This window comes from Microbacterium paraoxydans, assembly GCF_020524545.1.
GTDB classification, from domain to species: domain Bacteria; phylum Actinomycetota; class Actinomycetes; order Actinomycetales; family Microbacteriaceae; genus Microbacterium; species Microbacterium paraoxydans_C.
Genome location: NZ_JAIVLG010000001.1, coordinates 226,054 through 336,951, shown reverse-complemented (window position 1 = coordinate 336,951; position 110,898 = coordinate 226,054). Strand labels below are relative to the sequence as shown.

111 protein-coding genes (2 of these 111 cut by a window edge) are annotated in these 110,898 nt (G+C 69.9%); 48 read left to right on the top strand and 63 right to left on the bottom strand.

Annotation, left to right across the window (positions count from 1 at the left end):
• The 5 genes in view from cydC to LC041_RS01595 are tightly spaced (at most 14 nt apart) and all read right to left on the bottom strand, a layout consistent with a single transcriptional unit that may run on beyond the window.
• Positions 1 to 1,563, bottom strand: the 5' portion of a protein-coding gene (gene cydC, locus LC041_RS01615; protein WP_226531230.1) for a thiol reductant ABC exporter subunit CydC. Its footprint begins 105 nt before the window's first position; 1,563 of the gene's 1,668 nt are visible here — the first part of the coding sequence; the start codon lies at positions 1,561 to 1,563; its stop codon lies beyond the left edge, outside the window.
• Positions 1,560 to 3,218, bottom strand: coding sequence for a thiol reductant ABC exporter subunit CydD (gene cydD, locus LC041_RS01610; protein WP_226531229.1), 1,659 nt, complete (start codon positions 3,216 to 3,218; stop codon positions 1,560 to 1,562). The genes cydC and cydD overlap by 4 nt, the downstream gene beginning before the upstream one ends.
• Entirely contained in the window at positions 3,215 to 4,243 is a 1,029-nt protein-coding gene (cydB, locus tag LC041_RS01605) for a cytochrome d ubiquinol oxidase subunit II (protein WP_226531228.1), read from the bottom strand. Before cydB ends, cydD begins: the two co-directional genes overlap by 4 nt.
• Positions 4,244 to 4,257: 14 nt before the next feature.
• Positions 4,258 to 5,673: a cytochrome ubiquinol oxidase subunit I gene (locus LC041_RS01600; RefSeq protein ID WP_226531227.1), complete on the bottom strand. Its 1,416-nt coding sequence runs from the start codon at positions 5,671 to 5,673 to the stop codon at positions 4,258 to 4,260.
• Positions 5,660 to 6,334: a helix-turn-helix domain-containing protein gene (locus LC041_RS01595; protein WP_226531226.1), complete on the bottom strand. Its 675-nt coding sequence runs from the start codon at positions 6,332 to 6,334 to the stop codon at positions 5,660 to 5,662. Before LC041_RS01595 ends, LC041_RS01600 begins: the two co-directional genes overlap by 14 nt.
• 101 nt (positions 6,335 to 6,435) lie before the next feature.
• Here LC041_RS01595 and radA point away from each other — a divergent pair, with 101 nt between their 5' ends.
• On the top strand, positions 6,436 to 7,803 hold the full coding sequence (gene radA / locus LC041_RS01590) for a DNA repair protein RadA (RefSeq protein ID WP_226531225.1): 1,368 nt from the start codon (positions 6,436 to 6,438) through the stop codon (positions 7,801 to 7,803).
• Between the two features lie 36 nt (positions 7,804 to 7,839).
• On the opposite strand, the gene LC041_RS01585 is transcribed toward radA, so the two are convergent.
• The 4 genes from LC041_RS01585 to LC041_RS01570 all read right to left on the bottom strand — a co-directional run bounded on the left by LC041_RS01585 (position 7,840) and on the right by LC041_RS01570 (position 12,498).
• Positions 7,840 to 8,250, bottom strand: a complete 411-nt coding sequence (locus LC041_RS01585; protein ID WP_226531224.1) for a dehydrogenase — start codon at positions 8,248 to 8,250, stop codon at positions 7,840 to 7,842.
• 340 nt (positions 8,251 to 8,590) lie between these two features.
• On the bottom strand, positions 8,591 to 9,235 hold the full coding sequence (locus LC041_RS01580) for a hypothetical protein (RefSeq protein WP_226531223.1): 645 nt from the start codon (positions 9,233 to 9,235) through the stop codon (positions 8,591 to 8,593).
• A 70-nt stretch (positions 9,236 to 9,305) separates the two neighbouring features.
• Complete coding sequence (locus LC041_RS01575; RefSeq protein ID WP_226531222.1) at positions 9,306 to 9,806, bottom strand: amino-acid N-acetyltransferase; 501 nt, start codon at positions 9,804 to 9,806, stop codon at positions 9,306 to 9,308.
• A 160-nt stretch (positions 9,807 to 9,966) separates the two neighbouring features.
• Positions 9,967 to 12,498: an ATP-dependent Clp protease ATP-binding subunit gene (locus LC041_RS01570; protein WP_226531221.1), complete on the bottom strand. Its 2,532-nt coding sequence runs from the start codon at positions 12,496 to 12,498 to the stop codon at positions 9,967 to 9,969.
• Positions 12,499 to 12,674: 176 nt separating this feature from the next.
• Between LC041_RS01570 and LC041_RS01565 the strand changes: the two genes are divergently transcribed.
• The 5 genes from LC041_RS01565 (at position 12,675) to LC041_RS01545 (ending at position 15,827) form a co-directional block, all read left to right on the top strand.
• On the top strand, positions 12,675 to 13,298 hold the full coding sequence (locus LC041_RS01565) for a hypothetical protein (protein ID WP_226531220.1): 624 nt from the start codon (positions 12,675 to 12,677) through the stop codon (positions 13,296 to 13,298).
• Positions 13,295 to 13,531: a helix-turn-helix domain-containing protein gene (locus LC041_RS01560; RefSeq protein WP_226531219.1), complete on the top strand. Its 237-nt coding sequence runs from the start codon at positions 13,295 to 13,297 to the stop codon at positions 13,529 to 13,531. Before LC041_RS01565 ends, LC041_RS01560 begins: the two co-directional genes overlap by 4 nt.
• Before the next feature lie 41 nt (positions 13,532 to 13,572).
• Entirely contained in the window at positions 13,573 to 13,818 is a 246-nt protein-coding gene (locus LC041_RS01555; protein ID WP_226531218.1) for a CopG family transcriptional regulator, read from the top strand.
• A complete protein-coding gene (locus LC041_RS01550; protein WP_226531217.1) occupies positions 13,815 to 14,267 on the top strand; it encodes a TA system VapC family ribonuclease toxin in 453 nt (150 codons plus the stop codon). Before LC041_RS01555 ends, LC041_RS01550 begins: the two co-directional genes overlap by 4 nt.
• A 132-nt stretch (positions 14,268 to 14,399) precedes the next feature.
• The gene (locus tag LC041_RS01545; protein ID WP_226531216.1) at positions 14,400 to 15,827 is read left to right on the top strand and encodes a dicarboxylate/amino acid:cation symporter; all 1,428 of its coding nucleotides are present in this window, start codon (positions 14,400 to 14,402) and stop codon (positions 15,825 to 15,827) included.
• Positions 15,828 to 15,969: 142 nt separating this feature from the next.
• Here the strand turns inward: LC041_RS01545 and LC041_RS01540 are convergent, their stop codons facing one another.
• Together LC041_RS01540 and LC041_RS01535 are read right to left on the bottom strand one after the other, a co-directional pair.
• On the bottom strand, positions 15,970 to 17,700 hold the full coding sequence (locus LC041_RS01540) for a cation:proton antiporter (RefSeq protein ID WP_226531215.1): 1,731 nt from the start codon (positions 17,698 to 17,700) through the stop codon (positions 15,970 to 15,972).
• A gap of 47 nt (positions 17,701 to 17,747) precedes the next feature.
• Positions 17,748 to 18,926: an FAD-dependent oxidoreductase gene (locus LC041_RS01535; RefSeq protein WP_226531214.1), complete on the bottom strand. Its 1,179-nt coding sequence runs from the start codon at positions 18,924 to 18,926 to the stop codon at positions 17,748 to 17,750.
• Between the two features lie 79 nt (positions 18,927 to 19,005).
• Here LC041_RS01535 and LC041_RS01530 point away from each other — a divergent pair, with 79 nt between their 5' ends.
• The 4 genes from LC041_RS01530 (at position 19,006) to LC041_RS01515 (ending at position 22,089) form a co-directional block, all read left to right on the top strand.
• Positions 19,006 to 19,491 (top strand): MarR family winged helix-turn-helix transcriptional regulator, encoded by a 486-nt coding sequence (locus tag LC041_RS01530; RefSeq protein ID WP_226531213.1) that lies wholly within the window; start codon positions 19,006 to 19,008, stop codon positions 19,489 to 19,491.
• A 61-nt stretch (positions 19,492 to 19,552) separates the two neighbouring features.
• Entirely contained in the window at positions 19,553 to 20,593 is a 1,041-nt protein-coding gene (locus tag LC041_RS01525; protein ID WP_226531212.1) for an LLM class flavin-dependent oxidoreductase, read from the top strand.
• 214 nt (positions 20,594 to 20,807) lie between these two features.
• Entirely contained in the window at positions 20,808 to 21,728 is a 921-nt protein-coding gene (locus tag LC041_RS01520; protein ID WP_226531211.1) for an endonuclease domain-containing protein, read from the top strand.
• A gap of 148 nt (positions 21,729 to 21,876) precedes the next feature.
• Entirely contained in the window at positions 21,877 to 22,089 is a 213-nt protein-coding gene (locus LC041_RS01515) for a methyltransferase (RefSeq protein WP_226531210.1), read from the top strand.
• Between the two features lie 179 nt (positions 22,090 to 22,268).
• On the opposite strand, the gene pheA is transcribed toward LC041_RS01515, so the two are convergent.
• On the bottom strand, positions 22,269 to 23,219 hold the full coding sequence (gene pheA, locus LC041_RS01510; RefSeq protein WP_226531209.1) for a prephenate dehydratase: 951 nt from the start codon (positions 23,217 to 23,219) through the stop codon (positions 22,269 to 22,271).
• Positions 23,220 to 23,297: 78 nt separating this feature from the next.
• Between pheA and pgm the strand changes: the two genes are divergently transcribed.
• Complete coding sequence (gene pgm / locus LC041_RS01505; protein ID WP_226531208.1) at positions 23,298 to 24,941, top strand: phosphoglucomutase (alpha-D-glucose-1,6-bisphosphate-dependent); 1,644 nt, start codon at positions 23,298 to 23,300, stop codon at positions 24,939 to 24,941.
• An 18-nt stretch (positions 24,942 to 24,959) separates the two neighbouring features.
• Here the strand turns inward: pgm and LC041_RS01500 are convergent, their stop codons facing one another.
• The 6 genes from LC041_RS01500 to LC041_RS01475 form a co-directional block, all read right to left on the bottom strand.
• Positions 24,960 to 26,069: a glycerate kinase gene (locus LC041_RS01500; protein WP_226531207.1), complete on the bottom strand. Its 1,110-nt coding sequence runs from the start codon at positions 26,067 to 26,069 to the stop codon at positions 24,960 to 24,962.
• Entirely contained in the window at positions 26,066 to 27,133 is a 1,068-nt protein-coding gene (locus LC041_RS01495; RefSeq protein ID WP_226531206.1) for a LacI family DNA-binding transcriptional regulator, read from the bottom strand. Before LC041_RS01495 ends, LC041_RS01500 begins: the two co-directional genes overlap by 4 nt.
• 60 nt (positions 27,134 to 27,193) lie before the next feature.
• A complete protein-coding gene (locus tag LC041_RS01490; RefSeq protein ID WP_226531205.1) occupies positions 27,194 to 28,072 on the bottom strand; it encodes a sugar phosphate isomerase/epimerase family protein in 879 nt (292 codons plus the stop codon).
• Positions 28,069 to 29,235, bottom strand: coding sequence for a dihydrodipicolinate synthase family protein (locus LC041_RS01485; RefSeq protein ID WP_226531204.1), 1,167 nt, complete (start codon positions 29,233 to 29,235; stop codon positions 28,069 to 28,071). Before LC041_RS01485 ends, LC041_RS01490 begins: the two co-directional genes overlap by 4 nt.
• 14 nt (positions 29,236 to 29,249) lie before the next feature.
• The gene (locus LC041_RS01480; RefSeq protein ID WP_226531203.1) at positions 29,250 to 30,413 is read right to left on the bottom strand and encodes a Gfo/Idh/MocA family protein; all 1,164 of its coding nucleotides are present in this window, start codon (positions 30,411 to 30,413) and stop codon (positions 29,250 to 29,252) included.
• A gap of 280 nt (positions 30,414 to 30,693) precedes the next feature.
• Positions 30,694 to 31,650: a LacI family DNA-binding transcriptional regulator gene (locus LC041_RS01475; RefSeq protein WP_226531787.1), complete on the bottom strand. Its 957-nt coding sequence runs from the start codon at positions 31,648 to 31,650 to the stop codon at positions 30,694 to 30,696.
• A gap of 142 nt (positions 31,651 to 31,792) precedes the next feature.
• Here LC041_RS01475 and galT point away from each other — a divergent pair, with 142 nt between their 5' ends.
• From galT to galE, 3 genes are read left to right on the top strand one after another with little or no spacing between them, the layout of a single operon-like run.
• Positions 31,793 to 32,995 (top strand): galactose-1-phosphate uridylyltransferase, encoded by a 1,203-nt coding sequence (galT, locus tag LC041_RS01470; RefSeq protein WP_226531202.1) that lies wholly within the window; start codon positions 31,793 to 31,795, stop codon positions 32,993 to 32,995.
• Entirely contained in the window at positions 32,992 to 34,179 is a 1,188-nt protein-coding gene (gene galK / locus LC041_RS01465) for a galactokinase (protein WP_226531201.1), read from the top strand. The genes galT and galK overlap by 4 nt, the downstream gene beginning before the upstream one ends.
• Before the next feature lie 53 nt (positions 34,180 to 34,232).
• Positions 34,233 to 35,213, top strand: coding sequence for a UDP-glucose 4-epimerase GalE (gene galE, locus LC041_RS01460; RefSeq protein ID WP_226531200.1), 981 nt, complete (start codon positions 34,233 to 34,235; stop codon positions 35,211 to 35,213).
• A gap of 3 nt (positions 35,214 to 35,216) precedes the next feature.
• Here the strand turns inward: galE and LC041_RS01455 are convergent, their stop codons facing one another.
• Genes LC041_RS01455 through LC041_RS01445 form a run of 3 tightly spaced genes read right to left on the bottom strand, consistent with a single transcriptional unit; the run spans position 35,217 to position 38,661 of the window.
• The gene (locus LC041_RS01455) at positions 35,217 to 36,542 is read right to left on the bottom strand and encodes an MFS transporter (RefSeq protein WP_226531199.1); all 1,326 of its coding nucleotides are present in this window, start codon (positions 36,540 to 36,542) and stop codon (positions 35,217 to 35,219) included.
• Positions 36,539 to 37,468 (bottom strand): polysaccharide deacetylase family protein, encoded by a 930-nt coding sequence (locus LC041_RS01450; protein ID WP_226531198.1) that lies wholly within the window; start codon positions 37,466 to 37,468, stop codon positions 36,539 to 36,541. The genes LC041_RS01455 and LC041_RS01450 overlap by 4 nt, the downstream gene beginning before the upstream one ends.
• A 44-nt stretch (positions 37,469 to 37,512) precedes the next feature.
• A complete protein-coding gene (locus LC041_RS01445) occupies positions 37,513 to 38,661 on the bottom strand; it encodes an ROK family transcriptional regulator (RefSeq protein ID WP_226531197.1) in 1,149 nt (382 codons plus the stop codon).
• Between the two features lie 433 nt (positions 38,662 to 39,094).
• Here LC041_RS01445 and LC041_RS01440 point away from each other — a divergent pair, with 433 nt between their 5' ends.
• Positions 39,095 to 39,925 (top strand): M23 family metallopeptidase, encoded by an 831-nt coding sequence (locus LC041_RS01440; protein ID WP_264188815.1) that lies wholly within the window; start codon positions 39,095 to 39,097, stop codon positions 39,923 to 39,925.
• A 57-nt stretch (positions 39,926 to 39,982) separates the two neighbouring features.
• Here the strand turns inward: LC041_RS01440 and LC041_RS01435 are convergent, their stop codons facing one another.
• The gene (locus LC041_RS01435) at positions 39,983 to 41,434 is read right to left on the bottom strand and encodes a gamma-aminobutyraldehyde dehydrogenase (RefSeq protein ID WP_226531196.1); all 1,452 of its coding nucleotides are present in this window, start codon (positions 41,432 to 41,434) and stop codon (positions 39,983 to 39,985) included.
• A 99-nt stretch (positions 41,435 to 41,533) separates the two neighbouring features.
• On the opposite strand from LC041_RS01435, the gene LC041_RS01430 reads away from it, so the two are divergent.
• The 3 genes from LC041_RS01430 to LC041_RS01420 are packed head-to-tail and all read left to right on the top strand — an operon-like array spanning position 41,534 to position 43,778.
• Complete coding sequence (locus LC041_RS01430; RefSeq protein WP_226531195.1) at positions 41,534 to 42,001, top strand: Lrp/AsnC family transcriptional regulator; 468 nt, start codon at positions 41,534 to 41,536, stop codon at positions 41,999 to 42,001.
• Between the two features lie 29 nt (positions 42,002 to 42,030).
• Positions 42,031 to 43,434, top strand: coding sequence for an NAD(P)/FAD-dependent oxidoreductase (locus LC041_RS01425; protein WP_226531194.1), 1,404 nt, complete (start codon positions 42,031 to 42,033; stop codon positions 43,432 to 43,434).
• Positions 43,431 to 43,778, top strand: a complete 348-nt coding sequence (locus LC041_RS01420) for a cupin domain-containing protein (RefSeq protein WP_226531193.1) — start codon at positions 43,431 to 43,433, stop codon at positions 43,776 to 43,778. The genes LC041_RS01425 and LC041_RS01420 overlap by 4 nt, the downstream gene beginning before the upstream one ends.
• 82 nt (positions 43,779 to 43,860) lie before the next feature.
• Here LC041_RS01420 and LC041_RS01415 read toward each other — a convergent pair whose 3' ends face one another.
• The 5 genes from LC041_RS01415 to LC041_RS01395 all read right to left on the bottom strand — a co-directional run bounded on the left by LC041_RS01415 (position 43,861) and on the right by LC041_RS01395 (position 49,169).
• On the bottom strand, positions 43,861 to 45,363 hold the full coding sequence (locus LC041_RS01415) for a carboxylesterase/lipase family protein (RefSeq protein ID WP_226531192.1): 1,503 nt from the start codon (positions 45,361 to 45,363) through the stop codon (positions 43,861 to 43,863).
• Positions 45,364 to 45,392: 29 nt separating this feature from the next.
• The gene (locus LC041_RS01410; RefSeq protein WP_226531191.1) at positions 45,393 to 46,403 is read right to left on the bottom strand and encodes a DNA-methyltransferase; all 1,011 of its coding nucleotides are present in this window, start codon (positions 46,401 to 46,403) and stop codon (positions 45,393 to 45,395) included.
• Positions 46,382 to 47,431 carry a lipoate--protein ligase family protein gene (locus LC041_RS01405; RefSeq protein WP_226531190.1) on the bottom strand — a complete coding sequence of 350 codons (1,050 nt, stop codon included), beginning with the start codon at positions 47,429 to 47,431 and terminating at the stop codon, positions 46,382 to 46,384. Before LC041_RS01405 ends, LC041_RS01410 begins: the two co-directional genes overlap by 22 nt.
• 113 nt (positions 47,432 to 47,544) lie before the next feature.
• Positions 47,545 to 48,399 (bottom strand): alpha/beta fold hydrolase, encoded by an 855-nt coding sequence (locus tag LC041_RS01400; RefSeq protein WP_226531189.1) that lies wholly within the window; start codon positions 48,397 to 48,399, stop codon positions 47,545 to 47,547.
• A 32-nt stretch (positions 48,400 to 48,431) separates the two neighbouring features.
• The gene (locus LC041_RS01395) at positions 48,432 to 49,169 is read right to left on the bottom strand and encodes a copper homeostasis protein CutC (RefSeq protein ID WP_226531188.1); all 738 of its coding nucleotides are present in this window, start codon (positions 49,167 to 49,169) and stop codon (positions 48,432 to 48,434) included.
• A gap of 64 nt (positions 49,170 to 49,233) precedes the next feature.
• Between LC041_RS01395 and LC041_RS01390 the strand changes: the two genes are divergently transcribed.
• From LC041_RS01390 to LC041_RS01380, 3 genes are all read left to right on the top strand, one after another.
• A complete protein-coding gene (locus LC041_RS01390) occupies positions 49,234 to 49,674 on the top strand; it encodes a MarR family winged helix-turn-helix transcriptional regulator (RefSeq protein ID WP_226531187.1) in 441 nt (146 codons plus the stop codon).
• Between the two features lie 5 nt (positions 49,675 to 49,679).
• Entirely contained in the window at positions 49,680 to 51,014 is a 1,335-nt protein-coding gene (locus LC041_RS01385; protein WP_226531186.1) for an MFS transporter, read from the top strand.
• A 62-nt stretch (positions 51,015 to 51,076) separates the two neighbouring features.
• A complete protein-coding gene (locus LC041_RS01380; protein WP_226531185.1) occupies positions 51,077 to 51,364 on the top strand; it encodes a hypothetical protein in 288 nt (95 codons plus the stop codon).
• A gap of 14 nt (positions 51,365 to 51,378) precedes the next feature.
• On the opposite strand, the gene rocD is transcribed toward LC041_RS01380, so the two are convergent.
• The 9 genes from rocD to LC041_RS01335 all read right to left on the bottom strand — a co-directional run bounded on the left by rocD (position 51,379) and on the right by LC041_RS01335 (position 62,842).
• The gene (gene rocD / locus LC041_RS01375; protein ID WP_226531184.1) at positions 51,379 to 52,581 is read right to left on the bottom strand and encodes an ornithine--oxo-acid transaminase; all 1,203 of its coding nucleotides are present in this window, start codon (positions 52,579 to 52,581) and stop codon (positions 51,379 to 51,381) included.
• The gene (gene ddaH / locus LC041_RS01370; protein WP_226531183.1) at positions 52,578 to 53,456 is read right to left on the bottom strand and encodes a dimethylargininase; all 879 of its coding nucleotides are present in this window, start codon (positions 53,454 to 53,456) and stop codon (positions 52,578 to 52,580) included. The genes rocD and ddaH overlap by 4 nt, the downstream gene beginning before the upstream one ends.
• A gap of 168 nt (positions 53,457 to 53,624) precedes the next feature.
• Positions 53,625 to 54,620, bottom strand: a complete 996-nt coding sequence (locus tag LC041_RS01365) for an NAD(P)-dependent alcohol dehydrogenase (protein WP_226531182.1) — start codon at positions 54,618 to 54,620, stop codon at positions 53,625 to 53,627.
• Positions 54,617 to 54,847 carry a helix-turn-helix transcriptional regulator gene (locus LC041_RS01360; protein ID WP_226531181.1) on the bottom strand — a complete coding sequence of 77 codons (231 nt, stop codon included), beginning with the start codon at positions 54,845 to 54,847 and terminating at the stop codon, positions 54,617 to 54,619. Before LC041_RS01360 ends, LC041_RS01365 begins: the two co-directional genes overlap by 4 nt.
• Positions 54,847 to 55,281, bottom strand: coding sequence for a hypothetical protein (locus tag LC041_RS01355; protein ID WP_226531180.1), 435 nt, complete (start codon positions 55,279 to 55,281; stop codon positions 54,847 to 54,849). The genes LC041_RS01360 and LC041_RS01355 overlap by 1 nt, the downstream gene beginning before the upstream one ends.
• Before the next feature lie 124 nt (positions 55,282 to 55,405).
• On the bottom strand, positions 55,406 to 59,056 hold the full coding sequence (locus LC041_RS01350) for a proline dehydrogenase family protein (RefSeq protein WP_226531179.1): 3,651 nt from the start codon (positions 59,054 to 59,056) through the stop codon (positions 55,406 to 55,408).
• A 105-nt stretch (positions 59,057 to 59,161) separates the two neighbouring features.
• Positions 59,162 to 60,559, bottom strand: a complete 1,398-nt coding sequence (gene pntB, locus LC041_RS01345; protein ID WP_226531178.1) for a Re/Si-specific NAD(P)(+) transhydrogenase subunit beta — start codon at positions 60,557 to 60,559, stop codon at positions 59,162 to 59,164.
• Positions 60,556 to 62,109 carry a Re/Si-specific NAD(P)(+) transhydrogenase subunit alpha gene (locus LC041_RS01340; RefSeq protein WP_226531177.1) on the bottom strand — a complete coding sequence of 518 codons (1,554 nt, stop codon included), beginning with the start codon at positions 62,107 to 62,109 and terminating at the stop codon, positions 60,556 to 60,558. The genes pntB and LC041_RS01340 overlap by 4 nt, the downstream gene beginning before the upstream one ends.
• A 172-nt stretch (positions 62,110 to 62,281) precedes the next feature.
• The gene (locus LC041_RS01335) at positions 62,282 to 62,842 is read right to left on the bottom strand and encodes an acyl-CoA thioesterase (protein WP_226531176.1); all 561 of its coding nucleotides are present in this window, start codon (positions 62,840 to 62,842) and stop codon (positions 62,282 to 62,284) included.
• A 131-nt stretch (positions 62,843 to 62,973) separates the two neighbouring features.
• Here LC041_RS01335 and LC041_RS01330 point away from each other — a divergent pair, with 131 nt between their 5' ends.
• Positions 62,974 to 63,483, top strand: a complete 510-nt coding sequence (locus tag LC041_RS01330; protein ID WP_226531175.1) for a GNAT family N-acetyltransferase — start codon at positions 62,974 to 62,976, stop codon at positions 63,481 to 63,483.
• Positions 63,484 to 63,487: 4 nt separating this feature from the next.
• Positions 63,488 to 64,192 (top strand): dephospho-CoA kinase, encoded by a 705-nt coding sequence (gene coaE, locus LC041_RS01325; protein WP_226531174.1) that lies wholly within the window; start codon positions 63,488 to 63,490, stop codon positions 64,190 to 64,192.
• Here coaE and LC041_RS01320 read toward each other — a convergent pair.
• Genes LC041_RS01320 through LC041_RS01310 form a run of 3 tightly spaced genes read right to left on the bottom strand, consistent with a single transcriptional unit; the run spans position 64,167 to position 66,762 of the window.
• Positions 64,167 to 65,084, bottom strand: a complete 918-nt coding sequence (locus LC041_RS01320; protein ID WP_226531173.1) for an NAD-dependent epimerase/dehydratase family protein — start codon at positions 65,082 to 65,084, stop codon at positions 64,167 to 64,169. The genes coaE and LC041_RS01320 overlap by 26 nt on opposite strands.
• Positions 65,081 to 65,863 (bottom strand): MaoC/PaaZ C-terminal domain-containing protein, encoded by a 783-nt coding sequence (locus tag LC041_RS01315; protein WP_226531172.1) that lies wholly within the window; start codon positions 65,861 to 65,863, stop codon positions 65,081 to 65,083. The genes LC041_RS01320 and LC041_RS01315 overlap by 4 nt, the downstream gene beginning before the upstream one ends.
• Positions 65,860 to 66,762, bottom strand: coding sequence for an SDR family oxidoreductase (locus LC041_RS01310; RefSeq protein ID WP_226531171.1), 903 nt, complete (start codon positions 66,760 to 66,762; stop codon positions 65,860 to 65,862). Before LC041_RS01310 ends, LC041_RS01315 begins: the two co-directional genes overlap by 4 nt.
• 167 nt (positions 66,763 to 66,929) lie before the next feature.
• On the opposite strand from LC041_RS01310, the gene LC041_RS01305 reads away from it, so the two are divergent.
• Genes LC041_RS01305 through LC041_RS01290 form a run of 4 tightly spaced genes read left to right on the top strand, consistent with a single transcriptional unit; the run spans position 66,930 to position 70,367 of the window.
• The gene (locus tag LC041_RS01305; protein ID WP_226531170.1) at positions 66,930 to 67,688 is read left to right on the top strand and encodes an enoyl-CoA hydratase family protein; all 759 of its coding nucleotides are present in this window, start codon (positions 66,930 to 66,932) and stop codon (positions 67,686 to 67,688) included.
• Positions 67,685 to 68,551, top strand: a complete 867-nt coding sequence (locus LC041_RS01300) for a CoA transferase subunit A (RefSeq protein WP_226531169.1) — start codon at positions 67,685 to 67,687, stop codon at positions 68,549 to 68,551. Before LC041_RS01305 ends, LC041_RS01300 begins: the two co-directional genes overlap by 4 nt.
• Positions 68,548 to 69,297 (top strand): CoA-transferase subunit beta, encoded by a 750-nt coding sequence (locus LC041_RS01295; RefSeq protein WP_226531168.1) that lies wholly within the window; start codon positions 68,548 to 68,550, stop codon positions 69,295 to 69,297. Before LC041_RS01300 ends, LC041_RS01295 begins: the two co-directional genes overlap by 4 nt.
• Positions 69,294 to 70,367 (top strand): NAD(P)H-dependent flavin oxidoreductase, encoded by a 1,074-nt coding sequence (locus tag LC041_RS01290; RefSeq protein ID WP_226531167.1) that lies wholly within the window; start codon positions 69,294 to 69,296, stop codon positions 70,365 to 70,367. The genes LC041_RS01295 and LC041_RS01290 overlap by 4 nt, the downstream gene beginning before the upstream one ends.
• Positions 70,368 to 70,481: 114 nt before the next feature.
• Here LC041_RS01290 and LC041_RS01285 read toward each other — a convergent pair whose 3' ends face one another.
• The 3 genes from LC041_RS01285 to LC041_RS01275 are packed head-to-tail and all read right to left on the bottom strand — an operon-like array spanning position 70,482 to position 73,605.
• Entirely contained in the window at positions 70,482 to 71,633 is a 1,152-nt protein-coding gene (locus LC041_RS01285) for an acetyl-CoA C-acetyltransferase (protein WP_226531166.1), read from the bottom strand.
• Positions 71,634 to 71,653: 20 nt separating this feature from the next.
• The gene (locus tag LC041_RS01280) at positions 71,654 to 72,442 is read right to left on the bottom strand and encodes an SDR family oxidoreductase (protein WP_226531165.1); all 789 of its coding nucleotides are present in this window, start codon (positions 72,440 to 72,442) and stop codon (positions 71,654 to 71,656) included.
• Positions 72,439 to 73,605 (bottom strand): acyl-CoA dehydrogenase family protein, encoded by a 1,167-nt coding sequence (locus LC041_RS01275; protein WP_226531164.1) that lies wholly within the window; start codon positions 73,603 to 73,605, stop codon positions 72,439 to 72,441. The genes LC041_RS01280 and LC041_RS01275 overlap by 4 nt, the downstream gene beginning before the upstream one ends.
• Before the next feature lie 130 nt (positions 73,606 to 73,735).
• Here LC041_RS01275 and LC041_RS01270 point away from each other — a divergent pair, with 130 nt between their 5' ends.
• From LC041_RS01270 to LC041_RS01255, 4 genes are read left to right on the top strand one after another with little or no spacing between them, the layout of a single operon-like run.
• Positions 73,736 to 74,599, top strand: a complete 864-nt coding sequence (locus tag LC041_RS01270) for an enoyl-CoA hydratase (protein WP_226531163.1) — start codon at positions 73,736 to 73,738, stop codon at positions 74,597 to 74,599.
• The gene (locus LC041_RS01265; RefSeq protein WP_226531162.1) at positions 74,596 to 75,765 is read left to right on the top strand and encodes an acyl-CoA dehydrogenase family protein; all 1,170 of its coding nucleotides are present in this window, start codon (positions 74,596 to 74,598) and stop codon (positions 75,763 to 75,765) included. Before LC041_RS01270 ends, LC041_RS01265 begins: the two co-directional genes overlap by 4 nt.
• Positions 75,762 to 76,730, top strand: coding sequence for an acyl-CoA dehydrogenase family protein (locus LC041_RS01260; RefSeq protein WP_226531161.1), 969 nt, complete (start codon positions 75,762 to 75,764; stop codon positions 76,728 to 76,730). The genes LC041_RS01265 and LC041_RS01260 overlap by 4 nt, the downstream gene beginning before the upstream one ends.
• Complete coding sequence (locus tag LC041_RS01255; protein WP_226531160.1) at positions 76,731 to 77,840, top strand: acyl-CoA dehydrogenase family protein; 1,110 nt, start codon at positions 76,731 to 76,733, stop codon at positions 77,838 to 77,840. It begins immediately after the preceding gene.
• A gap of 18 nt (positions 77,841 to 77,858) precedes the next feature.
• Here LC041_RS01255 and LC041_RS01250 read toward each other — a convergent pair whose 3' ends face one another.
• From LC041_RS01250 to LC041_RS01230, 5 genes are read right to left on the bottom strand one after another with little or no spacing between them, the layout of a single operon-like run.
• Positions 77,859 to 78,116, bottom strand: a complete 258-nt coding sequence (locus LC041_RS01250; protein WP_226531159.1) for a type II toxin-antitoxin system RelE family toxin — start codon at positions 78,114 to 78,116, stop codon at positions 77,859 to 77,861.
• Positions 78,113 to 78,376 (bottom strand): type II toxin-antitoxin system Phd/YefM family antitoxin, encoded by a 264-nt coding sequence (locus LC041_RS01245; RefSeq protein WP_226531158.1) that lies wholly within the window; start codon positions 78,374 to 78,376, stop codon positions 78,113 to 78,115. The genes LC041_RS01250 and LC041_RS01245 overlap by 4 nt, the downstream gene beginning before the upstream one ends.
• Positions 78,377 to 78,421: 45 nt before the next feature.
• Positions 78,422 to 78,862, bottom strand: coding sequence for a nuclear transport factor 2 family protein (locus LC041_RS01240; protein WP_226531157.1), 441 nt, complete (start codon positions 78,860 to 78,862; stop codon positions 78,422 to 78,424).
• Positions 78,859 to 79,476 (bottom strand): gamma carbonic anhydrase family protein, encoded by a 618-nt coding sequence (locus LC041_RS01235; RefSeq protein ID WP_226531156.1) that lies wholly within the window; start codon positions 79,474 to 79,476, stop codon positions 78,859 to 78,861. Before LC041_RS01235 ends, LC041_RS01240 begins: the two co-directional genes overlap by 4 nt.
• The gene (locus tag LC041_RS01230; protein ID WP_226531155.1) at positions 79,476 to 80,216 is read right to left on the bottom strand and encodes an SDR family NAD(P)-dependent oxidoreductase; all 741 of its coding nucleotides are present in this window, start codon (positions 80,214 to 80,216) and stop codon (positions 79,476 to 79,478) included. The genes LC041_RS01235 and LC041_RS01230 overlap by 1 nt, the downstream gene beginning before the upstream one ends.
• Before the next feature lie 56 nt (positions 80,217 to 80,272).
• Between LC041_RS01230 and LC041_RS01225 the strand changes: the two genes are divergently transcribed.
• A complete protein-coding gene (locus LC041_RS01225) occupies positions 80,273 to 80,710 on the top strand; it encodes a VOC family protein (protein ID WP_226531154.1) in 438 nt (145 codons plus the stop codon).
• Here the strand turns inward: LC041_RS01225 and LC041_RS01220 are convergent.
• Positions 80,704 to 81,579, bottom strand: coding sequence for an aldo/keto reductase (locus LC041_RS01220; RefSeq protein WP_226531153.1), 876 nt, complete (start codon positions 81,577 to 81,579; stop codon positions 80,704 to 80,706). The genes LC041_RS01225 and LC041_RS01220 overlap by 7 nt on opposite strands.
• Complete coding sequence (locus LC041_RS01215; protein WP_226531152.1) at positions 81,576 to 82,298, bottom strand: SDR family NAD(P)-dependent oxidoreductase; 723 nt, start codon at positions 82,296 to 82,298, stop codon at positions 81,576 to 81,578. The genes LC041_RS01220 and LC041_RS01215 overlap by 4 nt, the downstream gene beginning before the upstream one ends.
• A gap of 89 nt (positions 82,299 to 82,387) precedes the next feature.
• On the opposite strand from LC041_RS01215, the gene LC041_RS01210 reads away from it, so the two are divergent.
• Positions 82,388 to 83,254 (top strand): CoA transferase subunit A, encoded by an 867-nt coding sequence (locus LC041_RS01210; RefSeq protein WP_226531151.1) that lies wholly within the window; start codon positions 82,388 to 82,390, stop codon positions 83,252 to 83,254.
• On the top strand, positions 83,251 to 84,042 hold the full coding sequence (locus LC041_RS01205; protein WP_226531150.1) for a CoA-transferase subunit beta: 792 nt from the start codon (positions 83,251 to 83,253) through the stop codon (positions 84,040 to 84,042). The genes LC041_RS01210 and LC041_RS01205 overlap by 4 nt, the downstream gene beginning before the upstream one ends.
• A gap of 12 nt (positions 84,043 to 84,054) precedes the next feature.
• Here the strand turns inward: LC041_RS01205 and LC041_RS01200 are convergent, their stop codons facing one another.
• Positions 84,055 to 84,666: a TetR/AcrR family transcriptional regulator gene (locus LC041_RS01200; RefSeq protein ID WP_029262094.1), complete on the bottom strand. Its 612-nt coding sequence runs from the start codon at positions 84,664 to 84,666 to the stop codon at positions 84,055 to 84,057.
• 110 nt (positions 84,667 to 84,776) lie between these two features.
• Here LC041_RS01200 and LC041_RS01195 point away from each other — a divergent pair, with 110 nt between their 5' ends.
• Entirely contained in the window at positions 84,777 to 86,378 is a 1,602-nt protein-coding gene (locus LC041_RS01195) for an AMP-binding protein (protein WP_226531149.1), read from the top strand.
• A 91-nt stretch (positions 86,379 to 86,469) separates the two neighbouring features.
• Here LC041_RS01195 and LC041_RS01190 read toward each other — a convergent pair whose 3' ends face one another.
• Positions 86,470 to 87,690: an acetyl-CoA C-acetyltransferase gene (locus LC041_RS01190; protein ID WP_226531148.1), complete on the bottom strand. Its 1,221-nt coding sequence runs from the start codon at positions 87,688 to 87,690 to the stop codon at positions 86,470 to 86,472.
• Positions 87,687 to 88,502 carry an SDR family oxidoreductase gene (locus LC041_RS01185; RefSeq protein ID WP_226531147.1) on the bottom strand — a complete coding sequence of 272 codons (816 nt, stop codon included), beginning with the start codon at positions 88,500 to 88,502 and terminating at the stop codon, positions 87,687 to 87,689. The genes LC041_RS01190 and LC041_RS01185 overlap by 4 nt, the downstream gene beginning before the upstream one ends.
• A 73-nt stretch (positions 88,503 to 88,575) precedes the next feature.
• Here LC041_RS01185 and LC041_RS01180 point away from each other — a divergent pair, with 73 nt between their 5' ends.
• Both LC041_RS01180 and LC041_RS01175 read left to right on the top strand, forming a co-directional pair.
• Complete coding sequence (locus LC041_RS01180; protein ID WP_226531146.1) at positions 88,576 to 89,409, top strand: SDR family NAD(P)-dependent oxidoreductase; 834 nt, start codon at positions 88,576 to 88,578, stop codon at positions 89,407 to 89,409.
• The gene (locus tag LC041_RS01175; RefSeq protein WP_226531145.1) at positions 89,406 to 90,455 is read left to right on the top strand and encodes a nuclear transport factor 2 family protein; all 1,050 of its coding nucleotides are present in this window, start codon (positions 89,406 to 89,408) and stop codon (positions 90,453 to 90,455) included. The genes LC041_RS01180 and LC041_RS01175 overlap by 4 nt, the downstream gene beginning before the upstream one ends.
• 102 nt (positions 90,456 to 90,557) lie before the next feature.
• On the opposite strand, the gene LC041_RS01170 is transcribed toward LC041_RS01175, so the two are convergent.
• The 4 genes from LC041_RS01170 to LC041_RS01155 all read right to left on the bottom strand — a co-directional run bounded on the left by LC041_RS01170 (position 90,558) and on the right by LC041_RS01155 (position 95,264).
• Complete coding sequence (locus LC041_RS01170) at positions 90,558 to 91,277, bottom strand: ABC transporter ATP-binding protein (RefSeq protein WP_226531144.1); 720 nt, start codon at positions 91,275 to 91,277, stop codon at positions 90,558 to 90,560.
• Positions 91,270 to 93,084 carry a branched-chain amino acid ABC transporter ATP-binding protein/permease gene (locus LC041_RS01165; protein ID WP_226531143.1) on the bottom strand — a complete coding sequence of 605 codons (1,815 nt, stop codon included), beginning with the start codon at positions 93,082 to 93,084 and terminating at the stop codon, positions 91,270 to 91,272. The genes LC041_RS01170 and LC041_RS01165 overlap by 8 nt, the downstream gene beginning before the upstream one ends.
• Before the next feature lie 2 nt (positions 93,085 to 93,086).
• Positions 93,087 to 93,944, bottom strand: coding sequence for a branched-chain amino acid ABC transporter permease (locus tag LC041_RS01160; RefSeq protein WP_226531142.1), 858 nt, complete (start codon positions 93,942 to 93,944; stop codon positions 93,087 to 93,089).
• Positions 93,945 to 94,043: 99 nt separating this feature from the next.
• Complete coding sequence (locus LC041_RS01155; RefSeq protein WP_226531141.1) at positions 94,044 to 95,264, bottom strand: ABC transporter substrate-binding protein; 1,221 nt, start codon at positions 95,262 to 95,264, stop codon at positions 94,044 to 94,046.
• A 139-nt stretch (positions 95,265 to 95,403) separates the two neighbouring features.
• Between LC041_RS01155 and LC041_RS01150 the strand changes: the two genes are divergently transcribed.
• Entirely contained in the window at positions 95,404 to 96,183 is a 780-nt protein-coding gene (locus LC041_RS01150; RefSeq protein WP_226531140.1) for an SDR family NAD(P)-dependent oxidoreductase, read from the top strand.
• Between the two features lie 40 nt (positions 96,184 to 96,223).
• On the opposite strand, the gene LC041_RS01145 is transcribed toward LC041_RS01150, so the two are convergent.
• Positions 96,224 to 96,796 (bottom strand): PadR family transcriptional regulator, encoded by a 573-nt coding sequence (locus tag LC041_RS01145; RefSeq protein ID WP_226531139.1) that lies wholly within the window; start codon positions 96,794 to 96,796, stop codon positions 96,224 to 96,226.
• Between the two features lie 81 nt (positions 96,797 to 96,877).
• Here LC041_RS01145 and LC041_RS01140 point away from each other — a divergent pair, with 81 nt between their 5' ends.
• The 5 genes from LC041_RS01140 to LC041_RS01120 all read left to right on the top strand — a co-directional run bounded on the left by LC041_RS01140 (position 96,878) and on the right by LC041_RS01120 (position 101,096).
• Positions 96,878 to 97,804: an alpha/beta hydrolase gene (locus LC041_RS01140; protein WP_226531138.1), complete on the top strand. Its 927-nt coding sequence runs from the start codon at positions 96,878 to 96,880 to the stop codon at positions 97,802 to 97,804.
• A complete protein-coding gene (locus LC041_RS01135) occupies positions 97,801 to 99,399 on the top strand; it encodes a flavin-containing monooxygenase (protein WP_226531137.1) in 1,599 nt (532 codons plus the stop codon). Before LC041_RS01140 ends, LC041_RS01135 begins: the two co-directional genes overlap by 4 nt.
• Positions 99,400 to 99,484: 85 nt before the next feature.
• On the top strand, positions 99,485 to 100,228 hold the full coding sequence (locus tag LC041_RS01130) for an SDR family NAD(P)-dependent oxidoreductase (RefSeq protein WP_226531136.1): 744 nt from the start codon (positions 99,485 to 99,487) through the stop codon (positions 100,226 to 100,228).
• A complete protein-coding gene (locus tag LC041_RS01125) occupies positions 100,225 to 100,665 on the top strand; it encodes an acyl-CoA thioesterase (RefSeq protein WP_226531135.1) in 441 nt (146 codons plus the stop codon). Before LC041_RS01130 ends, LC041_RS01125 begins: the two co-directional genes overlap by 4 nt.
• On the top strand, positions 100,662 to 101,096 hold the full coding sequence (locus LC041_RS01120) for a nuclear transport factor 2 family protein (protein WP_226531134.1): 435 nt from the start codon (positions 100,662 to 100,664) through the stop codon (positions 101,094 to 101,096). Before LC041_RS01125 ends, LC041_RS01120 begins: the two co-directional genes overlap by 4 nt.
• Here the strand turns inward: LC041_RS01120 and LC041_RS01115 are convergent.
• Positions 101,083 to 102,117, bottom strand: coding sequence for an MBL fold metallo-hydrolase (locus LC041_RS01115; RefSeq protein WP_226531133.1), 1,035 nt, complete (start codon positions 102,115 to 102,117; stop codon positions 101,083 to 101,085). The genes LC041_RS01120 and LC041_RS01115 overlap by 14 nt on opposite strands.
• An 87-nt stretch (positions 102,118 to 102,204) precedes the next feature.
• Here LC041_RS01115 and LC041_RS01110 point away from each other — a divergent pair, with 87 nt between their 5' ends.
• Both LC041_RS01110 and LC041_RS01105 read left to right on the top strand, forming a co-directional pair.
• Complete coding sequence (locus LC041_RS01110; RefSeq protein ID WP_226531132.1) at positions 102,205 to 103,605, top strand: MFS transporter; 1,401 nt, start codon at positions 102,205 to 102,207, stop codon at positions 103,603 to 103,605.
• Entirely contained in the window at positions 103,602 to 104,762 is a 1,161-nt protein-coding gene (locus tag LC041_RS01105) for an NADH:flavin oxidoreductase/NADH oxidase (RefSeq protein WP_226531131.1), read from the top strand. The genes LC041_RS01110 and LC041_RS01105 overlap by 4 nt, the downstream gene beginning before the upstream one ends.
• A 10-nt stretch (positions 104,763 to 104,772) precedes the next feature.
• Here LC041_RS01105 and LC041_RS01100 read toward each other — a convergent pair whose 3' ends face one another.
• From LC041_RS01100 to LC041_RS01080, 5 genes are read right to left on the bottom strand one after another with little or no spacing between them, the layout of a single operon-like run.
• Complete coding sequence (locus LC041_RS01100) at positions 104,773 to 105,222, bottom strand: nuclear transport factor 2 family protein (RefSeq protein ID WP_226531130.1); 450 nt, start codon at positions 105,220 to 105,222, stop codon at positions 104,773 to 104,775.
• Positions 105,219 to 105,965, bottom strand: a complete 747-nt coding sequence (locus LC041_RS01095) for a hypothetical protein (RefSeq protein ID WP_226531129.1) — start codon at positions 105,963 to 105,965, stop codon at positions 105,219 to 105,221. Before LC041_RS01095 ends, LC041_RS01100 begins: the two co-directional genes overlap by 4 nt.
• 57 nt (positions 105,966 to 106,022) lie before the next feature.
• The gene (locus tag LC041_RS01090) at positions 106,023 to 107,678 is read right to left on the bottom strand and encodes a cytochrome b/b6 domain-containing protein (protein WP_226531128.1); all 1,656 of its coding nucleotides are present in this window, start codon (positions 107,676 to 107,678) and stop codon (positions 106,023 to 106,025) included.
• A gap of 2 nt (positions 107,679 to 107,680) precedes the next feature.
• The gene (locus LC041_RS01085; protein ID WP_226531127.1) at positions 107,681 to 108,652 is read right to left on the bottom strand and encodes an electron transfer flavoprotein subunit alpha/FixB family protein; all 972 of its coding nucleotides are present in this window, start codon (positions 108,650 to 108,652) and stop codon (positions 107,681 to 107,683) included.
• Position 108,653: 1 nt separating this feature from the next.
• Positions 108,654 to 109,430 (bottom strand): electron transfer flavoprotein subunit beta/FixA family protein, encoded by a 777-nt coding sequence (locus LC041_RS01080; RefSeq protein WP_226531126.1) that lies wholly within the window; start codon positions 109,428 to 109,430, stop codon positions 108,654 to 108,656.
• A gap of 177 nt (positions 109,431 to 109,607) precedes the next feature.
• Here LC041_RS01080 and LC041_RS01075 point away from each other — a divergent pair, with 177 nt between their 5' ends.
• The 3 genes in view from LC041_RS01075 to LC041_RS01065 are tightly spaced (at most 1 nt apart) and all read left to right on the top strand, a layout consistent with a single transcriptional unit that may run on beyond the window.
• Positions 109,608 to 110,144, top strand: a complete 537-nt coding sequence (locus LC041_RS01075) for a MarR family winged helix-turn-helix transcriptional regulator (protein WP_226531125.1) — start codon at positions 109,608 to 109,610, stop codon at positions 110,142 to 110,144.
• Position 110,145: 1 nt separating this feature from the next.
• Positions 110,146 to 110,616: an SRPBCC family protein gene (locus tag LC041_RS01070; RefSeq protein ID WP_226531124.1), complete on the top strand. Its 471-nt coding sequence runs from the start codon at positions 110,146 to 110,148 to the stop codon at positions 110,614 to 110,616.
• Positions 110,613 to 110,898: the 5' portion of a YdeI/OmpD-associated family protein gene (locus LC041_RS01065; RefSeq protein ID WP_226531123.1), read on the top strand. 158 nt of this gene lie beyond the right edge of the window; only the first 286 of its 444 coding nucleotides appear in the window; its start codon is at positions 110,613 to 110,615; its stop codon lies beyond the right edge, outside the window. Before LC041_RS01070 ends, LC041_RS01065 begins: the two co-directional genes overlap by 4 nt.

Below are 110,898 nucleotides of genomic sequence, written 5' to 3'. Positions count from 1 at the left end.
CAGATCACGCAGCAGGGCGTCGGACGCCTCCGGGTCGACCCCGGCCGTCGGCTCGTCCAGCACCAGCACCGGGAAGCCGCGCAACAGGGCCCGGGCGAGCGCGATCCGCTGTGCCTGCCCGCCGGACACGAGTGCTCCGCGGTCGCCGACGCGTGCATCGAGCCCGCCGCGCTCTCGCGCCCATCCCCCGAGCCCCACCCGGTCGAGCACGGCGAACAGTTCCTCGTCGGTCGCTGTGTCGCGCGCGAAGAGCAGGTTCTGACGGATGTCCTCGTCGAACAGCTGCGGGCTCTGCTCGCACAGGCCGATGACACGGCGCAGCGCCGGGCCCGACAACCCCGCCGCCTCGCGGTCCCCGATCCGGTACTCACCCTCCACCCGGAGGAAGCCGACGAGGGCCGCCGCCAACGAACTCTTCCCCGCCCCGCTCGATCCCGTCACCAGAACCCGCTCGCCGGGTCCGAGATCCAGGTCGACGCCGGAGAGCGCAGGGACTCCCCCTGGCCAGGACGCTCGCACACCGCGCATCCGCACCGCCGGCGTACCCTCGACCTCGACATCGTCGCCTGCGTCGGGACGAAGCTCACGCGGCATCCGATCCGGCAGCACGTCGACGATGCGCTCCGCACTCGAGCGCACGCTGCGCCATGACGCCGCAGCGATCGGCACCGCGCCGAAGATCTCGAACACCACCATCGGCACCAGCACCGCCACGGCCAACCACGGCCCGTCGATCGCCCCGTCGACGAGCCCGGGCGCAGCGGCGGCGAGCGCCCACACCGACGCCGCCCCCGCGACCGCGGAGACCACCCCGGCAGCGACGGCCTGCGCCAGCGACGCGCGGGCGACGAGTCGACGCAGCTCCCCGTCGGCAGCGGTGATCCGCGCCCGCGCCTTCTCCTCCGCCCCATATGCGAGCAGGACATCGAGGCTCGCGAAGTAGTCGACCAGCGCCGCCGAGAGCTCGGCCCGGCGCGCGGACACGAGCGCTTCCGCACGGGAGCCGAACACCCAGCCGAGCCCGATCGCCGCTGCCGCGGCGACCAGCAGGCAGACGGCGAGGGCGACGGCGGCCGGCGGCGAGACGAAGGCGATGAAGCCGACGGCACCGGCCGCGACGAGCGCCGCGACCCCGAGCGGCTGCACCACCCGCAAGGGGAGGTTCTGCAAGTTCTCGACGTCGTCGACCAGGGCCGCCAGCACCTGCCCGCGATCGGTCGAGCCGAGTCCGGCCGGCGAGAGCGGGATCAGCCTTCGCACCATGTCGGCGCGCGTGGAGGCGAGCTGACGCAGTGCCGCATCATGTCCGCTCAGACGTTCGAGGTAGCGGGTGACGGCACGCGACACAGCGAAGAATCGCACCCCGACCACGGCGATCGACAGCGGAACCAACGAGTCGACGATCGAAGCGCTCACGATCAGCCAGCCGCTGACTGCGAGCAGACTGACCGCGGCCGCCGCTGACAGGACACCCCAGATGAGCCCGGGCACGAAGCGTCCGACCGACGGCTGCGCGAGCCGCAGAACACCGCGGACCCGCTGTCCGCGCGTGAGCCCGCTCATGCGTGCACCCCCAGCGCGACGATCCGATCGGCGATGCTGCGCGCCGACCTCCGGTGCGAGACCAGCAGGATCGTCGCCCCGCCATCCGCCCGCTCGCGCAACGACTGCCACAGCCGCTCCTCGGTCTCCGGGTCCAGTGCGCTGGAGGGCTCGTCCAGGGCGAGCACTCGTCCAGCATCGGCCTGCTGCCGGTAGAGCGCGCGCGCCACGGACACCCGCTGCGCCTGACCGCCCGAGAGCCCGCTCCCCTGCACCCCGAGCGCGAGGGCGGCGTCGATGGTCTCGGCGCACGCATCGTCCAGTGCTGCACGGACGCGGTCGGCATCCGGTTCCGGGTCACCGAGGGCGACGTTGTCCGCGACCGTGCCGCGCATCAACCCCGGTGCCTGTCCAGCCCAAGCCAGCCACCCGGCCGGAGCGAGCCCGCGAACGTCCTCCCCCGCGAAGACAGCCGTGCCCTCGAAGTCGGCGGCCCCCCGGAGCGCCGCGAGAAGCGAGGACTTGCCCGACCCGCTGGGCCCTTCGATCAGAGTGATCGTCCCCGGCGCGGCGGTGAAGGACACCGGGGGCAGATCGCGCACCCGCACGCCCTCGAGCACGAGGTTGCTGCCCTCCGCCCGTTCCATTTGCAGGACCGATGCACGGATGTCGGACGGTTCCGCGGCGATTCCTCCGGCATCCGTGGAAGGCTCCTGCATCCGGACGCGGCTCCGCGCCGCATCGAGCACCTCGAACACGTCCTCCGTCGCGGCGACCCCCTCGGCCGAGGCGTGGAACTGCACCCCCACCTGTCGGATCGGCAGGAACGCCTCGGGCGCGAGCAGCAGCACGAACAGCCCCACCTCGAGCGTCAGGTCCCCCGAAAGCAGCCGGAACCCGACCGACACGGCGATCAGGGCGACCGCGATCGATGCCAGCAGCTCCATCGCGAACCCCGACAGGAACGAGAACCGCAACACCTTCATGGTCTCGCGCCGGTACTCGTCGGCCGTCACCTCGATGCGGTCCGCGGCCCGCCGGTCGCGCCCGAAGAGCCGGAGCGTCGAGAGTCCCTGCACCGTGTCGGCGAACCGGGCGGCGAGCCGCTGCAACGTCTGCCACTGCCGCTTCTGCACCGTGCGCGTCGCCATCCCGATCAGGATGAGGAACAGCGGGATCAGCGGCAGCGTGACGAGGGCGGTGAGGCCGCTCGGCCAGTCCTGCCACCACATCACCGCGACCAGCACCGGCGTCGCGATCACGGTCAGCACGAGCTGCGGGATGTAGCGCGCGAAGTAGGCGTCCAGGGCTTCCAGGCCGTGACCGGCGGTCACCGCGAGCTCGGTCTGGTTCCGCTGCGTCAGCCACCCCGGCCCGAGTCGCCCCACCGCCCCGATCAGCGCGGACCGCAGCTGCATCCCGGTCCGCGCCGCCGCACGGGTGCCCGCTGCATCGGACGCGGCGATGAGCGCGCCGCGCAGCAACGCCGTGACCAGCAGCCAGAGCAAGGACGCCGTGACGTCGCGCCCGGCGATCGCCCCGGTCACCGCATCCGTCAGCAGCCAGGCGAAGACGATCACGACGGCCGTCTGGGCGACGCCGATCAACGCGGATGCCGCGAGGAACACCCTCGCGGCACCCGCGTAGCGCAGCAGTCTCGGATCGACGGGTTTCACGCGTGCGCCGGTGCCCCCTCGATGGAGGTGCGGCTGACGCGCTTGCGGAAGACCCAGTACGTCCAGGCCTGGTACGCCAGCACGAGCGGCATCGCGATCAGAGCGGTCCAGCTCATGATCTGCAGCGTGTACGGGGTGCTGGAGGCGTTCGCGATCGTCAGGCTGTACGCCGGGTCGATCGTCGAGGGCATCACGAACGGGAACAGTGCCGAGAAGAGCATGACCACGGCGAACAGCACCGTGAGCATCCCGGAGAAGAACGCCCACCCGTCGCGTCGGACGAGCGAGAACCCGACCGCCGCGATCAGGCTGACCGCAGCGAGCGCTCCGGTGCCGATGACCAGCCAGAGCAGCGGAGCCTCACGGCCCGTCGCGATGAACACCGTCCAGATCACCGTGGCGGCGGCGACGAGGATCGTGGGGATCGCGGCCTTCTTCGCGAGCCTCTGCGCATCCTCGTGCACCTGGCCGTCGGTCTTGAGTGCAACGAACAGCACACCGTGCAGGAAGAACAGCAGCAGCGTGGTGACGCCGACCAGCAACGCGTACGGGTTCAGCAGCGCGAAGAAGCCGCCGACGTAGATGTGGTTCTCATCGATCGCCACCCCCTGCACGATGTTGCCGAACGCGACGCCCCAGAGCAGCGCGGGCACGGCCGAGCCGATCACGATCATCCGGTCGAACCCGGCCTTCCACTTCACGCTCTCGCGCTGGTGCCGATACTCGAACGACACCCCGCGCAGGATCAGCGCGAGCAGGATGAGCAGCAGAGGCAGGTAGAACCCGCTGAACAGCGTCGCGTACCACTCGGGGAACGACGCGAACAGGCAGGCGCCGGCGACGATGACCCAGGTCTCATTGAGATCCCAGACCGGGCCGATCGTATTGATGACCTGGCGACGGGAGACGTCGTTCTTGCCGAGGAACGGCAGCGACATGCCGACGCCGAAGTCGAACCCGTCGAGGACGAAGTAGCCCACGAAGAGGAAGGCGACGATCCAGAACCAGAGTGTTGCGAGATCCATGATGCTCCTCCCTCTCAGTAGACGACCGACGGCAGCTGGGCCGTGTCTTCATGCGGTTGTTCGTCGGTGTCCGGGCCCTTCTGCGCGGCCTTGACGATGAGTCGGACCTCGACGACGGCGAGCGCCGCGTAGATCGCGGTGAAGGCGATGAGCGATATCAGCACCTCGACTCCGCTGACGCCCGGCGAGACGCCGTCCTGCGTGGTCATCAGACCGAACACGATCCAGGGCTGCCTGCCCATCTCGGTGAAGACCCACCCCATGATGTTGGCGACGAGCGCGAGCGGGAACGACCAGATCGCGAGCTTCCACATCCACGGCGCCGGGGGCTTCTTGGCGCCCTTGCGGGTGAGCCACAGGCCGGCGACGGCCACGAGCGCGGCGGCCATGCCCAGGCCGATCATCCAGCGGAACGCCCAGTAGGTGACCCACAGGATGGGCGCGAAGTCCGTCAGACCGGTGGAGGCGTAGGTCTGGGCGTACTCGGCGTTCAGGTCGTTGATGCCGTGCACGCACGCGTCGAGCGTGTGCGTCGAGAGCAGCGAGAGCAGGTAGGGGACGCGGATCGAGAACAGCTCGGAACTGCCGTCCGGCGTGCCCAGGGTGAACAGGCTGAACGAGGCCTCGGGCCCGCACACCGTGTTGAAGGTCGCCTCGGCCGCGGCCATCTTCATGGGCTGCGCGGCATACATCGCCAGCCCCAGTTGGTCGCCCGTGAGCACCACGCCCGCGGTCGAGAAGATCATCGCCCACAGCCCGAACTTCAGCGAGATCCGCATGGTGTCGAAGTGCTGCCCGCGGGCGAGGTGCCAGGCGGAGACCGAGATGATCACACCGGCCGCGAACATCAGCGCGCCGAAGATCGTGTGCGGGAACGCGGCGAGCGCGACCGGGTTGGTCAGCAGCGCCCAGAAGTCGGTGAGCTCGGCCCGGTTGGTCTCGGGGTTGAACGTGTACCCGACCGGGTTCTGCATGAAGGCGTTGGCCGCGATGATGAAGTACGCCGAGAGGATGCTGCCGATCGACACGCACCAGATGGTCGCCAGGTGCAGCTTCTGCGGGAGCTTGTCCCACCCGAAGATCCAGAGGCCGATGAAGGTCGCTTCGAAGAAGAACGCCAGCAGGCCCTCGAAAGCGAGCGGAGCACCGAACACGTCACCGACGAAGCGGGAGTAGTCCGACCAGTTCATGCCGAACTGGAACTCCTGCACGATGCCGGTGACGACGCCCATCGCGAAGTTGATGAGGAAGATCTTGCCGAAGAAGCGGGTCAGGTGCAGGTACTGGACCTTGCCGGTGCGCACCCACGCGGTCTGGAAGATCGCAGCGACCAGCGCCATGCCGATCGTCAGGGGAACGAAGAGGTAGTGATAGACCGTGGTCAACCCGAATTGCCATCGGGCGAGCGCGAGCGGATCAAGCCATTCCATGCACGACTCCTGTTCTGTGCTGCCGCTGCCTCGTGCTGTCGCGCAGCTGGACGGTGCAGTCCGATGCGAGGACGGCATCGCGGACGCACTCGGCTTCGAGCGGTCCGCCGGCCTCGTTCAACACGCTCTGCATGAGCTCGAGGTGCACGCGACAGAGCATCGGGCGGTCTTCGGAACGACCTGCCGCGTGCGGGCACGGGCTGAGGTCGACCGTGAGCCGGCGGTCGTCGACCACGGGCTCGAAGCCGCTCTCCTCCAGGTGCTCCACGAGCGCGTCGAGCTGATAGGTGGCTTCACGGCCGAGGTCGGGCGCCGAGTCCGGCAGCATGCTGCGCATCAGGTCGCCGCGGCGCGCGGCCGCCTTGGCCTTGTCCCGTGCGACGGGGCTGGAGGCGCCGGGCGCTCCGGTGGCCGCGCTGTACAGCGTTCGCGGACGCCCCCTGGTGGTGCGGTGCTCGATGGTGGGGATCACGTAGCCGCCTTCGATGAGGCGCTGCAGGTGCTCGCGGACCGTGTTCGCGTGGAGCCCGGTCGCCTCGCACAGCTCTGCGATCGACACCGCGGCTCGGTTCGTCGACGTCCCCGCTTCGAAGAGCAAGTGCAGGATCCGCACCCGGGAGTAGCTCGAGATCGGCCCGCAGACGGGCCCGCCGTTGGCCATGTCACCAGTATTCCGTGAGATCCCCGGTTTACCCAGAGGTACGGGCCGTGAATAAACACCTGGCCGATAGGGATGTCTGATCCCGCCGATAGCCTGAGAGCATGGCCACCCGGAAACCCGCTGCTCCCGCCTACGTCTGCACGGAGTGCGGCTGGACGACCGCGAAGTGGGTCGGACGCTGCGGGGAGTGTCAGCAGTGGGGCACGGTCCAGGAACAGGCCGCGCAGACGGGCATCCTCCGCCGGGTGGGTCCGGTCGCACCGAGCGCGGAGCGGACGGCACGACCGATCACGCAGATCACGACGCAGGAGGCGCCGCGGCGATCGAGCGGCGTCGGAGAGTTCGACCGCGTGCTCGGGGGCGGGGTCGTCCCCGGCGCCGCGATCCTGCTCAGCGGTGAGCCGGGCGTGGGCAAGTCCACCCTGCTGCTGGAGGTGGCCGCCCAGGCGGCGCGGGGCGGGCGACGGGTGCTCTATGCGAGCGCCGAGGAGTCTCCGGGGCAGGTCCGCCTGCGCGCCGAGCGCACGGGGGCGTTGCACGACGAACTGTACCTGGCGAGTGAGACCGACCTGGCGACGATCCTGGGTCACATCGACGAGGTGAAGCCGCAGCTGGTGATCGTCGACTCCGTGCAGACCGTCTCCTCCTCGCTGATCGACGGCGCAGCAGGTCAGCCGAGCCAGGTCCGCGAGGTCGCGGCGACCCTGATCCGCGTGGCGAAGGACCGGGATCTGCCGATCATCATCGTCGGTCACGTCACGAAGGACGGCCAGGTCGCCGGTCCCCGGGTCCTCGAGCACCTGGTCGACGTCGTCTGCCACTTCGAAGGCGACCGCCAGACGTCGCTGCGCTTCATCCGGGCCCTCAAGAACCGGTTCGGTCCGACCGACGAGGTGGGCTGCTTCGAGATGACGGGCGACGGGATCGCCGAGGTCCCCGACCCCTCGGGGCTCTTCCTCTCCCAGGGCGCGACCGAGCCCGGAACCTGCGTGGCGATCTCGCTCGAAGGCCGTCGCGCGCTTCCCGTCGAGGTGCAGGCCCTCACGGTGCCCAGCAACGCCCCCAACCCGCGCCGCATCGTGCACGGCCTCGACTCCTCGCGTGTGGCGATGGTACTGGCGATCCTCGAACGCCGCGCCGGAATCCCGACGGGAACTCTCGACGTCTATGTCTCGACCGTCGGGGGTGTGCGCTTCACCGAGCCCGCAGCCGATCTCGCCATCGCGATCGCGGTGGCCGGATCCATCCAGCAGATCGCCGTGCCACGCACCGTCGCTGCGGTCGGCGAGCTCAGCCTCGCGGGCGAGATCCGCCCGGTGACCCAGGCAGCTCAGCGGCGGTCCGAGGCGGCGCGACTCGGCTACGAGCAGGTCGTCGATGATCGGTCGAAAACCCTCCGCGCCGCGCTCGGCGATGTGCGGGCGCGCAACACCTCACGCCGATCCGACCGCGACATCCCGCCGTTCTGATTCGGCCGGAGGCCACGCGGCGTGACGAAGACCGCCTCAGGCGTCGAGCGCCTTGAGCAGTTCGACAGGATCGGCCTGCATCGGGTGCGGGCCGGCGATGTCGAGGAACACCGTCGTGATCGGGTGCGCGGAGAGGAACCCGCGCAGCCAGTCCGCGGTGTAGATCCCGACGCCGGGGGGCAGGTTCGCCGGCTTGTTCTTCGCATCGCTGAACAGCAGCAACGCCAGATCCCCCGTCTTCGGGTCCCGGTAGGTCCATACCTCTCCACTGTCGAGAGGATTGTCCCGTGCACCCGGGGTGATCAGCGGCACGACCGTGGTCCCGTGGCGCAACGCGAGCGCGACCGCAGCGACATCCTGCTTCTCGAGAGCCTGGGCCAGAGCGTCCGAGCGGAAGTCCTCGGGTGCGGGCTTCTTCTTCGAGCTCTTCGCCTTCTTCGCTGCCATGACTCCAGCTTATTCACGGCACGCGGGTGCGGCGTGCGGAATCGACCGCGGAGACGATTGGGGCCCTCTCGAGTCCCACATTGGGGACTGGGGTACTCGAGAGGGCCCTCGGACTCTCGAGCGGCGGTGTCGAAGCGCTGGGGACGCTGTAGTTCGACGCCACTGGGGATGGCTTGTGCCGCATGATGCGGAGAGTCACCTCAATGGTATCCCAAAGATGCGCACCTGTCAGCATCACGGCGCCGACAGCGTGCACAACGTGGAGATTCGCACCCGATACAGCGAAGCACCGCGTTATTCGAATGCACCTTGCCGGGATCGCTTCGAAGAGCGGAGACCGCTAGTACAGCAGGATCTGCACCGTGCTGGGACTCGTGAAGCCGCCGATCGAGACCTCGACGTGGTACGAAGCCCCCCCGCCGGGTGCGCGCTGACGGTTCTCCTGGTCGCAGGTCTCCACACTCGAACGCGTCCGGTCCCACGTCACCGGATCCTTGCTCACGACGGTCGTCCCCGCGGTGAGGGTCGCGATCATGCTGCTCGGGTCCGTCTGGCAGTCCGTCGAGCGCCACCACACGTCCGCACCGCTGGAGACCGTGAACACCTGCGTGGTCGACCCGACGTCGATCGTGCAGTCCTTCGTCCCCTTGTTGGTCAGGGAGATGGAGAGCTGGGGCAGGACGCCCGCGGCGTACGTGTCGGCATCGGCCACGGCGGCGACTTCGACGTCCTTCGCCTCACAGGCGACGATCGCCGGGGTCTGCGAGGCCGACGGATCCGGCGAAGGCGACGTCGTCGCAGGCGAAGGCGACGGCGTGGAGGTCTCCGCGGAGGACGCCGACGGCTGCGGGCCGGTCTCGGCGGAAGCCCACGGCTTGGCGATCAGCAGCCACGCACCGACGCCGATGGCGGCGACGAGCAGGATGAGCCCGCCGATGACGACCAGTCGACGACGACGGTAGACGGCTGCGGAACGACGGGGCATGTCTCCAGGCTAAGCGATCGCACCCGCGCAACCCGGGAGACCGACGGACGGTCGCTGTGCGGGAAGCACTTCAGAGCACTTTGAGCATGCGCGTGTTGCCGAGCGTGTTGGGCTTGACGTGGGCGAGGTCGAGAAACTCCTCGACACCGGCGTCACCGCTGCGCAGCAGTTGGGAGTACACATCGGGGTCGACGACCTGTTCCCCGATGGGCGTGAAGCCCCGACGACTGAAGAACTCGACCTCGAAGGTGAGACAGAACAGGCGCGAGAGACCGAGCGCCCGCGCCGTCTCCTCGAGCCGGTCGACGATCGCCCGGCCGACACCGTGGTGCAGCCAGTCGTCCCGTACGAGCAGGGTGCGCACCTCGCCCAGGTCCTCCCAGATCACGTGGAGCGCGCCGCAGCCGATCAGCACGCCGTCGGCCTCGGCCACGACGAACTCCTGGACCGAGCCGTACAGCACCGCGAGATCTTTGCCGAGCAGGATCCGCTGCTCCACGAGAGGCTGCAGCAGGTTGCGGATGCCGATGACGTCGGCGCTGCGCGCCGGCCGGACGATGTACTCGCTCACGCCACAAGCCTAGGACCCCCGACCCTGCGAAAACCCAGACCGCCCGCTCGTCTCGCGGCGCGTCGGGGCAAGACGCGCCGCACGGATCGCATCTGGTCTGGGTTTTCGCACTGCCGGAGACACAAACAGGGGCGGATGCCGCAGCATCCGCCCCTGTGGCTTACTCGCCGCTGGCGACGGCCAGGTCAGGAGTGCCGGCGATCGCGCCGCCGCCGGTGTTGACACCGACCGCGACCTTCTCACCGCGCGGGCCGTGCTCGAACAGGAACTGCCCGTCCTTCGCATCGACCTTCACGTGATCGCCGGGGTTGAGCTCGCCGTGCAGGATCTTCTCCGACAGCCGATCCTCGACCTCGTGCTGCATCGCGCGACGCAGCGGTCGGGCGCCGAGCGCCGGGTCGAAGCCGATCTCGATGAGACGCTCCTTGGCGGCCTGCGACAGCTCGATGGTCATGTCGCGGTCGAGCAGACGCTCACTGAGGCGCTTGGTGAACAGATCGACGATCTGCACCAGCTCATCCTTCGACAGCTGCGGGAACACGATGATGTCGTCGACGCGGTTCAGGAACTCGGGCTTGAAGTTGCGCTTCAGCTCCTCGTTGACCTTGCCCTTCATCCGCTCGTAGGTCGTGGCATTGCTGCCCTCGATCTGGAAGCCGACCGGACCACCGGCGATGTCACGCGCACCGAGGTTGGTGGTCATGATGATCACCGTGTTCTTGAAGTCGACCACGCGACCCTGACCGTCGGTGAGCCGACCCTCTTCGAGGATCTGCAGCAACGAGTTGAAGATGTCGGGGTGTGCCTTCTCGATCTCGTCGAAGAGCACCACGCTGAACGGCTTGCGCCGCACCTTCTCGGTGAGCTGCCCGCCCTCCTCGAATCCGACGAACCCGGGAGGGGCACCGAACAGACGTGAGACGGTGTGCTTCTCGCCGAACTCGCTCATGTCGAGCGAGATCAGCGCGGCCTCGTCGTCGAACAGGAACTCGGCGAGCGCCTTGGCGAGCTCGGTCTTCCCGACGCCCGTGGGGCCGGCGAAGATGAACGAGCCCGAGGGACGCTTCGGGTCCTTGAGACCGGCACGCTGACGACGGATCGTCTTGGAGAGAGCGGCGATCGCCTCCTCCTGACCGATGACGCGCTGGTGCAGGGCCTTCTCCATGAAGACGAGCCGGCTGGACTCCTCTTCCGTGAGCTTGAAGACGGGGATGCCGGTGGCCTGCGCGAGCACCTCGGCGATCAGACCCTCGTCGACGACCGCGGAGGTCGCGACGTCGCCTGCACGCCACTGCTTCTCGAGACGAAGACGCTCGGCGAGGAGGCTCTTCTCCTCATCGCGCAGGGAGGCGGCCTTCTCGAAGTCCTGCTCCTCGGAAGCCATCTCCTTCTGCTCGCGCACCGCAGCGATCTTCTCGTCGAATTCCCGCAGTTCGGGCGGGCTCGACAGGATCGAAAGACGCAGGCGTGCGCCGGCCTCATCGATCAGGTCGATGGCCTTGTCCGGAAGGAAGCGGTCCGAGACGTACCGGTCGGCGAGGTTCGCCGCGGCCACGATGGCACCGTCGGTGATCTGCACCTTGTGGTGCGCCTCGTAGCGGTCGCGCAGTCCCTTGAGGATGTTGATCGCGTGCGGCAGCGTGGGCTCGTTGACCTGCACCGGCTGGAAGCGGCGCTCGAGGGCCGCATCCTTCTCGAAGTGCTTGCGGTACTCGTCGAGCGTCGTGGCACCGATCGTCTGCAGCTCGCCACGGGCGAGGAGCGGCTTCAGGATGCTGGCCGCGTCGATCGCGCCTTCGGCGGCACCCGCACCCACGAGAGTGTGGATCTCGTCGATGAACACGATGATGTCGCCGCGCGTGCGGATCTCCTTGGTGACCTTCTTCAGACGCTCCTCGAAATCACCGCGGTAGCGGGATCCGGCGATGAGCGAACCGAGGTCGAGCGAGTAGAGCTGCTTGTCCTTGAGCGTCTCGGGCACATCGCCCTTGACGATCGCCTGGGCCAGCCCCTCGACGACGGCGGTCTTGCCGACGCCGGGCTCCCCGATCAGGACGGGGTTGTTCTTGGAACGGCGGGAGAGGATCTGCATGACCCGCTCCGCCTCCTTCTCGCGCCCGATGACCGGGTCGAGCTTGTTGTCGCGCGCGGCCTGGGTGAGGTTGCGGCCGAACTGGTCGAGCACGGCGGAGCCGCCCTGGGCACCGGCCGGCGAGTCGTTGGTCTGCGCACCGACGGAGGCGGGCTCGCGCCCGGGGGCACCGGAGAGCAGCTGGATGACCTGCTGGCGAACCTTGTTGAGGTCAGCGCCGAGCTTGACGAGCACCTGAGCGGCGACGCCTTCACCCTCGCGGATGAGGCCGAGCAGGATGTGCTCCGTGCCGATGTAGTTGTGTCCGAGCTGCAGGGCTTCGCGAAGGCTGAGCTCGAGCACCTTCTTGGCACGAGGGGTGAACGGGATGTGCCCGGTCGGCTGCTGCTGACCCTGGCCGATGATGTCCTGCACCTGCTCGCGCACGGCGTCGAGGGAGATGCCGAGGCTCTCGAGGGCCTTGGCTGCGACGCCTTCACCCTCGTGGATGAGGCCGAGCAGGATGTGCTCGGTTCCGATGTAGTTGTGGTTGAGCATCTTCGCCTCTTCTTGGGCGAGGACGACCACTCGACGGGCTCGGTCCGTGAATCTCTCGAACATGCTGTGACTCCTTATTCGCACGGGGCGAAGACGCGTGAAGCGCTTGTACATCGAGAGTAACCACCACGCAGGGCCTGTATGCCCGTGTTCGCCGTGGGCATACCGGGGGTTGACCGAGTTATCGACAATCGTTATGTTAACGAATGTCGATAACCCCCAACCCTCAGGAGACAGCGATGCTCACCAGAGAAGGACGCCCCTCACTCGCCGACGGGATCACCCTCGGGCTCATCGCCACCGGTGCTGTCAGCGTCGGGATCGGCGCTGTCGTCGCCGTCTCGTCCGCCGCATCCGAGCTCTTCGGCGCAGCCCCCGCGATTCTCATGCCCGTTCACAGCGTCGACCTGACAGCCCTCGATGACATCTCCGGCGTGAGCGCGGCGACGGTCGACTCCGCACTCGTCACGTTCTCGACGGTGGCCACCGGCGCTCGCTGGATGCTGCTCCTCGAGGTCGCCCTCCCGGCGCTCGCCACGATTGCGCTGTGCGCGGGCGTCTGGTGGCTGGGCGTCTCCCTCATCCGCTCACGCCCTTTCCGCGCCTCGCTCGGGTGGATCTTCGGCATCGCCGCCTGCCTGATGGTCGCCGGAGCCCTCCTCGGGCAGCTGGCCGGCGGGATCGGACGGGCCATGATCGTCCAGGACCTGGCCTCCGCGGATCCAGGCGTCGAAGACGTGCTGTGGACGCTGCTGGTGCAGTTCGACCTCGCCCCGGTCGGCTGGGCGTTCGCCCTCGCCCTCGTCGCCGGTGTCTTCGAGATCGGTCGACGCCTGCAGAAGGAGACGGAGGGCTTGGTGTGAGCCCGGCCGAGAGTGACGACGAGTTCACAGGCATCCACTGCCGGCTCGACGAGCTGCTCGCCGATCGAGGGATGACACTGACGGAGCTGAGCGCCGCCGTAGGGGTGAGCATTGTGAACCTGTCGGTGCTGAAGAACGACCGCGCCCGCGCCATCCGCTACTCGACGCTGCGCGCGATCTGCGAGGCCTTGGACTGCGAGGTCGGCGATCTCCTCGTCCTCGCCGGGCACTGACCGGGAGGCAGATGTCTGCGCACCGGCGTATGCTTGTCTGCATGCGAACCACCTTGAACCTCTCCGAGGCGCTCGCGGCCGAGGCCAAGGCACGCGCCGCGGCGGAGGGCCGCACCTTCACGAGCTTCATCGAAGAGGCTCTGCGCGAGCACCTGGCGAAGCGCCCGGCCGCTGCGCCCGTTGAGCCCCTGCCGACCTTCGGAGACCCGCGCACGTCGCAGTTCCTCGTCGATATCGATGACCGGGACGCCCTGTGGGGTGCGCTGGACGAGGGTCCGATCCGATGATCGTTCCCGACGTCAACATCCTCGTCTACGCCTTCCGCGCCGACTCCGCGGAGCATCAGACCTACGCGCCCTGGCTGAACGAGACCCTGGTCCGCGAACAGATCGGTGTCTCCGACACCATCCTCAGCGGGTTCGTCCGCATCGTCACTCACCCCCGGATCACCACCGTCCCCGCACCGATCGACGCCGCGATGACCTTCGCCCGCAGCCTCGTCGCTGCACCGCGCACCCAGTGGCTCACGGCGGGGGCACCGTCCTGGAACCGGCTCGAATCTCTCACCGCGGTCGATCAGGGTATCCGGGGAAACCTCGTCCCTGACGCGTACATCGCCGCGCTGACTCTGGCGAACGGCGCACGCCTCGCCACACGCGACCGCGGATTCGGACGATTCCCCGACCTCAGATGGTTCGATCCAGCGATGGACACTCGCGCCCACGGCTCCCGTTGACCCTACGGTCGTCGGGATGGGGCACGACCCCGTCATCCTTCGTCATATCCACCCAGGGAATTCTCAGGCAGCCCTAGCGTGGTGCCTCATGGCGCGCACCCGGCGCACCACGAATCCTGGAGTTCCCACCCCATGAGCACCACCGCACGCGCGCAGAAGGCGCCTGACACCCGCGGACCGGTCCGGAAGCTGCTGACGTCCTTCGGCTTCCAGATCCTCGCAGCCCTCGTCCTCGGCATCGCTGCCGGTCTGATCGGCCGCCAACTCGGCGCCACCGCCCAGAACCCGACCGGCCTGTCCGCGACCCTCGACACGATCGGCAGCTCGTACGTCACCCTGCTGCGCGCGGCCGTCGTCCCGCTGATCTTCACGGCCATCGTCGCCAGCATCTCGAACCTGCGCCGGGTCCAGAACGCCGCCCGTCTGGCCGGTCAGACGATCCTCTGGTTCGCGATCACCGCGTTCATCGCCGTCATCATCGGCATCGTCCTCGGACTCGTGATCCAGCCCGGCAACCGCGCGGGTGACGGTCTCGAGCCTGGCGACCCGTACACGGTCGGCACCTGGTGGAACTTCCTCCTCGGACTGATCCCGCAGAACTTCCTCGGCCTCACGGTCAGCACCTCGCCCGGCGCGGCCGAGGGCACCTTCTCGTCGAGCGTCGGCTTCAACATCCTCCAGGTGATCGTGGTCGCCGCGGTCATCGGCATCGCCGCGCTCAAAGCCGGGAAGAAGGCCGAGCCGTTCCTCGTCTTCACCGAGTCGCTGCTGAAGGTCATCCAGCGCGTGCTGTGGTGGATCATCCGCATCGCCCCGATCGGCACCTTCGGCCTCATCGGGTCGGCTGTGATCAAGTACGGCTGGGAGAAGCTGGCGTCCCTCGGATGGTTCGCCGCTGCGGTCTACATCGGCCTCGCGCTGGTGCTCTTCGTCGTCTACCCGGTCCTGGTACGCACGCACGGCCTGTCGATCAGACAGTACTTCTCGGGCGTCTGGCCGGCCGTCCAGCTCGCCTTCGTCAGCCGCTCATCGATCGGCACGCTGCCCCTCACCGAGCGCGTCACCGAGCGCAACCTGGGCGTGCCCCGCTCCTACGCATCGTTCGCCGTGCCGCTGGGCGCAACGACCAAGATGGACGGCTGCGCCGCGATCTACCCTGCCATCGCCGCGATCTTCGTGGCTCAGTTCTTCGGCATCGAACTGAACTTCGTGCAGTACCTGCTGATCGTGATCGTCTCCGTCGTGGGTTCCGCCGCCACCGCAGGAACCACCGGCGCCGTCGTGATGCTCACGCTGACGCTGTCGACGCTCGGCTTGCCGCTGGAAGGCGTCGGACTGCTGCTCGCGATCGACCCGATCCTCGACATGGGCCGCACCGCGGTCAACGTCGCCGGCCAGGCGCTGATCCCGACGATCGTCGCAAAACGGGAAGGCATCCTGGACGAGGAGCTCTACAACGCTCCCCGCGAGGGGCTCCCCTTCGCGGACGACTCGGGAGACGACGAGGGCGCTCCGGAGTCGGACGCTTCCTCCGACAAGGAGCCGGTCACCGCCCGCTGACCCTCCCTGATCCGCACGCCGAGACCCACCCGCCTCGCCGAGCCCCACCGCGGCACACGTCGCAGAGGATGGGTTTCGACGACGACGGTGGGTCTCGGCGAAAGCGAGCCGGCGACGAGCGGCGGACGAGGAGGGGCGGGAGTCAGGCGCGGCTCTGCGGGCGCGTGGCACCGCGGGTGTCGAGCGCGAGCTCTTCGGCATCCATCGCGGCGATCAGCTCGCGCATGACCTCTTCATCGAGGTTGCCGGCATCGCGCTCGGAGAGGAGGATCTCGCGCCGCACCTGCAACCAGCCCTTGGTCAAGGCCACCAGGTCCTCGTACGAGGGCCGGTTCACGGCATCCTCCACCTTCTGCACCGCGTCGGTGTCCTTCTCGACCCGGGTCATCCGCTTCGTGAAGGCGTCGAAGACTCCGAGGTCGACCTCGCCGTACTTCCCCTCCCACTCGACCCGCTTCTTCGCGAGGTACGCCTTGCCGGCCTCGTGACTCTTCTCCCGGACGGCGGCGAGCGCCTCCTGGTCCTCTTCCTCGTCGATGTCGCTCGCGATACCGAGACCACGGATCAGCAGCGGGAGCGTGAGTCCCTGGATCAGCAACGTGCCGACGGTCACGATGAAGGTGACGACGACGATGGCGTGCGACGCCTCGGTGTCGAGGGTCGCGAGGTCGGCTGCGGCGACCGCGATCGCGAGAGTCACCACACCGCGCATCCCCGCCCAGGAGATGACGGCGCTGTCCTTCCAGCTGAGCTGCAGCCCCGCCATCCGCTCACGCACGATATGGCTGCGCAGCTCTTCGGCCGAGTAGTCCCCCCAGCGACGGGACTTCCTGCGCCGCTTCTCGAATTCCTCGGTCTGAACTCCGCGATCCCAGCGTTCGAGCCGCCGGCGATCCTGGAAGTTCGCCCACGCACTGGTCGGATAGATGTAGAGCGGTCGCACGATGAGCACGACGAGCAGCACCGCTCCGGCGAGCAGCAGGATCCGCCCGACCGACTCGCTGCCCAGGTCGCTGAGCACGCGAGGGAACTGCAGCCCGATGTACGCGAACACGAAGCTCTCCAGCAGCAGATCCGCGGAGAGCCACAGCGGCTTCTCCTGCTGCCGCGTGGTGTAGTCGGTGCGCGGCGAGTTGTAGCCGACGTAGAGGCCCATGGCGACGACCGCGAGCACGCCGGATCCGAGCAGGTGCTCGGCGATCGCGTAGGCACCGAACGGGGCGAGGAGCCCGAACGTCCCGATCACGACCGGGTCGCCGATGCGGGTGCGCAACTGGTGCAGGCCGATTCCGAACACCAGACCCACGCCGACGCCGACGCCGACCGCCAGGAGGAACTGCCAGATGCCGTCCCAGACGGTCAGCGTCGCGCCCGCGAGGATCGCCGCGAACACCCGGTACAGCGTGAGTGAGGTCGCGTCGTTGATCAGGCTCTCCCCGGAGAGCACGGTCATGATGCGCCGGGGCAGTCCGAGACGGCGGCCGATCGCCGCGGCCGACACCGCATCCGGCGGAGCCACGATCGCTCCGAGCAGCAACGCCCCGGGGAGGGTCAGCGCGGGCAGGAGCCACCAGGCCACGAACCCCACCGCGATGGCGGTGAGCAGCACGAGCCAGATGCCGAGCCGGCGGATCTGCGGCAGGCTGCGCCGGAAGCCGACGAACGAGACGTCGAGCGCGGCCGAGTACAGCAGCGGCGGCAGCACCAGGCTGAGCAGCAGGTGGCCGTCGATGTTCAGGTCGGGCACGAACGGCAGGAACGATGCGGCGAGCGCCACGACGGTCACGAGCAGCGGTGCGGGCCACCCTCTCCAACGCGCGAACGCGGCCACGGCGACGGACCCGACGAGGACGTAGAAGATGGCTGCTTCCATGGGGGCAACGCTACCGAAGCCCGTCGGCCGCCCGGTGCCGGGTCAGTTCACCAGGGGATCACGTGATCGTAGAGGTGATCGTTTCGAGTGTCGGACGCCGCTGAACGCAGGAAGAGCGGCAACATGGCGTCGCGCAGCGCGATCCCCCATCGCGATCTCGTCACCCGCTTGTGCCTGTTGACCTGCCGGGCGTACGCGACGACCTCCTCCGCGCGCGGACGCCGCTCCCGCTCGTATCCGGCGAACGCGTTCTCATGTCCGTCGTCGTCGCGGAGGTGGCGCGCAAGGGTGATCGCGTCCTCCAGAGCGAGAGAGGCGCCCTGCCCGGCGCTCGGCGACGTCGCATGGACCGCGTCGCCTGCGAGCACGAGCCGCCCCCGGTGCCAGTGGGGCACGTGCGTGAGATCGGACAGTGCGTACGCACCGACTTCCCCCACGACGTGGTCGAGGATCTGCGGGACCGGATACGGGTCATCGGCATGCAGTTCCCGCAACCTCGCCACCCACTCCGCCCCCGTCAAAGCCCCGATCGCGGCGCGCGTCATGCCAGGATCCGTGACGTTCGCGAACCAGTAGGCCGTGCCGTCGTCGCGCACCAGATAGCCGAAGAACGACTTCGCTCCGAACACCATGTACTGCTCGCCAGGGGTCGGGTCGAGTCCGGGAACCCGCGCGAAGCCTCCGACACTGATCAGACCGCTCCCTGCCGGCGCAGGCGCGTCGGGGTCTATCTCCGTGCGCACCAGCGATCCCACCCCGTCCGCTCCGATGAGCACGTCGCCCTCCGCGGTGCTGCCGTCGGCGAAGTGCGCGACGATCCGATCCAGCCGCTCCTCGATGCGCTCAAGCCGCTTTCCGAAGGCGTACGCGACGCCGGCCGCCTCGACCCCCTCGCGCAGCACCTCGTGCAATCGCGCCCGGCGGACGACCACGCTCCCTCGCCCAGGATCACCGGCGGGTCCGTTCGGCACGACACCGAGGGTGCGCCCCTTCCCGCTGCGCATCACCATGCGCGGGCAGAGGTGCCCGTCGGCGACGAGGGCGTCGCGGAGATCGAGCCTGTCCAGCACGGCGAGACCGTTGGTGGCCACGTTGAGGAACAGGCCGCCGTACGCGCCGGGTTCGGTGCGCGCTTCGAAGACCTCGGCCTCCCACCCTGCACGCTGGAGGAACAGAGCGGTCGCCGGCCCTGCGACGCCACCGCCGATGATGATCGCCCTGGGCATGGGGAGGTCCCTTCGATAGTCTGAGAGAGAGGTAGAGAGTCTCTAAAAGCGAGTCTCTCGTATTTAGAGAGAATATCGGATGTCGAAACCATCGTCAACACGCGCTGCGGCGATCTCACGGCAGGGCGAGGTCATGCGGGAGTTCATGGCCAGGGCAGTCCTCTTCCAGGAGGCGGTCGCGCGTTCGGGCGGCCTCAACGGCACCGACCTTCAGGCGGTCGGTCTCCTCCTGAGCGAAGGCCCCGCCACCCCGGGCGAGCTGGCCACCCGCACGGGGCTGAGCGCGGGCGGCGCCATCACCGCCATGATCGACCGTCTGGAGCGGGCGGGATTCGTCACCCGCACACGCGACGAGACCGATCGCCGCCGAGTGATCGTGACCGCGGTCCCCGAAGCGGTGATGTCGCGCGTCGGGGATGTGTACGCTCGGGTGGCGCAGCGATGGAACGACTATCTCGACACCCTCACCGACGAGGAGATCGAGTTCGCGAACGAGCTCTTCGAACGTGCGGCTCGCGTGAACAAGGAAGCGGTCGAGGCGCTCCGCGACACGGTTCGCTCCTGAAAGGGTGACACCGCCACCTCCAAGGGGAATGACGCCGCACCGCGAGGCGTTGCACGAGAGGATGCCCGCTACAGCCCTCTCCGTCCTCGACCTCGTCCCCGTCCGCACCGGCCAGACCAGCGCCGAGGCCATCGCCTCCTCCCTGTCCCTCGCGGAGACCGCCGACCGCCTCGGCTATCGCCGCTACTGGTTCGCCGAGCACCACAACATGCCCGCTGTGGCCTCCACCACGCCGCCGGTGCTGATCGCCGCCGCGGCAACACGCACGACCCGCCTGCGGCTCGGGTCCGGCGGAGTGATGCTGCCCAACCACGCACCGCTCATCGTGGCCGAGCAGTTCGCGGCACTCGAGGCGATCGCACCGGGGCGCATCGACCTCGGCCTCGGGCGCGCTCCCGGCAGCGACCCGGTGATCACGCAGCTGCTCCGCGGTTCCGGGACCACGAGCGACGTCGAGCAGTTCCCCCGCCACGTCCAGGACATCGCCGCCCTCCTCTCCGGTGAAGGCGCCACCGTACGCTTCACCTCGGGCGGGGAGTACACCGTGCGCGCGACCCCGGCGGCGATCGGGGCCCCCGAGGTGTGGCTGCTCGGATCGAGCGACTACTCCGCCCAGCTCGCAGCCTCCCACGGGCTGCCCTACGTCTTCGCGAACCACTTCTCGGGACACGGCCTCGAGCGCGCACTCGACCTGTACCGCACCGGCTATCGCCCGAGCGAGGAGCACCCGGAACCGCGGACGTTCCTCACCGTGAACGCGGTTGCCGCGCCCACCTCGGAGGAAGCGGAGGCCCGCGCACTGCCGCAACTGCGGATGATGGCACGACTGCGACTGAACCAGCCCCTGCGAGCGCTCGAGACCGTGGAGGAGGCGCTCGCCGCGGAGACGGACCCCCAGACGGAAGAGGTCGTCCAGGCGGCCCGCTCGCGCTGGTTCGTCGGCACGGGCGAGAGTGTGGCCGCGGAGGTCCGCGCCTTCGCCGAACGCCACGGTGTCGACGAGGTCATGCTCTCTCCCGTCGCCGGCGCGTACGAGTCCGAGCCGAAGGACTCCCCGCTCGGCCGCGCCCAGTCCCTCGACCTCATCGCCACCGCCCTCTAACCCCCCGCCCCCGCCCGCGCCCCGTCCCCGCGGCCCGCGCCCGCGCCCGCGCCCGCTTGCGGGATCGAAAACGCACCTTCCCGGGCGTCCTGAGGCGCGTTTTTGATCCCGCATCCGGGGCGAGCGCTCTCCACAAGCCACAGTTGTCCACAGCTACCGGACCGCAAGGATGCCGGACGGCACAGAGCGGACGCACGCGCGCGACCATGGGCGGATGCGCCACCGGATCCCGCTCCCCGCTGAGCTCGGCCCCCGCTTCTCCGTCCGCCATGCCGACGCGTCGGGTGTCGGGCGCAAGCGGCACTCCGCGCGTGATCTCACCCGGCCGTATGCCGGCGTCCGCGCCGTTGATGCGCCCGCGACGTTCCAAGATCACGTGGAATGCTATGTGCCGAGGCTGCGATCGGGTCAGCGTTTCGCCGGGCGGACCGCCATGCGGCTCTGGGGGCTCCCCTTCCCGGCCCGCTGGACACCGGACGAGCCCCTGGACGTCGCGGTGGACACGCGCCGCTCTCCCCCACGCACCGCCGGCGTCCGTGGGCGTCGTGTCGCCTCGGGGCGCGCCCACTCCTGGGCGATCGGAACGGCACCGGTGGTCGATCCCGTGGCCGCACTCTTCCTCTGCGCCGCGGAGCTGTCCCGCGTACCGATGCTCGTCGCCCTCGAAGCTCTCGTCACCGCTGCCGACAACTACCCCGGTCTCCGCGAGGGCAGACCCTCGGTGAGCATCGAGATGATCGAACAGCGTCTCAGCGAGTGGGGGCGTTTCCCGGGGTGCGGGCGCATCCGCGCGGCTCTCCCCCATGTCCGCGGCGGAGTCGAGTCGCCGAAGGAGACCGAGACCAGGATGCTGCTGACCGACGCCGGGCTGCCCGAGCCCGAGATCCAGCACATCGTCCGGGCTGCCGGCCGCGCGATCGCCCGCGTCGACCTCGCCTATCCGCAGTGGCGCATCGCAATCGAGTATGAAGGGGACGGGCACCGCACGAGCCGGGAGCAGTGGCGCACGGACATCCGTCGACAGCGTGACCTCGAAGCCGCCGGGTGGATCGTGATCCGCGTCACCGAGCTCGACCTGCGCGACGGCGGCGCCGCCCTCGTCTCCCTCATCCGTCGGGCGATTTCCTCGCGCTGATCTCCGCGTGATCCGGTGCGGGATCAGAAACGTTCCGGCCAAGGCCGAGGGGGGTGCGTTTTCGATCTCGCCACCGCTTCGCGGATCCCGTCAAGGGGTGTCGACACCCGCGAGATCGGCGTACCCTCTACGGCAGAAAGGGGGTCCGATGATGAGCACCACCAAGACGCTCGCACTCTGGGTCGCATACGGACGCAACGGGGTGGTCGGCAGCATCCGGCACGACGACGACGGATACCACGTGACGATGGCGGAGGCGGATGCCGAAGCCAGCACCTATCCGAGCCTCGCCTCCGCGAAAGGTGCCCTGCACGCGCGCATGGCTCCCGGCAGCGACTGGCCGCGCTTCCAGGAGCATTGACCCCGATCCCGCACGTGCGGGATGAAAAACGCGCCTCCGTGACGTCTCGGAGGCGCGTTTTCGATCCCGCACCGAGGCGATCCCGCACCGCGGCACTCCCGCACCGCGGCGCTCCCGCACCGCGGCTACCCGGCACCGAGGCGATCCCGCACCGCGGCACCGGGGCACCGGGGCCGCGGTCAGGACTCGGGCTCGCCGGAGAGGATGCCGCGCAGCCAATCGCGCGCCTCGACGAACACGTCGTCCGAGTAGCGATCGGGGTACTGCACGATCTGGCGGTCCGCACGCGGATACGAACCGAGGAACACCACGCGCGGGCTGAAGCGCCGGATGCCGAGCAGTGCGTCGGCCATGCGCTCGTGCTCGATGTGCCCGTCCGCGTCGATCACGAACCGGTAGCGGCCCAGCTCATCGCCGATGGGCCGCGACTCGATGAGCGAGAGGTTGATGCCGCGGGTCGAGAACTGCTCCAGCATCTCGAGGAGTGAACCGGGGTGGTCGTGCGGGAGCTCGACGATCAGCGAGGTCTTGTCGGCGCCGGTGGGTTCAGGTGAGCGGGTCGTCCGCGTGACCAGCACGAAGCGGGTCACCGCCTGCGCGTTGTCGCCGATGCCCTCCGCGAGCACGTCGACGTCGTAGTGGCTCACGATGCCAGGAGCCGCGATGGCCGCCTGGGCGGCGAGCGTGCCGTCGAGGACGCCGATCGCCGAGGCCACGTTGCTCGAGGCGGGCACGTGCGAGTGCGAGGGCAGGTGCGTACCGAGCCAGCCGTGGCACTGCGCATAGGCGACGGGGTGCGCCGCGATCACCTCGACCTGATCGAGCGTCGTGCCGCGCGGGGCGACGAGCACGAAGTTCACCCGCACCAGGTACTCGCCGATGATGCGCAGCCCCGGCAAGGTCGCCAGCGCATCCTGTGTGGTGGAGACACCGCCCTCGATGGAGTTCTCGATCGCGATCATCGCGGCGTCGCTGCGCCCCTCGAGCACGTCGGCCAGCGCCTCACCCACGTTGTGCACGGGGCGCCAGGTCTGGCCACGAGCCTCGGCCACCTGATCGAGCGCCGCCTCCGTGAAGGTTCCGGCCGGGCCGAGATAGCTGTAGGTGCGGCGTTCAGTCACGGGTTTCACCTTAGCCCTCGGCGTGGCGACGGAGATACGCAGGACTTCTCGGATGCGATCCCGTCGCTCAAGGGGCAGACTGAGAGGATGACCAGCCGTGCCGGCCTCCCTGCGGAGGAAAGTGACCTGATCGACGTCGATGAACTCATCGCCGCCTACTACGACCGCACGCCGAACCCCGAGGTCGCGGCCGAGCGGGTCGTCTTCGGGACCAGCGGCCATCGCGGTTCCTCCCTGTCGAACAGCTTCAACGAGAACCACATCCTCGCCACGACCCAGGCGATCGTGGACTACCGTGCCGCCCAGGGCATCACGGGTCCCCTGTTCCTCGGCCGGGACACGCACGCTCTCTCGCTGCCCGCCGAGCGCAGCGCCATCGAGGTGCTGCTCGCGAACGGTGTGGACGTGCGCGTCGACGCCCGCGACTCGTGGGTGCCGACCCCCGCCCTCAGCCACGCGATCCTGAGCTACAACCGCGGACGCGCAGCCGACGACCCCGGGCGCGCAGACGGCATCGTCGTGACGCCGTCGCACAACCCGCCGCGCGACGGCGGTTTCAAGTACAACCCGCCGCACGGGGGCCCCGCCGACACGGACGCCACGAGCTGGATCGCCGACCGCGCGAACGCGCTGATCGCGGCGGGGCTCGAAGGCGTGAAGCTCGAGCGCTTCGCGGACATCGACTGGGATGCCCTCACCGGCTACGACTTCCGCGAGGCGTACGTCCGCGACCTGCCGTCGATCATCGACCTCGATGCGATCCGCACGGCCGGGGTGCGCATCGGCGCGGATCCTCTGGGCGGCGCCTCCGTGGAGTACTGGGCGCTCATCGCCGAGATGCACGACCTCGACCTGGACGTGGTGAACCCTGAGGTCGACCCGACGTGGCGCTTCATGACCCTGGACTGGGACGAGAAGATCCGGATGGATCCGTCGTCGCCCTCCGCGATGGCATCGCTGGTCGCGAAGAAGGGCGACTACGACGTGCTGACCGGGAACGACGCCGACGCCGACCGGCACGGCATCGTGACCCCGGATGCCGGTCTGATGAACCCGAACCACTATCTGGCCGTGGCGATCGACTATCTGTTCTCGCATCGGCAGGACTGGCCACGGGATGCAGCGATCGGGAAGACGCTCGTGTCGTCGATGATCATCGACCGCGTCGCCGAATCGCTCGGCCGCCGGCTGCTGGAGGTTCCGGTCGGGTTCAAGTGGTTCGTCCCCGGCCTCCTCGACGGCTCGGTCGCGTTCGGCGGCGAGGAGTCGGCGGGAGCGTCCTTCCTCCGCAAGGACGGCTCCGTCTGGTCGACCGACAAGGACGGCATCCTGCTGTGCCTCCTGGCCGCCGAGATCATCGCCGTCACGGGCAAGACGCCCTCGGAACGCTATGCCGAGCTGGAAGAGGCCTTCGGCGCCTCGGCCTACCAGCGGGTCGACGCCCCCGCGACACCGGAGCAGAAGGCCATGCTCGGGGCGCTCGCCCCCGAGTCGGTGACGGCCACCGCCCTCGCCGGCGAGGAGATCACGGCGAAGCTCTCGCACGCGCCGGGCAACGGCGCGGCGATCGGAGGGCTCAAGGTGCAGACGGAGCACGCGTGGTTCGCGGCGCGCCCGTCCGGAACGGAAGACGTCTACAAGCTCTATGCCGAGAGCCTGCGCGGCCCCGAGCACCTCGCGGAGGTGCAGGCGGAGGCCCGTGCCGTCGTGTCGGCCGCCCTCGGCGGCTGACCCTCGCGGGGCTTCGTCTCAGCCCGCGGCGGAACGGGCCAGAGCGATGCCCGCCTCGCGCAGCCATCGCGCAGGCTCGGCGAGCGCCGCCTCAGACGAGCCGGCCAGCTCGGTGAGTGAAGCGGACGCCGCGAAGAGCGTGGTGTCGGCGTCCTCGGTGATGCGCCCCGCCGCAACCATCGCGCGCGTGCGGGCGTCCGCGGCCAGACCCGCGAGGAACGAAGGCACCTTGCCGTCGCCGGACTGCCCGTCATAGGACCCCTCGCCTGTGATGACCACATCCGCGTCGGCGATCGCCTCGGCTAGCCCGATGAGGTCCGCGACCTCGGACGCGCCGGGGGCGAGCACCCCACCCCACACCACCAGGGCCGCGCCGGTTCCTCCGGCCGCGCCGTTCCCCGCCCCCGCCGGATCGATGCCCAGCAGGGCGGCGAGGCGGCGCAGCCCGTCGTCCACGAGCGCGATGTCGTCCGGTGCGCGCAGCCCCTTCTGCGGGCCGAACACCGCGGCGGCCCCGCGCGGACCGACGAGCGGATTGGTCACGTCGGTGAGCACGCGCACCTCCGGTGCGGGGCGGAGTCCGGAGAGGTCGACCGAGGAGATGTCCCCGAGGCCCCGGGCGCCCGGAGCAACAGGGTCGCCCGCAGCATCGAGGAACCGCGCCCCCAACGCCGTCAGCATGCCGGTGCCGCCGTCGGTCGAGGCGCTCGATCCGATGCCGACGACGAGGCGCGAGACCCCGTGATCGAGTGCGGCCGCCATGGCCTGCCCGAGCCCCGCAGTGTCTGCGTCCCAGGGCCGTAGCTGCTCCAGCAGCTCGATACCCGACGTCGAGCCGAGGTCGACGACGGCCGTTCCCGCGGGAGCATCCTTAGTCGGGGGAAGCAGCAGCCAGAAGGTGTCGATCCGGTGCCCGGCCGGTCCGTCGACCGAGACCGGCATCCGCACGGCCCCCGGAACCGCGGCCTCGAACGCCGCCACGGTCCCCTCTCCCCCGTCCGCCATGGGGCGGTGCACGAACGCGGCCGTGGGGTCGACGCTTGCCCATCCCTCGGCGAGCGCCGCCGCGGCATCGGCTGCGGTGATCGTGCCCTTGAAGCTGTCCGGTGCCAGGACGACCCTCGTCACGATGCCACTCCCGGTGTGCTGTCCCGGACGACGACTTCGAGCGGCAAGGGCGCCTGCTCCCAATCGGCGTCGACCGTGGCGCGGAACGCCTGATATCCGACCTCGCTCAGCGGCACCCGCACGGTCGTGAGGGCGGGAGTCACGTCGCCGCTCACCGGCACGTCATCGAAGCCGCAGACCGCGATGTCGACGCCGACCTCGCGACCCGCATCGCGGATCGCCGACATCGCCCCGAGCGCCACCACGTCGCTGATCCCGAACACGAGTGTCCCGGGGGCGACACCGTCGGCGAGCACCGCCGCCATCTCGGCCGCACCGGACTCGCGGCGGAAGCCCCCTCTGCGCACGCTCTCGACCGCACCTCCGGCGCCCTCGAAGCCGGCGCGGAAACCCGCGAGGCGATCGTCCGAGGTGCGCACTCCCTCTGCCGCTCCGAGGGCGATCGCCGACCGGTAGCCGAGTCCGGCCATCCGCCGACCCAGGGCCTCCGCACCCGCACGGTTGTCGATCTCGATGTGGCGATCGCCGCCTCCGTCCGGACCGAAGGCGACCACCCTGCCGCCCAGACGAGCGAACTCTCCCAGCTCATGCGCGGTGTCGACCTCGGTGGGCTCCTGTGTGCGGGACGCGGCGAGGATCAGCCCCCGCGGTCGCTGCCCTCGCAGCGCACGGACGATCCGCGCCTCGCGAGCCTGGTCGCGTTCGGTGATGGAGATCGTGACGACGAGCCCGTGCTCGTCCGCTCCGCGGGCCACTCCCGAGGCGATCAGGCCGAAGTACGGGTCGGCGATGTCCGCGACCAGCAGGGCGATGACCGGCGATGTGCCACGCGCGGTGGCCTGCGCGGAGACGTTCGCGGTGTACCCGAGCTGATCGGCTGCCGCCTGCACGCGCTCGCGGAACTGCTCCGCGACCTTGCGCTCCGAGCCGTTGAGCACGCGCGAGGCGGTGGCCAGGGAGACGCCCGCCTCCCGGGCGACGTCATGCAACGTGGGGGCTGGTCCGCGCGCAGGGCGCGGGGCGCGGGAGGTCGACCGCTCCGAAGGCGATGCGGGCTTCGTCATGACCCAGAGCCTACTTCTCCGGATCGCGTCCCGCTCTGTCCGCCCGACGGGAGCACGGCATCACGCGAGGTGCGGGGAGACGGCCGCGGCGAAGGTCTGAGCGGTACGACGCACCACGTTCTCCGGAGCATCGGCCCAGATGTCCGCGTTGAAGATCTCGACCTCGATGTCACGGTCGTACCCGGTCGCGACGACGGCACGCGTGAGCGGGCCGAAGTCGATCACCCCGTCGCCCGTGTAGTGCCGGGAGAGCAGCACGTCGGAGGGGAGCGGGGTTTTCCAGTCGCACACCTGATAGGTCGCGATCCGGCCCTCCCTCCCCGCACGCGCGATCTGCTCGAGCACCTGCGGGTCCCACCAGATGTGGAACGTGTCGACGGCGGCGCCCACGGTCTCGGCATCGAAGTCGGCGGCGATGTCCAGTGCCTGGCCGAGCGTGGACACGACCGCGCGGTCCGACGCATACATCGGATGCAGCGGCTCGATCGCGAGCGTCACCCCGGCCGCCTTCGCCTCGGGGACCAGCGTCCCGATGGCATCGCGCACCCGCTCGCGCGCACCGACCAGATCGCGCGAACCCTCGGGCAGGCCTCCTGCGACGAGGACGAGCACAGCGGTCGAGCCCTCGGCCCCGGCGGCGGCCAGCGTGGCGGTCTCCTCGATGGCACGACGGTTGTCGTCCAGGGCCGCATCCCGCTCGAGGCCGTCGGGCAGCGTGAAGAAGCCGCCCCGGCAGTGCGTCGAGAAGCGCAGCCCCGAATCCTGGAGCATCCGCGCCGCCTCCTCCAGCCCGACCTCGTTCACAGGTTCACGCCAGAGACCGATCGCGCTCACCCCCGCGGCGGCCGTGACCCGCAGAGCCGTGGCGAGGTCGGCGTGCTTGATGGTCGCCTGGTTGATCGACAGGCGTGGATCCGGGCTCTGCACGGGAACACTCATGCGTCCACCCCGTTCAGCCGGAGCAGGCCGTGCCAGCGCTCTCGGGCGAGCTCGGGGAGCTCCAGTGCGTGCGACGAGTTTGCCAGCTCGACGATGCGGCTGAGGTGGGGGAGGCTCCGCGCCGAATGCAGCCCGCCGACCATCTGGAACGCGGGCTGGTGTCCGTTGAGCCAGGCGAGAAAGGCGACACCGGTCTTGTAGTAGAAAGTGGGTGCGGCGAACACCTGCCGGCTGAGGCATTCGGTCGGGCCGAGGATCTCGGCATAGCACGCGGGATCCCCCGCGTCGAGCGCCTGGATCGCGGCAGAGGCGACCGGAGTGATCGCGGCGAAAGCGCCGAGCAGGGCATCGGAGTGCGTCTGCGCATCGGCGGCACCCCCGATCAGACCGACGTAGTTGAAGTCGTCGCCGGTGAACATGCGCACCCCCTCGGGGAGGCGCTCACGCACCGAGATCTCGGACTCGGCGTTCAGCAGACTCATCTTGACGCCCGCGACCTTGCCCTCGCTCTCGGCGATGATCTGCAGGAGCACCTCGGATGCGGAGCGCCAGTCCTCCGCGCCGAAGTATCCGGCGAGTTCCGGGTCGAAGGCCGTGCCCAGCCAGTGCAGCACCACGGGCGTCGTGGCACGAGAGAGGACCTCGCGATAGACGCGGCGGTAGTCGGCGGCATCCTCCGCGGCGCGGGCGAGGTGGCGCGAGGCCATGAGCACGGGCCCGGCGCCCTGCTCCTCGGCGAACTCCAGCTGTTCGAGATACGCCGCGATCACCCGATCCAGCGAGATCTGCGACTCGGCGATGTGGTCGGTGTTGACCCCCACCACGACGGAGCCGCCTTCCTCGCGGGCGACCTCGGCGCTGCGGGTGATCAGCTCGCGCGTGGCCGCGGGGTCCAGCCCCATGTTCCGCTGCGCGGTGTCCATCGCATCCGCGACGCCCAGGCCCCACGAATACACGTGACGACGGAACGCCAGCGTCGCATCCCAATCGATGTCGGCCGGCTGCCCCGGAGTGTTGTCGGCGTGCACCTTCGGCACGACGTGGGCGGCGGCATACGCGACCCTGCTCTGGAGCGGGGCGGAAGGCCGCGTGTAGGGGGCCGCGTCGACGAGGCCGACCTCGTCGACGGCGCCGGTCGCGCGGAGGAGGCGGAGCGTGCTCATGCGGGGCCTCCGGCTCAGTCCAGCGTCAACGACTCGAGGGCGATCTTGCGTCCCTCAGCGCTCGATCGCAGACCGGCCTCCGCGAACTGCACACCACGGGCGCCCGCGAGCAGATCGAACGGATAGTCGGTGCCCTCCGCATAGGAGACCAGGTACTCCTCCCACTGCTGACGGAAGCCATTGAGGAAGATGTCGTTGGTCGGCACCTTCTGCCAGTCGGCGTCATAGTCGCGGGTGTCCTCCAGATCCGGGTTCCACACGGGCTTGGGGGTGGCGTTGCGCGGCTGGATCTTCGCGCCGAACAGGCCGACCACGGCGGAGCCGTGCGTTCCGTCGACCTGGAACTCGACCAGCTCGTCGCGGTTCACGCGCACGGTCCACGAGGAGTTGATCTCGGCGATCACGCCGCCGTCCAGCTCGAAGATCCCGTAGGCGGCGTCCTCGGCCGTCGCGGCGTAGTGCTCGCCCTTCTCGTCCCAGCGGTCCGGGATGTGCACGGCCGCCTGCGCGTAGACGCTCTTGACCCCGCCGAAGAGATTCTCGAGCACGTAGTTCCAGTGCGGGAACATGTCGGTGATGATGCCGCCCCCGTCTTCGGTGCGGTAGTTCCAGCTCGGCCGCTGCGCGGGCTGCCAGTCGCCCTCGAAGACCCAGTAGCCGAACTCGCCGCGCACGGACAGGATGCGACCGAAGAAGCCGGAGTCGATCAACCGCTTGAGCTTCTGCAGCCCCGGAAGATAGAGCTTGTCGTGCACGACGCCGGTCTTGACCCCGGCGCGCTGCGCCAGACGGGCGAGCTCGACGGCCTCCTCCAGCGACTCGGCGGTGGGCTTCTCCGTGTAGATCGCCTTGCCAGCGGCGATGGCCTTGCGAAGCGCAGCGGCACGCGCCTTCGTCACCAGGAAGTCGGCGTAGATCTCCCACTGCGGATCCGCGAGCGCCGCGTCGAGGTCGGTGGTCCAGTCGGCGATGTCGTGCTTCGCCGCGAGTTCTGCGAGCTTGGCCTCACTGCGCCCCACGAGGATCGGCTTCACCGTGAGACGGGATCCGTCGGGGAGCTCGATGCCGCCGTCGTCGCGGATCGCGAGAATCGAGCGCACGAGGTGCTGCCGGTATCCCATGCGCCCGGAGACGCCGTTCATGATGATCCCGATCTCGCGGGTGTTCGCCTGTGCCATGGTGTTCCGTTTCTGTGTCGGGAGGCTGCTCGTGCTTCCGATCCATCAACCGGAAAGCGCTTTCCGTGATCCTGTCACGAGATGCCTCCGATCGCAACCACGCAACGCGGCCCGGACGGGGCAGTGCACGATCACCGGGTCCGCTGAGGCCCCCCGCCAGCGCCGAGACCCCCTCTCCCGCGCGGCGACAGGCGGGGGCGTCGGCGACAGGAGGGGGCGTCGGCGGCAGGAGGGGGCGTCGGCGTCAGGAGGGGGCGCGGCGTCAGGAGGGGGCGCGGCGTCAGCGCGGGGCGGTACTGGAGCGCTCGATCAGCGCGGTCGGGACGATGACGGACACCGCCTCTGCGGCAGCACCCTCGATCGCGGCCACGAGCGACGACACGGCGCGATGCGCGAGAGCCGCGAAGTCCTGATGGATCGTGGTCAGCGGAGGACGGTAGTTCGCCGCCTCCGGCACATCGTCGAACCCGATCACGCCGATGTCCTCCGGCACACGTCGTCCCGACTCGGCAAGCGCCCTCAGCAGGCCGAGCGCCATCTGGTCGTTGGCGCAGAACACGGCGGAGGCCGCGCGCAGCTCCCCACCCGCCGCATACCCCGAGTCCGCACTCCAGTCTCCGCGGACGATCTCGGGCGGACGAACGCCGGCGGCCACGAGGGTCTCGCGCCACCCACGCTCCCGCTCGATCGCGGCGAAGGAGTCGACGGGGCCCGCGAGATGGTGCACCGTGTCGTGGCCGAGAGCGAGGAGTCGAGCCGTGGCCGCGGCGGCGCCACCGGCATGATCGCTGTGCACCGACGCGAAGCCGGCTTCGATCGGAGCATCCACCACGACCAGGCGCAATCCCTCGGGCGGCCGCACCTGGGGCACGAGCGCGGACGCCTCGTTCAGCACGATCGCGCCGTCCACCTCCTGCTCGGAGAGCCGATCGAACGCCTCGGCCACACCGGCGGCTGCGGTCACCAGCGTGAGGGCGTAGCCGCGTTCAGCTGCAGCCTCCGCCGTGGCCTGCAGCATCCGCGAGTTGCCGACCGTGGCGAGAGTGGTGACGACGAGTCCGATGGTCTGCGAGCGACCGGTGCGCAGTGCCCGAGCGACGCGGTGCGGACGGTAGCCCAGCTCCGCCATCGCACGCTCGACCCGAGCACGGGTGGCGGGATCGACCCGCGGACTGTCGTTGACGACGCGCGAGACGGTCTGCCCCGAGACACCTGCGCGGGCGGCGACCATGGCCATCGACACACGACCCGTCGCCGGGCGTCGCCGATCGGACCCGAGGCCCTCGACCTGGCCGCGCTCGCTCACCCTGGCCCTCCGTCCTCCGGTTTACAACTCCGCAATGTTGACGTTACCACGGCGCTGTGCGTACCATGTTTACGTGAACACGCACGATTTTCCTGAGTTGCGCACAGAGTCCCTCGGCGCCGGCGTCGTCAAACGCAGCACCACCCTCGCCGACGGTCGCGATCTCTTCTACTACGACGAACCCGGCACGACCCTCGGCGCTGAGCGGTCGGTCGACTCGCGCACCCTCGACCCGCGCCCCGACACCGCGACCATGCGCTTGGACGTGCTCACCGGCGACTGGATCACGGTCGCGGCGAATCGGCAGAACCGCGTGATGATGCCGGGGGCGGATGCCGACCCGCTGGCACCGCAGACCCCCGGCAATCCGTCCGAGGTCCCATCGCGATACGACGTCGCGGTGTTCGAGAACCGCTCCCCCGCATTCGGCCCCGCGCTCACCGAAGCCGTGGGCGGCGCGCCCCGGGCGTCCCAGGCACCGCGCGGGCTCGACGACCTCGCCGCCCTGGGTCTCGGCCGCACCCGCGCCGCCGTCGGACGTTGCGAGGTCGTCTGCTTCAGCCCGGAGCACTCCGGCTCGTTCGGCACGCAGTCCGAGACCCGCGCGCGCACCGTGATCGAGGCCTGGGCCGATCGCACCGCCGCGCTGTCGACACTGCCCGGTATCGAGCAGGTGTTCCCCTTCGAGAACCGCGGTGAGGCGATCGGCGTCACCCTGCCGCATCCACACGGTCAGATCTACGCCTACCCGTATGTGACCCCGCGCACCGCTCGCGTGCTGGAGTCGATCGACCGGACGGCGCCCGACCTGTTCCAGCGCATCCTCGAGTCCGAGCAGGCGTCGGATCGCGTGGTCCTCCGCGGCGAGCACTGGACCGCCTTCGTGCCGTTCGCCGCCCGCTGGCCGCTCGAAGTGCACCTGATGCCGCACCGCCATGTCCCCGACCTCGCCGAGACGAGTTCGGCCGAGCGCGACGAGCTCGCCCCGCTCTACCTGCGTCTTCTTCGGGGCGTCGACGCCCTCTACGACTCCCCCACCCCGTACATCGCCGCCTGGCATCAGGCACCGGTGCACGTCGGCCGCGACACCGTGCGCCTGCACCTGCAGCTGACGAGTCCGCGCCGCGCCGCCGACAAGCTGAAGTACCTCGCCGGCTCCGAGGCCGCGATGTGGGCCTGGGCGGCCGAAGTACCCCCGGAGACGGGGGCTGCTCGTCTCCGCGAGGCCATCGAGCGCGCGTCGCCGACCACCACCGCAGAAGGAGCTTCCGCATGACCGCGGCCCACGACGACGCACGAGCGCACTACACCGAGCTCACGGGACGGCGGCCGGACGGCGTCTGGTCGGCCCCCGGCCGGGTGAACCTCATCGGCGAGCACACCGACTACAACGACGGCTTCGTCCTGCCGTTCGCCATCCCCCAGCGCACCTTCGCCGCGGTCGGACGCCGCGACGACGACCGCGTACGGGTCAGCTCCCGCTTCGCCTCGGATCCGGTCGAGGTGGGCCTCGACGAGCTCGACCGCCTCTTCCCGACCGCGCCGGGCACGCCTCCGGCCGTTCCCGAATGGGCCGCCTACCCGCTCGGTGTCGCGTGGGCGCTGCGCCAGGCCGCGACCGGGGACGACGCGATCAGCGGTGTCGACATCGCGATCGCCTCCGACGTGCCGGTCGGAGCCGGGCTCTCCTCTTCCGCGGCGATCGAGGGGGCGACCGCCTCCGCGCTCGACGAGCTGTGGGGCACCGACCTCAACGGCACGGCCCTCGCCCGCATCGGACGACGCGCCGAGAACGAGGCCGTCGGCGCCCCCACGGGGATCATGGACCAGATGGCGTCCATGCTCGGAGCGCCGGACACCGCGCTCTTCCTCGACTGCCGCTCGCTCCAGACCGAACTCGTGCCCCTCGGGATCGTCGAGGCGGGCCTCGCGATCCTCGTGATCGACACGCGCGTGAAGCACGCCCACTCCACGGGCGGCTACCGCGATCGTCGTGTCTCCTGCGAGCGCGGCGCCGCGGCTCTGGGGGTGCCCGCACTGCGCGACGTCTCGATCGCCGAGCTGACCCGCGCCCAGGAGCGGATGGACGACGAGACCTTCCGCCGTGCGCGGCACATCGTGACGGAGAACCAGCGCGTGGTCGACACCGTTCGGACGCTCCGCTCGGACGGCGCGAGGGCGATCGGCGACCTCCTCATCGCCTCGCACGCATCGATGCGCGACGACTTCGAGATCTCGACCCCCGAGCTCGACACTGCGGTCGACACCGCACGGGACGCAGGGGCCCTGGGGGCGCGGATGACCGGTGGCGGCTTCGGCGGTGCGGCCATCGCGTTGATCGAGCAGGATGCCGTCGACACGGTGTCGGATGCCGTGCACCGCGCCTTCTCCGCATCCGGATTCGACGCGCCGCACCTGTTCACGGTCTCGCCGTCGGCAGGTCCGCGCCGCGACACCTGACAGAATGTTCCGTGGGGCCGCGCCGGGGGTGCGCGGCGGGGAGAGAGAAGCACATGTCCTGGATCGTCACCGGCGGCGCCGGCTACATCGGAGCCCACGTCGTCCGCGCCCTCGCTGCTGCCGGACTCACCCCCGTCGTCCTCGACGACCTGTCGAGCGGAATCGCACGGTTCGTGCCCGAGGGCGTGCCGTTCGTGCGGGGGAGCATCCTCGACCGCGCGCTCGTCGAGAAGACGCTGCGCGACCACGACGCGGAAGGCGTGATCCACGTCGCCGGGTACAAGTACGCAGGTGTCTCGGTGCAGCGCCCCCTGCACACCTACGCCCAGAACGTCGAGGGCACCCGGATCATCCTCGAGGCCATGGAGGCCGCTGGGGTCTCGAACATCGTGTTCTCCTCCTCGGCCGCCGTGTTCGGCACCCCCGAGGTCGCGCTGGTCGTCGAGGACACCGCGAAGAAGCCGGCCAGTCCGTACGGGGAGTCGAAGCTCATCGGGGAATGGCTGCTGCGCGACCAGGCGATCGCGACGGCCGAGTCCGCACGCCCGCTGCGTCACACCTCGCTGCGATACTTCAACGTCGTGGGGTCGGCTGACCCGACGGTGTACGACGTGAGCCCGCACAACCTCTTCCCGATCGTGTTCGAGGCGCTGCTCGAGGGCAGGACGCCGAAGATCTTCGGCGACGACTACGCCACCGAGGACGGCACCAACGTGCGCGACTACGTGCACGTTGGCGACATCGCGGCGGCACACGTGGCCGCAGCCCAGCGCCTCGCCGACGGCCGGCCGATCGAGACCGCGTACAACCTCGGATCCGGCGACGGACTCAGCGTCATGCAGATCATGGATGCCGTCGCCCGCGTCACCGGCATCGACTTCACCCCCGAGATCGGGCCCCGGCGTCCTGGCGACCCCGACCGCATCGTGGCCACCGGGGAGCTCGCCGCGCGCGACCTCGACTGGACGATGCGGTACACCGTCGACGAGATGGTGCGCACGGGCTGGGAGGCACGGAAGGCGGCGTCCCTCTAGCGGTCAGACGTCTCGGGTGCGGATCGGATAGAGCCAGAAGCAGAACCACGCGAGGGCCGTGAACCCGAGCGGGATCACCGCGAGCATCAGGCGGATGCCCCCGTCGACGCTCTCCGGTTGCGCATCGCCGAGCGTGGCGTCGAACCCCGTTGCCGTCAGCACCACCGCGGCGACGATCGCCTGCAGCACGACCGAACCCCGCACCACGAAGCCGTTCACTCCGAAATAGGCCCCCTCCCGGCGGTGACCGGTGCGCACGGCATCGTCGTCGATGATCTGCGCGAGCATCACCTCGAGCAGCTGCAGGAGTCCGCCGACGCCGACCCCCACCGCGATGCCGACCAGCGACGCCCCGAGCACGGTCGACGGGACGAGGTAGCCGAGCACGGCGACGCCGAACACCGCGACGCTCCACAGCACGGCGGTGCGCGGCGACGTGCGCCGCACGACAGCGCTCCACAGCACGATCGAGGGGATGGCCGTGACGAAGATCGCCCCGAGGAGCAGGCTCCCCTCCCCTTCCGCGGCCTGCAGCGAGTACCGCACGTAGAAGGGGACCGCAGCCAGGATCACGGCGATCGAGGTCTGCACGAACAGCGAGCCCAGCACATAGGGGACGAAGGCCCGGTTGCGGAAGGTGTAGGTCAGCTGGTCCTTCCACCGCATGGCCTCCGACGCCGTCTCGGGGACGCGACGCTCGATCATGCCGCCGAAGAACGACCAGGCGAGCAGCACCAGGCACACCGCGCCGAGCACGAGCGCCATGCCCGGCCATCCGAGAGCGCCGTACAGGGCGGGGGCACCGGCCGTGCCGAGGACCATGCCGAGGATCGCGAAGATCTGCCGGGGGACGTTGCCGCGCGCACGTTCCTCCGTGGTGCGGAAGATCTCGGGGAACAGCGCCGAGATGTTCAGCACCACGACGACGAAGGCGATGTCGTACACGGCCACGACGACGAGGAACCAGACGATGAGACCGGCGACCGGGAGCTCGGGCGGCATCCACACCAGCGTGAACGCGACGACGAGCGGCACGATCCCCAGGCCGATCCAGGGGATGCGACGTCCCCAGGGAGTCCGCAGCCGGTCGGAGATCGCCCCGACGACGGGGTTCAGCACCGCGTTCAGAATGCCGTGGGCGATCATCGCCACAGCGACCCACCCGGCCGGCACCGCGAGATGCGAGACGTAGAAGTAGACGACGAAGGCCGAGAAGGTCTGCGCCATGAGCTGCGTGGGGAACCCGGAGGCCCCGAACGCGATCGCCTGCCTCCGGCTGGGAGCTGCGTCGAGACGACGATCGCGCAGACGCTCGCCCGCCGAGGTCATCGGACGCCTGCCCGCTGCAGGTCGCGCAGGGCGCGCCAGCCGACGCGCACGAGCGCCTCATCCTCGATCGCCTGCAGCACCGCAGGGTCACGGAGCAGCCGCAGCTCATAGCCGCGCTTCACGGCGCCGAAGTCGACCGCCGACCGCAGCTCCTCGTCGTCGACCATCGGATGCAGGTAGATCTCGGTCACACCGGCGGGGACGGCGCGCAGCAGGGCGATGAACCCGTCGCGCACCTGCTCGTAGGTCTCCTCCTGCGCCGTGCCCTCGCCGAGGAGCGGGAACGGATGCGACCACAACCGGTCGATGATCACGACTCCGGACGCGTCGGCGGCGGCGGCCGCGGCGTCGAGCGTCGCCTGAAGGGCCGCGTCCTCGCCCACCCCGTCCATGCTGCGCGGCAAGCGGAACGGGAGACCGTGTCGCGCAGCGAGCTCGAACACCGGACGAAGGAAGTCGCGGCCGGTCATGAGTCCGTACACGGACCCCATGTGGTTGTCGAGGTGCGTCACATCGACGCCGGCGTCGAGCGCTGTCTGCAGCTGGGCGGCGAGTTCGGCGGCGACGTCCTCGTCCGACGCGGTCTGCTCGACGGTCGCGACGTCCACGGGGAAGAAGCCCGCCGCGTCGACCAGGCTCGTGGCCGTGCCGGTGAGCGGCCGCCACCGGTAACGAGACCACTCGCTGGTGAGCACGAGATGCACGCCGATGTCGAGATCGGTGCGGGACGCGGCGAAGGCAAGTGCCTCCGGCGACCACGAGCACGGCACCATCACGGTCGCGGAGTCGATCCGTCCGGCGTCGAGGAGGTCGGTGATGGCGAGGTTCGCCGCATGGCACATGCCGAAGTCATCCGCATTGATGATGATCGCCCGTGCGCCGGGGGCGAGGCCGAGACGGTCGGCGAGGTCGGAGGGAGCGGTCATCGGTGATCCTGTCGGAAGGGAGGGTGGGGTGGTGCGGGCTGTCCTCAGCGTCCGGCCCTCGCGGCCGGAGTGAGGATACGGGTGAACAGGGTGCCTCGGAGGGCGGCGGCCGCCTCGCCGACGGCGCCCACGAGCGGTGCCTCAGGACCGAACGAGGACACGAGGAACCGCAGCGGGAGCTGCGCCGCGTATTCCTCGGCAATCCGCTCGATCACGGCGACGAGCGCAGGGTGAGCCGCCCGGCCGCTGAGGATGAAGGCTTCGGGGTCGAGCACCAGGCCGACGCTGCCGGCGACGAGAACGATACGTCGTCCGATCTCGTCCACGACCCGGCTCGACGCCGAGTCCCCTCGCGCCGCGGCTTCGAGGTGCCCTGCCAGCGGGACGTCGGGATCGCATCCCTCGTTGAGGGCGAGATCGCGGACCACGGCATCGCTCACGACCGGTGCCCCGATCGGGAGCGGGGGCTGCGGCAGGTACATGACCTCACCCGCCACACCGGAGAACCCGCGGTGCAACGCCCCGTCGACCACGATCCCGGCCCCCAGTCCGTCGTCCAGCAGGAGCAGCGCGAAGCTGGCGAGGTCACCACCCGCACCTGCGGTGAGTTCGGCGAGGGCGGCGAGATTGACGTCGTTCTCCACGCGGACCGGGCAGTCGAGGGCCGCGGCCAGCGCCGCGCGGAAGGCGCCGCCATCGGGTCCGAGGTCGTCCCTGATGCCGCCATCGGGGGTCACGATGCCCGGAACGCCGACGACGGCGAGCTGGACGGCGTCCTTCGCCGCCTCGACCGCACGACGGCAGCGGTCGACGAGCTCGACGATGCGCTCGACACGGTCTTGGGTGGGCGCGAGCGCGGCGTGCTGCTCGGCGCGCACGGTCCCGCTCGCATCCACGAGGACGACATGAGCTGCCTGGTGGTCGATGTGCACGGCTGCGGCGAACCCGAGTCGCGGATGCAGGGCGACGCGTCCCGCCGCCGGCCCGCGAGTCTCACGGTCGACGCCGGCCGCTGCGACGGCGCCTGACCCTTCGAGCATCCGCAGCACCTGCGTGACGGCGGTGCGGGAGAGGCCGGTCGTCGACATCAGCTGCGCGCGGGTCTGCGGGCCGCTGCGGGCCAGTGCCTCCAGGATCGCGCGGCCGTTGAGCGTGCGGAGCAGGCTTTGCGGTCCCGCGAGTGGTCTGGACATGCGTTCCGGCGTCTCCCTCTCATCTCGTGCGCCCCCGACGCGGTGTCCGCCAGCATGCCACATCGTGTCGCACTCGTCGACAGGTCACCATTCCCCTCCGGTCTCGATTTGACCTTCCCGGGGGCAGCGGCTTAGATTACAGATCGGTAACGGCGGCATCCGGGGGGATCGCCCGCCACGCACACCTCCCCTCCGGAAGGATCCCGTCACGAACTCCCTGCCGCCCGAGAGCACTCCCGACGCCTCGGAAGCCCCCACAGACACCTCCAGCACGCCTCGACCGCTTCTGCGGCGCGACCTGCGCCGTTCCGCGAACGCCGAGCAGCAGCAGCACCCCACCCGTAGCGCGAACACGACGGACGCGGACGCCCCTCGCCCGTCGCCGTCGCCGTCGCCCGAGTCCCGCCCGCGGACCTCCCGCCAGGAGCCCCCGATGCCGGCGCCGTCCGCGACACCGAAACCGACACCGGCACCGGCACCGAGCACCGCGACGCGTACCCGCCGACGGAAAGCGTCGAGCCAGCGCGTCCACCCCCGCCGAGTGACGCGGCCGTGGGCGAAGGCCAAGGCGCTGGGAGCCACGCTCGCGGTGGGCGCGATGATCACCGGAGCAGCACTGCCCGCATTCAACCCGGAGGTCGCGTCGGTCGCCGCCGCCTCCGCCGACATCTCGGCCACCGCCGAGGACTTCGCGCAGTCGTACACCTCGACGGACGAGATCCGCGCCGAGATCGCGCCTCGAGGGAACTTCGCCGCGACGACGCCGGAAGAAGTCAAGGAGACGCGCTCACGCGCCGTCGCGGCCGCCATCGCCGCCGGCATGCCGCTCGGAAGCGCGATGGAGATCCCCGTCGCCGACCGCATCGTCATGCCGATGGCCGACGGAACCTACACGTTCACCGACGGCTTCGGCGCCTCCCGGCCCGGCCGGTCGCACCTCGGCCAGGACTTCGCCGCGGGCGTGGGCACTCCGATCAACGCCGCCATGAAGGGCTGCGTCTCCCGCTCGACCGAGAGCTACCAGGGCTACGGAGTGACGATCCAGATCGAGAGCATCGTCGACGGGCAGGCGGTGAGCACCGTCTACTCGCACCTGAACTACGGCACCCGCGCGGTCGAGGTCGGGGACTGCGTCGAGGCCGGGCAGTACATCGGCGACGTCGGCTCGACCGGGTACGTGTTCGGCTCCTGCCTGCACTTCGAGGTCCACATCAACACGGTCGCGGTGGATCCGATGCCGTGGCTCAAGCAGAACGTGAGCTGACCCGGCCCAGTCTCCAGGGCGGGCACCCTCTCCACGGACACCGAGGCCCACGCGCCTTCAGTCGAGGGCGCTCATCACGTGCTTGATGCGGGTGTAGTCGTCGAAGCCGTACTGGGAGAGGTCCTTGCCGTACCCCGAGTGCTTGAACCCTCCATGCGGCATGTCCGACACGAACGGGATGTGGGTATTGATCCACACGCAGCCGAAGTCGAGGTCGCGCGAGAAGCGCATCGCACGGGCATGATCCGTCGTCCACACCGATGACGCGAGCGCGTAGGGCACATCGTTCGCCATCTCCAGCGCCTCATCCTCCTCCGTGAACGACTGCACCGTGAGGACCGGTCCGAAGATCTCGCCCTGCACCACCTCATCGTCCTGCCGCACGCCGGACACGATCGTGGCCTCCCAGAAGTATCCCTGCTCCCCCTGACGGCGACCACCGGTCTCGATCTTCGCGTGCGCAGGGAGGCGGTCGATGAAGCCCTGCACCTGCGCGAGCTGTGCGGCGCTGCTCAGCGGGCCGTAGAGGACACCCTCCTCCCGCGGTCCGCCCGTGCGCGCGTGGCTGCGTGCCCGGGCGACGAGCGCGTCCACGAACTCGTCGTGTCGTGACTCATGCACCAGTACCCGGGTCGCGGCCGTGCAGTCCTGTCCGGCGTTGAAGAAGGCGCCGGTGATGATGCCCTCCACGGCCTTCTCGAGGGACGCATCCGCGAACACGATCGCCGGCGCCTTCCCGCCGAGTTCGAGATGCACGCGCTTGACATCGTTCGCCGCCGAACGCGCCACCGCCATCCCCGCGCGCACCGAACCGGTGATCGCGACCATCTGCGGGGTCGGGTGCTCCACCAGCGCAACACCCGTGTCGCGGTCACCCAGTACGACGTTGAACGTGCCGGTCGGGGTGTGCCGGGCGACGATCTCGGCCAGCAGCAACGTCGTCAGCGGAGTGGACTCGGCGGGCTTCAGCACCACCGTGTTGCCGGCCGCGAGCGCCGGAGCGATCTTCCACACGGCCATGTTCAGCGGGTAGTTCCAGGGCGTCACCTGTCCGATCACGCCGACCGGCTCGCGGCGCACGAACGACGTGTGGCCAGCGAGGTACTCCCCCGCAGCACGACCTTCGAGACTCCGCGCGGCCCCTGCGAAGAAGCGCAGCTGATCGACCGACTGCAGGATCTCGTCGGCTACGAGGCTCGCCCGCGGCTTGCCGGTGTCCTGCGATTCGAGGTCGGCGAACTCCTCCGCACGAGCCTCCATCTCGTCGGCGATGCGGAACAGCGCGAGCTGTCGATCGGCGGGCGTCGTCTCGCGCCAGAGCGGGAAGGCCGCGGATGCCGCCGCATAGGCGGCGTCGACGTCGGCGGCGCCCGAGACGGGCGACTCCCCGTAGGTCTCTCCGGTGGCAGGATCGAGGAGAGGCATCCGTCCCGCGCCGTTCGCGGGCACGAAGCGTCCGCCGATGAAGTTCTGCAACGGCGCGGAGGTCTTCAGAAGAGTGCTGGCCATGGCGTCATGCTAGCGCCTCGAGTGCGGAATCTGAAGATCAGATCAGGCAAGACAACTGAATCGGTTGCAGATTCATTCTTTGACTGACAATATCGACACATGAGCACGAAGACTGCCCAGCCCGCGCTGGATGACATCTCCAAGCGCATCGTCGAACTCCTGCAGGAGGACGGACGCCGTCCCTACGCTGAGATCGCACGCGAGGTCGGCCTGAGCGAGGCCGCCGCACGACAGCGGGTGCAGCGGATGACCGAGGCGGGCGTCATCCAGATCGTCGCGGTCACCGATCCGATGCAGCTCGGCTTCCGACGCATGTCGATGATCGGCATCCGCGTGTCGGGAGACCCTCGCACGATCGCCGAAGAGCTCACCGCGATCCCGGAACTGGCCTATGTCGTGGTGACACTGGGTACCTTCGACATCCTCGTCGAAGCCGTGTGCGAAGACGACGAGCACCTGATCGACCTCATCGCGACCCGCATCCGCACCATCCCCGGTATCGCGCACACCGAGAGCCTGCTCTACGCCGGGCTCTACAAGGACCTCTACAACTGGGGGACGCGCTGAGGCGCACCCCTTCTCACATCGGAGTGAACATGGGCACCACCGTCTTCGAACGCCGACTGCCGCCGCAGGGAGTCGTCGACGACTCCCTGCGCGGGACGGCCCTCCGCGTGTTCTGGCTCGACGACGTCGATCGTCCGACGCACCCGTCCGTGAACGGCACGGTCCGCGCGGATCTCGCGATCGTCGGCGGCGGGTATGCCGGGCTGTGGACCGCCGTGCGCGCCAAGGAGCGCGACCCCGGGCGACGCGTCGTCCTGCTGGAGGCTTCGCGGATCGCCTGGGCCGCCTCCGGCCGCAACGGCGGTTTCTGCGAGTCCAGCCTGACGCACGGCCACGAGAACGGCGTCAACCGCTGGCCGGAGGAGATCGATCGCCTCGAAGAGCTGGGGCACGCCAACCTCGACGGCATCGAAGAGACGATCGCGCGCTACGGCATGGACGCCGAGTTCGAACGCACGGGACAACTCGCCGTCGCCGTCGAGCCGCACCAGGTCGAGTGGTTCCGCGACGAACCCGGTTTCCTCGACCGCGAGGCCGTGCAGGCCGAAGTGCACTCGGAGACGTTCCTCGCGGGCGACTGGGACCGCGACGGGTGTGCGATGGTGCACCCTGCGAAGCTCGGGGTCGAGCTGGCCCGTGTGGCGGCCGACCTCGGCGTCGAGATCTACGAGCACAGCCTGGTGCGTGCGATCGAGGGCGACGGGTCGGGACCGATCGCCCTGGTCACCCCGAACGGCCGGGTGGTGGCCGATGCGGTCGCCCTCGGGACGAACGTCTTCCCGTCCCTTCTCAAGCGCAACCGTCTGATGACGGTGCCGGTGTACGACTACGTGCTGATGACCGAGCCGCTGTCCGCCGAACAGCTCGCCTCGATCGGCTGGTCGAACCGGCAGGGCCTCGCCGACAGCGCGAACCAGTTCCACTACTACCGCCTCACCGCCGACAACCGCATCCTGTTCGGCGGCTACGACGCGATCTACCACTTCGGCGGCAAGGTGCGCGCGGAGTACGAGGACCGCTTCGAGAGCCACCGCCGGCTCGCCTCGCACTTCTTCACGACCTTCCCGCAGCTCGCGGGCCTCCGCTTCACGCACCGGTGGGCGGGCGCGATCGACTCGTCCAGTCGGTTCTGCGCGTTCTTCGGCACCGCGCGCAAGGGACGCGTGGCCTACGCGACCGGCTTCACCGGACTCGGCGTCGGCGCGGCACGCTTCGCCGCCGACGTGATGCTCGACAAGCTCGCGGGTGAGGAGACCGAGCGCACCGCGCTGCGGATGGTGCGTGAGAAGCCGATCCCGTTCCCGCCCGAACCCGCTGCCTCGATCGGCGTCAATCTGGTGCGCGCGGCGATGGATCGCGCCGATCACAACGAGGGCAAGCGCAATCTCTTCCTCAAGACGCTGGATGCTCTCGGCATGGGCTTCGACTCGTGAGCGGCCTCGCTGCGGGCGGCGGAGTGGATGCCAGCACCCTGGAGCTCACGCACGCGCCCCTCCCCGCGGAAGAGGTCCTTGCCGGCGCACCGACCACCGCCGTGCACGAGCTCACGACCGTCGGCGGAGTCGAGGTGGGCGTCTGGGAGATGACGCCGGGCACCGCCACGGACACCGAGTCCGACGAGGTCTTCGTCGTGCTGTCGGGTCGCGCCACGATCGCGTTCGCCTCGTCCGGGCTGCCTGATCTCGAGGTCGGCCCCGGCTCGGTCGTCCGCCTTGCCGAGGGCATGCGCACCACCTGGACGGTCACCGAGACGCTGCGCAAGGTCTACGTGACCTGACCCCAGACCCCGTTCGAATCGCGCGAATGGCCCCGTCCTCGGAGGAAATGGGACCATTTGCGCGATTCGAAGGGCGGGGATGTCAGCGGAGGAGCGGTCGCACGGACGCATAGGCATCGGCGACGTCCCGCGTCGGAGCGTCGTAGACCCGGGCGATGCCGTTCACGCCCTCGTGGCGCTGCCACCCCGGATCACCGGTGGTGACGAAGGCGACGGCGGCCCCATGCACCTCATCGGCCAGCTCCTGCGGAGGATTCGGGCCGGCGAGCGCCTCCATGGCCGGACCGTCGAGGCAGTCGAAGAAGAACGGCACATCGAGGCAGTGCTCGGCGAAGCCGAAGCGCCCGGACGGCCAGGAGAACCGGTACAGCCAGGTCGGTGCGTCTCCACGGTCGGCGACGACCTCGAGCACGACGGACCGGAACATGCGATCCGTGAGCAGCCGACCGCCCACCCGCGCGTTGCCGAGTCCGGTGATGTCGGCATTGGCGGCGAGATACTCGCGCCGCCTGCTCCTGGGCAGCCCGAGTCGGTTCAGCAGAAGCGACCGCGGAACCCAGCGCAGCTTCTTCTCGGCCCCGGCGAACACCATGGTGAACTCGTCATCGGTCGTGCCGAGCACGAGAGGCTTGTCCGCGCCGACGCCTGCGGCGAGCGACTCCCGCGTGGGCCGCGCGAGCAGGTCCCCGTCGACAGCAGGGCCGAGCGGGAGGCCGTCCTCCATCACGCTGCCGAGGGCATCCGGTCCGATCTCGGTCGCCTTCTTCTGCAGTTCGAGGATGCGGCCTTCGGGGAGCGAGGAGAACCCGGCCACGGTCGGCTCCACCCCCGCGGACCCCGCGAGTCCCCGACCGAACTCCTCCGCGCGCGCCGGAGCCACATCGGCGAGGGCTCCGGAGATCGCATAGACACCGTGGAACAGATGCTGCGCCTTCTCCATGCCCAGCAGCGTCAGCACGGCTCCGCCGCCCGCGGACTGCCCGGCGATCGTGACCCGCGACGGATCCCCGCCGAACCGGGCGATGTTCTGCTGCACCCACTCGAGGGCGAGCAACCAGTCGCGCACGCCACGGTTCGACGGCGCATCCTCGATCCACCCGAAACCGTCGAATCCCAGACGATACGAGAGCGACACGGTCACCACGCCGTCGCGGTTGAAGTTGCGACCGTCGTACCAGGTGCTCGCCGGGGACCCCGCGAAGTATCCGCCGCCGTGGATCCAGACGAGCACCGGGAGACCGGCCCCCTGCTCCGCGGTGGTCGGCGTCGGGGTGAAGACGTTCACGTTGAGCGTGGAGTCGCCCTCGATGCTCGGCTCGGGGATCAGCGTCACTCCCGGGTCACCGCGCTGCGCCGTGGCGGCGAACTCGAGCGTGTCGCGAACACCGTCCCACGGCGCCTTCGGCACAGGAGCCTGGAAGCGCAGCGGGCCGACCGGCGCCTCCGCGAACGGAATGCCGAGGAACGCCGCCGTCCGCGGGTAGCCCCGGCCTCCGGTGGTCGGGCGCCAGCGCCCGCGTACTCGTCCTGCGGCGGTGGTCACCTCGACGAAGTCGGGCGCTGCTTCCAACTCGGTATCGGTCATCACAGCATTCTCCCGGTCGTTCCCGGCCCTCAGCGCACTCTGTCCAGGGGCGTCACCTCGGCGTGCGGCATCCGCGTCCTCATGATCCCGATCGCCTCGGGGTTGTCGTCGACGAGTACGGCATCGCGACCGAGCGCCGACGCGACCGCGCCGGTGGTCCCGCTGCCCGCGAACAGGTCGAGCACACGATCCCCCGGACGGCTGGAGGCGGTCACGATCCGACGGAGGATGCCTTCGGGCTTCTGCGTCGGATACCCGGTCTTCTCGCGCCCGGTCGTCGGCACGATCGTGTGCCACCACACGTCGGTGGGGAGCTTGCCGCGGGCCGCCTTCTCGGGAGTCACGAGCCCTGGGGCCATGTACGGCTCGCGGTCGACCTCGTCGGAGTTGAACACGTACGCCCGGGGGTTCTTGACGTAGACGAGGATCGTGTCGTGCTTGGTCGGCCAGCGGCTGCGGGACTTCGCACCGTAGTCGTACGCCCAGATCAGCTCGTTCAGGAAGCAGTCGCGCCCGAACACCGCGTCGAGCATCACCTTCGCGTAGTGCGCCTCCCGGTAGTCGAGGTGCAGGTAGAGGGTGCCGTCGTCGGCGAGCAGGCGCCAGGCCTCCTCGAGCCGGGGCATCAGGAAGGCGCCGTAGTCGTCGAAGCGGTCGTCGTAGGCACGGAGGATCCCCCGCACCCGCTCGTAGGCGTGGCCGTGGAATCCGTGCCGCACCTCGGCCTCGGGCGCGGCGGGCCCCGGTTCATGACTCCTCAGTTCTGCCCCGCTCACCGCGTCCGCTCCGCCTGATTCCGCGCCGGGCCCCGTGACCGCTGCGAATTCTTGCGGAGTTGTGAACGAGCGCCGCGCGGTCACGACCTGGCGCTCCTGCGTGCGGCCGGTGTTGAACGGCGGGTCGAGGTACACGAGCGTGAACGACGCCGACGGCAGAGTCGCCGCGACCACGAGGTTGTCGCCCTCGATGATCGTGACCGCTCCGGCGACGGGGGTCGGGAGGTCGGGCTCCGGCGCCGTCACGGCACCCGATGCAGCCATGCCTCGGTCGCGAACTTCGACGCGACGAGTGCCTCGGCGTCGGCGTACTCGTCCGCTGTCACAGACCCGGTCTCCGCATCGGTCAGCGAGCGGAAGGTGTCCTTGAAGCGCTCGATGATCTCCGCGCGCTCGAGTCCGGTCTGCGTGCGCAGCGGATCGACCCGTTTGGCCGCCGAGGTGGTGCCCTTGTCGCTGAGCTTCTCGCGCCCGATCCGCAGGACCTCGGTCATCATCTGACCGTCGATGTCGTACGAGAGGGTCGCGTGGTGCAGCACTCCCCCGTTCGCCAGACGCTTCTGCGCGGCCCCTCCGATCTTGCCGGTCGGGCTCGCGATGTCGTTGAGCGGCTGGTAGACCGCGTCGATGCCCAGCGACCGCAGCGCCTGCAGCACCCAGTCGTCGAGGAACGCGTAGGAGTCGGCGAACGTCATGCCCGCGACGAGGGACGCCGGCACATACAGCGAGTAGGTGATGATCTGCCCTGCGGCCATCAGCATCGCCCCACCACCGGAGATGCGGCGGACGACGTCGAACCCGTGCTTCGCGGCCCCGTCAGGATCGACCTCGTTGCGGTACGACTGGAACGACCCGATCACGACGGCCGACTCGTCCCACTCCCAGATGCGCAGGGTGGGACGCCGTCGCCCCTCGCCGACGCGTGAGGTGAGCACCTCGTCGAGGGCCAGGTTCATCCGCGGAGACACGGCCGCGTCGTGCACGATCTCCCAGTCGAAGTCGCGCCACCCCGGAGCGGTCACGAGTGCGCGGCGGACCGCGGTGCCGACAGCCTCGGGCGTGAAGCCGAGCAGCTGCGCGCCGTCGGGCAGGGCACCGCGGACGGCGGCCGCGATGGCCGAGGCGTCCGACTCGGCGGGCATGCCGTTGACGGCGGCGTCGATGTCGTCCAGCGCCGAGTCCGGCTCGAGGAAGAAGTCGCCGGCGAGGTGGAAGCGGCTGATCCGGTCGTCCTCGACCTCGAGGTCGACGACGACGAGCTTTCCGCCTGGAACCTTGTATTCACCGTGCACGGCTCCAGCTTATGGCGCGGAACTCCGCGTGCGAGCCCGTGCGGGATGGATTTCGCGCCTCGCGTCGTCCCCGCAGGCACGTTTTCGATCCCGCACCGCAGGGAAAGAAGCTGTCAGCGCGCGGGGATGTGCGTGTCGAGCCAGGAGAGCACGTCGGCACGCACCTCGCCCTGCTGCAGCTCCGCGAAGATCTCGTGGCGCGCATCCGGGTAGACCAGCGTTGTGACGTCGGTGAGTCCGGAGCGGCTGCGGTACTCGTCGGCGAGCTTGTGCACGCTGCGCGGTCCGCCCACCGGATCGTCACGCCCCACGAGCAGCAGCATCGGGATGTCATGTCCCAGGTTCTTGGCCGGGCGCCCGAAGAGCTTCGCCGCCTCGATCGGACCGAAGAGCTTCAGGAGCGGCACGTCGGTGGTCAGCGGATCCTCATCGAACGCGGTCCATACGGCCGGGTCTCGACTGAGCCATTCCAGGCCGGTAGCGCCCTCGCCGTCCCAGCGCGCGTTGAGGGGTGCGGCGTTGAGCGACCCCGGCATCCGCAACGCGGACCCGGAGAGGATGACCGCATCCCAGGCCTCCGGGTGGTCGTTCACGAGCATCTGCGCCAGGAACGAGCCCCACGAGTGACCGAGCAGCACGAGCGGCAGGTCGGGGTTCTCCTCGCGGATGATGCCTGTCAACTGCCAGACGGCCTCCTCGGCCGCGCGCAACCCGCCCTTGCCCAGGCGTCCGAGCTTCTCGGGTCCGCCGTGCTGGCGGATGCCGGTGCGGCCATGACCACGATGGTCGTCGGCGTACACGTGGAAGCCTGCAGCGGTGAGCGCCCCGATCAGGGCGCCGTATCTCCCGGCATGCTCCCCGACCCCGTGCAGAAGCTGCACGACTCCTCGGGGTTTCCCCTCGGCAGGATGGACGTCATAGACGATGTCGACGCCATAGGCATCGGTGAACTCGCGGGTATCCGTCACGGTGCGAGCCTACCGAGCGCACGAGGGAGCGGCTACCGCGCGAGCGCATCCCGGATCGCGAACGCGGTGTCGCGGTCTGTCACCTCGTAGCCGCCGACCCCGTCGGAGGCCGACCCCATCCGCACGCCGCCGTCTTCGAGCACGGCCCGCTTGGCCGAGAAGTGCAGCGCATCGACGCCGGTGGCCGCGAGCACGGGGGCACTGTCGACGTCGACCCCGCTGCCCGCCATGACCTCGATCTCGCCCTCGGCCGCCGCGACGAGAGCGCGCAGGGTGTCGATGCCGTCGATCGCGGCCGAGGCACCGCCCGAGGTGAGCACGCGGCCCAGACCGAGCTCGCAGGCGGTGCGCAACGTGGCGACGGGATCGGCGGTCATGTCGATGGCACGGTGCAGCGTGACCGGGGCTCCCCCGGCAGCGTCCCGGAGGCGGGCCATGGCGGAGAGGTCGAGGCGCCCCTTCGCGTCGAGCGCGCCGATGACCACCCCGCTGGCACCCGCGCGGATCGCGTGGCGGACGTCGCGCTCGGAGACGGCGAGCTCATCCTCGGAGTAGTGGAAGCCTCCGGCACGCGGCCGGATCAGCACGTGCACCTCGGGGCCGGTCTGTCCGGCCGCCTCGACCGACAGCTCGACGGTCGCGGGCGACGGGGTCAGCCCACCGAGCGCGAGGGCCGTCGCGAGTTCGACGCGGTCGGCGCCGACTTCTGCGGCGATGCGCACTCCTGCGGGGTCCTGCACGGCGATTTCGAGAGCGATCTTTCGGGTCACACCTCCATTGTGCCCGGCATCGGTCGCCCCCGAAGGCCAGAAAATTAGATAGGCTATCTAAGTAATGTCTGCGTCCGATGAATCCCTCCACCTCACCGCCACAGACCTGCGCATGGCCACCTTCCGGCTCGCACGCCGCCTCCGGTGTGCACGGGCCGCCGACTCGATGAGCGACGCGCAGCTCGCGGTGCTCGCCGACCTGCGCATGAACGGCCGCCGCACGATCTCGACCCTCGCCGAACGCGAACGGGTGACGGCGCCCTCGATGACCAGCACGATCAACGGTCTCGAGGAACAGGGGTTCGTCGTGCGCACCCCCGACGAAGACGACCGTCGACGCGTGCAGGTGGACATCACCGACGCGGGCATCGAGATCGTCGCCGAGACGATCCGGCGTCGCGACGAGCTGCTCGCCGACATGCTGCGCGAGGTGGAGTACACCGAGGCCGAACTCACCACGCTGCGCGAAGCGAGCGCGCTGATGCGACGGGCGGTGGAGCGATGAGCGCGATGTTCCGTTCCTTCGCGAACATCAACTACCGGATCTGGTTCGCGGGAGCCCTGGTCTCCAACGTCGGCGGCTGGATGCAGGCCACGGCCCAGGACTGGGTCGTCCTGACCGAACTGACCGACAACGACGCCACGGCGATGGGTGTCACGATGGCGCTGCAATTCGGGCCGCCGCTCGTGCTGGTGAGCCTCACCGGCTGGGTGGCCGACCGCTTCGACCGCCGGCACATCCTGTTCGCCACGCAGTCGGCGCTGCTCGCCCTGGCCGTCGCGGTGGGCACGCTGCTGCTGAGCGGAGTGATGACGCTGCCGATGATGCTCGGCTTCGCCCTCGGCTTCGGCATCGTCAACGCCTTCGACGCCCCCGCCCGCCAGGCCTTCGTCTCCGACATGGTCTCGACGGGCGACACCTCGAATGCGGTCGCCCTGAACTCGGCGTCGTTCAACCTGGCGCGCATGATCGGCCCGGCCGTCGGCGGGCTGCTGATCGTCGCGATCGGCTCCGGCTGGGTCTTCATCGTGAACGCCGCGACCTTCCTGGCGATGATCCTCGCGCTGTCGCTGATGCGCACCGGCCTCCTCGCACCCCGCCCGAAGAGCAGTCGTCGCGGCGGCCTCGCCGATGGATTCCGCTACGTCTGGGGCCGCAGCGACCTGCGCGTGGTGTTCGTCACGGTCTTCCTGATCGGCGCGTTCGGTATGAACTTCCCGATCTTCGCGTCGACCATGGCGCTCGAGTTCGACGCAGGGGCAGACGGCTACGGAGTCCTCAGCTCGGTGCTCGCGATCGGCTCCCTCATCGGCGCCCTGCTGGCGGCACGCCGCGACAGAGCCAGGGTGCGGGTCGTCATCCTGGCTGCCGGAGGGTTCGGCATCGCCGCGTTCGCCTCCTCCGCGATGCCGACCTACGCGTCCTATGCCGTGACCTTGACCTTCACCGGGTTCATGATCGTGACCCTGCTGACGACCGCGAACGGCTACGTGCAGATCACGACCGAGCCGACCCTGCGCGGACGCGTGCTCGCCCTCTACATGGCGGTGATCATGGGCTCGACCCCCGTGGGCGCACCGATCGCCGGGTGGGTCGCCGACGTCTTCGGACCGCGCGCAGCCATCATGCTCGGCGGCACAGCCGGATTCGTCGCGTGTGCGATCGGGGTGATCTGGGTCGCGACGTCGGGGCGCCTCCGCCGCGCCGAGGACCGCCGCTTCCTGCTCACCCTCGACGAGACCCGACCGCTGCGCGTCGTCCAGGTCGACCCGATCGAGTTCAGCGATGAAGCAGCCGTGACCACGCCGATCCGCACCGCGAAGAACCGCGGCGACGATCTCTGACCCTCCGCGCCGGGTTTGTCAACGCCCTCCACGGCCGACCGGGCCGTACGTATCGTCGACGCATGGATGAGAACACGGAACGCACCCCCCACTCGCAGGACCCTGCAGAGGGCGCGCCGGAAACCGCCGTCCCGGACGAGAACTCGGGCCAGGGCGACGGCACCGGCGGCGCGATCCAGGGCGACAGCTCACGGGGCGAGTCGACCGGAGGCGCCATTCAAGGCGACGCGGGTCAGGGCCACCGCTCAGCACTCGGCGGTGACGAGGGCACCGAAGAGCAGCTGGACGCGGACAACGAGGCCGAGGCGGACTCGCTGAAGACGATGGACCCGGACTCCCCGCCCGCCTGAGCGCGGGGCAGGGCTCAGGCCAGCACGAGCTCCAGCTGGTTCACCGCCCAGTCGAGTTCTGTCGCACGGATCACGAGCGGCGGAGCGATGCGGATGGTCTGCCCGTGCGTGTCCTTCACGAGCACGCCGCGCTCGAGCATCTTCTCGGCGATCTCCCGGCCCGAGCCCTTCGCCGGATCGATGTCGACGCCAGCCCAGAGACCGGCGAGGCGCACGGCCGTCACGCCGTGGCCGATCAGCGGCTGAAGCGCCTGCTCGAGGTGAGCGCCGAGAGCGCGCGCCCGCTCCTGGAACTCGCCGGTCTGCAGCATCTCGACCACGCGCAGCCCGACGGCAGCCGCGAGCGGATTGCCGCCGAAGGTCGAGCCGTGCTCTCCGGGACGGATGACGCCCAGCACGTCACGGTTCCCCACCACGGCCGATACCGGGAGGAGGCCGCCGCCCAGCGCCTTGCCGAGCAGGTACAGGTCGGGGACGACGCCTTCACGGTCGCACGCGAAGGTCTCCCCCACGCGCCCCAGGCCCGCCTGGATCTCGTCGGCGATGAACAGGACGTTCTTCTCGTCGCAGATCTCCCGGATGCGGCGCAGGTAGCCTTCGGGCGGGATCACGACCCCCGCCTCACCCTGGATCGGCTCCACCAGCACCGCAGCCGTGTCATCGGTGATGGCCGCGGCGATCGCGTCCGCGTCCCCGTAGGGCACGACGTCGAAACCGGGCGTGTACGGGCCGAAGTCGTCGCGGGCGCTCTCGTCGTCGCTGAAGCTGACGATGGTGGTCGTGCGACCGTGGAAGTTCCCGGCCGCGACGATGATGCGCGCCTTGCCCTCGGCGATGCCCTTGACGCGATAGCCCCACGCGCGGGCGACCTTGATGCCGGTCTCCACGGCCTCGGCTCCGGTGTTCATCGGCAGCACGAGGTCTTTGCCCGAGAGTTCGGCCAGCGCCGCGGCGAACGGCTCGAGCCGGTCGCTCTGGAACGCGCGGCTGACGAGCGTGACCCGTCCCAGCTGCTCGGTGAGCGCGGCCACGAGGGCGGGGTGGCGGTGGCCGAAGTTCACGGCGGAGTACGCGGCGAGCAGGTCGAGGTAGCGCCTGCCCTCGACGTCGGTCACCCACGCCCCCTCCGCGCGGGCGATGTTCACCGGCAGCGGGTGGTAGTTGTGCGCGACGTGCGGCTCGGTGTCCGCAGCGGTGGTCTCGTCGACGGCGGTCACTTCGCACCCCGCAGCTCGAGCGTGCAGCACTTGATCCCGCCGCCGCCGAGCAGCAGCTCGGAGAGGTCGATCAGGATCGGGTTGTACCCGCGATCGCGGAGCTGCTTCTCGAAGCCCTTCGCCCGCGGCGAGATGATCACGTTGTAGCCGTCGCTCGCCGAGTTCAGGCCGAACACCGAACCGTCCTCGTCCGAGACCAGGATCGCGTCGGGGAAGCGTTCTTCGAGGATCGCACGGCTGGCGTCGTCGAAGGCACCGGGGAGATAGGCGATGTTCGCGCGCTCGGGGCCGCCGCTCTCTGTGCCCTGGACCGGATCGAGCACGGCGATCGCGGTGTCGAGGTGGTAGAAGCGCGGGTCGACCAGGGTGAGCGAGACGACCTCGCGACCGAAGACCTCGCCCACCTCGCGGTGGCTGTCTCCCGTGGAGCGGAAGCCGGTGCCTGCCAGGATCACGTCGCCGACGAGGAGGAAGTCGCCCTCGCCCTCGTTGACCTCCTTCGGCATCACGGTGTCGAAGCCCGCGGCGCGGAACCAGTCGGCGAAGGCCGGGGACTCGCCCTGACGCTCGACGAAGCGGAACTCGGGAACGTAGGCCCGACCGTCGATGAGGAACCCGCCGTTGGCCGTGTAGACCATGTCGGGGTAGCCGGGGAGCGGGTCGATGAGCTCGACCTCGTGGCCCAGCTCGAGGTACAGGTCGTGGAGCTTCTGCCACTGCGCGACCGCCTTGGCGGTGTCGGTGGGCCTGGTCGGTTCCATCCAGGGGTTGATCGAGTAGTTGACCGTGAAGTGCTCCGGCTTGCACATCAGGTAGCGGCGGTGGTGCGCGGTGCGGGCGGGGGCGGGGGAGACGGCGGCTTCCGGCGTCGACATGGGTGCTCTCCTCGGAGGACGGGCGCGGCGGACGCTGTCCAGGGGCCCGGCGGTCCTTCGACCCTTCGCTCGTTCAGAGCGGGCGTCGGGGAAGATGCGACTCGGGCACGCCGGGCTCCATTGTGTCACCCGCCGCCTGTATGCCGCCAGAGCACCGCGCGGGTCGGATCAGGAGCCGGTGACGACCACCTTGCCGACCGTGTGACCTGCCTCGATGCGGGACAGGGCGGCGGAGGCCTCCGAGAAGGGGTACTCGCGCTCGACCACGGGCACCACACGCCCGTCGGCCACGAGTTCGAGCATCTTCGCGAGCACTTCCGGACGCGCCGTCGCGGCGAGGGGACGGATGCTCCGCGAGCCGATCGACAGGAACACCGCGCGCAGCATCCGGGGGATCGGTCCGAGCACGTGTCCACCGTCCCCCGCGACCAGCACCACGGTGCCGCCGGGAACGACGAGTCGCTTCAGCTCCCGCAGCGGCATCCCCCCGGCGATGTCGACGATCGCGTCGAACCGCCCTGCGGGGAGGTCGCCCAGCGGAGACTCCCGGTGATCGAACGTGCGGACGGCGCCCAACCGCTCGACCAGCGGTGCGTTGCGGGTGCCGCAGGTCGCCCAGACCTCGGCCCCGCGGAGCGCCGCGAGCTGAACGGCGAAGGTGCCGACACCGCCCGAGGCGCCGATGATGAGGACGCGAGGCGTCGCGGCGTGCGCAAGGCCCACCCCGGCGAGGTCGAGGGCCTGCCACGCGGTCCCCCCGGCGACGGGAAGGCACGCCGCGGCCTCGGGGGCGATGTCGGGTGGGACCGGCACGAGCCGTGAGGCCGGGACGCTCACGTACTCGCCGAGGCCCCCGCCTCCGACGAGCTCTCCGACGACGTCCTCCCCCAGCTCTGCGCCCACGACATCGGGCCCGAGTGCGACCACGGTGCCGGCGACCTCCATCCCGCGCACCGGATGCTTCGGACGCGTCAGACCGAACACCGGGCGCACGAGCAGCGGATCACCGAGGAGGAGACGCACATCGGCCGCATTCAGGGCTGTGGCCCGCACCCGCAGCAGCACCTCCCCGCGGCCGGGCGTCGGGACGGGGACGCTCTGCAGCGTCACGCCCTCGGCCGGGCCGTACGTCCCCCGAGACCACGCCTTCATCGACCGGCTCATGAGGATGCTCCTGACGTGTCCGGGTACTCGAAGATGTCGTCGAGGCCGACGCCGAACGCGCGGGCGATCTGGAACGCGAGCTCGAGCGTGGGCGAGTACTTCTGCTGCTCGATCGCGATGAGCGTCTGGCGGGTCACACCGACGGTCCGCGCGAGTTCGGCCTGGGTGAGCCCCGCCTGTTCGCGGTGCACGCGGATGGTGTTCGACACACGAGTGGGCTTGACCATCAGACGAGTCCGCGTCGGTAGGCGACCACTCGCGCGATGCCGCCGACGAGCGCCGACACCGCGAAGCCCGCGAACATCGTGTTCGCGATCCAGAAGACGTCGGCCCCGACGGCGCACAGCGCGATGACGCCGAGTCCCGCGATCACGATGAAGGCCTGCTCGACACGTCCACCCATACGGCTGATGTCGCGGTCGCGGATGTCCGAGCGACCCACCCCGTCAGGATCCGTGATCCCGGCGATGATCCCCCAGAGCGCGCTGAGGACGATGGTCGCGACGATGCCCCCGCCGATCACCCACAGCATGAGCGGGAACCAGTCGACGTCGGTGAGCGGTCCTCCCCCGGCCTGCTGGAGCACCAGCACGACGTACACGACCATCACGATCGGGCTGACGATGAGCCCCGACCAGGCATTGCGTTCTTCGTAGACCATGACGCCTCCGATGTAAAAGATTCTTGACACCATCAGCGTACGTCCGCCACAAGCCGATGTCAAGAATTCTTTACACCCGACGTGATCCGCGTCCTTCCGGCCAGGAAGCACGTCGGGACGGGCCTCAGATCACGGCGCTGCTCCAGGGGTCCGGGTTGCCGAAGCGGTGCGCCGTGATCGAGATCGACTGCTCGTGCACGAACGGCAGCAGCTCGATGCGGGCCGCGCCGGTCACCTCGCCGTCGTACACCGCCAGGTCGGGATCGCCGGCGGAGGCGGTGGTGAGCTTCGTCCGCAGCGCGGCCACGCCCTCGCGACCGCCGACCAGCCGCACCCGGTCAGCCACGGGGAGGGGGACGACCTCGGGCGCATCGTCCTGTCGCTGGAGGCGCTGCAGCCACTCGTCGTCGCTCTCCAGGAACACCGGAGCGTCGAGATCGCCGAGGGCGCGACGCACCGCAGCGGGGAGCCCGACGGGAGTCGAGAGGATGAACGGTGCTCCGGCGCGCACACCCGCGATCACGACGCGCAGCAGCTCCTGCAGCCCCGCACCCCCCGTCGCGCGGATCTCGACGGGCACCGGACGGTAGCGGAACAGGTTCCGCTCGACCTCGAGGTGCGACACGTCGCGCACCTGCCCGAACTCGCGATCCCAGGCCAGCGCATCGGACAGCGCGGAACGACGCAACCACTCGAACGACTCGTAGGCGAGCGACGACTGTGCGGACTCGATCAGCGCCGTGATGCGGGAGTCGAGTCCGCGCAGGTGCAGCGTGCTGGACGCCGGACCGCCCGGCTGCGAGCGCCACGACCCCAGGCCGATCAGATAGTTCGGCCCGCCCGCTTTCGCACCGGGACCGACCGAAGACCGTTTCCACCCGCCGAACGGCTGCCGCTGCACGATGGCACCCGTGATGCCGCGGTTCACGTACAGGTTCCCCGCTTCGACGTGCTCGAGCCACAGGGCGAGATCGTCCGGATCCTGCGTGTACAGTCCGGCGGTGAGACCGTAGGCGACCGCGTTCTGCAGCTCGATGGCCTTCGCGAGAGTGGGCGCGTGCATGACCCCCAGCACCGGGCCGAAGAACTCCTCCGTGTGGAAGCGGGATCCCGGCTGCACTCCGACGCGGATACCGGGCCGCCACAGCCGCCCGCTGCCGTCGTCGCCCTCGGCGAGCGCAGGCTCGATCAGCCACTGCTCCTCCCCCTCGAGCTCGCTCAGCGCCCAGGCGAGCTTGCCCTGAGGTCGCTCGATCACCGGCCCCACCTCGGCGAGCGGGTCCGTGGGCGGTCCGAGGTGCAGCGAGCGCACGGCATCCGCGAGCTGGCGCGCGAACCGCGGGGACCTGCCGACCGGGCCCACCAGGATCGCGAGCGAGGCGGCGGAGCACTTCTGGCCGGCGTGGCCGAAGGCGCTCTTGACCAGGTCGGCGACCGCGAGATCGAGGTCGGCGGACGGGGTGATGATCATCGCGTTCTTGCCACTGGTCTCCGCGAGCAGCGGGAGGTCCGGACGCCAGGAGCGGAACAGCGCGGCCGTGTCCCACGCACCCGTGAGGATCACGCGGTCGACCGCCTCGTGCGTGATGAGGTCTCGCCCCAGATCGCCTTCCTCGATGTCGACCAGCGCGAGGAGATCCCGGGGGATGCCGGCCTGCCACAGCGTCTCCGCGATGACGGCGGCGCAACGCCGGGCCTGCGGGGCGGGCTTGAAGACCACACCGGAACCGGCGGCGAGCGCGGCGAGGACTCCGCCCGCCGGGATCGCGAGGGGGAAGTTCCACGGAGGGGCGACCACGGTCACGGATGCGGGCACGAAGACGGCGCCGGGGATGGCATCGAGTTCGCGCGCCTTCGCGGCGTAGTACCGGGCGAAGTCGACGGCCTCGCTCACTTCCACGTCGGCCTCCGCGAAGACCTTTCCGGTCTCCGAGGCGGCGACCTCGATGAGATCCGCCCGTCTCCCTTCGAGCGCTGCGGCCGCACGGAGCAGCACCTCGGCACGCTCGGCAGCGGGCCGTCCGCCCCACGCGGGAGCGGCGCGGCGGACGCCCTGCACGATCCGATCCAGCTCCGCCGCATCGTCGACCCGCCCGTCCGCGACGGTCGCTGCGCCCAGATCGGACTCGGGGATGCGCCCGCGCACTTCGCGCGCCCAGTCGCGGTTCACGGGGAGGGCGGGGTCGGTGTCGGCCGTGTTGGCGAACCCCGGGGCGCCTCCCGCATCGTGCTCCAGTTCCCGGGCGGAGTAGACGGCCGTCTCGAGGAAGGCCTCCCGCCCGCCCTCCTCGGATCCGCGGGAGATACCGAGCACCGCCTTGGTGAGGTCGGTCTCCGGGACGGGAGCGGACGGCACGGGCCGCACGGACTCGTGCACGGGAGCGCGCCGGTCCTGGGTACGGCGCGGTCCGGTGCGGAGAGTCGGGTCGGCGGCGCGATCGAGCGCATCGAGGAATCGGTCCTGCTCGCGCACGAACAGGGACTCGTCCGCGCCGAGCCGGAGCGCTGCGGAGAGGAAGTTCTCCGGAGAGGCGTTCTCCTCCAGCCTCCGCACCAGGTAGCTGATGGCCACATCGAACTCGGCGGGCTCCACCACGGGCACGTAGAGCAGCACCGGACCGACCTCGCGGGAGACGGCCTGCACCTGCCCCTGCGCCATCCCGAGGAGCATCTCGAACTCGACCGCATCCCGGACACCGCGCTCACCCGCGAGGAGCCAGGCGTAGGCGATGCCGAAGAGGTTGTGCCCGGCGACGCCGATCTTCACCGCCGCGGTGTGCTCAGGTCGCAGTGCCCAGTCCAGGCAGCGCACGTGGTTCGCATCGGTGTCGAGCTTCGTGTCATAGGTCGCGGGTTCCCACCCGTGCAACCGCGCCTCGACCTGCTCCATCGCGAGGTTCGCACCCTTGACGAGCCGCACCTTGATACGGGCCCCGCCGTGCGCGACACGATCCTGCGCCCAGGCGGTGAGCTCCTGCAGTGCGGGCAGGGCGTCGGGGAGGTAGGCCTGGAGCACGATCCCGGCCTCGAGCCCGGCCAGACGCGCGTCTTCCAGCAGGCGCGTGAACACGGCGATCGTGAGGTCGAGGTCGCGGTACTCCTCCATGTCGAGGTTGATGAACGTGCCGTCGGCCGCCGCCGTGAGGTACAGCGGCAGAAGGCGTTCGACGACCTCGTCCACGACCTCGTCGAAGGCCCACATCGACAGATGACTGACGATGGCGGACACCTTGACCGAGACGTAGTCGACATCCGGCCGCGTGATGAGCGCGTGGATGCCGTCGAGGCGACGCCGTGCCTCCGCCTCGCCCAGAACCGCTTCGCCGAGCAGGTTGAGGTTGAGCCGCGAACCGTCCGCCGCGATCCGCTCGATGGCGGCGCCGAGTTTCGCGGGGCGCGCGTCGACGACGAGGTGTCCGACCATGTCGCGCAGCACCCGTCGGGCGATCGGCACCACCGGGGCGGGGAGGATGGGGGCGACTCCCCCGCCCAGGCGCACCACGGAACGCAGGTACCAGGGCAGGAACTCCGGCACGATCGGAGCGATCCGGCGCAGCTGCGACGCGGCAGCGGTCAGGCTCTCCGGGCGCATGACGCCGTCGACGAAGCCGAGCGTGAACGGAAGCCCGTTCGCGTCCTGCAGGACACCCGCGAGCCGTGCGGCGGCGGGGTCGGGTTCGACGGCCGCAGCCTCGATAGCCCACCGCCGAGCGAGCTCGACGGCGCGGTCTGCGAGGGGTGCGGATGCCACGGCATCCGGCGGGGTGTCGGCCATGGATTTCAGCCTAGGTCGGGAGCCGGATCCTCCGGCCGTTCGAATCGCGCAAATGGCCGCTTTTCCCCTCCGGATGCCGCCAGTTGCGCGATTCGAAGCCGGAGGTCAGAGCGCCGCGATGATGTCCTCCACGCGCTGCTTGGCGTCGCCGAACAGCATCTGGGCGTTGTCGCGGAAGAACAGCGGATTCTGCACCCCGGCGTAGCCTGCGGCCATCGAGCGCTTGAACACGATGACGTTCTCGGCCTCCCACACCTTGAGCACCGGCATCCCGGCGATCGGGCTGCCCGGATCCTCCGCCGCGGCCGGGTTCACGGTGTCGTTGGCCCCGATCACCAGTACGACCGACGTCGACGCGAGGTCGTCGTTGATCTCGTCCATGCTGAGGACGATGTCGTACGGGACCTTGGCCTCGGCCAGCAGCACGTTCATGTGACCGGGAAGGCGCCCGGCCACCGGATGGATGCCGAACCGCACGTCCACCCCGCGCTCGCGGAGCCGGTGCACCAGGTCGGCCACCGGGTACTGCGCCTGCGCGACTGCCATGCCGTACCCGGGCGTGATCACGACGCTGCCCGCGGCGACGAGCATCTCGGCCGCACCCTCGGCCGTGATCTCGCGGTGTTCTCCGTACTCGGCGTCGGCGGCGGACGGTGCCGCGATACCGAAGCCGCCCGCGATGACCGAGAGGAACGACCGGTTCATGGCCTTGCACATCACGTAGGAGAGATACGCACCCGAGGAGCCGACCAGCGCACCCGTGACGATCAGCAGGTCGTTGTTCAGGAGGAAACCCGCCGCAGCGGCCGCCCAGCCCGAATAGCTGTTGAGCATCGAGACCACGACCGGCATGTCACCGCCGCCGATCGAGGCCACCAGGTGCCAGCCGAGGGCGAAAGCGAGCACGGTGACCGCGATCAGGAGCCAGAGCTGCTGATCGTTCACGAACCACACGGTGAGGGCGACGAAGGCGACGAGCGCCCCCACGTTCAGGCCGTTCTTCCCCGGAAGCATCAGCGGTGCGGACGACATCCTGGCCGACAGCTTGAGGTAGGCGACGATCGAGCCGGTGAACGTGACACCGCCGATGAAGATGCCGATGAAGACCTCGGCATTGTGGATGCCGACGAGCTCGGGGGCGAGGTCCGGGTGTGAGAGATAGCCGTTCCAGCCGACGAGCACGGCGGCCAACCCGACGAAGCTGTGCAGGAGCGCGATGAGCTCGGGCATCCCGGTCATCTCGACGACCCTGGCCCGCCAGAGCCCGATCGCCGCGCCGACCAGCACGGCGGCGACGAGCAGACCGAGGCCGAGGAAGGCACCGGTGCCCCAGGCGTCGGCGACGGTGAGAGCGACGGTCGCGACGAGCGCGATGGTCATGCCGGCGATGCCGTACACCACCCCTGCGCGCGCCGACTCGTGGCGACTGAGGCCGGCGAGGCTCAGGATGAACAGCAGGGCGGCGACGATGTACGCGGCCCCGACGAACGCGTCGATGGTCACTTCCGACCCCCCTTCGCCGAGTTCCCGAGGGTGAACATCGCGAGCATCCGGCGGGTGACCGCGAACCCTCCGAAGATGTTGATGGATGCGAGCAGCACAGCGATGGCCGCGAGCACCTGCACGACCGGGATCGGGGAGGTGACCTGCAGCATCGCGCCGACGACGATCACGCCGGAGATCGCGTTCGTCACCGACATGAGCGGGGTGTGCAGCGCGTGGTGCACTTTCCCGATCACGTAGAAGCCGATCACGACCGAGAGCACGAGCACGGTGAAGTGCTGCGGCAGCGGAGCGGGTGCGAACGCGTTCACGGCGAACAGCGCGGCGATGCCCAGCACGATCAGGGTCACCCGACGCGCGGTGGACATCTTCGTCGGCGGTGCGACCTCGACGGGGTCCGCAGCGGCTTTCGCTGCGGGTGCGGCGGCGACCTGCACAGCGGGCGGAGGCCAGGTGACCTCCCCGTCCCGGACGACGGTGACCGAGCGCTGCACCACGTCGTCGAAGTCGATGACCAGCCGTCCGTCCTTCGCGGGTGTCAGCAGGGCGACCAGGTTCGCCAGGTTCGTGCCGTAGAGCTGGGATGCCTGGGCCGCCAGGCGCGACGCCAGGTCGGTGTACCCCAGGATCACCACGCCGTTGTCGGTGACGACGCGCTCTCCCGCGACGGAGCCTTCGACGTTGCCGCCCTGCCCTGCGGCCATGTCGACGATCACGCTGCCGGGCTTCATCCGCGCGACATCGGACGCCGTGATCAGGCGTGGTGCCGCACGTCCGGGGATGAGGGCGGTGGTGATGATGATGTCGACGTCGGCGGCTTGCTCGGTGTAGATCTCGGCGGCCCGTCGGTCGTAGTCCGCACTCGTGGCCTTCGCATAGCCGTCGGTGGACGCGGCGACCTCGACGTCGACCGGGAGATAGGTCCCGCCGATCGAGGTGACCTGGTCGGCCACCTCGGGGCGCGGATCGGTGGCGCGGACGATGGCTCCGAGGCTCGATGCCGCACCGATCGCCGCGAGTCCCGCGACGCCGGCTCCTGCGACGAGCACCTTCGCCGGTGGCACCTTGCCCGCGGCCGTCACCTGACCCGTGAAGAAGCGACCGAACTCATGGGCGGCTTCGACGACCGCCCGGTAGCCGGCGATGTTCGCCATCGAACTGAGCACGTCCATGGACTGCGCCCGCGAGATGCGGGGGACCGCATCGAGCGCGACCGCGGTGATCCTGCGCTGCGCGAGCGCCTCGACGAGATCGGGACGCAGGGCCGGCGACAGCAGCGCGATGAGCGTCGCCCCGTCGCTGAGCAGCGCGATCTCCTCGGGTCCGGGCGCCGTGATCGCGAGCACGATCTCGCTCTCCCACGCCTGCGCCCTGTCCACGAGCACGGCACCGGCCGCTTCGTAGTCCGCATCGGGGAACGACGCCGCCGCTCCTGCTCCTCGTTCGACCCTGACCGTGTGTCCCAGCCTGCCCAGCGACGCGATGGTCGCCGGGGTGGCCGAGACCCGCGCTTCGCCCGCAGGCTCCCGCACGATGCCGATGACTGCCACTGCTTCCTCCTCCACCCGTCTGCGTCGACGGGATCACCGGGGCGTCCGCGCCCCTGACTTCCCGCTCAGAGTACTGAGGGGCCCGTCTGAAACAGTCCTCTTTCGGCTCTGTGACGGGGAAAGAAGCGAGGTTCTTACGGAAAGCAGAGGAGGAGACCGCGGCGAGGGACGCTCAGCCCCAGACGCTCGGGGCCTTCCCGCGCACCGGGGGGAGGGCGGAGGCCGCGGCCCAGTCGTGCACCCAGGCGTCGATCTCCGGAACGCCTTCGGGCTTGCCGACCGCCGCGAACAGCTCTTCGTTGCTGACGGTGCCGCCGGTGCGTCGCAGCATGCGGGCCCGCACGATCGCTCGCGCATAGACCTCGCCGTCGACGACCGCGCGGTGCTCCATGAAGAGCGCCTTGTCGTCATGTCCGATGAAACGCGACTGTACCTCGAACCGCTGCCACAGCTGCAGGGATTTGCGGAAGGTGACCGTCTCGCTCGAGACGACCGCGTACCAGCCGCGGTCCTTCATCGCGTCGAACAGCCCGGTGCGGATGAGCTGGTCCCAGCGCCCGAGGTCGAACAGCGACAGGTAGCGACCGTTGTTCATGTGGCGCAGGATGTCGATGTCGGTCGGCAACGTGGTGAGAGTGATGCTGCCGACCGAGGTCGGGTCGAGAGTCTTCCCCCGCCGAACGCGGCGGCGGGCGCCGAGGATCACCAGGAGGGTGCGCCAGATCACATTCACGAGGATTGATCGTAGCCAGGAGTACACGATCCGCGAACATCGTTGTACGAACCCTCCACACCCTCACACCGGACGTCATCGGGCATCCACTCGATTTCCGGTTCGCGGACGCCGCGCGTAGAGTCACGAACATGAGCGCCGAAGCCCAGCCTGAAGTCATCGTCCGTCCGGTCCGTGATGTGGATGCGGAAGCCCTCGGTCGCGTGCACGCCCAGTGCTGGCACGAGACCTACGACCACCTGATCAGCAAGGCAGCGCTCGAGAAGGTCTCCCCGCGGCGCATGGCCGAGCTCTGGACGCACTGGGCATCGCAGGGCCCCGACTTCAAGATGAACGCCGCGCTCGTCGACGGCGAGATCGTCGGCTTCGTCGGTTCGGGACCCGCCCGCGACAAGGATGCCCCCGCGTTCCGCGAGCTCTACTTCATCTACCTGCTCGACGCGTGGCACTCGACCGGCATCGGCCAGAAGCTCTTCGACGCTGCCGTCGAGAAGGACGAACCGCTGTACCTGTGGGTCGCGGAGGACAACCCCCGTGCGCACCGCTTCTACACCCGCAACGGCTTCCACCTCGACGGGGCGGCGCACACCGAGCCGTTCCTCGGCGAGACGCTGACCGAAGTTCGCTTCGTCCGTCCCTGACCTCGTGACCGCTCGCGCGCGGGATGGATTTCGCGCCTCGCGCGCCCCATTCAGGCGCGTTTCTGATCCCGACGGCACCGGGAGCACGGTCCTCGTCGGGCTCACCGGCGGGATCGCCGCGGGCAAGAGCACGGTCGCGCGCGCACTCGCGGCTCTCGGGGCGCGCATCGTCGACGGCGACGCGGCAGCGCGTGACGTCGTCGATCCCCGGACCCCCGGCGGGCCGGTGCTCGTGCGCCGGATCACCGCACTGCTCGGGGACGATGTGCTCGCCGCGGACGGCGCACTCGACCGGGCCGTCGTGGCGACGAGGGTGTTCGGCGACGACCGACTGCGCGCGCAGTACAACGCGCTGCTGCGCCCCGCGATCCTCGCCGAGGTCGCGCGGCGCATCGAGGAGGCCAGGGCGGTACCCGGCGTCGTCGTACACGAGATCCCGCTGCTGAGCCGCACGACCGCACCGCTGCCGTGGACCTACGACCTGATCGTGACGGTCGAAGCCGCAGAAGAGGTGCGGATGCAGCGCCTGCGCAACGGTCGCGGATACGACGACGCAGAAGCCGCGCGACGCATCCGCGCGCAGGGAGAGGAAGCCGACCGTGTCGCGGTCGCGGATGTCGTGCTGCGCACGGACGGCACGCTCGACCAGACGCGGGATGCGACCGCGGCGCTGTGGGAGAGCCTCAGCGCAGAGCGTCCGCCGCGGTGACGATCTCGGCGAGCGCCCGCGCGACATCGTCCTGGGTGTAGCCGAGCAGTGACGTCTCCGTGCGATCGGTGTCGTACGCGATCACCGCGCCGCGCCCCTGCACGATGAACCGGTCGGGCTGGAACGGATGCTCCTGGTCGCGCTCCTCGATCACCCTGCTGCTGCCCGCTGCGTCCGCTAGCAGCTGGAAGTACTCGCGATAGGTGAGGTTCCGGTCCCCGACCAGATAGGCGCGACCTGCCTCTCCGGCATCGAGCGCCCCCTGCACCGCCTGCGACAGCGAACGCACCGACATGTAGTTCGTGCCGCCGGGAGGGGCGAACAGCTCGGGCTCGTCGAGTTCGCCGCGAGTCCACGCGATCATGCGGGCGAAACGCCGTACCCCGCGCTCGTCCGCACCGACGATCGACGGCGGGTTCAGGGTCATCGCCGCGAACCCTTCACCGCTGAGTGCCCTGGTGCGCTCGTCCGCGTCCCGACGCACGGCCACATACGGGATGCGCTCGGCCCACTCCGGATGCAGCTGGTGGTAGTAGCTGCCGATCTGCACGAAGCGCCCGACGCCCGCGGCCTTGGCCCGGGCGGCGAACCGTGGCACGCCGACGCTCTGCGTGCGCTCCCAGAACGCGTCGTCCTCCTGCTCGGCGGGCACGTGACGGATGTCGTTGCCTGCGGCGAAGACGATCGCGTCGAAGCCCTCCAGCACCCGGGGTGACACCTCGGGATCGGTGTAGTCGCCCTGCAGCCTCGGCATGCTCCGCACTGCGCGCGGATCCCGCTCCGAAGCCTCCCGACGCGCCATCACGGTGACCTCATCGCCTCGGGCTGCCAGGTCGGCGGCGACATGGCTGCCGATCATGCCGGTCGCACCGACGACCAGCACCCGGCTCATGCGAACACCGCCCGACCGTCGGAGATCACGGATGCCGCCTCGTGTCGCAGCTCGAAGGCGCCGTCGGACCAGGCCTCGACCTCGAGCGCGTCGCCGGGGATCACCGGTCCGCTGAAGCGACCCTGCAGCGCGGTCAGATCCGCCGGATGCGCCCCCTGCTCCTTCGCCAGCACCAGCGTGGTCGCCGCGAGTGTGCACAGCCCCTGCAGGATCGGGATCGGCTGCCCGATGCGGGCCGACGCCTCCGGGTCGATGTGGATGTGGTGGCGGTCTCCGGTCAAGCGGTACAGAGCCGCCTGTGTCGGGAAGGTCCGCACGACGGCTCGGGTGCCCACCGGCCGATCGGCGGGCACCGGTCGCGCGGGTCCGCGCTCCCCGCCGAAGCCGCCGGCTCCTGGGGCGAACAGCGACCAGGTCGCCGTGAACTCGTCGCACTCGACGATCACATCGAAGATCGCCGCCGAGCCCTTGTCCCACACCTCCCCCACATGGGCCGAGAGCCGCAGCTCACCCGCACGGGCCAGCGGCCGGTGCACCTCGAGCGTCTGCGAGCCGTGCACGGCGCGGTCGTCGAACGCCCCGGCCGCCGCGAGCACATCGGGGGCCCACTGCGCGAGCGTGAGGCCGAAGGTCGGCAGCACCCGCAGCCGGTCCTCGAACACGAGATCGAGGTCGGTGGCCGCTGCCCCCACGGCGAGCGCGTAGAGGATGGCGTCCTTCTCGTCATAGCCGACGGTCCGCTCGCCGAGGTCGCGCCCCGCCCACTCCGCCGCGCTCATGCGCCGTACACCGGCTCGGGGGCGTCGCCTTCGGAGACCAGCGCGCGGACGGCGTCGCCGACTTCGACCGCCGACCAGCGACGATCGAGCTCGCGGACCGCGCCGTGCCGCCACCCGTCTTCGAGACAGAGGCGACCGCCTTCCACCTCCAGCACGCGTCCGCTGATCGTGCAGTCGGCGCTCGCGAGCCACGCCACCACCGGTGAGACGTTCGCCGGGTCCATCCGGTCGAAGCCGCCCTCCGGCGCAGCCATCGCATCGGCGAAGGGCCCCTCGGTCATGCGGGTGCGCGCGGAGGGGGCGATCGCGTTGACCGCGACACCGTAGCGTCCGAGTTCAGCGGCGGCGACGAGGGTGAGCGAGGCGATGCCGCCCTTGGCAGCCGAGTACGCCGCCTGCCCGATGCTGCCCTGCAGACCTGCTCCGGAGGAGGTGTTGATGACGCGGGCGAGGGGCTGGCGCCCGGCCTTCGACTCCGCGCGCCAGTATGCGCTCGCGTGGCGAAGCGGGGCGAAGTGGCCCTTCAGATGCACGCGGATGACGGCGTCCCATTCATCCTCACCGGCGTTGACGAGCATTCGGTCACGGACGAAGCCGGCGTTGTTGACGAGGACGTCGAGGCGGCCGAAGGCGGAGACGGCCTGGTCCACGAGCTCGGCGGCCTGTGCGAAGTCGGCGATGTCGGCGCCATTGGCCACGGCCTCGCCGCCGGCCGCCCGGATGATCTCCACGACCTCCTGGGCAGGACCGACCGAGACTCCCGCGCCGTCGAGGGTGGTGCCGAGGTCGTTGACCACGACCGCAGCGCCCTGCCGAGCGAGTTCGAGAGCGTGCTCCCGGCCGAGACCGCGCCCCGCCCCCGTGACGATGGCGACGCGACCTTCGAGGATTCCTGCCATGGGTCGACTCTCCTTTGAGACTGTGGCTGTTGCGGACCGCCCTGGGAGCGGTGGATGCAGAGGATCTTACCAACCAAGCAATTGCTAGGGCAAATGCCCGCAAGGGGTTACGACGTCAACCAAGCAAGTGCTAGGGTTCCTTGAGCAAACGTTAGGTTAGGTGTCCGATGACGATCACTTCCACCCTGCATCCTGCTGGTGTCCGCACCGTCACGATGAACTATCCGCCGGTGAACGCGCTGCCCGTCGCCGGGTGGTTCGATCTCGCCGCGGCGATGCGCGAGGCCACGACCGATTCCGAGACACGCGTCGTGGTGCTGCGCGCGGAGGGACGAGGCTTCAACGCGGGCGTCGACATCAAGGAGATGCAGCGCATCGAAGGCTTCTCGGGCATCCTCGGCGCGAACCGCGGGTGCTATGAGGCCTTCAAGGCGATCTACGAGTGCGCGGTTCCCGTGATCGCGGCGGTCAACGGCTTCTGCCTGGGCGGCGGGGTCGGGCTCGTCGGCAACAGCGATGTGATCGTCGCCTCGGAGGACGCGACCTTCGGCGTCCCCGAGGTCGACCGTGGCGCTCTCGGCGCAGCGACCCATCTGTCGCGGCTCGTTCCGCAGCACATGCTGCGCTCGATGTACTACACGAGTCGCACCGTCACGGCGCGACGACTGGAGGAGTTCGGGTCGGTGACGGCGGTCGTCCCGCGCTCCGAGCTCGACGCCACCGCACTCGCGATCGCCGAGGAGATCGCCGCCAAGGATCCGCGCGTGATCCGGGCGGCCAAGGAGGCCTTGAACGGCATCGACCCGATCGACGTCAACCGCAGCTACCGGTTCGAGCAGGGCTTCACGTTCGAGCTCAACCTCGCCGGCGTCGCCGACCAGCATCGCGACGCCTTCGTCGCCACCGGCGAGAACCTCTCGACATGAGCGTCGTGGCCTCCTCTCCCGCGGAGGTCGCATCGCTGATCCACGACGACATGACGATCGGGATCGGCGGATGGGGCTCCCGTCGCAAGCCGATGGCCCTGGTACGACAGATCGTGCGGTCCGGCGCACGCGGGCTGCGCATCGTCAGCTTCGGCGGCCCCGACGTCGGCATCCTGTGCGCCACCGGACAGGCCGCCGAGATCGTTCAGGGGTTCGTGTCGCTGGACAGCATCGCGATCGATCCGCACTTCGCGGCCGCGCGCCGGTCGGGCGCCGTGCGCAACATCGAGTACGACGAAGGGATGCTCATCGCCGGGCTCCGTGCGGCATCGCGCAGACTCCCCTTCGAGGTCACCCGGTCCGGCGCGGGCTCCGACGCCGTGACCCGCAACCCGGAGGTCCGCACGATCACCTCGCCCTACGCCGATGCGGAGGTGCTCGTCGCGATGCCCGCGGTGCCGCTCGACCTCGCGCTGCTGCATCTCGACCGCGCGGACGCCGCGGGGACGACGGTCTGCCTCGGCCCCGACCTCTACTTCGACGACCTGTTCGCGGGCGCCGCAGCCCGCACCGTCGTGAGCGTGGAAGCCCTGGTCGATGCGGCCGAGCTCCTCGCCGGTGCCGGACCCACGGCGTCCGTCCTCGATCCCACGCTCACGGACGCGATCGTCGTGGCGCCGGGCGGCGCCGGGTTCACGGCCCACCCTCCGCATTCTTCCCGCGACGAGCGGCTGCAGCGGGCGTACGTCGAGGCCGCCGCGTCACCCGACGCCTGGGCCGCGTTCCGTGCCCGGTTCCTCGACGTCGACGACGAGACCTACCGCGCGACCGTCACCGCCTTCCACGCGGAGCAGATCGCATGACCGCCACCCGCGCCGAGGTCGCCGTCGCGGCCTGCAGCGATCTGTTCCGTGGTGCCGGCACCATCCTCGCCAGCGCCGTCGGCACTGTCCCGACGATCGGTGCCCGGCTGGCGCGACTCACGCACGCCCCCGAGCTGCTGCTCAGCGACGGCGAGGCCACGCTGTACGCCGACACCCCCGCCGTGGACGAGCCGTTCGACGCGCCGGAGGCCCCCCTCCCCTATGCGCGCCTGTTCGAGATGATCGCCCGAGGCCGCCGCCACGTGGTCATGGGAGCAGCCCAGATCGACCGGCATGGCGACCAGAACCTGTCCGCGATCGGCGAGCGCGACCGCCCCCTCCGGCAGCTGCTGGGCGCTCGCGCCGCCGCGACGAACACGGTCAGCCACGCCACCAGCTACTGGATCGCGCGGCACAGCCCCCGGGTGTTCGTGGAGCGGGTCGATGTGGTCACGGGAGTCGGCCCGTCCCGGGCACGGGCCGCCGGAGCAGACCGCTTCCAGGACCTTCGGCGCATCGTCACCGACCTGGCGGTGCTCGATTTCACCGGCCCGGACGGCAGCCTCGCACTCGTGAGCCTCCACCCCGGTGTGACGCTCGATCAGGTCACCACGGCCACCGGTTTCGACCTGCACATCCCTGCCGCGGTCTCTGAGACCCGGCTCCCCACCGACGAGGAGCTCACGCTCGTGCGCGAGCGTCTGGATCCGCGCGGACTCCGCGACCGAGAGGTGACCGCATCATGACCACGCCCCCGCAGCTGGCCACACCCCTGACCCGACTCACGGGCGTCGACCATCCGATCGTGCAGACCGGCATGGGCTGGGTCGCCGGTGCTCGTCTGGTCACCGCCACGGCGCAGGCCGGCGCTCTCGGAATCCTGGCGTCGGCGACCATGACGTACGACGAGCTCGAACGACAGATCGTCGAGGTCACCGAGCGCACCGACCGCCCGTTCGGGGTGAACCTGCGAGCGGACGCGGGCGACGCCGCCGAGCGCGTCGAGCTGCTGATCCGTCACGGTGTCAAGGTGGCGAGCTTCGCCCTCGCTCCCCGTCGCGAACTCATCGAGCGCCTCAAGGAGAACGACGTGGTGGTCATCCCCTCGATCGGTGCGGTGCGTCATGCCGAGAAGGTCGCCGCCTGGGGCGCGGATGCAGTGATGGTGCAGGGCGGTGAGGGCGGTGGGCACACCGGCGCCGTGCCCACCTCGATCCTGCTGCCCTCCGTCGTCGCCGCAGTCGACATCCCGGTCATCGCGGCCGGTGGTTTCCACGACGGCCGAGGCCTCGCCGCCGCGCTCGCCTACGGTGCCGCGGGCGTCGGGATGGGAACGCGGTTCCTGCTCACGAGCGACAGTGCCGTGCCGGAGGCGATCAAGCAGCGCTACCTCGGTTTCGGACTGGACGGCACGGTCGTGACCACGAAGGCCGACGGCATGCCGCACCGGCTGCTGCGCACAGAGTTCGTCGAGGGCCTCGAGGGCAGGGGCGGGCTCTCCCGACTCGGCCCGACGCTGCGCCGCTCGCTCGAGTTCAAGAAGCTGTCCGGGCTGAGCTGGCCGCAGCTGGTCAAGGACGCCGTCTCGATGAAGAAGGCGACGGGGCGCTCCTGGACGCAGATGACCCTCGCCGCCAACACCCCGATGCTCCTGAAAGCCGGCCTCGTCGACGGTGACACCCAGGCGGGAATGCTCGCGGCGGGCCAGGTGGTCGGCATGATCGACGACCTGCCCAGCTGTGAGGAGCTCGTCGATCGCGTGGTGCGCGATGCCGCGGAGCACCTCCGCGCCGCCGCCTCCTGCCTCCTGCCCTGACGCCCCGTCTCGCCTCGTCTGATCTCCCCGAGACCCCCCTTTGCCGTCGAGACCCCGCCGTGCTGACGTCAGCAGGGCGGGGTCTCGACGGTATCCGGGGGTCTCGGCGAGCCCTCAGAGCCGCTCGATGATCGTGGCGTTCGCCAGGCCTCCGCCCTCGCACATGACCTGCATGCCGTAGCGTCCGCCGGTGCGCTCCAGCTCGTTCAACAGCGTGGTCATGAGCCGCGTTCCGGTCGCACCGATCGGGTGCCCCAGCGCGATGCCACCGCCGTTGACGTTGAGCTTCTCGCGCGGCACCCCGGTCTCCCGCAGCCAGGCGAGCACGACCGAGGCGAAGGCCTCGTTGACCTCGAACAGGTCGATGTCGTCGAGGCTCATGCCTGAACGCTCCATGGCGTAGTGAGTCGCGGGGATCGGGGCGGTGAGCATGAAAACCGGGCTGTCCCCGCGCACCGACAGGTGGTGGATGCGGGCCCGGGGCGTGAGTCCGTGGTCCTTCACAGCCTGCGCGCTCGCGACCAGCACCGCGCTGGAGGCGTCGCTGATCTGCGAGGCCACGGCCGCGGTCAGCCGCCCGCCCGGGGTCAGGGTCGCGAGCCCCGCCATGCGCTCCAGCGAGGTGTCGCGGCGCACGCCCTCATCGTGGTCGAGGCCGTTCAGCGGCACGATCTCGTTCGCGAAGCGCCCCTCGTCCTGGGCCAACGCCGCGCGCCGGTGGCTCTCGAGCGCGAACTGCTCCATCTCCTCGCGCGTGATGTCCCACTTCTCGGCGATCATCTCCGCGCCGACGAACTGCGAGATCTCCTGGTCGGGGTAGCGGGCCTGCCACCCGGGCGACTCGGCGAAGGGCGTCGTGAAGCCGTACGCCTCCCCCGCGACCATGGCCGACGAGATCGGCAGCTGCGACATGTTCTGCAATCCGCCCGCGATCACCAGGTCGTTGGTGCCGCTCATGACCGCCTGCGCCGCGAAGTGGACGGCCTGCTGGCTCGACCCGCACTGCCGGTCGATCGTGACGCCCGGCACGTGCTCGGGGAAACCCGCCACCAGGACGGCTGAGCGGCCGACGTTGCCCGCCTGTCCGCCGATCGTGTCGGTCGCGCCGATGATCACGTCGTCGAGAGCGCCGGGGTCGATACCGGTGCGCTCGACCAGCGCCTTCAGACTGTGCGCACCGAGGTCGGCCGGGTGGATGCCCGAGAGCGAGCCGCCGCGCTTGCCGACGGGCGAGCGGACCGCATCGACGATGTATGCCTCTGCCATGTTCTTCCTTCTCTCTGAACTCACGCGTGCTGACTGCTGACGGCGACGACCTCGCCGGTCATATAGGAGGAGTATGCGCTGGCGAGGAACACCATGACGTTGGCGACCTCCCAGGGTTCTGCCGCGCGCCCGAACGCCTCACGGGCCTTGAGCTGCTCGAGCAGCTCGGGCGAGGTGACCTTCTCGAGGAACGGATGCATCGCCAGGCTCGGCGAGACCGCGTTGACGCGGATGCCGTGCGGGGCGAGATCCATCGCGGCGCTGCGGGTGAGCGCCATCACTCCGGCCTTCGCCGCGGCGTAGTGCGCCTGCTCGACCTGTGCGCGCCAGCCGATCACGGAGGCGTTGTTCACGATGATCCCGGCGGTGCCGGCTGCCACCATGCGCCGACCGACCGCGCGGATGCAGCGGAACGTGCCGGTGAGGGTCACGTCGAGCACCGTTCCCCACTGCTCGTCGGTCATATCCAGGATCGACACCGATCCGCCGAGTCCGGCGTTGTTGATCATGACGTCGATCGGACCGCCGTCTTCGGCCAGGTCGAGGAAGGCGGCGATCTGCTCCTCGTCCGTCACATCGCAGACGGCGGTGCGCACACGGTCGGCGCCGAAGCGGTCGCCGAGCTCCTGCTGGGTCGTGGCGAGTCGACCCGCGTGCGTGTCGCCGAGCACGACGAGCGCGGCGCCTTCCTCCAGGCAGCGGATCGCGGCGGCCTGCCCGATGCCGGCGCCGGCCGCGGCCGTGATCACGACGCGCTTCCCGTTCAGCAGATCGTGGCCGGGGACGTACTCGGGGGCGGTGGCGCTCATGGGCGGGCCTCTCGGGGAAGGCCGAGCACGCGCTCGGCGATGACGTTGCGCTGGATCTCATCCGAGCCGCCGTAGATCGTGTCGGAGCGGCTGAACAGGAACAGCGTCTGCAGGTCGTCGAGCGCATAGTCGGCACCGACGAGGAGGGCTTCGGGGCCGGCGACGTCCATCGCGAGCTCGCCGAGGGAGCGGTGCCAGTTCGACCACAGCAGCTTGGCCACCGAGGCTCCGTCGCCCTGTTCGCCGCCGAGCGTGCGCAGAGCGTGCTGCCGGATCACCTCGAGGTCCATGCGAGCACGCACCAGTCGATCGCGGAGCACCGCGTCGTCGATGGCGCCGGTGCGCGTGGCCGTCTCGATCACCGCATCCAGCTCGCGCCGGAACGCGATCTGCTGGGCGAGGGTCGACACGCCCCGCTCGAAGCCGAGCGTGGCCATCGCGACCCTGAAGCCGTTGCCCTCACCGCCGACGACCAGGTCGGACCGTGTCCTGGCGTCGTCGAAGAACACCTCGTTGAACTCGCTCGTCGCGGTCAACTGCAGGATGGGTCGCACCTCGACCCCGGGCTGATCCATCGGCACGAGAAGGTAGGACAGCCCTTGATGGCGGACGGATCCCGGTTCGGTGCGCGCGATCACGAAGCACCAGTCGGCGTGCTGGGCGAGCGAGGTCCACACCTTCTGCCCCGTGATCGACCACTCGTCCCCGATGCGCTGCGCCTTGGTCGACACGGCGGCGAGGTCCGATCCCGCTCCGGGCTCGGAATACCCCTGGCACCACAGCTCCTCGACCGCGACGATGCCGGGGAGGAACCGCGCCTGCTGCTCCGCCGTGCCGTGAGCGATGAGGGTCGGTCCGAGCAGCTCTTCGCCGAGGTGGTTCACTCGAGCGGGAGCATCCGCCTTCGCATACTCCTCGTGGAAGATGACCTGCTGCGCGATGCTGAGCCCGCGCCCGCCGTGTTCGACCGGCCAGGCGACACACGTCCAGCCGGCGGCCGCCATGTGCCGATTCCATTCCAGCCGCGCCTCGAAGTCCTCGTGCTCGCGGCCGGAGCCTCCGCGTCCGCGCAGCTCGGCGAAGCGGCCGGTGAGGTTCTCCTCCAGCCATCCGCGGATCTCGGCGCGGAACCGCTCATCCGCATCGTGCGGCGTCGCATCCATGTGTGCTCCTCATCGAGTCATCATCTCCGGCGCCGCCGTTCGACGTGGTCTTCGGAGGGCCGTTCACGTATAGTATCAATAAACCAAGCGATTGTTTGGTTGACTGCTGGAGTTCAGAGAGGAACCCGTCATGACCGTCGAATCCGCCGACGCCGTGGTCACCTACGAGGTGCGCGGGTCGACAGCGATCATCCGATTGAACCGCCCTCAGTATCGCAACGCCCAGAACTCCGCCGTCACCTACGCCCTCGATACCGCCTTCACGCGCGCGGTCGACGACGACGCCGTCAAGGTCATCGTGCTCGGCGGCAACGGGAAGCACTTCTGCGCAGGCCACGACATCGGCACGCCCGAGCGCGACATCGACCAGAGCTTCGAGCGCAGGGCCGTGATCTGGTGGGACCACGTGGGCGCGAGCGGCGTCGACTCCCGCTTCGCGCGCGAGTCGGAGGTGTACCTCGGCATGTGCCGACGGTGGCGCGAGATCCCCAAGCCCGTCATCGCGATGGTGCAGGGCGCCTGCATCGCCGGCGGGCTGATGCTGGCCTGGTCGTGCGACTTCATCGTCGCGGCAGACGACGCCTTCTTCCAGGATCCGGTCGTGTCGATGGGCATCCCCGGGGTCGAGTTCTTCGCGCACCCGTGGGTGACCAACCCCCGCGCCGCCAAGGAGATGCTCTACACCGGGGATCGGATGCCGGCCGCTCGCGCATACGAGCTGGGCATGGTGAACCATGTCGTCCCTCTCGGCGAGCTGGAGGAGCGGACGCTGGAGCTCGCGGCGCGCATCGCACGCATGCCGCGGCTGGGGCTCGCCCTGACCAAGAAGGCGGTCAACCAGGCCGAGGACCTGCAGGGCATGCGCGCGGGCATGGACTCGGTGTTCGGACTGCACCACGCGGCACATGCCCACAACGCGGAGGTCGGTGGCGACTCGCTGGGCGGAGTCGACGTCCGCTCCATCAAGGCCGACACGAAGGGGGCACCGCAGTGAACCTCGACCTGACCCCGGACCAGCAGGCGTTCGCCGCAGAGGCGCGCGCCTGGCTCGAACAGAACGTCCCGTCGACCCCGCTGCCGTCGATGGACACGGAGGCCGGCTTCGCCGCACATCGCGAGTGGGAGGCGACGCTCGCCGCCGGCCGGTGGTCCGTGGTGTCGTGGCCCGAGCAGTACGGCGGCCGCGACGCAGGCATCACCGAGTGGGTGCTGTTCGAGGAGGAGTACTACCGCGCGGGCGCCCCGACCCGCGTCGCGCAGAACGGGATCTCGCTCCTCGCACCGATCCTGTTCGAGCACGGCACCCCCGCGCAGCACGAACGCTTCCTCGGACCGATGACCGACGGCACCCTGATCTGGGCGCAGGCGTGGTCCGAGCCGGGCGCGGGCAGCGACCTGGCGGCCATCCGCAGCACCGCGCGCCGCGATGACGCCCGCGGAGGCTGGGTGCTCAACGGCCAGAAGATCTGGAGCTCTCGCGCCGTGTGGGCCGACCGCGGCTTCGGACTCTTCCGTTCCGACCCCGAGGCGCAACGGCATCACGGGCTCACCTACTTCCTCTTCCCGATGGATGCCGATGGGATCACCGTGCGCGCGATCGCGCAGCTCGACGGAACCACCGGGTTCGCGGAGATCTTCTTCGATGACGTGTTCGTCCCCGATGCGGACGTCCTGGGGGCTCCGGGCGACGGCTGGCGCGTGGCGATGAGCACCGCGGGCAACGAGCGCGGACTCTCGCTGCGCGCCCCCGGACGCTTCCTCGCCGCGACCGATCGGCTGATCGCACTGCAGTCCGAGCAGGGAACGACCTCGGAGGACGACGCCGTGGTCGACGCCTGGATCGGCGCCGAAGCCTATCGCCTCTTCACCTGGCAGACCGTCAGCACCCTGCTCGACGGCGGTTCCGTCGGTGCGGAGGGCAGCATCAACAAGGTGTTCTGGTCGGAGCTCGACGTGCACATCCACGAGACGGCCCTGCGCATCCTCGGCCCGGAGGGCGAGTTTCGGGGGGCGTCCGCGGTCGAAGGCGGCCGATGGGTCGACGACTACCAGTTCTCCCTCGCCGGGCCCATCTATGCCGGCACCAACGAAGTCCAGCGCAACATCATCGCGGAGCGGATCCTCGGGCTCCCCCGCGGCGGAGACGGAAGGCGCGCATGATGCGGTTCCTGCCCACGGAAGAACAGCTCGCCTTCGCGGAGGCGATCGACGAGATCGTCGAGGGATCGGGCGGCGCGGACATCGCCCGCAGCTGGGCCGACGGCGACACCGCGCCCGGCCTCGCGCTGTGGGGCCAGTTCGCCGAACTGGGTCTGCTCGGTCTGCGCGTGAGCGAGGAGACGGGCGGTTTCGGCGGCACGCTGAGCGACCTCGTGGTCGTGTTCGAGCGCCTCGGCTACCACGGGATTCCCGGCCCCTACCTCGAGACGGTCGCCCTGCTTCCCGGGCTGGTGGACGACGAGACCAGAGGCGAGCTCGCCGCTGGCGCCATCGCGACCGCCGCGGTCGACGGCACGGCTCCCGCCGCCCTCGACGCGGCCGTCGCCTCGCACCGATATCTCGTGCGCGACGGCGCACTGCATCACGGCGAAGCCGCAGACGAGCTGACCTCCGTCGCGCCGACCCGACGACTCGCGCGGCTGACCCCGACCGGCGACGCCGTCCCGCTCGGCCCCGGCGCCCTGGACGCAGCCCTCAACGAGGCGAGCCTCGCCGCCGCCGCAACCCTGGTCGGCGCCGGGGAGCGGATGCTCGCGGAGGCCGTGTCGTACGCGAAGGTACGCGAGCAGTTCGGACGGCCGATCGGAGAGTTCCAGGCGCTCAAGCACCAGCTCGCGGAGGTGCGCATCGCGCTCAGCTTCGCGCGTCCGCTGGTGTGGAATGCCGCGCTCCGTGCCGACGAGCCGGATGAGGACCGAGCGATCTCCGCGGCGAAGGTCGCCGCCGGGGATGCGGCCCTGCTCGCCGCACGCGTCTCGTTGCAGGTGCACGGGGCGATCGGCTACACGGCCGAGCACACGTTGCGCATCTGGCTCGGTCTTGCTCCCGCGCTCAGCGCGGTCTGGGGTACCCCCGCGTTCCACCGGGCACGCATCGCCCGCGATATCCTCCCGAAGGAGCGGTGAATGTCTTTCGAACCCGATGAGGACCAGCAGGAGCTGGTGGCACTCGTGCGCGGCATCCTGAGCCAGCGTGCAGACAGCGCGGCGAGCCGACGCGCGATGGAGAGCGCGGAACGCTTCGACGTCGACCTGTGGCGTCTGCTCTGCGAAGAGATCGGCATCGCGGGCATGGCGATCCCCGAGGAGTTCGGCGGTGCCGGTTTCACTCTGCGGGAAGCGCAGCTCGTCCTCGAGGAGATCGGGTACTCGCTGGCACCCTCCCCCTACCTCGGCTCGGTCGCGATCGCCGCGCAGGCGATCCTCGCCACGGGAGACGCGGATGCTGTGGCGCGGCTCCTGCCCGGCATCGCCGAGGGGTCGTCGTCTGCGGCGCTCGCCTGGGCGGATCCGACCGGACGATTCGCCCCCGACCGCGTGGACGTGCAGGCCGAGGAACGCGACGGCTGGACCCTGAACGGAGCGTGCGGGTTCGTGCTCGACGGCGACGCCGCCGAGGTCCTGCTCGTGATCGCGCGGACGCCCGAAGGTCCCCGCCTGTTCGAGGTGCTCGACGCGGACACCGTCGTCCGCGAAGAGACTCCGGCGATGGATCAGACCCTGCGCATGGTGACTCTGCGCTTCGACGAGACACCCGCACGTACGCTCGGCGCGGCCGATGCCGAGGTGCTGGAGACCGTGCGCGCGCTCGCTCTCACCGCCGTCAGCGCGGTGCAGGCCGGCACGGCGGCCAGAGCGCTCGACGACACGGTCGCCTATGCGACGCAGCGCGTGCAGTTCGGACGGGCGATCGGCTCCTTCCAGGCGCTCAAGCACCGCATGGCCGACATGCACGTGCGCGTGGAGGTGGCACGCACGGCGTCGCGCGCGGCATCCGCGGCTCTCGCCTCCCGCGCGGCCGATCGTTTCGAGCTCGCAGCGATCGCGAAGGCCACCTGCTCCGAGGCTCTGGCGCACGTCGCTGCAGAGATGATCCAGCTGCACGGCGGCATCGCGATCACGTGGGAGCACGACGCGCACCTGATCTTCAAGCGCGCCCATGCGCTCGGGCAGCTGTTCGGCACGGCCCGAGAGCTGCGCGAGCGCGCCGAGATCTGGGCGCTCGCCCACGGGTGAGAGCGACTCGGCTGTTCGTCAGCGACTGTAGATATCGCGCCGATGACCGGCGTGGACGACGACGACCGTGAGCACCCGATCCTCGATGCGGTACAACACGCGATAGTCACCGCTTCGCACCCGCCACTCGGGTCGAGCCGTGAGCCTCTTCGCCGCCGGCGGGCGCGGGTCTTCCGCCAGGAGCTCGATCACCGCCTCGACACGACGCTTCGCCTCAGGGGGGAGTTTGCGGATCGCGCGGACAGCGACCGGGAGGACCTGGACCGTATAGGTCACGAAGTCAATCCGAGGTCGCGCTTGACCTCATCCCAGGGGATCGGCGTCTCACCCAGACGCTCCGTCTCGTCCCATGCCTCGTCGACGGCGCGGATGTCGGCGAGCTCCTCGGCGTCTTCCAGGAGACGCTCGAGGAACGAGGCATCGACGACGGCCGCGACCGGCAAGCTGCGGCGGGTGAGGTACACGGGCTCGCTCCGCGCTTCGTCGATGATGGACGCAAGGCGTCCGCGCGCGTCGGTGATCGCGATCTGACTCATGACTCCATGATACGCCGAAACATACATTTTGCTCGAAAAAGAACGTCACCGCCGCAACGCCACCTGCTCCGTCCAGTCGGTGTACTTGCGCCGCTCGCGGAAGAGCCAGCGTCCGTCGAGACGGATGAGCGTGTCGTCGTAGCGGTCGGCAAGCGTGAAGCGCATACGGCCGTCGGGCGTCTCGCGGATGTGATGCGACATGCACGCGGTACGCGCTCTCGCCGTGTCGCCATCGATCTCCACCTCGCTCGGTGCGAGTGCGTGACTGGTCGCGACGAAGGCATCGAGCGCGCGGAACGCGGTGATCAACTGCTCACGCCCCTGCGGCGCATCCGTCGGCTTTTCGGCGCGCGGGCGGAACATCAGCATCCGCCCGCCGGGAGCGAAGAGATCGGCCATGTCGGCGAAGCGCCGCCGGTCGGCGTACCGGCCGTAGCGGGCGATCGCCCGGGTGATCGCGAGCCAGTCGTCGAAGCCCTCGCTCACGGCCGCCCCTGGGCCCGCTGCCGGTGCAACGGGGTCGCCGCATCGTGCGGCCAGGAGGTACGGCGCCGGTCGGCCTCCACCGCGGCGAGGGGCGCGACCGGCCGCAGCGTCTCCAGGCTCCGCCGTGCGAGCTCCTGGTAGATCCGCACACCATTGCGCTTCCAGGCCATCGCCTGGTCGTCGAGAGGGCCGACGACCCTGGCCGGGGCTCCGAGCGCCTTCGTCCCGGGTGGGATCACGGTGCCCGCCGTCACGACCGCGCCAGCGCCGAGCAGCGCATCCGCCCCGATCTCGGCGCCGTCGAGCACGGTCGATCCGATGCCGATCAGCGCGAACGACCCGATGCGGCAGCCGTGCAGGATCGCCCCGTGCCCGACGTGACTGTTCGGCTCCAGCACGGCATCGGCACCGGGGAACGCATGGATCACACACGAGTCCTGCACGTTCGACCCCTCACCCACGAGGATGCGCCCGAAGTCGCCCCGCAGACTCGCGAACGGCCCGATGTAGCATCCTGGACCGATGATGACGTCGCCGATCAGGCTCGCGGTCTCGTGCACGAATGCGGTCGGGGCGACGACCGGCACGACCCCGTCGAAGGCATAGGCGGGCATCAGGCGACCTGGCCGCCGTCGATGATGAAGTCCTGGCCGGTGCAGTAGCTGCTCGCCGAGCTGGCGAGGAAGGCCACGAGATTCGAGACCTCGTCCGGTCGACCCGCGCGGGGGATCGGGATGCGCGAGATGAAACCGACCCCGGCGCGGGTGTCCTCGGTGATCATGGGTGTGTCGACCGCCCCGGGGCACACGGTGTTCACGCGTATGCCGCTGCCGGCGAGCTCACGGGCGAGAGCGCGTGAGACGCCGCGCAGCCCCCACTTGGAGGCCGAGTACGGCACGCGGTTGGCGTAGCCCGCGACCCCGGCGGTCGAGGCGATGTTGATGATCGACGCTCCGTCCCCCAGGAGCGGCAGCAGCGCCTGCACGCCCAGCATCGGGCCGATCAGGTTCACGTCGAGCGTGAGGCGGATCACCCGCTCCGCCGTCTCGGCGAGCGGCCCCTCCGGGCAGAATCCGGCGTTGTTGACGAGCACGTCGACGCGCCCGAACCGCTCCTCGGCGGCCGCGGCCACCCGGGCCCAGGCTTCGGCGGATGACACGTCGTGGGCGAGCGCGACGGCCCGGTCTCCGTAGAGGGCGGCGACCTCGGCCACCGCCGCGCCGTCGAGGTCGGTGAGCACGAGGTCTGCTCCGAGCTCGTGGAACAGCGCGGCGTGCGACCGCCCCTGTCCGCCGGCGGCTCCGGTGATCACGGCGACGCGGCCGGTGAGGTCGATGACGGGCGTTGCGTTCATGGGGTTCCTCCGCGATAGTTGCTGAACAAGCATTTGGTTGAGTCAAAGGAGACAGGATGCCCCGGCTGCACCACATCGGGATCACGGTGAGCGACACGGATGCCGCGACCGCGTTCTACCGCGCCGCCACCGGAGGCGAAGTCGTCGGCCCGCTGTCGAAGAGCGGACCGGCGGTCGAAGCCGCGACCGGGTACCCCGGCATCGAGATCCTGCTCACGTTCATCCGGCTCGACGACGGCGTGTTCCTGGAACTCGCGGAGTATCGCGGTGCCGACACCGTGCGCATCGATCCCGACACCGGGCGCATCGGCGCCGCGCACCCGGCGATCGTCGTGCCCGACATCGCAGAGAGCCTCGCCCGCTTGGCATCGCTCGGCCACCACCCGCTGTCGGCGACCATGACGGCGACGGCCGGCCCCCTCGAGGGATATCGGTACGTGTACGTGCTCGGTCCGGACGACGTACGCGTCGAGCTGCTGCAGGAGCCTCACTGATCCTCCCCCGCCCGGCCGTCGAGCAGGCGCAGATCCTCCTCGTCGAGGACGACGCCGACGGATGCCACCGAGTCCTGCACGCTCTCCACCCGGCTGGCGCCGGGAATCGGGATGAGCACGGGCGAGAGCGACAGCAGCCACGCCAGCGCCACCCGCTGCGGGCTGACCCCGTGGCGCGCGGCGACCGTGCCGGCGGAGATCGCCGCGCCGCCGAGCTCCTTGGCCGCCCGCATGCCGCCCAGCGGGCCCCAGGCGAGGAAGGCGAGACCGAGCTCCTCGCAGCGCCGCAGCACCGGCTCGCTCGACCTCTCCTGCACCGAGTACTCGTTCTGCACGCTCACGAGTGCATCGCCGAGCACGCGTCGGGCGATGTCCAGCTGCGCCACATCCACGTTCGACACCCCGACCCGCACGACGACGCCCTCGTCGACGAGCCGGCGCATCGCCCCCATCGATTCCTCGAACGGGACCCTCACATCGGGCCGGTGGTGCTGGTACAGCGGAAGCGCGTCGAGCCCGAGACGGTGCGCGGATGCTCTCGCCGCCACCGCGAGGTGCTCGGGCGAGCCGTCGACCCACCAGGTCGCAGCCGGCCCCCGGGTGTGCCCGCCCTTGGTCGCGATGACCACACGATCGAGAGCGTCCGGATGCCGTCGCAGGGCGTCGATCAGAGCCCGCTCGTTCACCCCCATCTCCGCCGTGGGGCCATAGGAGTCGGCGGTGTCGAACAGCGTGATGCCGGCATCCACCGCGGCATGCACAGCGCGGACGCCGCGCTCGACGTCGGCATCCGGGAGCTGGGTCAGGGTCATCGCGCCCATGCCGATGGCGGACACCCGCAGGTCGCCGAGCGCACGCGTCGGCATCATCGCCCCACGACCGTCCATCCGCCGTCGACGGGAAGACACTGCCCGATCACGTGACTCGCGTCGCGGAGGAGCCACACGATCGCGGCGGCGATCTCTGCAGGGTCGGCGAGGCGCCCGCGCGGCGTCCGGCGCTCGACCGCCGTGAGGTCGTACCCGCCGTCGACCAGGTCCTGCACCATGGGGGTGAGGGTGTGGCCGGGTGCGACCGCATTCACGCGCACGCCGAGCGGAGCCCACTCCACGGCGAGATTCTCCATCAGCTGACGTTCCGCCGCCTTTGCGGGCCCGTAGTCGGCCTGGTTCGCCCAGCCCCGGTACGCGGTGGTCGACGACACCAGCACGATCGAGGCCGGCGCCCCCTCCAGGCGTCGCACCAGCGCGCGGGAGACCGCGAGGGTGCCGACCACGTGCACGTCGTAGAGCCGGCGGACGCGGTCGAGGTCGATCTCGAGAGCGGGGACGAAGGCGCCGCGGATGCCGTGGCAGGCGACCAGTCCTCCCGCTGCTCCGCGCTCCCAGGTCCTGGCCATGGCGGCTTCGACGGCGGCGTCATCGCGCAGGTCGACGATCTCGGACTCGACGTCCGAGCGGGCGCTGGGGGCGAGGTCGAAGACCGTCACTCGACATCCACGGCCGAGGAGCAGATCGACCACGGCCGCCCCGATCCCGCTGGCACCGCCGGTGACCACCACGTGCTCCGCCATCGTCTCTCCGGCCATGCGCAGCTCCCTCGCTGTTCGTCCTCTCGGGCATGCTACTGTGATTCCCAAACAAGCGCTAGGTTAGCGTGATGCGCAAAGGAGCGGGGATGTCGGACAAGCGGGTGAGCATCGAGGAGGCGGTCGCCACCATCGAGAGCGGGATGACGATCGGCATCGGCGGGTGGGGCTCGCGGCGCAAGCCCATGGCGCTCGTGCGCGAGATCCTGCGACGGGACATCACCGACCTCACCGTCGTCGCGTTCGGCGGCCCCGACGTCGGTCTGCTCGCCGCGGCCGGCCGCATCCGCCGCCTGGTGTACGGATTCGTCTCACTGGACAGCATCCCCCTCGACCCGCTCTTCACCCGGGCGAGGGAGCGCGGCGAGCTGGAGATCGAGGAGTACGACGAGGGCATGTTCGTCGCGGGACTCCGCGCCGCCGGCGCACGGCTCGACTTCCTCCCGATCCGTGCGGGACTCGGATCGGACGTCCTCCCGGCGAACCCGCGCCTGCGCACCGTGCGCTCCCCCTACTCCGACGCGGAGTACGTCGCCATGCCGGCGCTGCCCCTCGACGTCGCCCTCGTGCACGTGAACCGCGCCGACGAGCAGGGCAACGCGCAGTACCTGGGCCCCGACCCGTACTTCGACGACCTGTTCGCGATGGCGGCGAGCCGCACCATCGTCTCCGCGGAGAAGGTCGTTCCGACGTCGGCACTCCTCGACGAGGGCTCCTTCCACACCCTGCTGTTCAGCCGCATCTTCGCCTCGGCCGTCGTCGAGGCGCCTCGCGGCGCGCACTTCACCACGTGCGCTCCCGACTACGAGCGCGACGAGGCCTTCCAGAAGCACTATGCGACGGCGGCGAAGGATCCCGACGCCTGGGCCGCGTTCGAGCGCACCTTCCTGCACACCGACGAGGCCGGATACCACGCCGCCGTCGCCCGCTTCCACGCCGACCGAGGAGCGTCATGAGCACCGACACCACCACCGTGACCGCGACCGGCGTCGACACCGCGCCGGCGACCATCGCCGAGATCTGCATCGCGGCCTGCGCCGACACCTACCGCGAGTCGGGCGAGATCCTCGCGCACGCGGTGGGCATCGTCCCCTCGCTCGGCGCGCGCCTCGCGAAGCTCACGACCGCTCCCGACCTCGTCCTCAGCGACGGCGAGGCCTTCTTCCTGAGCGGCCCACCGCAGCCGGGCGACGCGGACGCTCCGCGCCCGACGGTCGAGGGCTGGGCGCCGTTCCGCCGCATCTTCGACATCCTCGCCACCGGGAGACGTCAGAGCATGATGGGCGCCAGCCAGATCGACCGCTTCGGCAACCAGAACATCTCCCTCATCGGCGACTGGGCACGACCCACCCGTCAGCTCATCGGGGTGCGCGGGGCACCGGGCAACACCGCGAACCACAGGGTGGACTACTGGATCGCCCGCCACAGCCCGCGCGTGTTCGTCCCGTCCGTCGACATGGTCTCGGGTGTCGGCAACGACCGTGCCCGCGAGGCGGGACTCGATCACCACCGCCTCGGCGTGATCGTGACGAACCTCGCCGTGCTGGGCTACGACGACGCGGGCGCCGTGACCGTGCTCTCCGTCCACCCCGGCGTCGATCCGCAGACGGTGACGGACAGCACGGGGTTCGCCCTCGACGCGTCGTCGGCGCCGCTCACTCGCGTACCCGACGCCGAGGAGCTGCGTCTGATCCGCGAGGTCCTCGACCCCCGCGGCATGCGCACGCGCGAAGTCGCGGACTGACGCGGCATTCGCTCAGTCGGCGAGGAGGCCCTTGTGGAGCAGATCCAGGAAGTTGTCGGTCAGGGTCGACGCGGTGTGACCGCGGCCGGGCCGGTACCAGGCGACGGTCGACCAGACAGCGTCACGGATGAAGCGATAGGCGATCGGAGCATCGATCGAGTCGCGGAACACGCCGACCTTCTGCCCCTCGGTGATCTGCGCCAACCAGAGCGCCTCGATGCGCTCGCTGTTCTCTCCGAGGAACTCGAAACCGGGCTGGCGGGCGAGGAAGGACAGCTCGTTCTGGTACAGACCGACCGCATCGGGCTGGCTCTCGATCGTGGCGAAGGCGTGCGCGATCAGTTTGTCGAGGATGTCACGGGGGCTTCCCCCCTCGGCCACGATCTCCTCGAAGCGACCCAGCAGGCCAGCCATGAAGCTGTGGAGGATCTCCTGCAGGATCGCTTCCTTGGAAGAGAAGTGGTGGTACAGGCTCCCCGACAGGATCCCCGCTTCGTCGGCGATGTCTCGGACCGTCGTGGCGGAGTATCCGCGCTTGGCGATCAGGCGCGCGGCGATCGAGATGATCTGGTCGCGGCGTTCGGAGCTCTGCTCCTGCCGCCCCCCGCTTTTGGTCGTTGCCATTGCTGCTCCTTCACAGAGAATCTCACAAGCGCTTGTTCAAGTGTGCCGCACGTGAGCGTTTTCCCGAAACATCCACTCGGAGTGTACGCATGATATTGGAAAGGACGTCCATGACAGTCTCGAAAGCCACGACAGTGCCCGCCCTGCTCTCCGAGATGGCTGCCCTCGGCGCGCATCCGGCCATCGTCGACGGAGACGTGGTCATCGGCTACGCCGAACTGCAGGATCGGGTCCGCCTCGTCGCCGGCGCGTACCTCGCACAGGGCATCGAACCGGGCGATCGCGTCGGGCTGTGGGCCCCGAACCGGCACGAGTTCATCCTCGCGATGCTGGGCGCACAGCTGATCGGCATCGCCGTCGTCCCGCTCAACACCCGCTTCACCGGGCATGAGGCCGCCGAGATCCTGGCCCGCTCCCGCGCCACAGGACTGGTGCTCACCGACGGGTTCCTCGGCAAGTCGTACAGTTCCATGCTGCGCGCAGCCGCGGCCGAGCGCGGTGGTGACGGCCCGATCTTCCCCGGACTCCCCCACCTGCGCACGGTCGTCGCCATCGACGGCACGGGCGGCGACGACATCCTCCCCTGGGCGGGCTTCCTCGCCGCCGGTGCCACGGTCGGCGACGACCGCGTGTCCGCCGCGGCGGATGCCGTGACCGGGGACGACATCATGGACGTGCTCTTCACCTCGGGCACGACCGGCGTCCCGAAGGGCGTGCTCAGCGCGCACCGGCAGACCCTCTCGGTGGCACGTGCGTGGGGTCTCGGCGCGCGCCTGACCCCCGACGACCGGTACGCGGTCGTGAACCCCTTCTTCCACGGGTTCGGCTACAAGGCCGGCATGATCACCTCGCTCATGGCCGGCACGACGATCTATCCTCTCGCCGTCTTCGACGCCGACCGGCTGCTCGAACTCGTGCAGTCCGCCCGCATCAGCGTGCTGCCCGGCGTCCCGACCATCTTCACGTCGCTGCTCGACCACCCGCGGCTGGGCGAGTACGACCTGTCGTCGCTGCGGTTCGCGATCGCCGGTGCCACGGCGGCTCCCGCGACGCTGTTCCACGACATGGTGAACGTCCTCGGATTCGAGACGGTCGCCCAGGCGTACGGTCTCACCGAGTGCGTGGTGGCCACGCTCTCCCGCCCCGGCGAATCCCTCGAACACACCGCGCAGACGACCGGACCCGCGGTGGAGGGTGTCGAGATCCGCGTCGTGGACGAGGAGGGCACGGATACCGGCATCGACACGGACGGGGAGATCCTGCTCCGCGGCCCCAACGTGATGCTCGGCTACTTCGAGGATCAGGAGGCGACGGATGCCGTGCTCGACCCGGACGGATGGTTCCACACCGGAGACGTCGGTCGCCTCGACGAGCACGGCTGCCTGAAGATCACCGACCGCCTGAAGGACATGTTCATCGTGGGCGGCTTCAACGTCTATCCCGCCGAGGTCGAGAATGCGTTGCGCAAGCATCCTGCGGTGAACGAATCCGCCGTGATCGGCGTCGACGACGACCGCCTCGGCACGGTGGGCCGCGCCTACGTCCTGCTGCTGCACAACGCGGATCCGCGCCCCGACGCCGCCGAGCTCGAGGCGTTCTGCCGCGCGCACCTGGCGAACTTCAAGGTGCCGCGGGAGTTCGTCTTCGTGGAGGACTTCCCTCGCAACGCCACCGGCAAGATCCTCAAGTCCGAACTGCGCGCACAGGCCTGATCCACGCCCACGACCGCGTTGCGAGCGCAGAAACGCGCCTCCTCGGACACCGGGAGGCGCGTTTTCGCACCCGCAACGCCGCGGGAGGGCGTCAGCTCAGGCGCTCGAGGACCATGGCCATGCCCTGCCCGCCGGCGGTGCACATGGTCTCGACCGCGAACTGCTCGTCGCGCTCACGCAGGGCGTTGATCGCGGTGGTCGTGATGCGTGCGCCGGTCATGCCGTACGGATGACCGAGAGCGATCGCGCCGCCGTTGACGTTGACGCGATCCGGGTCGATCCCGATGTCGGCGACCGAGGGGATGACCTGGGCCGCGAAGGCCTCGTTGATCTCGAGGATGTCGATGTCGCCGATGCTCATGCGCGCATGCGCCAGCGCGCGCTCGACCGCCTGCACCGGGCCGAGGCCCATGATCTCCGCCGACAGCGCCGAGACCCCCGTCGACACGATGCGCGCGAGCGGAGTGAGCCCGAGCTCGGCGGCACGGGTGTCGCTCATGATCACGAGCGCGGCGGCACCGTCGTTGAGCGGACAGCAGTTCGCCGCAGTCACGGTGCCGTGCGGACGGAACACCGGCTGCATGCCGCTGATGCCCTCCAGCGTGACCCCTGCACGGGGACCGTCGTCCTCCGTGACGAGCGTGCCGTCGGCCAGGCGCACCGGCGTGATGTCGGTGTCCCAGAACCCCCGAGCGGCCGCAGCCTCGGCCCGGTTCTGGCTGAGAACCGCCCACTCGTCCTGCTCATGACGGGACACTCCGCGGAAGGATGCCACGTTCTCGGCGGTCTCCCCCATCGCGATGTAGATGTCCTCGAGCTCGCCCCGCGCCCGAGGGTCCGACCAGATGAAGTCCGGGTCCTGCGCCTCACGTGCCGTGCGCGCCGCGGCGTCGGCCCAGCGCGGGTTCTTGGTGTCGGGCATGCCGTCGGACTTCCCGGAGCCGAACTGCGACACGGCCTCGACACCGGCGGATACGAAGACCTCGCCCTCGCCGGCTCGGATGGCGTGGAAGGCCATCCGGGTGGTCTGCAACGAGGAGGCGCAGTAGCGGTTGACCGTGGTGCCGGGCACGGTGTCCCAGCCGAGCTGCAGCGCCAGCATCCGCCCGATGTTGTAGCCCTGCTGGCCCGCCGGCTGCGCGCAGCCCACCATGAGGTCGACGATCTCGTCCGGGTCGAGCCCCGGCACCGCATCGACGGCCGCCCGCACCATCTGCGTGGCGAGGTCGTCACCGCGCATGTCCTTCAGGCTGCCCTTGAACGCGCGGCCGATGGGCGAGCGCACGGCGGAGACGATGACGGCTTCGGTCATGAGAGGGATCCTTCGGTGATGTCGCGGTCGGCCTGTTGCACGATGTCCGCGTTCGGAGTGTGGGTGAGGAAGGCGGGCCACTCGCCACCACCGTCGACGGGGACGACGGCACCGGTGACATGCGCTGAGAGTGGCGAGGCGAGCATGACGCAGACGGTGCCGAGTTCCCGAGGGGAGGCGAGGCGCCCGCGCGGGACCGTGCGCGCGATCTGGGCGTACTGCTCCGGGGTGCCGTAGTGGTCGACCGCGCTCTCGGTGTGCACCAGCCCGCTGCTGACCGCATTGACCCGGATCTGCGGGGCCCACTCGACCGCGAGGCTGCGGGTCAGGCTCTCGAGCGCCGCCTTCGCCGCGCCGTAGACGGCCGTGCCGGGGCTGGGCCGACGGGCGCTGATGGAGGTGATGTTGATCACGCTGCCTGATGCTTCCCGCAGCGGCGCGAAGGCTGCGCGGGTCGCGACCGCGGCGGAGAGGAAGTTGATCTCGGTGATCGCCTGGAAGTAGCGAGGAGAACCCGCTTCGAAGCGGCCGAACGGGGATCCGCCGACGTTGTTCACGAGCACGTCGAGGCGTCCGTGTCGCTCGGCGATGCCCGCGACCCAGGCCTCGTTCTGTGCGGCGTCGCGCACGTCGACGCCGCGGAACGACGCAGTGCGGCCATCGCGCTCCGGCAGTCTCTCCGGCTCGGTGCGTCCGCAGAACTCGACCTCGGCGCCGGCATCCAGGAAGGCCTCGACCACGCCGCGTCCGACGCCGCGTCCGCCACCGGTGACCGCGACCACCTTGCCCGCGAAATCCAACGTCAGGCTCATTCCGCCCCCTCACTGCACGACGCTCCGGTGCGTCGGCCTGTCCATGCTACCAACCAAATGCTAGGTTTGTTGCATGAGTAACGAAGGCGTCACTCCCCAGCGCCCACGCGCCGTCGTCGTGACCGGCGGAGCCCTCGGCATCGGCGGGGGTGTCAGCCGCCGCTTCGCAGCGGAGGGCGCTCACGTCGTGCTCGTCGACATCGACGGTGATGCGGCGGCAGCCACGGCCGCGGACATCGAAGCAGACGGGGGAAGCTGCACCGTGCTCGTGGGCGACATCACCCGCGAGGAGACGGTTACCCGGCTCGCCGCGTCGGTCGAGCGCGACCACGGGCACGCCGACGTCCTGGTCAACAACGTGGGCGACTTCCGTCCCGCGAAGTCGTTCTTCGCCAAGAGCCCCCCCGAACAGTGGCAGCGCCTGCACGAGCTCAACCTGTGGCACGTCTTCGCGGTGACCCACGCGCTCCTGCCCGGAATGATCGCGGTCGGCGCCGGCAGCGTGATCAACGTCTCCACGGTCGAGGCGTTCCGAGGCATCCCCGGCAACGCGGTGTACTCCGCCTACAACGCAGGGGTCGCGGCCTTCACCAAGAGCCTCGCAGTCGAGCTGGGCCCCTCGGGCATCCGGGTGAACGCGATCGCTCCGGATCTCGCCGATACGCCGCAGACGCCGGCCGCGCTCATGCTGGCCGGGCGCGACCCCGCTCTCCTGCAGTCCTGGTTACCGGTCGGGCGGTTCGGGCGGCCAGAGGACTTCGCGGGCGTCGTGGCCTTCCTCGCCTCCCCCGATGCCGCATTCATCACGGGACACACGATCCCGGTGGACGGCGGGACACTCGCCGCGTCCGGATGGTACGGGAAGGCGTCAGGGCGCGGATGGACGAATATGCCGGACCAGGCATGAACACCCTCGCCGAGCTCTCGGACCGGCAGGAGATCCACGACCTCGTGCTCCGCTACTGCGCAGCGGTCGACCGTGCCGACTACCCCGGCGTCCGGGACGTCTACGCCCACGACGGAGTCGACCATCACACCGGGTTCTCCGGCACGGCCGACGACTATGTCGCGTGGCTGCGCGAGCGCACGTCCGTCTTCGCCGGCACGATGCACCTCATCGGCAACCACCGGGTCGAGCTGTTCGGCGATCACGCCTTCGCCGAGACCTACGGCACAGCGGTGCACTGGGGCGCACCCGCTGACGACGAGACCCGCAACTTCACGAGCGGTTTCCGGTACCTCGATCATGTGCGACGCGACCCCGACGGCTGGCGCATCGTCGAACGCACGGCCGTGCGCGAATGGACGAGGTCCGACGCGGGGCGCATGCGCGAGCCGGAAGGCGAAGGCCCGCGCGGTCGCCGTGGTCCGGAGGATCCCTCCCTCGCGGTGCGTCGGTCCGTCGCGGACACCGCCCTCTTCGAATCGCGCAAAGGGCTCCACATCGGCGAAGAATCGAGCCGTTCGCGCGACTCGAACGTCGAGCAGCGCCTCCGTGCCCTCGAGGATCGGCTCGAGATCATCGACCTGGAGGCCACGTACGCCCGCGCCTTCGACGAGCGCGACGGGGAGACGTGGAGCGGGCTCTTCACCGAGGACGGCGTGTACCAGTCGCGGCCGGTCGGAGATGCTGCTCCCCTGACCTTCGTGCAGGGCCGGGTGGCGCTCCGGGCCTTCTGCGCGGACGCCTCGTTCGCGGGCATCCACTTCCTGCACCTTCCGCAGCTCGTCGTCGACGGTGATCGCGCGACGTCCCGCATCCACCTGGAGTTCCACGGCGACTACGCCGAAGACACCGGAGCGCCGCGCCTCGCGATGAGGGGCTTCTACGATGTCATCTACCACCGGGTCGACGGCCGCTGGCTCATCGCCCACCGGATCACGAGCGCCTTCGCGCGGGAGCAGAGCACCGTGCTGGGCTACCCCACCGGCTCCGCGCTCCCGGAATCCTGACGTCCGCCTGTCCGCACCCCGCTTCCGGTCGCACCCTCTTCCCGAGGGGGAAGGGAGTGCGACCGGGCGAAGAATCGGAGCGATCAGCGATCGCGGGCGGGCCTAGGCGACCGCGCCGAAGTACGCGCGCTGCAGGTCGTCGAGCGTGACATCGGCGGCCGCGCCGGTGAGAGTCGTCCGGCCCATCTCGATCACCGCCACCTCGTCGGCGATCCCGACCGACTCCTGCACCGCCTGTTCGACCAGCAGGATGCCGATGCCCGTGTCCTTGAGCTCGTGCACACGCTCCATGACCTCCTTGACGATCACGGGTGCCAGCCCCTGACTGGGCTCGTCGAGGATGAGCAGCTTCGGCTTCGCCATGAGCGCCTGCCCGATCGCGAGCATCTGCTGCTGACCTCCGGACATGCTCGCCGCGGGCAGGGCGCGCTTGCTCCCGAGGACCGGGAAGAGCTGGTAGATCTCATCCGCCGCCGAGATCAGCGCCCTCTTGCCCATCCCGCGGGAGAACCCGCCCAGCAGGAGGTTCTGCTCGATGCTCAGCTCACGGAAGACCTTCTTGCCCTCCTGCACGTAGGAGATGCCTCGCGCGACCCGCTTGTGGGGGGCGTCGGTCAGCTGCTCCCCGAGGTACGACACGGTGCCGCCCGAGATCTTGTTGAGCCCGGTGATCGCCCGCAGCGTGGTCGTCTTTCCCGCGCCGTTGCGCCCGAGCAGCACCGTGATCTCACCGGTGCGCACGGTGAGCGAGACATCGCGCACCACCGTCAGGTCGCCGTAGCCGGTCTGCAGTGCCGACACCTCCAGCAGGATGTCACTCATGGTCGCCTCCTGTCGCATGCGCCTCCGCGGTGACGCCGAGGTACTCCTCCATGACGCGGGGGTTGCTCTCGATCTGATCCGGGGTGCCGTGCGCCATGACCGCGCCCTGTGCCAGGACGTAGATGTCGTCGGCGACGCGCAGCACGAGCTGGAAGTTGTGCTCCACCAGGATGACGGTCATCCCGGCATCGCGCAGACGCATCACGAGGCTCTCGAGCACTTCCAGCTCGTCCTCGTCCAGCCCGGAGGCCACCTCATCGAGCAGCACGACCTTCGGGGAGGCCGCGAGGCTTCGGGCCACTTCCAGAAGCCGCCGGTTGCCCAAGGGCAGGGAATCGGCCGGCTCGTCGCGCTGTGCGCTGAGGCCGACCAGGGCGAGGGCTCGCTCGGCGGCCGCACGGTTCTCCTTGTGCGACCGCCAGAACATCGGCAGACGCAGCACCGAGGCGAACACGCTCGAGCGCTCGGTCGCGTAGCACCCGGCCTCGACGGCTTCGAACACGGTCAGCTTCTCGGGGATGTTCGGCGTCTGGAAGGTGCGCGAGACTCCCGCGCGGGCGACACGGTACGAGGGCAGTCCCTGGATCGCCGCGCCGTCGAGCTCGATCGTCCCCGCGTCTGTCTTGTAGAACCCGGAGATCATGTTCAGCAGCGTGGTCTTGCCGGAGCCGTTCGGACCGATGATCGCTGTCACCGCTCCCGGCGCCGCGTCGATCGAGACCTTCGAGAGCGCCTGGTTGCCACCGAACGCCTTCGAGACGCCCTGCGTGCGAAGCATCGCGCCGTCGAGCTTCTCGACCTCGGCGGATGCCGCTTCGGGCGGCCGGACGCCGGTCTTCGCCTTGGCGGCCTTGTCGGCTCTGCGCACGAGGCTGCGCAGCAGACCTGCGAGCCCGCCGGTGAAGGCCACGCCGCCGATCAGCAGGAAGGCACCCGAGATGATGAGGCCGAACTTGCTGAAGTTGGTCGACTGGTTCATCCCGAACTGGAGCACGGCGGCACCGATGAGCGCTCCGTAGACGCTGGCCGAGCCGCCGAAGATCGATGCGGCCAGCACCGTCATGGCGAACGAGAAGGCGAACGCCTCGGGTGAGATGAACAGATCGAGGTTGGCGAACAGCACCCCCGCGATCCCTGCGGGGACGGCCCCGATCGCGTAGGCGGTGAGCTTGGCGCGGAACACCGAGATCCCCATGGAGGAGGCCAGCACCGGGCTCTGCTTGAGCACCCGCAGCGCGGTGCCGTGCTCCGAGAGGACCAGGTTGCGAATCAGCGCGAAGGCCACGATGGTGACGCCGACGATGATGATGTAGTAGGTCCGCCCGTCGATCATCTGGCCGAAGGAGGTGGCGGGCATGATCCCGGCCAGTCCGTTGCGACCGCCCGTCTCCTCCTTGAAGATCGACAGCACGTCGGGGACGATCAGGATCAGGAAGAAGGAGGTCATCGCGAGCGACCAGCTTCCCAGCCGCAGACCGGGGATTCCGGAGATGAGCCCGATCACGAGGGCGGCCGCGGCACCGATCAGCAGCTGCAACCAGATGTCGGTCACTCCCGCCTTGTTGGCGAGCCCCGCGGCGTAGGCGCCGGCGGCGTACATCGCCACCTGGCCCATCGCGAGCTCGCCGGCGTACCCGAGCGACAGGTTCAGTCCCAGCACGATCAGCGCCAGGATGAGGGTGAGTTCGATCTGCCGCGTCGCGGCGTAGCCGAGCCCGAGGAACGGGAGCACGATCAGCAGGATCCCGACCGCGAGGGGCCAGACCCACCCCGGGACCGCTCGCAGTTTCAACCAGAGGGAGGCCATGGTCACACCGTCCGTTCCACGCGACGGGTGAAGAGTCCCGTCGGCTTGACCATTAGAATCACGATGAGGATGAAGAACACGGTCAGTCCCGCGTAGTCCGCACCGATGTACCGCGTGGCGAGGGCCTCCGCCAGCCCCACGATCAGTCCGCCGACGAGCACGCCGCCGAGGGATCCGAAGCCGCCGATCGCGAGGACGACGAACCCCTTCAGCGCCAGCGAGGCGCCGAGGGTCGCGACGGCGTAGGTCTTGGGCCCGACGAAGACGCCGAGGAACCCGGCCAGCACACCGGTGAAGATGAAGGCGATGAGCGCGAAGCGCCGCACGTTGACGCCACGCAGCTGCGCGGCCTCGCGGTTCTCGCTCATGCCGAGCAGGGCGATTCCGGTCATGCTCCTCTTGGCATACTGCGTGAGGACGATGACGAGCACGATCACGAGGACGATCAGTGCGAGTTCGACCGGGTAGACGCGGCCGCCCAGGAACTCCAGCACCTGGTCGCCCATGAAGAAGGGCACCCGCTTGGGTTCGCCGCCCCAGATCACCTGGGCCACGCCCTCCATGATGATCGAGGCGCCGAGGGTGGTGACCAGGAGGTTGTGCGGGTCCTTGACCGGGCGGATCGCGATGCGCTCCTCGAGCGCGGCGATGGCTCCGACGATGACGGCGGCACCGATCGCGACGAGCCACCAGGGAAGGCCCCAGACGACGATGCCGACGTACGCGAGGAAGGCGCCCAGCATCATGAGAGCCGCCTGCGCGAAGTTGAAGGTCTTCTGCGAGAGGAAGACGATGTTGTAGCCGATCGCCACCAGTGCGTAGATCGCACCGAGCGCCAGGCCGGACCAGATGATGGTCATTGAGGTCGGGTTCCTTCCATCACTTTGGCTTGGTGTGCCGACGGCTCGGATCCGGTTCCAGATCCGAGCCGCCGGCGATGGGTCACACGCCGGCCGGGGTCACGGCTGGAACTGACCGTTGACGAGCTCTCCCGGCGGGATGAACGCGAACTGGTCCGGGGTCACATGCGGGCTGTGCGCATCCTCCTCGAACGCGTAGTTCGCGAGGATCGCGGTCTCGGCGGCCTTCTGCACCTCGGGGTCGATGAGGGCCGCGACGAGTGCGTCGGGGTCGTCGACGCCACCGGCCTTCTCCGCGGCGGCCTTGAACAGGAGTGCCGAGTCGTAGTTGTACGCCAGGATCAGCGACGACTTGATGTCACCGGCGGCGAGCATGCGCTCCACGGCCTCGTTGACCTTGGTGTCGTCGGGGTTGTACTGCGTGCTGGAGTAGACCTGCATCGTGAGGTTCTTGACCTGGTCGGTGCCGAGCACGCCGTCGGGGGCCGGCGTGGCGATCAGTCCGGTCGCGGCGACCGAGGAGTTGCCCATCACGGGGACGTCCCAGCCGAGCTTCTCCAGACTCTGCAGCACATAGCCCAGCGGCGCACCGTAGGCATCGAGCACGAGCACATCGGGGTCGCCCTGCTGCAGCGCGGAGAGCTGAGCGGTCATGTCGAGCGCCGCATTGTCGAACCCCTCGTTGCCGGTCACGGTGAACCCAGCGTCTGCGAAGGTGGTCTCACCCAGCGAGCCGAAGAGCTCGCCGTAGGCGCTGGAGCCGTGCAGGATGGCGACGTTCTCGTAGCCGCGGGCGTCCATCTCGTCGACGAACGAGCCGAGGTAGTCGGGCACGGAGGCGCTGAGGTCGAAGCTGTAGGGGTTGACCGAGGGGTCGCCGGATCCGGTCGTCGGGCCGATGTTGAACGAGACGATCTGGTTCTGCGTGAGGATCGGCAGCATCGCCTCCGTGATGGTGGAGGGACCGGAGTTCATCACCAGGTCGGGCTTGCCCTCGGTGGCGATGTACTCCCGCAGCTTCGTGACGGCGACCGTGGGGTCGGCGTTGTCCTCGAGATGGGTGATCTCGACCTCACGGTCGAGGATTCCGCCCATGTCGTTCACGGCGTCGACGGATGCCAGCGCCGCGGTGACGGCGGTGGTCGCGTTGTCCGCGAGGATGCCCTCGGCACCCATGCCGCCGAGCACGACGATCTGGATCGGGTCGTCTCCGCCGTCGCCGCCGCTGCCTGCGTCCGCGTCACCGCCCGAGCAGCCGGCGAGCACCATCGTCGACACCACGATCCCTGCGGCAACCGCCGCGAGTCTGTTGAACCGCATATCCGAACCTCTCTCATCGTTGAGTTAGAGCGCAAGGGCGACCAAACGCTTGCTTAGTAAATCACACTCGGACACCCCGGGCAACGCCCAACCGGTCAATTGCTTGGTTACGATTCGGACACCTGTTAGATTCCGGCTCATGGACACTGCACAGACTTCTGAGAACCGCCGACTCCGCGACCTCCCCGGCATCGCCGTCGTCACGGGCGGCACCGGGGGCATCGGCTCCGCGATCGCCCGCACCCTCACCGCGGAGGGCGTTCGGGTCGCGATCACCCATCGCTCCGAACCGCGTCCCGAGCTGCTCGCCGACCTCGGCGACGCGGGCGAGGCGCACCGGCTCGACGTCCGCGACGAGGCGGGGGCCGCCGCCCTCGCCCACGACCTCCTGACGCGCCACGGAGCGGTGCACACGGTGGTGCACGCGGCTGGTCCCCACGTGCCGATGGTGCATCTCTCGAAGGTCTCGGTCGAGCAGTTCGCCCAGCAGGTCGACGACGACCTGGTCGGGTTCTTCGCCGTCGCGAAGGCGTTCCTGCCCGCGCTGCGGGAGTCGTCGGGATCGCTCACCGTGGTGACGAGCGCCGGGACCCGCCGCTACCCCGTGCGCGACGGACTCTCGGTCGCCCCGAAGGGCGGCGTCGAGGCCCTGGCCCGCGGACTCGCCGCCGAGGAAGGACGCTTCGGCGTGCGCGTGAACGCCGTCGGACCCGGCATGCTGTGGGACGGGATGTCCGCACGGCTGATGGCATCCGGCGATCTCGACGAGCGCGCGCTCGAGGTCGCGACGGCCAACATCCCGCTGCGCCGCTTCGGCACCGCCGTCGACATCGCTGCGGCGGTCGCCTTCCTCGCCTCCCCGGCCGCGGGCTTCATCACCGGCCAGAAGCTCGACGTCGACGGCGGCTTCGGCCTCTGACAGCACACCGCCGACGGGGCTCACGCCCGCACCTCGACGCTCATCGCATACCGTTCAGACGCTCGATGAGCCAGTCGATGCGGGCGGCCTCGTCGCGGTAGAACCGCTCCGACCACTCCAGCGCGACGCCGGAGAACCGCCAGTCGTCTTCGCGCCGCGCACCCAGAGCATGGGCACCCGCCTCTTCGGCATTGCGCGACGCCTCGTCTCGATACGCGGCGAGGGTCTCCCGCAGACGGTCGAGGTCTCCGTTGTGCGCGGCCCACAGCCGCAGGATGTGCGAATGCTTGAGCACGACGGGCTCAGCCGGGATCTCGTCCGACCAGCGGCGCATACTCCGACGCCCGAGGTCGGTGATGCCGTAGAGACGCCTGCTCTTGGCCGCATGCGTCTGCTCGACCCGGGAGACCGCCAGCCCGAGCCGCTCCAGGCGTCGCAGCTCGGTGTAGATCTGGCTCTGCGACGGCGCCCAGTAGAAGTAGGCGAGGCTCTGATCGGCCCATTGCTTGACGTCGTAGCCCGACAGCTCGGTGCCGAACGACAGGATGCCGAGCACGGCCCAGCTCGTCGCCGGCAGCTCGGGCCGCTCGTCGGTGTGTTCACGGTCGCTCACTTGACCTCCTCGTCGATGAGTGAGATATTCCTGATCGTACTATGACTAATAGTCATACTGCTGCTGATCGAAGGAGATCATGTGGACGAGACGACGCGCATGCTGGACCTGCTCACCGCGAGCTTCCCCCCGCTCGCGACCATGACCCCGCTGGAGGGCCGTGCCGCCGCCGACGCACGGATCCGCCCGGCACCCAACCCGGAGGACGTCGCGTCGACGGACGATGTGACCGTCGATGCCGGCGCACACGGCATCCCGATCCGGGTGTACCACCCGCACGCCGTGCGAGCCGACGCCCCCACGACGGTGTATGCCCACGGCGGGGGCTTCCTGCACGGCTCGATCGACGGACACGACGGCTTCTGCCGACGCTGGGCCCGCGCGACCGGGACCACCGTCGTATCGGTCGGCTACCGGCTCGCCCCCGAGTCCGGACCGGGCGCCGCACGCGATGACCTGGTCTGCGTGGTCGACTGGGCATCGGACACCGGCCTCGCCGACCACGGGATCATCGTGGCGGGCGACAGCTCGGGCGGCAACATCGCGGCCGGTGCCGCCATCGCCCTGCGCGACCGAGGGAGCAGCCCGGTCGTGGCGCAGGTGCTGCTGTATCCGTTCCTCGACCCGACGATGTCGACCGAGAGCCACCGCACGAGGGCGAGCGGATACTTCGTCACCTCCGAGCTGCTCGCGCACTACTGGCGCACGTTCCTGGGCGAGCACCGCGACCGCTTCGACAGCGATGTCACCGCGCTCGCGGTCGACGATCTCGGGAGCCTTCCGTCCGCCGTGGTCGTCACCGCCGGTCTCGATCCGCTCAGCGATGAGGGGACCGCGTATGCGCACCGGCTGCGCGAGGCGGGAGTCCCGGTCATCCTGCGCCACCATCCCGACCAGTTCCACGGCTTCCTGACCATCCCGGGCTACGGCCCCGGCGTCAGCGCGGCCGAGATCCTCTGGAGCGACCTCCGCTCCCTCACCGCCCCCGATCCGAAGGACCACCGATGATCCCCGAACACGACGTCATCGTCGTCGGCGCCGGCTTCGCCGGCCTGTACTCGACCATCCATGCCGAGCGCGCCGGATTCGACGTCCTCGGCCTCGAAGCCGGCGACGACGTGGGCGGCACCTGGTACTGGAATCGCTACCCCGGCGCGCGCTGCGACGTGGAGAGCATCGACTACTCGTTCTCCTTCGACGACGCCCTGCAGCGCGAATGGCGCTGGAGCGAGCGCTACGCGACGCAACCCGAGATCCTGCGCTACCTGAACCACGTCGCCGATCGTTTCGATGTGCGCCGGCACTACCGCTTCGGCGAGCGCCTGGCATCCGCGTCCTGGAACGAGCGGGCGCAGGGGTGGGAGGTGCAGACGGAGTCCGGACTGGCGACGTCCGCTCGTTGGCTGATCATGGCGACGGGAGGACTGTCGAAGCCGCAGCTGCCCGACCTCCCAAGCCGTGACGAGTTCACCGGTGAGGTGCTGCAGACGTCGGCATGGCCGGAGGCTCCCGTCGATCTGCGGGGCAAGCGCGTCGCCGTGATCGGGACAGGATCCTCGGGCGTCCAGGCAATCCCGCTCATCGCGCAGGAGGCCGCCGAGCTCACCGTCTACCAGCGCAGCGCCAACTACAGCGTGCCCGCCTTCAACCGGGTGCTCGACGACGAGGAGTGGCGACGCCAGCAGGACGATCTCGTCCGTCGACGCGAGCTGTCGTGGAACGGCGCGGCCGGGTCGCCCTGGTCGAGCCATCCCACCCCCTTCGCTGAAGCCGACGAGCAGGAGCGCGCCGCGGTGTTCGAGGAGAGCTGGACACGCGGCGGAGTGCTCTTCGCCAAGGCGTTCCAGGGACTCACCGTCGATCCGGTGATCAACGACGCCGCCCGGATCTTCTTCGAGCAGAAGCTGGCCGAGCGCGTGCCCGACCCCGCCACGCGGGAGACGCTGACCCCGCACGACCACCCGGTCGGGACCAAGCGCATCTGCACCGACACCGGATACTACGAGACGTTCAACGAACCGCACGTCACGCTGGTGGATCTGCGCCGGGAGCCCCTCGCCGAAGTGACCGCCACCGGCATCCGCACCACCGAGCGGGAACGCGAGCACGACGTGATCGTCTACGCCACCGGATTCGACGCCATGACGGGCGCCCTCACCGCGATCGACATCCGCGGGCGCGAGGGCCGGTCGCTGCGCGAGGAGTGGGCGGGCTTCCCCTCGACGTACCTCGGTGTCGCGCTGCCCGGCTTCCCGAACCTCCTCGTGCTGAACGGACCGGGCAGCCCGAGCGTGCTGTCAAACATGGCGCTGACCTCGGAACAGCAGGGAGACTTCGCTCTGCGCATCATCGCGCATTGCCGCCGCCGGGGCCACACGTCGATCGAGGCCAGATCCGACGCAGCGAAGGCCTGGACCGCGCACTCCCTCGAGCTGGCCGATCGCACCCTGTTCGGCTCCGCTCCTTCCTGGTACACGGGTGCGAACATCACGGGCAAGGCGCGGGGCTTCCTGCCCTACATCGGCGGCTTCAAGAACTACATCGATCGCTGTGAGGAGGTCGCCTCCGCCGGCTACCGCGGCTTCGTGCTGTCGTCCCGCTGAGGGCATCGCCGTCGTGACGGGGTGGCCTTCCCGCCACGACGGCGCTAGAGTCAAGCAAGCAAATGCTTGGGCAAAGGAGCGCGGTATGGGTGCAGTCGACTTCGGATTCGCGGCAGGAGACGCGGTGCTCATCACCGGCGCCGGAAGCGGCATCGGCCGGGCGACGGCCATGCATGCGGCAGAGCTCGGGCTCGCCGTCAGCCTGTGGGACCTGAATCCCGCCGGCCTCGACGAGACCGCCCGGCTCGTGCGCACCAGCGCTCCGGCCGTGCACACCTGGGTGGCGGATGTGTCGGACGACGACGCCGTGGGTGCCGGATTCGCCGATGCCCGCAGCACTCTCGGCACGATCCGCTATCTGCACAACAACGCGGGGCCCGCCTCCAGCTCCGACATCCCGTTCGACCGGGCGCTCGAGATCTGCGTCGGCAGCGTGCGCCGAATGACGGAGGCGTGGTCGGCCGCAGGACCCGGAGACGGCGCGGCGATGGTCGCGACCACGTCGGTCGCGGGCAACCTCGTGGGCACGGACAACGCCTGGTACTCGGCGTCCAAGGCCGCGATCATGGGCTACATCCGCCACCTCGCCGCCCATCGCGCGAGGGACTTCCGATCCAACGGCGTCGCCCCCGGCATGACCGACACCCCGCGGCTGGCGGGATTCGCGGCGAGCGAGACCGGTCGGCACGTGCTCACCCGCATCCCCCTGCATCGCATGGCCACCCCCGACGACATCGCGTGGGCGACGCTCTTCCTCCTCTCCCCGCTCGCCGGCTACATCAACGGCGTCTTCCTCCCGGTCGACGGCGGCTGGACGGTGACGCAGTGATCGAGGCCGCCGACCGGCCGATCCTCCACTCGCACACGGTGCGACTCAGCTACGCCGACACCGACCCGGCCGGCATCCTCTACTACGCCGCCTGGTTCCCGAAGATGGAGGGCCTGCAGTCCGAGTTCCTGTTCCTGCAGGACCTGCGCCAGGACACCCTCGTCGAGCGCTTCGGCTGGTGGACCGTGTCGCGGGCCACCACCTGCGAGTACCTGGCCGCGGCGCGCCTGTTCGACGAGATCCGGATTGACCTGCGAATGGGACGGATCGGCCGATCCTCCTTCCGCTTCGCGTTCGAGATGACCCGGCTCGACGACGCAGTGCCGGTCGCGCGCGCCGAGAACACGATCGTCACGGTGTCTCCCACGCAGGAGAGCGTTCCGATCCCGGGCGGCCTGCGCGCACACCTCGAGCGCTGGGCGGGGGAAGGCCGATGAGCGCTGATCTCCGGGCGATCGGAGACCGCCAGGACATCGCGATGCTCCTCGCACGCATCGCGCATCTGGCCGATACCGGAGACCCGGAGGAGTACATCGACTGCTTCACTCCGGATGCGGTGTGGGACCTCACCGACGCCACCGACCTCCCGATGCCGGTGCAGACGATCACGGGCCGGGCGGCGCTGCTGGCCGGGGTGCATGATCGGCGGGCCGCGGGTATCCAGGGCCCGGGCACGCACACCCGGCACGACGTCTCCAGCATCGCCGTCGAGCTCGACGACGATCGTGCCACCGCACGCTCCTACTTCCGCTACTACCGTGGCACGGACGGGGTGCCGACCCTCGCGGCGATGGGCGTCTACTCCGACTCCTTCATCCGCACCGCGGCGGGATGGCGCCTGCAGCGCCGCGTGATCAGCCGCGGCTGAGCCACTCCTGCGCCCGTCCTCCGCGCGCCAGCTCGAGGTGCATCTCGGTCTGACGCAGCGCCGAGTGGAGCCAGAACCCGTCGAGTCCGTGCCAGCCCGAGGTCCAGGTGAGCCGGCTCGCATAGGTCCACACCGGGCTGTCGCCGAGCTCGGCGACGAGCGCGGCCACTTCGCGGGTGCGTCGCAGATGATGAGCGGCGATCCCTGCTCGACGCGATGCCAGCCCCGTGAAGCGGAATTCGTGCCCGGGGAGCACCGTGAAGTCGTCGAACTCGGCGAGACGGTCGAGCGAGGCCAGGAGGTCGCCCATCGGCTCGGTTCCGTCGAGCACGCCGATGCCGACGCCCGAGTAGATGCGCGGCAGCACGTGATCTCCCGTGAAGAGGAGGCGGGCATCGCGGTCGGCCAGGCAGATGTGCCCGCTCGTGTGCCCCGGGGTTGCGATGACCTCCAGGCGGCGGCCGGCGAGGTCGAGCACGTCGCCGTCGTCCAGGAGGGTGTCGGGCTCGACATCGCCGGTGAGGGAGGGCCGCGCGAACGATGCGACGAGCTCCTCGCGCCTCCCTTCGGGAACGCCCCAGCGCTCCAGCGTGTCGCGGTACGCCTGCGGATCACGCGCGATCGGGTCGGTGACGGTGGCGAGCACCCTCCGCTCGGTGGCCGACATCACGACCCGCGCGCCGACGAGCGATCGCACCCGCTCGGCGAGGCCGAGGTGGTCCGGGTGGTGGTGGGTCACGACGACCGTCCGGATGTCGGAGACCGAACGCCCGGCGACGACCAGGGCCCGCTCGATGCGCTCCAGGTTCTCCGGCCCGTCCCAGCCGGGATCGATCAGATGCACGCCGTCGTCACCGATCAGGGCGTAGCCGAGCGTGCCGGGCAGCGTCCCCTCGGGAATCGCCGTCGGGATGCTCCAGAGCCCGGCTCCGAGGTCGGCCGGTCCGAGAAGGTGTCCCGCCTCCCAGGCATCGCACTCGCCCTCGTCCACGGGGACGACATCATGCATGCGGCTGGCCATATCATCACCCTAGCAATCGCTTGTTCATTTCACGAGATCCGGATAGCCTGACGAAAGGGCATCGCCCCCTCGAGCGAAACGGTGACGGTGAAGTCGGAACGAGAGCGCCACGAGCGCGTGATGGTGGGGCTGCTCGCCGCCTGCGGCATGCTGACGTCGCTGCAGTTCACCCTCATCGTCCCCCTCCTCCCCCTGATCCCGGACCTGCTCGACACGACGGCCGCCGACGCATCCTGGCTCATCACGGTCACCCTGCTCACCGGCGTGGTCGGCACCCCCGTGGTCACCCGTCTCGCCGATCTGCACGGGCGGCGCCTCCTGCTCCTGGTCTCGATGGGGCTGCTGGTACTCGGATCCCTGCTCGCGGCGGTGATCCCCGGTTTCACCGCCGCGCTCATCGGACGCGCCCTGCAGGGCTTCGGCACCGCTGTCGTGCCGATCGGAATCGGCCTGCTGAGCGCCCTCGTCTCACGCCGCCGTGCCGTCCTCGGCATCGCCCTCATGAGCGGCACCCTCGGCATGGGCTCGGCACTCGGCCTCGTCCTCGCCGGCCCCCTCCTCCAGTGGGGCGGCCTGCCGACGATCTTCTGGTGTTCGGCGGTGGTCGGCGCCGCGTTCTGCATCCTGATCCGCTGGCGCATCGCCGAAGCCCCGCCCGGCGGTCGCCGGGCCTTCGACCTCATCGGCGCCACCCTGCTGGCGGCCGGACTCACGGCGCTGCTGCTCGCGATCTCCCGCGGGCAGTACTGGGGGTGGACCAGCGCATCCACGATCGTGCTGGGCCTGGTCGCCATCGCGACCTTGGCCGGCTGGATGCTGTGGGAGCGACGACACCCGGCTCCGCTGATCGATGTACGCACGGCCACGCGCGCGCCCATCCTGCCGATCAACATCGCGTCATTCTTCGCGACCTTCGGCATGTACGCCAACCACCTGCTCACGACGCAGGAGGCCCTCGCGCCGGCATCCACCGGCTACGGGCTCGAGGTCGCCACGGCGGCGGCCGGCCTGTTCCTCCTTCCCTCCGCGCTGACGATGATCGCCCTCGCACCCCTCGCCGCACGGGTCATCACGCGCTTCGGCGGGCAGCGAGCCCTCCTGCTGGGCTCGGCGATCATGGCGTCGGCCTTCCTGTTCCGGATGCTCGCGCACGGCGGGCCCCTGCCCGTCATGATCGGGTCCGCGCTCGTAGGGGCGGGCGTGGCGTTCGCCTTCGCAGCGATGCCCTCGCTGATCACCGCCTCCGTGCCGAGCGACGACGTGGCGACCGCGAACGGCGTCAACTCCGTCGTGCGCACCCTCTCGGGCGCCGTGGCCGCCGCGCTGTTCGCTTTCGTGATCACCGCCCTCCCCTCTTCCACCGATCCCGCCTTCCTCTCCGAACAGGCACTGCAGCTGTCGTTCGGCTTCGCGGCCGCCTGCGGGGTCGTCACCGCGGTGCTCGCCGCCTTCCTCCGTCTGCCGCCGGCCCCCAAGGAGTCCCCATGACCCTCTTCTCTCCCCTGACACTGCGGGAGGTGACCCTGCCCAATCGCGTCGGGGTCTCCCCGATGTGCATGTACGCATCCTCGGATGGCCTGGTCACCGACTTCCACGTCGCGCATCTCGGCCGCTTCGCACTGGGAGGCGCGGGGCTGGTGATCGCCGAGGCGACCGCCGTGCATCCGCAGGGGCGCATCTCGCCGTTCGACGCGGGCCTGTGGAGCGACGCGCAGATCCCCGGGTGGCGCCGGGTCACCGCCCTCCTCTCCGCCTCGGGGTCCGTGCCCGGTGTGCAACTGGGTCATGCCGGTCGACGCGCGGCGGTGCGAGAGCCGTGGCGGGCGGGCGCGCCTCTGGACGCCGACGACGCCGCGACCGGATCCGGACCGTGGCCCCTCGTCGCCCCCAGCGCCCTGGCGGCCGGCCCCGGTCACGTCGTGCCCGCGGCCCTGACCACCGAACAGATCGCCCGTTCGGTGCAGGACTGGCACGACGCGGCCGCTCGAGCGATCGCCTCCGGCTTCCGTTTCATCGAACTGCACGGCGCTCACGGCTACCTGCTGCACACGTTCCTGTCCCCCGTCTCGAATCGGCGATCGGACCACTACGGCGGCAGCGCAGAGAACCGCCTCCGCTATCCGCTCGAGGTCGTGTCCGCGGTCCGCGCTGCGATCGGCGACGGCGTTCCGCTGTCGTTCCGCGTCTCGGCGGTCGACGGCACCGACGGCGGTGCAGGCATCGATGAGACGGTCGAGGTGGCGCGCCAACTCGCGGCTGCTGGCGTCGACCTGATCGACACCTCCTCGGGCGGGATCACCACCGACCGCACGGTCGACACCCGCGTCCGGCGCGGTTTCGCCTTCCACGCCGACTTCTCGCGCCGTGTCCGCGACGAAGCGGGGGTGCCCACCGCCACCGTCGGTCTCATCGTCGATCCGGAGCAGGCCTCCCAGCTCCTCGCACACGGCGATGCCGACCTGGTGCTGCTGGGACGACAGATGCTCGACGACCCGAACTGGCCGCATCACGCCCGCGTGGCATTGGGCGATGACACGCACGAGTCCTGGGATGTGCGCTTCGGCAGCGCCCTCGGCCCGCGCGCCCGCGCGCTCGCGCGCCTCACGGCGGCCGGCGAGACTCCCCTCACCCGCTTCGCGCGCTGACCCCTGCCGCTCAGCGCGCGAGCAGCTCCCGGGCGGCGGCATCGCCGTCGAGCAGCCTGTTGCGCCGGTGGCGGATCCGCCAGCCGATCGGGGTGCGGAGCAGCTCCCACCGATTCGCGCTGACCCGCTCGCCGATCCATCGGTCCCCGTCGCGCAGCATCACCACGGAGTGCGTCACGGCGACGGCCTCCTCCCCGTCGATCTCGATGCGCGGGGCCGACACGATGTGCGCGCAGCCGCGGCGCAGGTACTCCGCGTGCGTCGGGATGCTCACGAGCGCGCGGATCCCTTCGGCATCCAGCACCGTGTCGTCGAACTGATACGTGCCCTCCGGCGTCCACAGGGCTGCGACCGCCTCGGCATCACCCGAATCCACGGCGGGACCGTACCGGGCGATGAGCTCGGCGATCTCGGAGCGATCCTCGAGCGCCCGCAGGCGCGCCTCCAACGCCTCGCTCACCAGTCCTGCCAGGGGATGATCGTCTTCACCGGCGTGGAGAGCATCCGCTCGCCCGTCGTCGGAAACCCGTCTTCTGCATCCTGCAGCGCAGGCGTAACCGTGGCCGGGTCGTCCTCGAGGTACACGAGGCGGATGCGCATGCTTCCCGGCGGATCGACGGGCGTCTCATCGAAGGGCAAGGACGAATGGCGCTGGGGGTGGCTGTAGGAGAAAGTCCACACCCCCGCGACCCCGTCGACCTCCAGCAACGACGGGATGAGCTCGCGATCCTCCCGCCGGTGCGCGTCGTGGGCCTCGGCACCGTGCGGCTCGGCGAACCGCGTCGCGGTGAGATGGACGCCGCGATGCGGACGGTAGGGCAGCACTGCGGGGTCGACCAGCGCACGCGGAGCGGCGTACCCCTTGACAGGCCGGAAGAAGGCCAGCAGCGGTCGGTGGATGCCGGGGATCAGCGGGCCCCTCCCCCATTGGAACGAGGCCTCCCCGAGGGCGTCCCAGGCGGCGACCGACTCGTCGACCGGGTCTCTGAACCAGTACATCGCGACGAAGTCGACCGCACCGGCGAGCGATCCTCCGCCGAGGTCGGCGTACTCCGGTCGAACCTCCCACCGGTCGCCCCAGGCCACGCCGGGGAGCGCGAGGTTCTCCGGGCGATGGTCGAGCTGATGCCAGCGGTTGTACGCCGCGTGCTGGGAGCGGTCGTCGAGGCGGACGAAGGAGAAGAAGGCGAGAGGCGCGAACACGTTGCCAGTCAAGCGTTTGCTTGGTTGCGTGTCAACACCCGTACGACGGATTCCGCGTCAGCGCCCCGAGACCTTCCCGAACACCTTCGCGATCGGCGCCAGCACCAGTGGACGTGCCGCGACCCAGCCGATCGCGATCACCACGAGCGACAGGACGAACACCCAGAAGCCGGTCCAGGTGGCGGCGTCCTGCGCAGCGAACATGTGGTTCAGGTTGCGCAGGAATCCGGTCAGCATCACGAGTGCGACGTGCGCGATGATGAACGCCACGAAGTACAGCATGATCGGGAAGTGCAGGGCACGCGCCCATTCCACCGGGTACGCCTTCGACAACTTCTCGGCCTTCTTCGGCCACAGCCCCGACATCCGGAATCCGGTGATCGCCGCGAGCGGGGCCGCGATGAACACGGTCGCGAAGTACGCGAGCTGCTGGAGGCTGTTGTAGTTGTTCCAGCCGTTCTCATGCGGCCAGTCGAAGGAGACGTACTGCAGCGCCGCCGACAGCGCATTCGGGAAGACTTCCCAACTGGTCGGCACGATGCGCACCCAGTGTCCCGTGGCGAAGAGCAGCACCACGAAGATGACCCCGTTCACGAGCCACAGGATGTCGAGGGCCTGGTGGAACCACAGGTTGAGGCTGATCTTGCCCTTCGCATTGCCCCGCGGCGTCCAGAAGACGGTCGGACGCTTCTCGGTGCGCACCTGGAGCCCGGAGCGGATGATCAGCACCATCAGGAACATGTTGAAGAAGTGCGCCCAGTTCACCCACGGTGCGAAGCCGGGCTCGACCGCGATGGCCGGTTCGTACTCGCCCGGGAAGGCCGCGAGGAAATCCTGCATGAACGGCAGGCTCAGGAGAGTGCGGACCAGCGCGATGGCTGCACCGGCGAGCACTCCGAGCGCGGCGGCACCGAACAGGACGGCGATCGCCTGCGTCCAGGTCGGACGACGACGCCCGGAGGCCTCCACCGCGGCGATGCTTCGGGGCGCGCGCCCGTTCCAGACCGTGCGCCTCCACGCCAGCGGCGTGTCGACCGCGGCGACGGTGGCGACAGCGGACGACGGGACGGGCGCGGCTGCGGGGGCAGGAGCGGGAGCTTCGACGAGGGCCGCGGCAGCGGAGATCGTCGGGGTGGTATCGGCGGGCGGCCAGGGCTCACCGCCCACGACACGGGGCAGCCCACGGCGCAGCCCTTCGGTCGCCACCGCCGGAGCGGACACGACGGGGGCGGGCGCCACCGCCGGAGCGGACGAGCTGGTCGGCGCTGAGGTGCTGGCCGGCGCGGACGGGCTGGTCGGCGCGGATGCGACGGGGGCCGCCGCCGCGCCACGGGAAGACGACACGTCTGCGGCGACGACATCCGTGGGAGGCCATGGCTCGCCACCGGTCGTCCGCGGCAGCCCGCGTCGCATGCTCACCGCCGTTCCCCCCGCAACGGCCGCGACGACCTCCCCCGTGCCCGCAGCGGCCCCATTCCCGGCCCCGGCCCCGGCCCCGGCTCCGGCTCCGGCTCCGGCCCCGGCTCCGTTCCCGGCCCCGGCTCCGGCTCCGTTCAACTCGCCCGCCGACACGCCAGATGTCGGACGGGTGGCGGGCGCGAGTCCGACATCTGGCGTGTCGGCAACCGCGGTGAAGGAGCCTTCCGGCGCAGGGGGCCACGGCTCTCCGCCGGGCACGCGCGGCAGCCCGCGTCGCAGCATCCGCGTCGCCATGGCTAGTTCTTCCGCGCCTCGAGCGCCGCGATCACCTGCGGCACGACGGTGAACACGTCGCCGACGATGCCGAAGTCCGCAACCTCGAAGATCGGCGCCTCCGGGTCCTTGTTGATCGCGACGATGTTCTTCGACGTCTGCATGCCCGCGCGGTGTTGGATCGCACCGGAGATCCCGAGCGCGACATACAGCTGCGGCGAGACGGAGACCCCGGTCTGTCCGACCTGGTGAGACTGCGGGATGTACCCCGCATCGACTGCCGCCCGAGAAGCCCCCACTGCGGCGCCCAGCGCGTCGGCGAGCTCCTCGACGAGCACGAACTTCTCCTTCGACGCCAGCCCACGGCCGCCCGAGACCACGCGCGTCGCACCCCGGAGCTCCGGACGGGAAGAGGCCACCTCGACCGCTTCGATCGGACCCGCGGTCGCGGCGGTCGCACCGGAGGGCGTCACGGCGAGCGCCTCCACCGAGTGGGTGGCCACGGCCTCGGCCCGCACGTCCACCGCCCCCTGGCGCACCGTGATGACGGGGATGCCGAAGGTCGGAGCGGAGTCGACCAGGTAGGCGCCGCCGTAGACGGAGTGATGCGCGACCACACCCTCGTCATCTCGCGAGACTCCGATGGCGTCGACCGACAGCGCGCTCTTGGTACGCACGGCGAACCGGCCGGCCACGTCGCGACCGGTGATGGAGTTCGAGATGAGCACGGCATCCGGGCGCACCTGCGCCGCAGCGGCCTCCAGCGCATCGACGATCGGGACAGTGAGGGACGAGGCATCCCCCTCGGCGGTGAGCACGACGGCCGCTCCCGCTGCGGCCACCTGATCGACCGCAGCCGGGCTCCCGCCGACGATCAGGGCGACGGGCGAGCCGACCGTCGAAGCGGCGCCGATCAGCGCTGCGGTGCTGCTGGCCACATACCCGGAGGGATCGGTGTCGACGAGGACGAGGATCGGGTTCTCGGAAGAGGTCATGTCACACCAGCCTGTTCTGCACGAGGTAGTCGACGAGCTTGTCGGCGGCGTCGCCTTCATCGGTGATCTTCACCCCGGCCGCACGCGGAGGCTTCTCCGAGACCGCGGTCATGATCGTCCGCGGCGCCAGGGACGGATCGGCGGAGACCTCGAGGTCGGCGAGCGAGAGCACCTCGAGCGGCTTCTTCTTCGCCGCCATGATGCCCTTGAAGTTGGGGAAGCGTGCGTCGGGGAGCGCCTCGGTGATCGAGATCACCGCCGGCAGCGCCGCCGAGACGGGCTGACTGCCGGCATCCGCGCCGCGGATTCCGGAGATGCCGTCTGCGGTGATCTCGACCGACGCGAGTGCGGTGGCCTGCGCGAATCCGAGGTGCTCGGCGAGCATGGCGGGGATGACACCACCCGAGCCGTCGGTCGAGAGGTTCCCGGTGATCACGAGGTCAGGGCTCCCCCGGCGGATCGCGGCGGCGAGCACCTCGGCGGTGAGGCCCAGATCTGCCCCCGCGAGCGCCTCATCGGCGATGTGCACCGCTGACCCCGCACCGATCGCGAGCGCCCGACGCACCGAGGCGGTCGAACCGGCCGGTGCCATCGAGAGGGCCACGACCTCGGTCCCGTCGTTCTTGTCGGCGTAGCTGAGCGCTACCTCGAGAGCACGCTCCGTGATCTCATCCAGGACGACATCTCCGGCGGCACGATCAGCGAGCCCGGTCTCGAGATTCAGTTTGCGATCGCCATAGGTGTCGGGCACCTCTTTGACCAAGACGAAGATCTTCATCGATTGCTCCTCACGACACGCTGAGTCTATCCGCATGGGCCTCTATGTAGCCAAAAGCAGAGGAAACCATCGTCATGACCCGCGATTTGCCCCGGCAATGTATACATACCCCACACTCACACGACGGCTTTCCCCCACGCTCCGTCCGCCGCACCCCGCCGCCGGTACCGTAGAGAGGTGAGCCGACCCCGCCCCCTCCCCGTTGACCCGCTCGCCGAGGCCAAGCGGCAGTGGGTCGCGCACGGATGGACGGATGCCGCCGACGGCATGGCCGTGGTCACCTCGGTCATGCGGGCCCAACAGCTGCTGCTCGCCCGCGTCGATGCGGCGCTCAAGCCGTTCGCACTCAGCTTCGCCCGGTTCGAGGTGCTGCGCCTGCTGGCGTTCAGCCGCGCCGGACGCCTCCCCTTGTCGAGCGTCGTCGCACGCCTTCAGGTGCACCCGACCACGGTCACGAGCACGGCGGAGCGACTGGTCCGCGACGGGCTCGTCGTGCGGGAACCACATCCGCACGACGGCCGGGCCGCACTCCTGGCGCTCACGGATGCCGGACGCGAACTCGTCGAGCGCGCCACCGATGCTCTGAACTCCGAGGTCTTCGTCGACCCCGGCATGAGCGCAGGCGACGCAGCCGAACTCGTCGCGATCGTCGCGCGGCTCCGCAAGGCCGCCGGCGACTTCGCCGACCCTCGCCCGCGCCCCGAGCCTCTCTGACATGCCCCGGTTCGTCCTCGAGACGCTCATCGCCGCGCCACCCGCCGCAGCGTTCGCCGCGTCGCTGGATCCCGACCTGCATGTCCGTTCGATGGCTCGTCACGGAGAGTCGATGGTGGAGGCACCGGCCGGGGGATCGTTCACGGAGGGCTCGACCGTGACCTGGCGCGCACGTCACTTCGGCATCCCGTTCCGCTTGCGTTCCGTCGTGTTCGACATCGATCAGCCCCGCGGCTTCTCGGATCGGCAGATCGCCGGCCCGTTCGCGGAGTTTCTGCACGAGCACCGGTTCGATGCGCATCCGTCCGGCACGCTCATGCGTGACACGGTGACGTTCCGGTCGCCCTTCGGCCCGCTCGGCCGAGCCGTCGACGCCCTGTTCCTCAGCGCGTACATGCGCCGCCTGATCAGCGAACGCAACACGATCCTCGCCGCCGAGATCGAGGGCCACGGGAGTACCCTCTGGGCATGAGCGAACTGCGTCTGCACACCGTCCTCACCGGCCGCGGCCCCGCTGCCGCGATCCTGCTCAGCGACGAGCAGGTCACGTCCTTCGGGGCGGGGAAGTCCTTCCCCGTGACCGTCACCATCGGCGGACGCACCGCCAGGCTACGCGTGGCGCGCATGGGCAGCGAGAACATGATCGGGTTCAGCAAGGCCGTCCGCGCCGACCTGGCAGTGGAGATCGGGCAGGAGATCGACGCCGTGATCCGAGTGGATTCCGCGGAGCGCACCGTCGACATCCCCGCCGAGC

Bases quoted from the DNA above. Each gene is read 5' to 3' on its own strand.
- LC041_RS01330 (WP_226531175.1), top strand. From the start codon at position 62,974: ATGAGCGCCGAAGCCCAGCCTGAAGTCATCGTCCGTCCGGTCCGTGAT.
- LC041_RS01440 (WP_264188815.1), top strand. From the start codon at position 39,095: ATGCCGGCGCCGTCCGCGACACCGAAACCGACACCGGCACCGGCACCG.
- LC041_RS01445 (WP_226531197.1), bottom strand. From the start codon at position 38,661: ATGTCCAGACCACTCGCGGGACCGCAAAGCCTGCTCCGCACGCTCAAC.
- LC041_RS01160 (WP_226531142.1), bottom strand. From the start codon at position 93,944: ATGACCATCATCTGGTCCGGCCTGGCGCTCGGTGCGATCTACGCACTG.
- LC041_RS01580 (WP_226531223.1), bottom strand. From the start codon at position 9,235: ATGCCCCGTCGTTCCGCAGCCGTCTACCGTCGTCGTCGACTGGTCGTC.
- LC041_RS01080 (WP_226531126.1), bottom strand. From the start codon at position 109,430: ATGAAGATCTTCGTCTTGGTCAAAGAGGTGCCCGACACCTATGGCGAT.
- LC041_RS01135 (WP_226531137.1), top strand. From the start codon at position 97,801: ATGATCCCCGAACACGACGTCATCGTCGTCGGCGCCGGCTTCGCCGGC.
- LC041_RS01490 (WP_226531205.1), bottom strand. From the start codon at position 28,072: ATGAGTGTTCCCGTGCAGAGCCCGGATCCACGCCTGTCGATCAACCAG.
- LC041_RS01300 (WP_226531169.1), top strand. From the start codon at position 67,685: ATGAGCGTCGTGGCCTCCTCTCCCGCGGAGGTCGCATCGCTGATCCAC.
- LC041_RS01220 (WP_226531153.1), bottom strand. From the start codon at position 81,579: ATGATGCCGACGCGTGCGCTCGGCGACCTGCGGGTGTCCGCCATCGGC.
- LC041_RS01200 (WP_029262094.1), bottom strand. From the start codon at position 84,666: ATGGCAACGACCAAAAGCGGGGGGCGGCAGGAGCAGAGCTCCGAACGC.
- LC041_RS01600 (WP_226531227.1), bottom strand. From the start codon at position 5,673: ATGGAATGGCTTGATCCGCTCGCGCTCGCCCGATGGCAATTCGGGTTG.
- LC041_RS01115 (WP_226531133.1), bottom strand. From the start codon at position 102,117: ATGGCCAGCCGCATGCATGATGTCGTCCCCGTGGACGAGGGCGAGTGC.
- LC041_RS01550 (WP_226531217.1), top strand. From the start codon at position 13,815: ATGATCGTTCCCGACGTCAACATCCTCGTCTACGCCTTCCGCGCCGAC.
- LC041_RS01515 (WP_226531210.1), top strand. From the start codon at position 21,877: ATGATGAGCACCACCAAGACGCTCGCACTCTGGGTCGCATACGGACGC.
- LC041_RS01105 (WP_226531131.1), top strand. From the start codon at position 103,602: ATGACCCTCTTCTCTCCCCTGACACTGCGGGAGGTGACCCTGCCCAAT.
- LC041_RS01315 (WP_226531172.1), bottom strand. From the start codon at position 65,863: ATGAGCGCGGCGGAGTGGGCGGGGCGCGACCTCGGCGAGCGGACCGTC.
- LC041_RS01155 (WP_226531141.1), bottom strand. From the start codon at position 95,264: ATGCGGTTCAACAGACTCGCGGCGGTTGCCGCAGGGATCGTGGTGTCG.
- LC041_RS01320 (WP_226531173.1), bottom strand. From the start codon at position 65,084: ATGAGCCGGGTGCTGGTCGTCGGTGCGACCGGCATGATCGGCAGCCAT.
- LC041_RS01360 (WP_226531181.1), bottom strand. From the start codon at position 54,847: ATGGTCAAGCCCACTCGTGTGTCGAACACCATCCGCGTGCACCGCGAA.
- LC041_RS01385 (WP_226531186.1), top strand. From the start codon at position 49,680: ATGTTCCGTTCCTTCGCGAACATCAACTACCGGATCTGGTTCGCGGGA.
- LC041_RS01365 (WP_226531182.1), bottom strand. From the start codon at position 54,620: ATGAGCCGGTCGATGAAGGCGTGGTCTCGGGGGACGTACGGCCCGGCC.
- LC041_RS01290 (WP_226531167.1), top strand. From the start codon at position 69,294: ATGACCACGCCCCCGCAGCTGGCCACACCCCTGACCCGACTCACGGGC.
- LC041_RS01455 (WP_226531199.1), bottom strand. From the start codon at position 36,542: ATGACCTCGGCGGGCGAGCGTCTGCGCGATCGTCGTCTCGACGCAGCT.
- LC041_RS01485 (WP_226531204.1), bottom strand. From the start codon at position 29,235: ATGAGCACGCTCCGCCTCCTCCGCGCGACCGGCGCCGTCGACGAGGTC.
- LC041_RS01415 (WP_226531192.1), bottom strand. From the start codon at position 45,363: ATGACCGATACCGAGTTGGAAGCAGCGCCCGACTTCGTCGAGGTGACC.
- LC041_RS01260 (WP_226531161.1), top strand. From the start codon at position 75,762: ATGATGCGGTTCCTGCCCACGGAAGAACAGCTCGCCTTCGCGGAGGCG.
- LC041_RS01425 (WP_226531194.1), top strand. From the start codon at position 42,031: ATGGGCACCACCGTCTTCGAACGCCGACTGCCGCCGCAGGGAGTCGTC.
- LC041_RS01495 (WP_226531206.1), bottom strand. From the start codon at position 27,133: ATGACGAAGCCCGCATCGCCTTCGGAGCGGTCGACCTCCCGCGCCCCG.
- LC041_RS01190 (WP_226531148.1), bottom strand. From the start codon at position 87,690: ATGACCGAAGCCGTCATCGTCTCCGCCGTGCGCTCGCCCATCGGCCGC.
- radA (WP_226531225.1), top strand. From the start codon at position 6,436: ATGGCCACCCGGAAACCCGCTGCTCCCGCCTACGTCTGCACGGAGTGC.
- LC041_RS01450 (WP_226531198.1), bottom strand. From the start codon at position 37,468: ATGACCGCTCCCTCCGACCTCGCCGACCGTCTCGGCCTCGCCCCCGGC.
- LC041_RS01180 (WP_226531146.1), top strand. From the start codon at position 88,576: ATGAGTAACGAAGGCGTCACTCCCCAGCGCCCACGCGCCGTCGTCGTG.
- LC041_RS01215 (WP_226531152.1), bottom strand. From the start codon at position 82,298: ATGGCCGGAGAGACGATGGCGGAGCACGTGGTGGTCACCGGCGGTGCC.
- LC041_RS01195 (WP_226531149.1), top strand. From the start codon at position 84,777: ATGACAGTCTCGAAAGCCACGACAGTGCCCGCCCTGCTCTCCGAGATG.
- LC041_RS01355 (WP_226531180.1), bottom strand. From the start codon at position 55,281: ATGGTCTACGAAGAACGCAATGCCTGGTCGGGGCTCATCGTCAGCCCG.
- LC041_RS01230 (WP_226531155.1), bottom strand. From the start codon at position 80,216: ATGAACGCAACGCCCGTCATCGACCTCACCGGCCGCGTCGCCGTGATC.
- LC041_RS01530 (WP_226531213.1), top strand. From the start codon at position 19,006: ATGTCGAAACCATCGTCAACACGCGCTGCGGCGATCTCACGGCAGGGC.
- LC041_RS01235 (WP_226531156.1), bottom strand. From the start codon at position 79,476: ATGCCCGCCTATGCCTTCGACGGGGTCGTGCCGGTCGTCGCCCCGACC.
- LC041_RS01380 (WP_226531185.1), top strand. From the start codon at position 51,077: ATGGATGAGAACACGGAACGCACCCCCCACTCGCAGGACCCTGCAGAG.
- galE (WP_226531200.1), top strand. From the start codon at position 34,233: ATGTCCTGGATCGTCACCGGCGGCGCCGGCTACATCGGAGCCCACGTC.
- LC041_RS01255 (WP_226531160.1), top strand. From the start codon at position 76,731: ATGTCTTTCGAACCCGATGAGGACCAGCAGGAGCTGGTGGCACTCGTG.
- LC041_RS01150 (WP_226531140.1), top strand. From the start codon at position 95,404: ATGGACACTGCACAGACTTCTGAGAACCGCCGACTCCGCGACCTCCCC.
- LC041_RS01585 (WP_226531224.1), bottom strand. From the start codon at position 8,250: ATGGCAGCGAAGAAGGCGAAGAGCTCGAAGAAGAAGCCCGCACCCGAG.
- LC041_RS01430 (WP_226531195.1), top strand. From the start codon at position 41,534: ATGAGCACGAAGACTGCCCAGCCCGCGCTGGATGACATCTCCAAGCGC.
- LC041_RS01305 (WP_226531170.1), top strand. From the start codon at position 66,930: ATGACGATCACTTCCACCCTGCATCCTGCTGGTGTCCGCACCGTCACG.
- LC041_RS01390 (WP_226531187.1), top strand. From the start codon at position 49,234: ATGTCTGCGTCCGATGAATCCCTCCACCTCACCGCCACAGACCTGCGC.
- LC041_RS01120 (WP_226531134.1), top strand. From the start codon at position 100,662: ATGAGCGCTGATCTCCGGGCGATCGGAGACCGCCAGGACATCGCGATG.
- LC041_RS01410 (WP_226531191.1), bottom strand. From the start codon at position 46,403: ATGGCTGCATCGGGTGCCGTGACGGCGCCGGAGCCCGACCTCCCGACC.
- cydB (WP_226531228.1), bottom strand. From the start codon at position 4,243: ATGGATCTCGCAACACTCTGGTTCTGGATCGTCGCCTTCCTCTTCGTG.
- LC041_RS01090 (WP_226531128.1), bottom strand. From the start codon at position 107,678: ATGGCGACGCGGATGCTGCGACGCGGGCTGCCGCGCGTGCCCGGCGGA.
- LC041_RS01350 (WP_226531179.1), bottom strand. From the start codon at position 59,056: ATGGCCGACACCCCGCCGGATGCCGTGGCATCCGCACCCCTCGCAGAC.
- LC041_RS01295 (WP_226531168.1), top strand. From the start codon at position 68,548: ATGACCGCCACCCGCGCCGAGGTCGCCGTCGCGGCCTGCAGCGATCTG.
- LC041_RS01170 (WP_226531144.1), bottom strand. From the start codon at position 91,277: ATGAGTGACATCCTGCTGGAGGTGTCGGCACTGCAGACCGGCTACGGC.
- LC041_RS01270 (WP_226531163.1), top strand. From the start codon at position 73,736: ATGACCGTCGAATCCGCCGACGCCGTGGTCACCTACGAGGTGCGCGGG.
- LC041_RS01205 (WP_226531150.1), top strand. From the start codon at position 83,251: ATGAGCACCGACACCACCACCGTGACCGCGACCGGCGTCGACACCGCG.
- LC041_RS01595 (WP_226531226.1), bottom strand. From the start codon at position 6,334: ATGGCCAACGGCGGGCCCGTCTGCGGGCCGATCTCGAGCTACTCCCGG.
- LC041_RS01225 (WP_226531154.1), top strand. From the start codon at position 80,273: ATGCCCCGGCTGCACCACATCGGGATCACGGTGAGCGACACGGATGCC.
- LC041_RS01070 (WP_226531124.1), top strand. From the start codon at position 110,146: ATGCCCCGGTTCGTCCTCGAGACGCTCATCGCCGCGCCACCCGCCGCA.
- LC041_RS01565 (WP_226531220.1), top strand. From the start codon at position 12,675: ATGCTCACCAGAGAAGGACGCCCCTCACTCGCCGACGGGATCACCCTC.
- LC041_RS01435 (WP_226531196.1), bottom strand. From the start codon at position 41,434: ATGGCCAGCACTCTTCTGAAGACCTCCGCGCCGTTGCAGAACTTCATC.
- LC041_RS01175 (WP_226531145.1), top strand. From the start codon at position 89,406: ATGAACACCCTCGCCGAGCTCTCGGACCGGCAGGAGATCCACGACCTC.
- LC041_RS01185 (WP_226531147.1), bottom strand. From the start codon at position 88,502: ATGAGCCTGACGTTGGATTTCGCGGGCAAGGTGGTCGCGGTCACCGGT.
- LC041_RS01570 (WP_226531221.1), bottom strand. From the start codon at position 12,498: ATGTTCGAGAGATTCACGGACCGAGCCCGTCGAGTGGTCGTCCTCGCC.
- LC041_RS01130 (WP_226531136.1), top strand. From the start codon at position 99,485: ATGGGTGCAGTCGACTTCGGATTCGCGGCAGGAGACGCGGTGCTCATC.
- LC041_RS01540 (WP_226531215.1), bottom strand. From the start codon at position 17,700: ATGGAAGCAGCCATCTTCTACGTCCTCGTCGGGTCCGTCGCCGTGGCC.
- LC041_RS01245 (WP_226531158.1), bottom strand. From the start codon at position 78,376: ATGAGTCAGATCGCGATCACCGACGCGCGCGGACGCCTTGCGTCCATC.
- LC041_RS01520 (WP_226531211.1), top strand. From the start codon at position 20,808: ATGCGCCACCGGATCCCGCTCCCCGCTGAGCTCGGCCCCCGCTTCTCC.
- pgm (WP_226531208.1), top strand. From the start codon at position 23,298: ATGACCAGCCGTGCCGGCCTCCCTGCGGAGGAAAGTGACCTGATCGAC.
- LC041_RS01210 (WP_226531151.1), top strand. From the start codon at position 82,388: ATGTCGGACAAGCGGGTGAGCATCGAGGAGGCGGTCGCCACCATCGAG.
- LC041_RS01285 (WP_226531166.1), bottom strand. From the start codon at position 71,633: ATGGCAGAGGCATACATCGTCGATGCGGTCCGCTCGCCCGTCGGCAAG.
- galK (WP_226531201.1), top strand. From the start codon at position 32,992: ATGACCGCGGCCCACGACGACGCACGAGCGCACTACACCGAGCTCACG.
- LC041_RS01475 (WP_226531787.1), bottom strand. From the start codon at position 31,650: ATGGCCATGGTCGCCGCCCGCGCAGGTGTCTCGGGGCAGACCGTCTCG.
- LC041_RS01275 (WP_226531164.1), bottom strand. From the start codon at position 73,605: ATGGATGCGACGCCGCACGATGCGGATGAGCGGTTCCGCGCCGAGATC.
- LC041_RS01085 (WP_226531127.1), bottom strand. From the start codon at position 108,652: ATGACCTCTTCCGAGAACCCGATCCTCGTCCTCGTCGACACCGATCCC.
- LC041_RS01165 (WP_226531143.1), bottom strand. From the start codon at position 93,084: ATGGCCTCCCTCTGGTTGAAACTGCGAGCGGTCCCGGGGTGGGTCTGG.
- LC041_RS01480 (WP_226531203.1), bottom strand. From the start codon at position 30,413: ATGGCACAGGCGAACACCCGCGAGATCGGGATCATCATGAACGGCGTC.
- LC041_RS01545 (WP_226531216.1), top strand. From the start codon at position 14,400: ATGAGCACCACCGCACGCGCGCAGAAGGCGCCTGACACCCGCGGACCG.
- LC041_RS01310 (WP_226531171.1), bottom strand. From the start codon at position 66,762: ATGGCAGGAATCCTCGAAGGTCGCGTCGCCATCGTCACGGGGGCGGGG.
- LC041_RS01525 (WP_226531212.1), top strand. From the start codon at position 19,553: ATGCCCGCTACAGCCCTCTCCGTCCTCGACCTCGTCCCCGTCCGCACC.
- ddaH (WP_226531183.1), bottom strand. From the start codon at position 53,456: ATGTCGACGCCGGAAGCCGCCGTCTCCCCCGCCCCCGCCCGCACCGCG.
- LC041_RS01535 (WP_226531214.1), bottom strand. From the start codon at position 18,926: ATGCCCAGGGCGATCATCATCGGCGGTGGCGTCGCAGGGCCGGCGACC.
- LC041_RS01280 (WP_226531165.1), bottom strand. From the start codon at position 72,442: ATGAGCGCCACCGCCCCCGAGTACGTCCCCGGCCACGATCTGCTGAAC.
- LC041_RS01555 (WP_226531218.1), top strand. From the start codon at position 13,573: ATGCGAACCACCTTGAACCTCTCCGAGGCGCTCGCGGCCGAGGCCAAG.